Below are 93,880 nucleotides of genomic sequence, written 5' to 3'. Positions count from 1 at the left end.
CAGAGCACTGAGCCGGGCGTCGTCGTATCTAGGGGGGGTGGCGACGGGAAATCAACCTTGCGGGTAGTTCTCGGGGTTGCGCTGCTGCCCGCACCAGGCATCCGCCATCCTGGCCGCCAGGTCGCGCCGGGCCTTCCCGCCCGGCTCCCGCTCGGCCATGGCCGGGTCGGCCCGGCAGGCTGCCGCGTCGCCTTAGCCCCTAGCCGGTCAGCCGAGACACCCAGCGCTCGGTCGCGACATCGACAACGGCCTCCTCCGGCGCGACCGCCTCGCCGCCGAGACGTCGATAGAGTGAGCTGGCCAGGCGTTTGCCCAGCTCGACGCCTGGCTGGTCGAAGGGGTTGAGCCCCCACAGCAGGGACTGCACGAACACCTTGTGCTCGTAGAGCGCCAACAGGCTCCCCAGGGCCTCGGGCGTCAGCGATTCCATCACCAGCACGGAGTGCGGCTGATTGCCCCGATATCCCTGCGAGAGAAAGCCTTGCAAGGATGAGGGAATCGCCTCATCGCCGAGCGCCAGCAACTGCGACTGAGCCAGGCAGTTGGCCAGCGTCAGGCGCTGCTGATCCCGCAGGCATGCACCGAGGCGACCGCCCCGGGAGCCATGCCGATGGGCGACCGCCAACAGCTCGGCGCTGACGGTATGGCTGCCTTGATGCAACAGCTGGTAGAAGACGTGCTGGGCATTGGGGCCGACCTCGCCCCACAGGATGGGGCAGGTCGCGCTCTCCACCGGCAGTCCATCCCGAGTACAGCTCTTGCCGTTGGACTCCATTTCCAGCTGCTGCAGGTACGCCGGAAGCGAGGCCAGGCGACTGTCGTAGGGCAGGATGGCATGGCTGGGAATGCCCAGAAACTGGCTGTTCCAGGCACCGATCACGGCGCTCAGCACGGGCAGGTTGTCGCGGCTGGGTGCTTCCAGGAAGTGCCGATCCATGGCATGGGCCCCTTCCAGCAACCCTTCGAAGGCCGGCATACCGATCCGTACCGCCAGGCTCACCCCGATGGCGGACCACAGCGAAAACCGTCCGCCGACGCCTTCACTGAAGGTCAGCTGGTGCGCTTCGGGAATGCCGAACGCCGTCATGCGCTCGGGATAGGCGGAAACGCCGATCAGCTGATGGCGTCGAATCTCGGCCTCACCGGTCTCCAGCGAGGCTTCCAGCCAGGCCAGGGCCGTGTGCAGGTTGAAACTCGTATCCACGGTCGTGAAGGACTTGGAAGCCACGACCAGCAGCGTGGCCGCCGGGTCCAGGCGTTCCATCAGCGGCAGCAGCTGGCCCCCGTCCATGCTCGAGACGAAATGCACCTCGATGGCGCCAGCGTCCCCTTCTTCGGCCAGGGCTTCGCTGACCAGCCGTGGCCCGAGATCGGAACCGCCCACGCCGATATGCACCAGGTGACGGATCGGCCGGCCGGTCGCTCCCTGCCAGCGTCCGGCCCGGATGTGCTCCACGAGTGCCGACATCCGGCGGCGCTGCGCCTGCGCCTCGGCAACGGCCGCTTCACTGCCACTCGGCGGAGGGGACTCCCCCCGCCAGCGCGAGGCGGCATGCCAGGCAGGGCGGCCTTCGGACGGATTGACGATCTCCCCGGCAAACAGCGCCTTGCGCCAGCGATGGAGCTCCCGGCTCTCGGCCCAGTCGACCAGCAGCTGCAGTGCCTCCTGATCCAGGCGCTGCTTGCTGGCGTCCAGCGACAGCGGCCCCCACCGCCAACTCAAGGCCTCGGCCCGCGCCCGGCACAGCCGGGAGCCATCATGGAGCCACATGGCCAGCGGGGTCGTTTGCAACGCCTCGGCCTTGCCGGCCAAACGTTCATGCCATCCCTGTGATTCGCCGATGCGCTCGCGTGGCGACACAGTCTGTTCGTTCATGTCCATTCCCTTGATCACGAAGCTTCCAGATCGATTCGCTGAGCGGCTACGAGTCACCCTCATGGCCCTGTAACACCGCTCAGTCCGTCATTACCGCATCCACCTCGCCTCCCTGCGCGAGAGTTACTACCGTCCGCACGATGGAGGATGCCCCCTGACGGCGGAATCACACCGCCATCAAGGAGTCGCCACGGCCGACGGCGTAGTACAGCAGCCCGGCCTGCTTGACGGCGGCGGGCTCGTAGAGGTTGCGGCCGTCGATCACCACCGGCATGGCCAGCTGCTGCTTCAGCCAGGCGAAGTCGACGGTGCGGAACTCCTTCCATTCGGTGCAGATGACCAGCGCATCGGCGCCCTTCACCGACTGGATGCGGTCGGCCACCAGCACCAGGTCATCGCGTTCGCCATAGATCCGCCGGCACTCCTTCATGGCCTCGGGGTCGAAGGCCTGCACCTTGGCACCGGCCGCCCACAGCGCCTCCATCAGGGCGCGACTGGGGGCATCGCGCATGTCGTCGGTGTTGGGCTTGAAGGCCAGGCCCCACAGGGCGATGGTCTTGCCGTTCAGGTCGCCGTCGAAGGCCTGCTCAAGCTTGGCATAGAGGGTGCCCTTCTGACGGTTGTTGACCGTCTCCACCGCGGTGAGTAGCTCAGCAGGATAATCCACCTCGCCGGCGGTGCGCGCCAGCGCCTGGACGTCCTTGGGGAAACAGGAGCCACCATAGCCACAACCGGGATAGATGAAGTGGTAGCCGATGCGCGGGTCGCTGCCGATGCCACGACGCACCTGCTCCACGTCCGCGCCCAGGCGCTCCGCCAGGTTGGCGATCTCGTTCATGAAGCTGATCTTGGTGGCCAGCATGGCGTTGGCCGCGTACTTGGTCAGCTCGGCGGCGCGCACATCCATGAACATCAGCTTTTCATGGTTGCGGTTATAGGGGGCATAGCACTCGCGCATCAGTTCCTTGACGCGCTCGGCATCGGTGCCCACCACGATCCGCGAGCCCTTGGTGAAGTCCTCGATGGCCGCACCTTCCTTGAGGAATTCGGGGTTGGAGCACACATCGAACTCGAGCGACAGGCCGCGCTCCACCAGTGCCGCGGCCACCGTCTCGCGCACCCGGTCGGCGGTGCCCACCGGCACGGTGGACTTGTCGACGACCACCTTGTACTCGTCCATGTGCTCGCCGATGGTCCTGGCCACCGCCAGTACATACTGGAGATCGGCGCTGCCGTCCTCGTCCGGGGGCGTGCCAACGGCGATGAACTGCAGGCTACCGAAGGCCACCGCATGCTGGGCATCGGTGGTGAACTGCAGGCGCCCGCCCTCCACGTTATGGCGCACCATGGCATCCAGGCCGGGCTCGTAGATGGGGATCTCACCATCACGTAGCCGAGCGACCTTGTCGGCATCTACGTCCATGCACAGCACATCGTGGCCCACATCGGCCAGGCAGGTGCCCGTCACCAGGCCCACGTAGCCCGTACCGAAGATGGTGATCTTCATACCCCTACTCCTGCAGTCAGTTTACTGATCATCTTCATGGAGATCCCTCTCTTGCCGCTGGCCCGACGGTAATGCAACCGACGGGCCAGCGGATTGGATCTTTCACGTATTTCAACTGGCCGGCCGAGTAACGGCACTCTGCACCGGCCAGCAGCCGTGTTCACCTCCGCGAGGAAGCGATCAGGCGGTTGCCTCGGCAGGCTCGCTGAGATTCTCACCGTAGCCGGCCTCTCTGCCCAGCACCGCGTTGGCCTGCAGCCAGCCGGCGATCTGGCCGCAGTCGAAGGAGCGGCCGCGCATGCGGAAGGCATCCACGTCACCGGTCTCCTGGATCAACCGCTCGATGGCATCGGTGAGCTGGATCTCTCCCCCGGCCCCGGGCGGCAGATCCTCGAGCAGCGTCATCACCCGATACGGCAGGATATAGCGGCCGATCACCGACAGACGCGACGGTGCTTCCTCCGGGGCAGGTTTCTCCACCACCCCGGCCATCGTCATCGACGCGCCGGCTCCCGGCTCGTCGCCGCCACAGTCGACGATGCCATAGCTCTGCACCTCCGCCTGCGGCACCGCCTCGACCATGATCTGGGCCCGCAGGGTCTCCCGCCATTGCGTGGCCATGTCGCCCAGATCCACGGCCGACTCGCCGGGCTGAGGCTTGACCAGCACATCGGGCAGGATCACCCCGAACGGCTCGCCCTCCTCGATCAGGTGCGCCGCACAATGCACGGCATGGCCCAGGCCCAGCGCCTGGGGCTGGCGGATGGTGGTCAGCTTGAGCTCCGGCGGCGCAATGGCGCGCAGTTCGTCGAGCAACGCCTGCTTGCCCTTGGCCTCCAGGCTCGCCTCCAGTTCGAAGTGGGTATCGAAGTGATCCTCCACCGCCGACTTGCCGCTGCGGGTGACCAGGATCACCTCATTGAGGCCGGCGGCCAGCGCCTCCTCGACCACGTGCTGGATCAGCGGCCGGTCGACCACCGGCACCATCTCCTTGGGAATCGACTTGCTGATGGGCAACAGGCGAGTGCCGAAGCCAGCCACCGGGATCACGACCTTGCGTAAGGGATTCATGTAAAAAGACTCCAATCGGGTTCACATTCATCCCGGCCGCGCCAATGGCACGGCCGGGGGGATCGTATGAAGCAGGCGGTCCGGTGCTCCTAGTGGGCGGACAGCGCCGGGGCCTCACCCATCGCCTCGGTGAGGTTGGCGACGAAGCGCTCGCGGATCCGCGACATGGCCGACGCGTCCTTGCCCTCGAAGCGCAGCACCAGCACCGGCGAGGTATTGGAGGCGCGGCACAGGCCCCAGCCGTCGTCATAGTCGACGCGCACGCCATCCAGGGTGTTGAGCGTGCCGCCGCCGAAGTCGCCCTCGGTCAGGCGAGCGATGATCGCGAACTTGCTCTCGTCGGTGACCGAGACGTTCACCTCGGGGGTGCTGACGTCCTGGGGGTAGCGCTCGAAGAAGGCGTCGGCATCGAGGTCCTGGCTGGCCAGCACCTCGACCAGGCGTGCCGCGGCATAGAGGCCGTCATCGAAGCCGAGCCAGCGCTCGGTGAAGAAGATATGCCCGCTCATCTCGCCGGCCAGCAGCGCCCCGCTTTCCTTCATGCGCGCCTTGATCAGCGAGTGGCCGGTGCGGTACATCTCGGGCACGCCGCCGGCGCCCTCGATCACCTTGGCCAGGTTGCCGGTGCACTTGACGTCGAAGAGGATGCGCGCGCCCGGGTTGCGCGACAGCAGGTCCTCGGCGAAGGCCATCATCAGCCGGTCCGGATAGATCAGCGCGCCACTCGAGGTGATCACCCCCACCCGGTCGCCATCGCCATCGAAGGCCAGCCCCAGGTCGGCGCGGCCTTCCTTCACGCAACGGATCAGGTCCTCGAGGTTCTCGGGCTTGCCCGGGTCCGGATGGTGGTTGGGGAAGGTGCCGTCGATCTCGGTGTACAGCGAGGTCAGCTCGCAGCCCAACCGCTCGAACAGCTGCGGCGCGAGCTCGCCGGTCACGCCGTTGCCGCAGTCGATCGCCACCCGCAGCGGACGGGCCGGCTTGACGTCGTCGAGGATGCGCGAGAGGTAGGCCTCACGGACGTCGAGCTGGCGATAGCCGCCCGCGTCTTCGGCGGCAACGAAGTCGCTGTCCAGGATCCGCTGATAGAGCGCGGTGATCGCCTCGCCGGAGAGCGACTCCCCGGCCAGCACCGTCTTGAAGCCGTTGTAGTCGGCCGGATTGTGGCTGCCGGTGACCATCACGCCCGAATCGGTGCCTTCCAGCGTCTTGGCGGCGAAGTAGAGCGTGGGCGTGGGCACCATGCCGATGTCGATGACGTCGCGGCCCGCCGCGCGCAGGCCGCGCACCAGCGCCGCACACATTTCCTCGCCGGAGAGGCGCCCATCGCGGGCGACGATGACCGTCGCCTCGCCACGCGCCGCGGCCTCCGAGCCGATGGCGCGGCCGATCAGCTCCACCCACGCCGGGCGCAGCGTATCGCCGACGATGCCACGGATGTCATAGGCCCGAAAGATCGATGCCGGAATTGGTTCCATGTGTCCTTCCTCCATGATGGATGCTGCGAAAGCGGTTCGACTGGTATGAGTAGGCAGGGAAAACGGAGTGGCGTAAGGGGTGAGGAGAGTGGAGTCTGGAGTGGGGGGCCGGGCCCTCATCGGCAGGCGCTCACACCTTTAGGGGGATACGGGATCCCGTTTCGCAAATAGCTCTTCCCTCTTCCCTCTTCCCTCTTCCCTCTTCCCTCTTCCCTCTTCCCTCTTCCCTCTTCCCTCTTCCCTCTTCCCTCTTCCCTCTTCCCTCTTCCGCCTTCAACCTTCCCCATACCCCTGCGGGTTCTTCTGCTGCCAGCGCCAGGTATCGGCCATCATCTCGGCCAGGCCCTTCTCGGCACGCCAGCCCAGCTCCCGCTCGGCCTTGCCGGCATCGGCCCAGAACGCCGCCAGGTCGCCATCGCGGCGCGGCGCGAAGCGGTACGGCACCGGCTGGCCGGTCTCATGCTGGAACGACTCGACCATCTGTAGCACCGAGTACCCCTGGCCAGTGCCCAGGTTGTAGATATGCACCCCGGGGGTGGCGAGACTCGCCAGGGACTGGAGGTGCCCCACGGCCAGGTCCACCACGTGCAGGTAGTCGCGCACGCAGGTGCCGTCATCGGTGGGGTAATCGTTGCCGAAGATCGACAGCTCCGGGCGGCGCCCCACCGCCACCTGGGCGATGAACGGCATCAGGTTGTTGGGGATGCCCCGGGGATCCTCACCGATCAGCCCCGAGGGATGCGCCCCTATGGGATTGAAGTAGCGCAGCAGTGCCACCGACCAGCGCTCGTCCGCCTGGCACAGGTCCTCGAGCAGCTGCTCGACCATGGCCTTGGTGGTGCCATAGGGGTTGGAGGTGCGCCCGCGCGGCATGTCCTCGACGTAGGGCACAGGCGCATCCGGCCCATAGACGGTGGCCGAAGAGCTGAACACGAACTTGAACACCCCTGCCGCCGCCATGGCCTGGCACAACACCAGCGAGCCATGCACGTTGTTGTCGTAGTAGGCCAGCGGTTCGTGCACGCTCTGGCCCACCGCCTTGAGGCCGGCGAAGTGGATCACCGCCTCGATGGCATGATCGGCGAAGAGCCTATCCAGCAAGGCGCGATCCCGCACATCCCCCTCGACGAACTGTACCGACTTGCCGGTGATGGCCTCCACCCGCTGCAGCGCCTGCCTTGAGCCATTGCAGAGGTTGTCCAGCACCACCACCTGGTGCCCCGCCTCCAGCAGCTCGACCACGGCATGCGAGCCGATATAGCCCGCGCCACCGGTAACCAGAATCGACATATCCCTATTTTCCCTTGCGTATATGCGGTGAGCCCAGACAACAGCGCATGCGCCAAGGCTCATCCTTTATTAAATGAAGACTACAAAAGCCCCTCAAGGACCGTTCCGTCGGGCCAAACACTCTAGTGAAGGTACAGCAAATGCATTGCCACTTGGCTTCAGGAACCCAAATCATGGCGGCCAGAGGCGCCCGGTTCATCGGGCGATGAATGCCCCCAGGCGTCTGGCCGATGCCGCGGCCACTAGCCCTGCTAACGCCCCCGCCACATCGAGCCCCAGATCGCCCCAGCTCGGCTGCCGCCCCGGCACCCACACCTGGGCGAGTTCCGCCAGGCCGCCAATGGTTAGCACCACCATGAGCACCACCGCCAGTGGCCAGCACGGCCGGCACCAGCGCAGGCCGGCGGCCATCGCGCCACTGAGGAGGAAATGGGCCACCGGCGGTACGGCAAACGGCAGGTGCAGGCGCTGCTCGATGGCGGCCCGCAGCGCCCCGGGGATCAGGCCACCGGCGAGGAACGTCAGCAGCGCCAGGCCAAGCAACCACAATGGCCAGCGATTGGCGGGCGTGTCAGTAGGCATTCTTGTTGATGAAGCCCTTGAAGATCGTCAGGAAGATGATCTTGAAGTCCAGCATCACCGACCAGTGCTCGATGTACCAGAGATCACATTCGATCCGCTTCTCCAGGTCGGTATCACCTCGCCAGCCATTGATCTGCGCCCAACCGGTGATGCCGGCCTTCATCAGGTGCTTCTGCATGTAACCGGGAATCTCATGCTTGAAGTGATCGACAAACACCGTCCGCTCGGGGCGCGGCCCGACGATCGACATATCACCCAACAGCACGTTGATGAACTGGGGCAGTTCGTCGAGGCTGGTCTTGCGGATGAAGGCACCGAACTTGGTGGTGGTCTTCTTCTGCGAACCACCCCACTGAACACCGCTCTTTTCGGAGTCCACCGGCATGGAGCGGAACTTGAGCATATTGAACGGCTTGCCGTTCCAGCTCACTCGCTCCTGGCGATAGAACACGGGCCCCGGCGACGACAGCTTCACGCCGATCGCCAGTGCCAGCATGATCGGCGAGATCATCAGCAGGATGACCGAAGAAATGATTCTGTCCTCGACCGCCTTGAGCCACCGCGCCGAACCAGAGATCGGGGAACAGCTCATATTGAGCAGATACAGGCTGGCCACATTGCAGATATCATGATTGATCAACCGGAAATCACGCATATCGGGCATGAAGCGCACATTGGCCGCAGTCAGGCCGAGGTCGGCGATGATTTCCTTGACCTGGCTACCCCGGGAGATCGGCAAGCAGATCCATACCTCATCGGTATCAATATCATGTATTTGCCCTGCGGAATAAGCCTCCCACGTCAAATGCATGTCGGCCAGCTCGCTCATGGTATCCTGGCCAACGAGATAGATCTTGCCGATATCGAAGCCGGCGGTCGGTTCCTTATGCAGGTGCTCGGCCGCCGTGGCACAGGAGTGAGCATCCCCTACCAGCACCACCTGACGGCGATTGCGACCCTGCAGGCGAAAGCGGTTGATCACCGGATACGTCATGGCGCGAGCCGTCAATGAACCCATGAACGCCAATACAAACCAGGCAATCAGCCACACACGCGAGAAGTTATCTCCCAACCCACTGAGATAAAGCAGGCTGGTGCAGATCACACCGACAATGGCATATCCCATCATCAGCTTGAACAAAAGCGGACTCAGCAGGCGCCCACGCCAAGTGCGATAGATCCCCAGGTTGGGCAACACGGCGGCAACTAGCAGAGCCCCGACAATCATGCCCCAGAGATACTGTTCAGTGGGATGCAAATCTGAAAAATAGCCGAAATAGGCTGCATACCCAGCCAGCAGGGTCGATGAGATATCCGCCAGTCGAGAGGTGAAACTGATCAACCAGCGATGATGCGAAAGGCTGCGGGTTCTACCGCGAGTTACTGTCATTTCCATTGTCAGCACCTTTGCAACCTGAGTTGCAGCTTATTGTTAATGGTAGGCAGAAAATCTTGATTAGATATAGCCGTGCGTTACCAGGTAGTCGATGACGGCATTGGCCGCCTCCTCCGGCGTGATGCCGTTATTGATCACATGAATCTCGGGCTTCTCGGGTGATTCATAAGGAGAGTCGATTCCCGTGAAGTTTCGGATCTCGCCCTGACGCGCACGCTGGTACAGCCCCTTGGGATCGCGCTGCTCGCAAGTGGCCAGCGGTGAGTCGACAAATACCTCGATGAAATCGCCTTCCGTCATCAGTTCACGCACACTGCGACGCTCGGAGCGAAACGGCGAGATGAACGCCGACAGGGTGATGATGCCCGCATCCACAAACAGCCGAGACATCTCGCCGATGCGGCGGATATTCTCGACACGATCGGAGTCGGTAAAACCCAAGTCCCGATTCATGCCCTTGCGAACATTATCACCATCCAACAAATAGGTGCGCTTGCCCATTTCGTGGAGCTTCTCTTCCACCAACCCAGCAATCGTGGACTTACCCGAGCCGCTCAACCCGGTGAACCACAGCAGACAAGCCTTGTGACTATTCAGTACCTCACGACTTTCCCGGCATACCTTGTGGGCATGCCAGACGGTATTGGACGACATAATACGATCCCTCGTTAAAGCTTTAAGACAGAAGAAGGAAGAAGGAAGAAGGAAGATATAAGTCGAGACTTTGCTTTCAACCACTACCTTCATCAGCGATATCAAGCGCGCCCGTAGTTATCCTTGAGTCGCACGATATCATCCTCACCCAGATAAGAGCCGGATTGCACTTCGATCAGTTCCAGCGGTATTACGCCGGGGTTCTTAAGTGCATGGACCTGGCCGATGGGGATATAGGTAGACTCGTTCTCGCTCACCAGATAGGTCTTTTCACCGTTGGTCACCTCTGCCGTGCCGGAGACCACGATCCAGTGCTCTGCGCGGTGATGGTGCATCTGCACCGACAGCTTTGCGCCCGGCTTGACGGTGATCCGTTTGACCTGGTAGCGCTCACCATTGTCCACGGAGTCATAGATCCCCCAAGGGCGGTAGACCTCTCGATGATTCTCGAACTCGGAGCGCCGCTCGTCCTTCAGTCGCTGAACAACCTTCTTGACGTCTTGGGCCTTGTCCTTGTGTGCCACCAGCACGGCATCCTTGGTCTCCACAATCACCAGGTTCTCGATGCCCACCGTGGCCACTAAGCGGCTGTCCGCCCTTACCAGGGTATTGCGGGTATTCTCGTGCAGCACGTCGCCATGGCAGCTGTTGCCAGCATCGCACTTATCGCTGACGTCCCATAATGATGACCAGGAGCCGATATCGCTCCAGCGCGCATCCAGCGGCACCACCGCAGCCATTTCGGTCTTTTCCATCACCGCGTAGTCGACAGAGTCCTCTGGGCAGCGGGCAAAGGCCTCGGCATCGAGCCGCGTGAAGTCCAGATCATTAGCGGTGTCGGCCATGGCGGCACGGCAGGCCTCGAGCATCGCCGGCTGATGTTGCTCCAGCTCCTCAAGATAACGACTCGCCCGGAACAGGAACATGCCGCTGTTCCACAGGTACTCGCCACTCGCCAGGTAGGTGGCGGCGGTATCGGCATCCGGCTTCTCGACGAAGCGCTTGACCTTGAAACCCTGCCCCAGTTCCTGCCCCTGATGGATATAGCCATAGCCGGTCTCGGCATGCGACGGCACCACCCCGAAGGTCACTAGGTAGTCCTGTTCAGCGAGCGGAATGGCCTGCTCGATGCTGGCATGAAAGCGTTCGACATCCTGAATCAGGTGATCGGCAGCCAGCACCAACAGCAGGGGATCCTCGTCTTCCTGGGTGGCAGCGATCGCCGACAGGGCGATGGCCGGCGCGGTATTGCGCCCGACGGGTTCGAGCAGGATTCTCCAGCCCTCGGTGCCGATCCGGCGCAATTGCTCGGCAACCAGGAAGCGATGCTCCTCATTGCATATCACGATGGGCGCTTGTTTCTCCAGACCCTCAAGGCGAAAGAGCGTCTGCTGGAGCATTGTGTGATCGCCATAAAGCGGTAGAAACTGCTTAGGACGCAGTTTACGGGATAAAGGCCAAAGTCGTGAACCACTACCACCAGCAATTATTACAGGCAAGATCATTTTGCACTCCATCTAAGAAAATTAACACTAAGGTAAAAGAACCCCATAAGCTAACGAGTATGACCAAACTTAATCGAACTCACATTAAAAACAAAGAACTTATAGCCCCCATACACGAAACCAGCCGCATGACTTACATGAATAGCAATTACTGACATGCAGAACAAAACACTAAACCAGACCCCCTTTCGCTCCAACAAGCCAAACACAAAAACAGAAACAGAGTACATTAAAAAAACCAGCGCGAACACTGGCAAACTATACAACATCAAAGACAACAAAAAAGAAAAAAAGAAAAAAGGCATTAAAGAACGATAATTTGGAAAATGCCTATATTTCTTAATCACTTGCACCTTTGCTGCCGCATACTGAAATATTTTCTTTGCACCCTTCTTCAAACTTGGCCTTGTATAATACAATATTGGCTGGCCAGGAACTTGAACAACGCGGTAACCTGATTTTCTAATCCTAATGTTATGTTCATAATCCTGCCCCCTTATGAAATTTATATCAAACAGACCAACTTTTTCAAAGATATCACCGCGCCAGGCCCCAAAAAGCACTGTGTCTACATCGGTTATTACTTTTACTTCTTTAGATCGGTGAGAAACACCAACACCAATTTTGGACCCCATCGCAGCTTCAATTGCTTTCTGATGAGCATTGGCCATGTGAGTAATAGTTTTTACAGGCCTTCCCACATTACCAATATCAGGATTCTCTCTCAACACACTTATTAAAGATGGTATATAATCATTTGGGTAAATAGCATGTGCATCGCATCTAATAACGTAATTAGAAGAGATTGTTGATAGGGCCGCATTGAGGCCATAAACTTGGAAGCGCTCTGGGTTGTTTAACACCTTTATAAAAGGATGCTGAACGAGCAAATCCTCTATTGTACTGAGAGTCCCATCATCGCTCTCACCATCAATTATAATTATTTCAGTAGAATTAAAATCCCACTCGTTCCCAAGAATGCTTTCAAGACAATCCCTGAGAAACTCTCGTTCGTTATAAACCGGAATAAGAATGGAAAGCTCCAAAATCATCTCCTTTTGATAATACCACGATTATAAGTTGAGGAAGAAAAGAGAAGTGCTAATGAAACAAGAAAAGGGAAGTAAGCATAACCATCTGAGTTCAAACCTAGAAGAAGACTTACAACCACAAAGTCTTTTCCAAAGCCAGCTTTCATGAACCAAGCTTTAGACAAAATCCAAATGATCCCTACCAGACCAACAGCACCAAACTCACCAATTATTTTTAAATATATATTTTTCGTAGAAACACCACCTGACATAAAGTACTCATAGTCCATCGATATTGAAAAAAATGAAAAAACTTGTCGAAGCACCTCTCCATAAACGACTTCACTGCTTTCAATCCCAAACCCTAACCCCAAACTTTGGACGAACATAAAAAAACCCACCATTGGACTCACTACACGAATAAGCAATGATCTATCAGACGTCTGTGAGATATATTCTAATGGGGCTGCGGCCATACTATACAAATTAGACACTCTATTGCTTGCATAATCGCCAAGCAATCCAAGCCTGCTCACCAATAATGCTAAAACAAGAGCAGAAAAAACCATCAGCAGAATTGAGAGTGCGTTTCTCCTATACTTATAAAGAAAGAAAATAAATGCTAGTATCATCCCTAGCGATGAGCCGGTGAACAAAATAAAAACAACAAAGAGAGAATTTGAAAATACAATCAGAGCTTTGCTTTTAAATAGATAATATGATGCTGCCATCCAAATTATTATGTACTTAGCTGCCCATGAAGGCTCACCTGACACAAGTTGCATCCTGGTTAGGTAATCTCTATGACTGAACATAGCTTCTATCACTTCACCTAAGGAGGGGCTCACAATATACATGGCACCTATAGCTGTTGGGGCAAGGCTTCCAACCATAACATAACGTGGCAACTTGTAATTATAAAAGCACTCTACCCCAAACAACGCCGCCTCATTTTTAAAAAAATAAAAGAAAGCATAAACTGACAAAAAAGAAAGCAGGATAATAGCTAGGGTTGCAAAATCAAAGCCTACAGTTATTAATGATAAGACATAACCGTAAAGCAAAAACAAAAAATAGAAAATGAGATGCTTATCTACATAGCGCCTGACGAAGAATAAAACAGAAATTGATGCAGGTAATAACCATATCGGCCTATAGACACCAACATTGAAAAAAGGCAACGAATCAAATGGATACAAAAAAAAACAAAGAGCCAACAAAAACCTAGTCATCTATTCCAACCTAATCATAGTCAAACAATTCAAAATCTTCTTTGTATACATGCTCAATTATTCTCCTTGCATTATCCGTAACTGTTATGTCTCTCCTTCTGTCAGAAATATTGCTCTTTCCGACATTCAAATCAAAACCTATAACTCTTGAAAGACGAGCTATCTCAGCATCAAACTTTTCATACTTATAAACATCATCTACTAAAACATTACCATTGAGATCTGTTAAGAACTCAGATTGCTTTCGCAACACAACATCTTTATACCCCCTAGACTCATCTGCTATAAATTTTTCAACAAACTCTTCAAACGAAAGATTCTTTACGCTCTTATATTTATGCTGTTTATGTATTGAAACTTGACTAGTCCCCAATGTAGAAAGAAAATTATAACAAGAAACAGCTCTATCCACAGGATGCCTAACAAATGCAAATTTGTACTTGTTATCAAATCCTCTGTAGTGCTTTTTAATATCTAAAGCTTTAAAATGAGGTATCTTTTTTCCGTATAACGCAATACTGATAGAACTACCGGCTGCCTTTGGGACGTGGACAAAGAGATAATCTGATGATTGTAATCGGGGGTGGCCTGTGCCAAATTCAAATAACTTTTCTACTGGAAATACAATCCCGCTAGGAATTTCATTTCTCCAATACCTTATAGCGAGCCGCCTAATTTTATCAATCTGCATTTTAGTAAATATCCTTATAATGCTGATTTACAATATTATCCCACGTGAATGTATCCGCAAACTTTATCCCTTTTTCTGATATATTAAAATACTTATCATTTGGCATATCTAGAAAAAAGGATATTGACCTTGAAAAACTTTCCAAATCGTCCACTTCAGCCACTTCACAGAAGTCATATCCTTCAATGTATTCTTTTATCATGACCTTATCGGATACAACCACTGGAGTACCACAAGCAAGTGACTCTAAAACCACCAAACCAAATGATTCGTATGTAGATGGAACAACAAGTACATCCGCAGACCGAATATGCTGTTTCAGTTCTTGGAGGGGTAAATTCTTAAAATACTTATATGCTGAAACCTTTCTATCTTCCCTCACATCGGAAACGACCGTTACGCTAATCTTGCTTTTCTTGAAATAATTTTCTAACTCATTAATTGTTGAAAGTTTTTTATTGGGAGCATCTCTACCTATGAAAAGAACCCCTCTCCCAGATCGATTCTTTGCTTCTCTATGGCCATCAATCAAATGACCATTAGGTATCACCTTTGTTAAACATTTACGCACCCCATATGATTCAAGCATAATTCTTTCGTGATCTGTTAAACAAATTACTTTATCTGCTCTATTTAGTACTTTCACCGCTACGTGCTTGACAAACAACCCAAGGAGTTTTGGGTGTCGGTGAGTGGATAGTTCATGAGCATGTGGAGTATATAAAAGCTTAAAGTTACTCTTTCTTTTTGTCAGAAAAAGAAAGATTAAAACCGCGTATGTAAATGCGTTAGCAAATCCATGGGCGTGAACAGTGTCCACATCTCGCATTGTCTCTCTGAAGGATCTTTTCCAGAAATTGTATGGAAGATACTGTCCCATGAAATGCATGCTAGACACTTCCTTTGCCGTAATGCAATACGAGTTATTTAACCTTTTCCGTATTGCTTCTATGTGTTGTTGTATACCTCCCTTCTTATATGCAAAGCTAGTCTGGTACAAAAATGCGACTTTACTTTCTTCAGCGTTGCTCATGCTACACCTTGACTTAAAATTTAAAAGCAGTGAATCAATAACTATATTGAAACTCTTTTAAATCGCAGGAATACACATCGCTTACCACCTTTCTTGTTTCTTCGTTGTAATATTTTTTATAATCTCCACCCTTGTCATAAATCATCTTAAAGACAAGATGACGAACTCTTCCAATGCTTAGGGCTGGAACTTCGCCAGTCTCGTTTTTTTTCTTTATTGTACCCCCCTTCATTCCCAGCTTGCCCAAAAAGATGCTTTCAACTTTCTTCAACTCTTCCAACTTAAAAACATCATCCACGATTTTGTTTCCATCACTGTCAAAAATATACTTAACTTGCGGCTCTAAGTGCCGCCTTAAGTCTTTTCCGTTATCATAATTATCTCTTACTTTTAACATCTTTTTCTTCACAAATGTTTCAAAAGAACACAAATACGCGCGGTATCGATATTCTGACACTAACCGCGCATATGGATTCCTTACTACGGCAAACTTATATGCTCCTTTGAAATACTCCTCATCAACATATCCTTTTTCAAGGTATTCACTCGCGTATAGATGAGCGAGCCTAGGCGGCCCCATTGATGGGTTATCATTTTTTCTTAACAAAAACTTTTCTCTTGTGCTCCACTTTTCACCCAACTCTTGCAAAATTTCACTCTCGATTGCTTGTCCTGCATTTTTTGGGATATGAACAAAGATGCAATTTTTTTCTTTAATGATCACACACACCTCCGATAAGAAATTATTTCATCGACTTGATTAATTATCCCACCAGCGAGGAAAGTGCTTTTTAATTAGCTCCTGAAAATCATTCTCAAAAGCTGCCCAGTCAGTCTTCCCGGTTAGCTGCCCGCTTCCTTGGGCCACACCACGGATCATGCCAGCGCCCACGGTGACGTTGCTAAGTCGATCGATGACGATGAAGCTACCGGTGCCTGGACTGTGGCGGTAATCGTCCACCGGCACTTCGACAGTCAACTCCACCTGGCAACGACCAATGGCATTGAGTTCCAAGCGTTCAGCGTCCTTGTGCGCCAAGGTGTTCACGTCAACCTGATAGTCGATGGATAGGATCTGCCCAGAAAGATCCCGTGTGGCCAGCTTGAAGTCATAGAGACGACCTGGTTCCAGCGGAATTTCGTGCATCCACACGATATCGGCATTGAAGGCGTTTGAAAGCGGTACCTCGGCGTCTTCAGCGACAATCCAGTCACCTCGGGAGATATCGATCTCGTCCTCCAAGGTCACGGTGATCGCCTGGCCGGGATAGGCCACCTCCAGGTCGCCGTCGAAGGTGACGATGCGCGAGACATTGGAGACCTTGTTCGACGGCAGTGCCTTGACGGACTGGCCGGGTCGCAGGATTCCCGCCGCCAGCGTGCCGCAGTAGCCGCGGAAGTCGAGGTTGGGGCGGTTGACGTACTGGACTGGCAGGCGCAGGTCGGAGAGATTGCTGTCGTGAGCGATCTCGACGGTCTCCAGCAGCGAGAGAAGCGCCTCACCATGGAACCAGGACATCCTGGCGCTTTCGTTGACGACGTTATCGCCTTCCAGCGCCGATAGCGGAACGAAGCGGATATCCCGGGCCTTGAGGTTCTCGGCGAAGCTCTGGTACTCGGCAACGATTTCCTCGAAACGCGCCTGGCTGTAATCGACCAGATCCATCTTGTTAACAGCGATCACCAGGTGCTGGATGCCCAGCAGGTCGGCGATATAGCTATGCCGACGCGTCTGGGTCTGTACGCCATGGCGCGCGTCGATCAGGATCACCGCCAGGCTCGCCGTGGAAGCACCGGTAGCCATGTTGCGGGTGTACTGCTCGTGTCCGGGGGTATCGGCAATGATGAACTTGCGCTTATCGGTGGAGAAGAAGCGGTAAGCCACATCGATGGTGATGCCCTGCTCCCGCTCGGACTGCAGCCCATCGACCAGCAGCGCCAGGTCCACGGCGTCGCCGGTGGTGCCGCTGGTCTTCGAGGCCTGAGTGATGGCGGCCAGTTGATCCTCGTAGATCATCTTGGAGTCGTGCAGCAGACGGCCGATCAGGGTCGACTTGCCGTCGTCGACGCTGCCACAGGTGATGAAGCGGAGAAGGTCTTTCTGCTCGTGCTCTTTCAGATATGTTTCGATGTCTTCCGAGATCATCGCGGATGCATGTGACACAGTAATTTCTCCATCTTGGTGAAGAGCACGAGCGCTGCGAGCTCCGGGCCTCGGGCTACGAGCAGGCCGTGCTCTCTTCATGTTCACTGATTAGGTTCGAGGGTGATCTGTGAGAGTTTTGAGCAAGGAACCAAGCATACGAGACAAGGTCATCGCCTCCTGTCGCCAGCGCTGACCAACGGCTTCGGAAATATAACCAACTTCAATGCCGATCAGGGCCTGAGTTGCAAACTCACCGCACGACCCTTTGGCGATAGAGACGAACCTGAACTTTTCACGTTCGGTATAACGCTCGAAACCCTCGGCAAGGTTGCTGGGAATCGACAGAGCAGAACGAGTGATCTGGTCCTTGAAGCCGAAATCACGCAAGTTCTTCAACTCGCGATACACCTCGACACATAGGCACTTACTACGCTGCCAAACTTCCATTTGCTCATGCCGCATCACGCCTCTCCAGCTGGCTTCTCGCAGTCGTAGCCCGTAGCTTAGAAGTACCCTTCGCGCTTCTTCTTCTCCATGGAGCCGGCCTGGTCGTGGTCGATGGCGCGGCCGGAGCGTTCGCTGGTGCGGGTGAGCAGCATCTCCTGGATGATCTCGGGAAGGGTCGCGGCCTTGGATTCCACGGCGCCGGTCAGCGGGTAGCAGCCGAGTGTGCGGAAACGGACCCACTTCTCTTCGGGCTCCTCGCCCTCTTCGAGGGGCAGGCGCTCATCGTCGACCATGATCTGCATGCCGTCGCGCTCAACGACTGGGCGCGGTGCGGAGAAATACAGGGGCACGATGGGGATCGATTCGAGGTAGATGTACTGCCAGATATCCAACTCGGTCCAGTTGGAGAGCGGGAAGACACGGATCGACTCGCCCTTGTTGACCTTGGCGTTGTAGACACTCCAAAGCTCCGGTCGCTGATTCTTGGGGTCCCAGCGGTGGTGCTTGTCGCGGAACGAGTAGACGCGCTCCTTGGCCCGCGAGGCTTCCTCATCACGGCGCGCACCGCCGAAGGCGGCGTCGAAGCCGTACTTATCCAGCGCCTGCTTGAGCGCCGCGGTCTTCATGATATCGGTATACTTGGCGCTGCCATGGTCGAAGGGGTTGATGTTGGCCTCGCGCCCTTCCTCGTTGATGTGCTCGATGAGGTCCATCCCGGCTTCCGCGGCCATGCGGTCGCGAAACTCGATCATCTCGCGGAACTTCCAGGTGGTATTGACATGCATCAGCGGGAACGGCGGCGTACCCGGGTAGAAGGCCTTGCGCGCCAGATGCAGCATAACCGAGGAGTCCTTACCGATTGAGTACATCATCACCGGGTTGGAGAATTCAGCGGCCACCTCACGGATAATGTGGATCGACTCGGCTTCGAGTTGTTTTAGATGAGTTTGGCGTTCTGCAGATAATTCAGGCATAACAGTGACCTCAAAAAGTGGATGTATCGGCGATCAGAGAGAAGAAGGAAGACGCCGCTTCGCGGCTGAAGAGATAAGAAACACCTTCTCCTTCATACTTTTATTTTACTTCTTCAGACTCGCGTGAAGTGCCTCTTCCCAGCGGTCGTCACGCTGTCCGCAGACGATAAAGAAGGGGTTGAGCACGCTCTCCTGCTGATTGCAGCGCAGCGGCTCGAGTGTCTGGGCATTCAGCACTTCTCCGCCGGCGGCGATGACCACGGCCTGGGCGGCGGCAGTATCCCATTCGCTGGTGGGGGCCAGGCGCGGATAGAGGTCCGCCTCTCCCTCAGCGACCAGGCACAGCTTCAGCGAGCTGCCCATGGAAACGCGTTCATGCTGGGGCAGTTGTGCGCAGAAGGCCTCGAACGCCTCGGAGCCATGAGAGCGACTACCCACGACCTTCCAGGGCGCCTGTTCTGGATCAGGAAGATCACGCACCTGAATTGCCATGGACTGGTTGCCCTGCACCTTCCAGGCACCCGCGCCCACCTGGCCCCACCAGGTCACCCCGAGTGCCGGCGCATGCACGATGCCGAACACCGGGACGCCGTTTTCGATCAGGGCCACATTGAGGGTAAACTCGCCGTTCTTCTTGATGAACTCCTTGGTACCGTCCAACGGGTCGATCAGCCAGTAGCGCTGCCATTGTTGGCGCTTTTCGAAGGGTATATCGACCGACTCTTCGGAGAGGATCGGCACCTCGGGAGTCATCTCCTCTAGCAGGGCCACCAAGGCATTGTGAGATGCTATATCGGCCTCGGTCAGCGGGCTTTTGTCTTCCTTGGTCTCGATCTCGAAGTCTCGACGGTAAATCTCCAGCACCTTCCAGCCGGCGGCTTCCGCTCCGGCAAGCAGGGCCAGGCGTTGTTCATGATTAAGGCGTTGCATCACAGTGCCTCCTGGCGATCGTTTCGCATCCATTTGAGAATATTGGGAATGGGGAGCATCCAGATACCCAGTTTGCGCCACACGAAAACCAGCGCGGTGAGGTTCTGTAGCACCAAAACCAGCGCCAAAGCCACGGCGGCACCCAAGGCACCCAGCAAGGGAATCAGGATAAAGAACATGGAGAGGCCCAAGGCATTACAGATCAGGGCGATATTACGCATCAGCTTCTCATGCCCAGTCATATTGAGTAGGAAACCTACCGATCCTGTAGCTACGTTGACCAGCTGCGCCACGGCGATGATACGCAGCAGGTTGGCAGCCTCAGAGAACGCTGGACCAAACAGGCCTAGTACCCAGTGTGGCACCAGTAGGCAGACCAGCAGCAAAGGCAAGGATAGGGCCACCCCCAGTAGGGCCCCCTTGCGTGCCAAGGCATTCAAGCCGACAAGGTTACCCTGCCGATACAAGGTGGCGAATCGTGGGGGGAGTACAGCATTGATGACCAGCAAGATAAAGGTGATCAGGAACGCCGTGCGTTCGGCGGCACGGAAGAGCCCCAGTTCCGCGGTGCCAAGCAACCAGCCAGCAATCATGATAGCAAGTACTTGTTGCATGAATTGAGCTAGGCTCATCACAAAGAAGGCTCGAGAACTGGCGGCGAACTCATCGCGAGTAGCTGTGTTCTTTTCTGCTTGCAGCTCCTGCTTACCGAACCAGCGCCTTGACTGCCAGGCCCCCTGTCCCAGCACCAACCAAGCGGCAAGCGCCATGGCCCAGCCCGCATTGGCAATGCCTAGCAATGTTGACCTTTCCAGTACCCACACAAGCCCAGTGGCAATCAACATGATACTGCCGTTTTCTAGGAGACAGGCGGTGGCAGGCCTACGGATGCCCTTCATGAAACCGCCCAGGACAAAGGCTACGGTGAAGGCTGGTATGGCCAAGGTGATGCCGGGCATGACCTCCACGAGTCGCGGGGCATCGAACCATTGCGCCAGCTTGCCACTTAGCAGGTAGACGACGACCGCCGCTGCCACGCTCAATACCAACGACTTGTTGATGGCCCATCGCAGGTAGATCTTGATTGCGATAGATGTGTGGTTTTCCCCCACAAAGCGCATCAGAGAGTTGTTCATGCCGTAGCGGGCCAGGATACCAGCCCCTAGGTAGACGCTCTGAGCCAGGGCGAAGATACCGACGCCCGCCGGGCCATAGAGCTGGCCGAGCACCATCACCAGCAGAAGCCCCCCCAAGGCGGCGATGCCACGGGCGATAAAGGTGCGGGCCAGGGGGAGAATCAGGTCGCCCTTAAGGCGGTGGGTGAGCTTGGTTAGCATAGTTTGGTTGAGGGCATGGGGTTTTGGGTTTGGGGCATGGGGTTTTGGGTTCGGAGTATAGAGTTTGGGGTTTGGAGCCTTGGGTTCAAAACGCCCAGACCATGGGGATCAGGGCGACGGCGGTCACACCGACCAGCACGCTCAATGGGAAACCGATGCGCAGGTAGTCGCTGAACCGGTAGCCACCGGGCCCGTAAACCATCAGGTTGGTCTGGTAGCCTAGCGGGGTCATGAAACTGGCGGAGGCAGCGACCATGATGGCGATCGCAAAAGGCATCAGGTCGACACCCAGATGATCGGCAACGGCACCGGCAATGGGGAACATCAGCACGGCGGCGGCGTTATTGGTGATCAGTTCGGTGAACAACACCGTGAGGGCATAGACCAGGGCCAGTGCCAGCCAGGGAGCGGCCACACCGCCCACCAGCAGCGAGGCGATGGATCGGGCCGCGCCGGTCTCGGTCATGGCGGCCCCGAGGGCAAAGGAGGCGGCGATCACGATCAGCACCTGCAGGTTGACGTAGCGCCGAGCCTTGCTGGGTGTGATGCATTGGCTGGTGAGCATGCCACCCGCGGCGAGCATTGCCGCCTCCAGGATACTGAGCACACCGAAGGCACTCAGCGACACCATCAGCCCCAGGATGCCCAGCGCCAGCGGCGCCTTGCGATAATCCGGCGGCGTTGAATCATGCAGCGCGCTGACCAGCAGGAAGTCCTTGCGGTAGCGGTACTGTTCGACGAAATCCTGGGCCGTCTCCAGCAGCAGGGTATCGCCCACCTGCAGCTTGATGTCGCCGACCTTGCCGGGCAGGCGCCTGCCCTCACGGGAAATCGAGAGGATCACCGCCTGGAAGCGCGAACGAAAGCGCGACTCGCGAATCGTCTGGCCCAGGCCGGCGAAATCCGGGCCGATCACCGCCTCCACCAGGCAACGCCGGTGATGAGCCACATCCAGCTTGTGAACGTCGCCATTGGCGGGCTTGAGACCATGCACGCGGCGCAGCTCGCGGGCGCACTCGGGGGCACCGATGAACATCAGGATATCGCCAGCCTGCAGGTCGGTGTCCGGTGAGACCACGGTCAGCAGCCTGTCGCCACGCTGGATTTCGGCCAGGTAGCCATGTCGCAGGTGGCGCAGCCCGGCTTCCTGGATGCTCTTGCCCACCAGCGGACCAGCGGACTCGACCACCACCTCCACGCAGTACTCGCGGGCCTGGTCAAACTGCTCGATGACACTCTCCCGATCGGGAAGCAGCCGCCCGGCAAACAGCCACAGGAAGCTGCCGCCGATCAACAACAGCGGCACGCCCACCCAGGCCAGTTCGAACATGCCGAGGGAGATTCCGCGCTCGCTCTGCAGCAGACCATCCACCACCAGGTTGGTACTGGTGCCGATCAGCGTGCAGGTCCCGCCGAGAATGGCGGCATAGCTCAGGGGGAGTAGCAACTTGGAGGGAGGGAGCTTGAGCCGGTAGGCCCACTCCTGAACGGCGGGGATGAACATCGCCACCACGGTGGTGTTGTTCATGAAGGCGCTGAGGCCGCCGGCCGGCACCAGCATGCGCAGTTGGGCGCGTCGCAGCGTGGCCGGCTGACCGAGTAGCCGGTGGGCGATGAACTGGACGGCACCAGTCTCCTTGAGCCCGGCAGCGACCACATAGAGGGTGGCGATGGTCATCACCCCCGGGTTGGCGAAGCCCTGCAGGGCCTCGACGGGGGTCAGTACGCCAGTGATGGCAAGGGTTGCCAGGGCCGCCATGAGGATCACGTCGGGGGCGACGCGCGTCAGTACGAGCCCTGCGAGTACCGCCACGATGACGGCAATCGAGAGATAAGCGTCCCAATCCATGGGTTATCTATCCAAAAGATGATTGCGCGAAGAATGAGACATAAGCTCGCCACAGTCAGTCAGGCGCGACGCACAAAGTGCGCGACGCCACATAGTCGTCAGGGCTCTCCCGACGAACGCATTTCGGCTGGCGTGCCTTCGTCCCTGTCTCGCATCCACTCGCATTTATATGGTTTATGTCGCGAGCGTACTTTCTGTTCTATCTGTTCTTGCCAGAGCCACTGGGCACGCAATGTACCCAGTGGCGAACCAGCGAATTACTTGTAGGAGTAGCTGTAGTAGCCGTACCCGTAGCTGGTAGCGGCCTTGCGCTCCATGGCGTTGAGGATCGCGCCCTTGACCGTGACGCCGGCGCTTTCCAGCCGTTCCCTGGCGATGGTGAGCTCCTTGGCCGGATTGAGCTGGAAGCGCGCCACCATCAGGGTGGTCCCGCACTGCGCGCCGACGACGGCGGCGTCGGTCACGGCCAGCACCGGCGGCGTATCGATGATCACCAGGTCATACTTCTCCTCGGCCTCCTCGAGGAAGGCGGTGAAGCGATCGCCCATCAGCAATTCCGAGGGGTTGGGCGGCGCCGTGCCGCGAGCCAGGTAATCCAGGCCATCAATCGAGGTGGAGCGGATCTGCTCCTCCGGGGAGCTCTTGGCGGAGAGCAGGTCGGAGAGCCCGCCCTCGCTGGGATGGCCGAAGGCATGATGGATATGGCCCTTGCGCATGTCGGCGTCCACCACCAGCACGCGCTGCCCCGCCTGGGCGCACACGGCACCGAGATTGACCGCGATGAAGCTCTTGCCGATCCCCGGGCTGGGGCCGGTTATCATCAGGCGCTTGTTGCCCGCTTCCAGCATGGCGAAGTGAAGGCTGGTGCGCAGCCCGCGCAAGCTTTCCACGCTGGTATCGGCAGGCGAACGCTCAGCGAGCACTGCGGTGGCCACGGTACTACTGCGAGCCTCCTTGCGCCGCTTGATGCGCTTGACTAGCTTGCCCTGTTCCTCGGATAACGGCACGGTGGCATACACGGACAGGCCGGTTGCCTGGATCTGCTCCGGCGCCTCCACGCCACGATGGAAGGCGGCCCGCAGCAACACGCCACCCACGGCCAGCATGCCGCCCAGCAGGGTGGCCACCATCACGATCAGCGGCTTGTTGGGCTTCACCGGTTCCGGCAGGGTGGCCGCCTGGTCGAGGATGCGCACATTGCCCACCGTGCTCGCCTCGGCGATCTCCATCTCCTGCACCTTGTTGAGCAGCTGCACGTAGATCTCCTGGCTGACCTCCACGTCGCGCTGCAGGCGCAGGATCTCCTGCTGGGTCTCCGGGAGCCCGTCGATCTGCTCGTTGAGCTTGGCGCGCTCCCGCTCGAGCTGCTGCTTCTTGTCCAGCAGCGCCGCATAGGTCGGGTGGCCCGGGGTGAAGTTCCGCGAGATCTCGGCCTCGGTGAACTCCAGCTCATTGAGCTGGCTCTCGAGGCTGACCAGGCGCTCGAGGACCGCCTGGGTCTCGAGGGACAGGTCGACACTGTCCTGATCGGTACGGTAGGCGTTCAGGCTGTTCTCGGCGGCCCTCAGGTCGCCACGCACCTTCGGCACCTGTTCATCCAGGAACTCGAGGCTCTTGCGTGCCTCCTCGGACTGGCGCCGCACATTCTGCGAGACATAGATATCGGCCACGGTGTTGAGGGTCGTCTGCAAAACTTCGGGCTCGGGTCCCGTCATCGACCAGTTCAGGATCCCCGTCTCCGTTCCCTGCTCGTTGATCGCAAGCTGGCTACGAAGATCGAGAAAGGCGGTCATATGCTTGACATGGGTGATAGTGAAACGGGCACCGGGCGCTGCGGTCAGTTCGGTGACCCGCAGCGACACCTCGCCGTTCTCGAAACTCTCCAGTTGCCCGGCTTGCCCCTCGCCGAGGCTCTCGCCGTCAAAATAGAGGCGGTACCGATCGCCCTCCAGTACCTCGAGCTCCAGGGGCTTGCCGCGCCAGGCATCGGTCACCGGCATCTCGCTGACGGCGATTCGGTCGCCGGCCCAGGTGCTCGCCCACCCCTCGGCGAAACCCGGCCGCTCGATGCCTTGGCGAACCAGGAAATCGCCCACCAGCGGCAGCCGCTGCGGCTCAACCACGACATCCAGGTTAAGCAGGTTGACCGCGTCCCCCAGCACCATGCGCGAGCGGATGATCTCGATCTCGACCTGGGAGGGCGGCTCGCCGCCCAGCATGCTGGTCACGTCATCCAGCGGATTCATGCCGGGAGAATCCTCTTCCACCTGCACCAGGGCCTCGGCGCGATAGACCGGCGTGGCCAGCAGTGCATAGGTCACACCCACCAGGGTGAAGAGCAGCGTCGTGCCGATGATCCACCATTTGTGATCGAGAAGCAGGCCGAAGAGCCGACCGAGATCGATCTCGTCATCGGCAGGAGAAGGGCTACGGGATGCGTCAGACATGCGAATACCGGTTGAAGAGGAAAAAGGAGCAGGGTATCGGAAACCGATGCGGAGGGCTTCCGCGGGATCTTACAAGCAGGAACTTACAACTTGCTGGTCCAGGAGGAAGTGGCCTCATCCAGCAGTTGGTGCACATGCACGAAGACCTCGCGGCTCCTGCGGTAGGGATCCGGGATCTCGCGGCCCTGGCCGTCATCGAGCCAGCGCCCGAGCAGCATGGTCTTTCCCAGCACCGCCGGGGAGAGGTCGGCCACGGCGCGCCGCTGGCCTTCGGTCATCACCAGCACCAGGTCGGCCTCCTGCAACATGGCCGGTGTCAGCTGCCGCGCCTCGTGCTGGCTGACGTCCAGCCCATCCGCTTCGGCGAGTTCGCGAGCCGTGGGCGCTACGCCCTGGTCCACCAGGGCGCCGAGGCCGGCGGAGCTGATGTCTCGGTCCGGCAAGGCACGGCGCAACATGGCCGCCGCCACCGGGCTACGGCAGACATTGCCGACACACACGACCAGAATGCGCTGAAACATCAGATGTCATCCCGGAGATCGTTGGCATCCCTCGCGGCGCGAGTGACCTGGTAGATGGAGGTTACCGTGGGCAAGAGCTGGTTGATCACGCGGTTCCAGCGTCCCAGCGGCGTGGTGGTGACATAGACGACATCGGTGGGCTGGAGCTGGAACTCGGTGCCCAGCACCATCGCCGTGGCGTTGCGGGCATCCAGCTGGTAGACGGTGGCCAACTTGTCACTCTCCTGCGGCTTGCGCCGGATAACGAAGATGCCACTGGCATCCGCCTGGGCCTCATCGAAGCTGCCCGCCTGGGTCAGGGCGTCGGTGAGGCTCAGCCGTGAGCGTCCCATCGGCAGCGCCTGCGGCTCACCCACCTCCCCCATCACGAAGACCTTCTGATTGCCCAGGTCCGGCACATGCAGCACATCGCCATCCTCGAGCAGCAGATCCTGAGCCAACTGCCCGTCGTTGAGCATATTATACAGGGAAAGGGTGCGCGTCTCGCCATCCCGGGTCAGTTGCAGCCCGTGCCAGTTGGCCAGCTCGCGAGGGCCGCCCGCCTGGCTGATGGCATCCAGCACGGTCATCGGCACATTTGTGATCGGCAGCCGCCCGGGCGCCTGCACTTCACCCGTCACCAGCACCTTCTGCGAATTGAAGCTCACCACCTTGACTTCCACCTGGGGCTCGGGGATGACGGACCTCAGGCGGCGAGTCAGGATGTCACGCACCTCTGTCATGGTCATGCCGGCCACCTCGAGGCGCCCCACATAGGGATAGTAGATGCTGCCATCCTGGTGGACGGTATTGCCGGATTCCTCGGCGCTGCGCTCTCCCCCCGCGGGTATGGTCAGCTCAGGATGCTCATAGACGGTGATGCTCAGCACATCGCCCTTGCCGATGCGGTAGTCGTAACCCTCGAGCGCGGCACGCTGCTCGTCACCCATCTGACGCAGCTCCGTGGCCGTGGCGGTCGGCTGTTGGGCATTGATCAGCCCAAGCGTGATGGGCTCGACATCGACCAGGTCATCGATCGGGGCGCTCTCGCTCTGGTAATCCACATGGCTGCCGGGCGCGAAGGCGCAGCCGGACAGCCAGGCCGCAGAACACAGGACGAGCAAGAGGGTACGGGGCGTGGAATGACGCATAAGAAAATGCCTGTAGGGTGAAACGCCAGGACGTTCGGGCACGCTACCGCCCCGGGATCCCATGGCTTTCCCCGAGGCCCGTGTCGCTACATGACGACATGGCAGCGCGCAAGTGTTTGTATCGTATGGAAATGAATAGTTGTTGCCGTGCAGCAACAGTAGCGAGTCTACATGACAACCTTATGTCAGCTCTAGTACTGATAGCTTAGGAAATCGCCCCTGTACGAGATCGCTTACATCAGCGTAAGACAGCTGATATATTTCATGATGATTTCATGAAAAATCTGGTTCTCGGCAAGACATGGACGCGCTGACCGCCTACCATAGGAACCGTCGAGAGAATCAGGTTGGCTAGCAGCAACTCTGGCCGCAACACGCTACGCGACGGGAGAAATCAGGATGTTACGTAAAACAATTGCATTGATCGGTATCGTCGGAATGCTCGGCGCACCGCTGGCGAGCGCCCAGACGGAAGGCGCCGCTGGTTCAGGGACCACCACGACCACCACCACCAGTGGCGCAGCCGCCGGCGGCGCCGCGTCTGGCGGTGGGCTGGCCGGCATCGGCGCCGCGACCGGCCTCTCCACCGCCGCCCTGGCTGGCATCGCCGTGGCAGGGGCCGTCGCCATCGGTGTCGGCATCAATTCCCTGTCGTCGGAGAGCGACGACGGCGGCAGCGGCGGCACCTCCGGTACCACCGGCACCACGGGGACGACCGGCACCTTCTGACCATGCCCAATCGTCCACATGAAGGCAGATTTCAAGGCCGCCTGCGGGCGGTCTTGTCTTGTGCCCTACCGGCAGCGCTGCTCACGGGTTGCGCCAACGGCGGCACCACACCGCTTTCGGCGTCGCTGGCGGAACTCTTCCCCGACGACCAGGCCACCACACGCCAGGCAGCCGAGACCCCCTATGCCTCCCTGTCCGTCCAGCTGGGCGATGTCAGCGGCCTGATGGTCATGGGCAGCCAGACCGGCGAGATGAGCTACTGGCCCTCTCCCGAGGGGGTGGTGCTGGAGCTGAGGGACGGCGGGCTCTACGCCACCAGCGGGCTCGACGCCGACCTGCTCGGCACGCACTACGAAGGCCCGCCGCCCTGGCGACGCGAGGCGCCTGCACGCGTCGAACTGACGCGACACTGGCGAGACGCAGAAGGGCATATCGTCCAGGGCAGCGGGCAGGGGCAACTCAGCTGCGAGGCCGTAGAGATGCTGACCCTGCCCCTCGACGAGCGAGAGCTGGAACGCTGCTCCCTCCTGCTCGAGTGGAACGACGGCTCGGCGACGGCCTCGACCCTGTGGCGCGACCCGAGCTCCCATCGTCTATGGGCCGTCGATGAGACGCCGTGGCCCGGCGCGCCAACGATGCAGTGGCAGGTGGCCCGCCACTGGTGGTAATTCGCAAGGCATCCTTTTCATGCGCAACTTGATTCTCGCAGCATTTGGCTGGCTGGCGATGCTCGCCGGCCCGGCGCAGGCGCAGCCCGCCGCCTCCCCCACCCTTGTCGAGGCCTGGCTGGCCTGGCAGGAAGAGCGCCAGGCCAGCCAGGCCGCGCCTTTCGACTGGGCCTATAGTTTTGCCCTGAGGGAACGAGAAGCCCAGGGGCTAGAGCAACGGCGCAGCCGCCTGGTTGCCGAACTCGAGGTGCTCTCGAACACCCTGGCGCTGGCAGGGGATAGCGACAGGGCCGATGCGCTAACCGACTGGCAAGGGGCCCTGTCGTCCCTGCCGGTGCTCCCCGCCCGCTCCCCGGAGCGGCTGGGCCTGCCGCACCTGGCGAGTGACCTGCGGCGCAACCCGGCCATGGCGGACATCGCCTCGCTTGGCACCTGCGCTCCCCCCGCCTGGATAGAGACCTGGACGCTCGAGGGCGTCGACCGACTCGCCTGGACACCGGGCATGAGCGTGGACCAGGCGCTGGAGGGCCTGCCGGCAGGCGCTACCCAGGGCATCGATCGGGTCACGCTGATTCCGCCGCTGGGCAAGCCCCACGATATCGGCATCGCCGCCTGGAACCACGACACCGCCCCCCTCGCGCCCGGCTCACGGCTGATCGCGTTACTGCCCGAGAGCGGGCTGGGGGGCACGGTGGAGGGCGATATCGTCAATCGCGAACTGGCCGCCTGGCTCGCTACCCGCCTCCCCGGCGACGACTGCACCATCAGGGATGTGGAATGAAAGGACGGACTCTCCCCTGGGGCATGGCCCCAATGCTGCTATGGATGGCCTCCCCGACCTCGGCCAATAACCTGGGCAGCGGCCAGAGCGACTTCGGCGGCGTCGGCCTGATGCAGACGCCGACGGCGCGCATGGCCGAGTTCGGCCACTTTGCCGCCAGTTGGAACCGTACCGAACCCTATCGACGCTTCTCGATCTTCGCCCAGCCCACCGACTGGCTGGAGGTCGGGTTTCGATACGTCTCGGTGGAAAACCGGGATTATAATACGTTCACGCAAAACCGGAGTTATCTAGATAAAGGGATCGATGCCAAGTTTCGTCTCATGCAGGAGTCGCGTTACTGGCCAGAGCTGGCCCTTGGCTTCCGGGATGCCGGCGGCACAACGCTGTATGGCTCGGAATATCTGGTCGCCAGCAAGCGCTGGCACGACCTCGACTTCAGCCTGGGGATCGGCTGGGGCTATCTGGGCAACGCTGCCGATATCGACTCTCCCCTCGGCTGGGTGAATCAGCGCTTCGATAACCGCCCCGGCCAAGGAGAGGGCGTCGATACCGGCGAATTCGCCCTGAACCAGCTCTTCCGAGGCCCCGCCAGCCCGTTCGGTGGCATCGAGTATCAGACGCCCTGGGATCCGCTTGTTCTGCAACTCGAATACGAGGGCAACGACTATGCCAACGAGCCGCAGGATAACGACCAACCCCAAGACTCGCGTTTCAACCTGGGGGCACGATACCGCCTGACGGACAATTTCGAGCTGCATGCCGGCTGGCAGCGGGGCAATACCGCCATGGCCGGTCTCACCTTCTCCACCAATCTCGCCGGCCTGAGCCAGGTCAAGCGCGACCCGCCGCCTGCGCCCATCAACGCGCCACCGGAGAAGGACTGGCCGGCAGTCGCCGCCAAGCTGCAGGATAACGCCGGCATCCGCGTGGACGAGATTCGCCAGGATGGCGAGGAGCTGATCGTCACTGGCGAGCCCGTGACCTTTCGCAACCTGGCGAAGAGCGAAGGACGTGCCGGGCGCATCCTGCACGCCAACGCCGACGAGGCCGTGGATACCTTCCACTACCGCTGGCAGAATCGCGGACTGGGCCTGCGCGAGGATGTTCATGACCGCTCCACCCTCGTTACGGCCACCACCTCGCAGGATGCGGAAACCGCCCACCGCTACGGGATCTACTCACGAGCGCTCTTGGACGAGCCCTCCGGCGAGGTTCTCTATCACGATGACCCGCAACGGTTCTCCTGGAGCACGGGCCCTGCCATCGAGCAGAACTTCGGCGGCCCGGATGGTTACCTGTATCGCCTCTCCGCCTTCGCCTCGGCGGAATACACCACGGATTCCAATGGCTGGCTCTCTGGCAGCCTGACCGCCACCCTGGCCGACAACCTCGACAAGTATGAGTACATCGCGGATTCCGACCTGCCCCGTGTGCGCACCCATATCGGCGATTACCTGGCCGAGGCCGACGTCGGGATCAGCAACCTGCAGTACACTCGCACCGCCGAGCTTGGCGACGACCTGTATGCCATGGGTTATGGCGGGCTGCTCGAGACGATGTACGCCGGCGCGGGGGGCGAGCTGCTCTACCGCCCCTTCAACAGCGACCTGGCACTTGGGCTGGACATGAACTGGGTCCAGCAGCGTGAGTTCGATCAGCAGTTCGGGCTGCGCGACTACAACACCTGGACAGGCCACGCCACCGCCTACTGGGAAACCGGCTTCGAGGATATGCTCGCCCAACTCAGCGTGGGCCGCTACCTGGCCGGTGACTATGGCGCCACCCTGGATGTCTCACGCGAGTTCGACAACGGCGCTCGTATCGGGGCCTGGACGACGTTCACCGACGCCGGCGACGCCTACGGCGAAGGCAGCTTCGACAAGGCCTTCTATGTCTCCATTCCCCTGGATGCATTCTTCGTGCGCTCCAGCCGCAGTCGCTCCACCATCGCCTGGCAGCCCCTCACGCGCGACGGCGGCGCCCGCCTGCAGCGTCAATATCAGCTCTATGGCATTACCAACGATCGCAACCTGGGCCGCTATTGGGAGGACTACGAAGATAGCTGGGACTGATTGGTGAAATACACATCCCCCAAGCTGGAAAAGGATAGCGACTTTGGGATCATCCTTGAGCAGCGCAAGTAGCCGTTGCCCTCTCTACTATAGCGAGGACGAACCGGCCAAACATGCCGCGCTATTCGTGATCGACCCCGAACCGCTGCTGAAGCACTTTCAGGAGAAAGCTTGCCGCGAGTTGGACTAGTAATAGCAGGCCAACTAGGCGGCCAAGGCGATGAACCCCTTGCAGGACTGCTTCACCCGACCAGAACGGGATCAACGTCGGTGACCAAATACTCGGTCCCGCCGATCCCTACCCACTGCCGCCTATCTAACCCACATACAAGCTTGACACCGACGCTCTTTAGGGCGTCATCCTTACGAGCCCCGCTGCCACTCTGGTGAACGGCGACGGTGAGACCTCCTGCTGCACCGAAATCAGCACCACCCGGAGGGCACCGATATCTGAGCTACTGCCGCCCCACGCCTCGCTCCTCGAGTGGACCGTCGCCATGGCCACCGGCACGATGGATACCGTGCCGGTCAGGGTGCGCAACGCCCTCCGGGCACTGGGCATCGATGCCCAGTAGCGAGAGGGGTTCAACCAGCCCCCGCCAGCGCACCCTACACCTACAAGCTTTGGCTGCAGTCTCGCAAGTCCCCGGTCACCAGCAAGGGTATCGATCAGATGCTCCCCATGATTGAACCTATCGAGTCCTTGCGGTCCTATCTCTGCGAGATACGTGTGATTGCCAACAGTCTGGCCATTGTGGTCTGAGGATGCATCCATGGAATTGAAGACCTTCTTCGCCCAGAACGTCGACGGCAACGTCATCCCCGGGGCCTACGTCTATCTCTATTACCCCGGCACCACAGATCTTGCCACCGGCCTCGAGGATGAAGACGGCAACCCGCTGGACAACCCCTTCAACGCCGACAGCGACGGCCAGATCAAGGTCGCCGCCCCCAACGGCAAGTACGACATCCGCGTCTCAAGCTCGGGGCGAGATCATCGAATCGGTGTGCAGTTTTTTGATGCCAGCGAGGGTGGCACACTGCCTGTCGACTCGGCCACGGGCACTGAAGATCTCAAAGGGGCACTCAATCGGCGTGTCATCCATGTAACTGATATGACAAGTCTACAGAACCTGGAAATGTCTCAGTTAGAAGAAGGCCAGGCTTTCGAGATCATGAGGACTGGTCGAGCCGGGATGTTTGCCTGGGAAATCGGAAACCATCAAGCTCATATCACATCTGACCCCTCCAGCATTGAATGGATACCCCATACATCCGATCCAAACGGCACGACGGGCGTATTCAGACGGCGTTACCAGTTAAAAGACGGTATCTCTCCCAAGTGGGCCGGCGCATTGGGGGATGGGATTGCAGTCGACTATGATCCAATCAGGCGGACAATTTCTTTTGCAGCGAGCATAGGAGCTTACGTTCGTCCCGACAATGGGGACATTTACGACCTCGGTGGGAACACCGTAGATGAAGGCATGGATGTTCGCATCAAGTGTGATGGTGAATTCACCTTCAGGAACGGGGGTTGCATTTTCCGAAAAGGCTTCGGTGACATCGAACTGGATGGAGTATGCTTCGAGGATTGCAAAGCGAATATCGGGGGGTACCTCGGCACTCCAAGTGGTGATCCTGAAGATCCTCAGCTGGATTTCGCTAGCGTCAGAACCGGAAAGGTCCGCTCGAGGAACTCTACTATAACTTATCAATATATCAAGAATCCTGATATTGGGGTGACGAGTGTCCACTTCGATGCAGAAGTGGCGGGTAATCGAGGCGTTAACCTCTCCGCAATTTATGGTGGACGGCTTGGCCGGTTCGTCTTGTCCGGAAAGTTGTCGATGGGTCTAGAAACAATCGGCAACTCTAGCCAACCCATCTTCAACACCTATGTGTGTGAGTTTGGTCCAATTATTTCACACAAAGAGCCAGGCTACGCTGATGAACCAGGTAATCATGGAATTTACTTGCATGGAAACAAGAAAAGTGTCTTTTCATGGTTAGACAGCTCAGGGTGGATGGGCACCAATAACGCTGACTGCAAGTTTCGTGACAACCATGGGTGCACTATCAATAAGTTTACGCTTGGTCGGTTACGACTGACGTCCGATGCCAACACTGCCACCTTGACCTCTCAAGAGCACAATGAACTCAATAATATCCAGTGCAATGAAATCACAACCACCTATAATGGGAGCGGATCCCATCAAAACAACAAGATTCACAACATATCGGCAGCTTTCAACTTTGGTAATATCGATGACTATGTCGCATACATATTATCTGGCAGCATCGACATCTTAAACTTAGGCCCCATCGACATCAGGAATGCTGGACTGAGATTCAGAAGCGCAGAAATCACCAGCAACATGGCGTTTGATGGCAGTGGAGCAGCTATCCAAGGGTATGTCGATGCTCAAGGCAGCTGTATTGTCGGGGACATCTATTCTGTTGGTGGAAATTGGCTAATGACCAACACCGATGTTACGGGATCAGCTACGCACAACGCTCCCAATGGTACACATTATCTTCATTTAAATAACTTCACAGTCAATGGTGACTTGACAACCAATTCATACGATCAACGAAACATCGTGACCGACTGGAAGTTAGTGTCATCTGGGGGAGCTGAGCCAAGGACATCATATACGCCGTCCAGTAAAAAATACCGTTTCGTGTCTTATGGAGATGTAACATACATAGATGAAAACACCCGGTCCGCGGTCTAGCTAGGTATTGAGTCATGGCATTCAACACGATCCACGCCACTTACAGCCACCAGGCTCTCACCGGAACCTAAACCTCTAGCATGCCGGTCACGCCGTTTGAGGATCAGACCAACCTTGTCCGCGAGCGCTACCGCACAGCGGTCAACCGAGTGTTTCAGAGACTAATCGGATCAATCGGGGACGGGTACAGTTTTCCCACACAACAGCATTGCGCCTTTCCTGGCATTCAACCCCATCATCAACGCCTGACTCCGGGTACCGACTATGGCAGACTCGCAGTATGAACCAACACCGTGACAATCCAGCCCCAGCTCCGATCAACTCGGTACCCACCCTAAGCCGCCGCCGGTTTCTCAAGGGCACCGCGGGTGTTGCCGCGCTTTACCTCACCCCCATCGGCATCGATATCGTCGAGAAGCCGCGCAACTTGATTCGGCTGGCAAGCGATGGGAACATCATCGTGCTGACCGAAAATCGATCGTCATGAATAAGACTGACTAACCGGAGACGGGCACATATCTCTCACCTCCTGTAGGCGATCACCTACAGGAGGCTCCATGTTTGATGCATTAGCCGAGGGGATCGAGTGTCTTCGGAGATCATCCCCATGGCACGCCAGGCTCGCCTTCTGCTACCGAATACGCCACTGCACCTGATCCAGCGCGGCAACAATCGCAGCGTCTGCTTTGCCGAGGATGACGACTGCCGAAGCTACCTGGAACTGCTGTACGACATCAGCCGTGCCTGTGCGGTCGATGTGCACGCCTATGTGCTGATAACCAACCATGTGCACCTACTCGTTTCACCGCGAGGCGAGTCCTCGGCGATCAGTGCGATGATGAAGGGCCTGGGACAGCGCTATGCCCAGCGCTTCAATCGCCTCTATCATCGCACCGGCACCCTCTTCGAGGGGCGCTTTCGGTCCTGCCTGGTAGCAGAGCCCCCCTACCTGCTCGCCTGCCACGCCTATATCGAGTTGAACCCCGTCCGCGCCGGAATGGTCGCCCACCCCGGCGACTACTGCTGGTCCAGTTATCGCGCCAACTCCCAGGCAGAGGCCGATCGCTTGATCACGCCACATCCCACCATCGCGGCGCTCGGCCCAACCCTCGAGCAGCGCTGCGGCCAATACAGGGAGCTCTTCCGACACCAACTCGCCCCCAAGATGGTCGACCAGATCCGCCAGGCCAACCACAGTGGCCTGGTGCTGGGCAGCGAGCGTTTCCAGCAGCAGGCGGCAGAATTGCTCGGTCGTCGCACTACTCCCGGCAAGCCCGGGCGCAAACCCCGAGACCGTGAGGTCTAAAAATGATAGAAGAGGGGGGAAACTGGGGTCTAACGCCAGTTTCCCCTAACTAGGTCTCGATCACGACAATGCCGCCAGTTCACGACAGGTGCCAAGATGCCCGCTCCTTCGCCCCCCCCCTGAGAGACCTCGCCGCCCTGGCGGCCAAGGACAGAGAGGTCGCTGTGCTGTGGCTCTACGGCTCCCGCGCAAAGGGGACTGCCACGGCCGACAGCGACTATGACCTGGCCGTTGCCTTTGGCACATTCGAGTCGGATCCGCTGCAGCGACGTCTCCGCCCCGAGCTGCTGGCTCAGGATTGGCAGGATGCCCTGGGCATGCACGAAGACCAGTTATCTATCATCGATATCAACCTGGTGCCGCTCACCCTGGCCCACGCCGTCATCCGTACCGGTCGGGTGCTTCACGCCAACGATCGGCTGCGTCTCATTCGGGAAGAAAACCGGATCACGTCGATGTGGGAGATCGACCACTTGTATCATCAACGCCACCATGCCTGAAGCGACGGGCCGACCTCTTATGGAAATCGAATATATCGATGCGATGCGCGAGCATCTGGCCACCATCGCGGAAGAGCTGGATCTGCTGCATCAGGCTTCTACTGCGCCAGGCGGTCTCAATGCCTTGCTTTATCGAGCCGCCGAACGCAACTTGCAGCTCTTGACCGAGGCCTGCATCGGCATTGCCAAACAGCGGCTTAAATCCCTCGGCATGGTAGTGCCGAGCGATGCACGACAGGCATTCACTAAGCTCCAGAGCCTGGGCCATGACAGCAGCGGAACGCCATGGAACAAGGTCATCGGCCTGCGTAACGCCCTGGTGCATGACCACCTGAACCTGGATGCCGAAATCGTCAAGACGATTATTCGCCAACGCGATTACCGATCACTACTCGCGTTTGCCCATGAACAGCTCCAAGCCACACCTTGACACCCCATCAGAATTGGATAGGGCCGGGGTTGACCCCGGGGGGCCGGGTCTAATTGGGGTCTGTCCCCGATTATTTACGGGGGGCCGGGTCTAATTGGGGTCTGTCCCCGATTATTTATGTATTTATGCAAAGAAAACGGCCGGCAATTGCCGACCGTCTCCTTTAATTGGGGTCTGTCCCCGATTGGTTTTCCGATTAGCTCGATTAGCTCACTGATTATCCATCGGTAGGCGCAGTTCCGCCGCCTGTGCATGAATCTGGAAGAGCCACATTGCTTGCAGCCAAGGTAGCGCCACAAGTCCACCCGTTATTGGCATTTCTTGTGCGCCAAATTGCATCCGTACCAGCAAAAACAGAGTTATCAGCAGAAAATGTATAAATTATCGATGGAGTATTGGAAGCAGCTCCTACGACGGATACTGTTCCATATTCTTGTGCGGCTGCGACGCCAAGATTACCAGAACCATCGTTAGTTACGGTCAATGTTTGATCGCGTAGAACTAAATCTTCGGCTTGCGTTTCTACGCCCCGTATTGTCGCCAGAGCAGTTGATGCTTGAGATCTGGCAACGTAGTCCTGATACCTCGGAATCGCGATTGCAGCCAAGATCCCGATGATCGCCACCACGATCAGCAGTTCGATCAGGGTAAAGCCGCCCTGACCAGCCTTTACATAACGTTTCATGTTTTGCCTGTTCATCGTCTTTACCCCTGGCTCATCAACGTCTGGTCATAATGCTGCATCGCCGCTGTAGGCCCACCTACAGATTGCCATGCCTCGGATCCTGCAGTGGACCGCATCTCACCACCCGGATCAGCGGGAGCCTTGAAGGCCACCCTAGGGTTACACTAAATAACAAACCACAACCATGCAAGCACAAAGTACCACTTTTTGTCACTCCAGGCTGGCTTATCTCATACTAATGTATGTCCATCAGTAGGCCACAGGAGGGTTGAGGCCGCATAAGGCAAGGCTGGGCGGGGCCTAGCCTCACGGGCTAGAATCAAGGATGCTAGTTTTCAGCTCACGTGGCGAGACGATCAGACTACATGAATGACTACCGCCCTCCCGGCCCCGAGCAGGCCTACACACCCGAGCCCGCCAGCTCGCCCCTCTCCGGCGCCGCTAACCGCAGCGGGCTGCGCGGGCTCAGCCGGCGACTGATGCGTGATGGCTACCTGAGTGAGGCCGCCGCCGCCCGCGCCGAACAGGAGGCCCGGGAGGGCGAGCTCTCGCTGCTGGAGCATGTGATCCAGTCCGGCCTGGTGCCGGCCCGTCAGGCGACGCTGACGGCGGCATGGGAATATGGCCTGCCGATCATCGACCTGGATGCCATCCGGCTCGAGAGCCTGCCCCCCGCGGCGGACTACCCCGACAAGATCCTGCGTCGACTGGGGGTGCTGCCGCTCAATCGGCACGGACACCGCCTCACCGTGGCGGTGCCCTACCCCTCCACCCTGGCGCAGCTGGATGAGCTGCAGTTCGCCACCGGCCTCACGCCCGAGGGCGTGCTCGCCCCGGTGGATCAGCTCGGCCCGGTGCTGGAGAGCTATCTCGCCCGCAACGAGAGCAGCATGCTGGATGAGCTGGCCAACGTGGACGATGCCATCGGCGAGCTCAGCTTCGATGAGGGTGTCACCGATGTCAGCGACGAGCAGCAGGCCGTGGCCGCCGCCGGGGACGACGCGCCCATCGTCAAGTTCGTCAACAAGATCCTGCTGGATGCCATCCGCCGCGGGGCGTCGGACATCCACTTCGAGCCCTACGAGACGAGCTATCGGGTGCGCTTTCGCATCGACGGCATGCTGCACGATGTGGCCCACCCGCCCTTCGCCATGCGCACGCGCATCGCCGCCCGCCTCAAGGTGATGTCGCGCCTCGATATCTCGGAGCGCCGCCTGCCCCAGGACGGCGCCATCAAGCTGAAGATCTCCAGCACCCGTTCGATCGACTTTCGCGTCAACTCGCTGCCCACCGTCTATGGCGAGAAGATCGTGCTGCGGATCCTCGACCCGGCCTCGGCGCAGCTGGGCATCGAGCAACTGGGCTTCACCCCCGAACAGCGCGACATCTACGAACAGGCGCTGGACGATCCCCAGGGCATGATCCTGGTCACCGGCCCCACCGGCAGCGGCAAGAGCGTCACCCTCTATACGGGCATCAACATCCTCAACGAGGTGGAGCGCAATATCTGCACCGCCGAGGACCCGGTGGAGATCAAGGTCCCCGGCGTCAACCAGGTGAACGTGCTGCCCAAGATCGGCCTGGACTTCGCCAGCGCCCTGCGCGCCTTCCTGCGCCAGGACCCGGACGTGGTGATGGTCGGCGAGATCCGCGACCTGGAGACCGCCGAAATCGCCGTCAAGGCCGCCCAGACCGGCCACCTGGTGCTCTCCACCGTGCATACCAATTCCGCCGCCGAGACGTTGACCCGCCTGGCCAACATGGGCGTGGCGCCCTTCAATATCGCCAGCTCGGTGAGCCTGATCATCGCCCAGCGCCTGGCGCGGCGGCTATGCAAGCACTGCAAGCAGCCGGCCGACATTCCCCGGGAGGCGCTGCTCAACCAGGGCTTCACCGAGGCGGAAGTCGATCAGGCCACCATCTTCGAGCCGGTGGGCTGCAAGCACTGCACCCAGGGCTTCAAGGGGCGCGTGGGCATCTACGAGGTGGTGCCGATCACCAATGCCATGAGCCAGCTGATCATGAAACAGGGCAACTCGATGGACTTCGCCGTCCAGGCGCGCGAGGAAGGCCACCCCGACCTGCGCCGCAGCGGCCTGCTCAAGGTGATGCAGGGGCTGACCAGCCTGGCGGAGGTCAATCGGGTGACGAAGGACTGATCGGGGGTACAGGGTGAGGAGTTAGGGGTGCGGGGTGAGGAGAATGTGCACGCCTCCAGGAAAGGTGCCTCAAACCACACACCAACCCCCACACACCTCCACGCACCAAACTCCACACACCAAACAAAAAAACCATTAGAACAGCGCAGGGATCTAGATCATGGCCACAGCGACGCTACGCAAGTCCCACAAGATCAAGCTCTACCGCTGGCGATGGACCGGCAAGGGCCCTCACGGCAGGCGCGTGAGCGGCGAGACGATCGCCAGCAGGCGCGTCGAGGTCGAGCAGGAACTCGCCGGCCAGAACATCATGATCAAGAACATTCGCCGCAAGAGCGGGCTCGGCGGCGGCATGGGCAAGATCAAGCCTCGCGACATCATGCTGTTCGCCCGGCAGATGGCCACCATGATCCGCGCCGGCGTGCCGGTGCTGCAGGCCTTCCAGGTGGTCGCCGAGAGCCTGAAGAAGCCGGCCATGAGCGGTCTCGTCCAGGAGCTGATGAACGATGTGGCGGCCGGCGCCAGCTTCTCGGAGGCCCTGAGGCGGCATCCGGAGCACTTCGACCGCCTGTTCTCCAACCTGGTGGAGGCCGGCGAGCAGTCGGGCTCGCTGGATAGCATGCTCGAGCGCGTGGCCACCTACAAGGAGAAGACCGAGTCCCTCAAGGGGCGGATCAAGAAGGCGCTCTGGTACCCCGCCGCCGTCATCGTGGTCGCCATCGGTGTCACCGCCCTGCTGCTGATCAAGGTGGTGCCACAGTTCGAGAGCCTCTTCGCTGGCTTCGGCGCCGAACTGCCGGCCATGACCCGCCTGACCATCCAGCTCTCGGAATTCGCCCAGGCCTACTGGCTCTGGTCCCTGGGTTCCGTGGTGGTCTTCATCTACCTCTTGCGGGCCGGGATCAAGCGTTCGGAAGCCTTCGCCTATCGCATGCATGCCCTGTCGCTGCGCATCCCGGTGATCGGCAAGATCCTCGACAAGTCTTCCGTGGCGCGTTACGCCCGCACCCTGGCCACCACCTTCGGTGCCGGCGTGCCCCTGGTGGAGGCCCTGAACACCGCGGCGGGCGCCACCGGCAACAAGGTCTACGAGCGGGCCGTCGAACAGGTGCGCGAGGATGTTTCCACGGGCCAGCAGTTGCACTTCGCCATGCGCATGACCGAGCAGTTCCCGCCGCTGGCGGTACAGATGGTCGGCATCGGCGAGGAGGCGGGCTCGCTGGATGCCATGCTTAACCGGGTGGCGGACTACTACGAGGAGGAGGTCGACAACATGGTCGACACCCTCACCTCGCTGCTCGAGCCCTTCATCATCGTGGTGCTGGGGTTGCTGGTCGGCGGCCTGGTGGTTTCCATGTATCTGCCGATCTTCGAGCTGGGCAGCGTGGTTTGAAGGCTGGTAAGGAGTTTGGGGTAGAGAGGTTGGAGTTGGGGGTGTGGCGAGGACTTGGCCCCTACCCCGTTATTGCTCCTATCCTCCCCACGCTTCACCGCTCACTCCTCACTCTTCACCCCTTACTCCTCACTCTTCACCCCTTACTCCTCACCCTACACCCCATACTCCGCCGGCAACGGCCCCTGCCTGGCCCTTCAGCTCGCCTGACGGACCGCGGCCGGGGGTTCCGGCAGGGGGGCGTTCATGGCCGAGACCACCACCGGTCGCAGGCGACGCACCAGGTCGCGCACCGTGATGTGCTCGTCGTAGTCCTTCTCGGCGATATCGCGCAGCGCATCCAGGCCCGACAGGGTGAAGATCACCGTGCCCAGCATGAAGTGCAGCCGCCAGAAGCGCTCGGCATCCGGCAGGTCGGGGGTGGCCCGCCGTACCAGCTCGGTGAAGCGGGTGAAGACGCTGCCGTACTCGTCCTGGATGTAGCGGCGCAGGTGCCCCTGGGCCTGGCTGTAGGCCAGCCCCAGCAGGCGCATGAACACCTTCAGGCTGTTGCGCTCCGCCGGCACCTCCAGCACGGTGCGTGCCATGGTCTCCAGCAGCTCCTCCAGGGGGATCTCGTCGCCCTCCCCCGGGTGGCGCGCCTCGAGCTCGTCCAGGGCGGTATGGAAGCGCGCCGTGAAGGGGTCGAGGTAGCGGGCGAAGACCGCCTGGATCAGCGACTTCTTGGAGCCGAAGTGGTAGTTGACCGCCGCGAGGTTGACCTTGGCCTTGCTGGTGATGTTGCGCAGCGAGGTCTCGGCGAAGCCGCGCTCGGCGAACAGCACCTCGGCGGTATCGAGGATGCGGGTAACGGTATCGGGCTGAGCCATGGCGTGCGTCCGGGTTGGAAACATTTGTTTGAATATATGTCGAGTGTATGACACCCAAGGGCCTCGCCTCAATGCGCACAGGACCCTGCGTTTGAAACGGGAAAGCCTGGAGCTCGTTGCCCGCGTTGCCAGGCCGGGTGCGGGCGCGTCTGGGAGGGCACGGAAACGCTGATCCGGCCTTTTACTGGATGGATACCCATGCTGTATACTTGCCCAATAGACGAGCAGCATGGCTGCCACCCACCGCTCCCGCCCCGGAGGTCGCATGACTCGCCCCCTCACCCCGCGCCAGCAGAATGTCTACGACTTCATCGTCAAGACCATGAACGAACTGGGCTACCCCCCGACCCGGGCCGAGATCTCCCGCGCCCTGGGCTTCAAGTCGCCCAATGCCGCCGAGGAGCACCTGCGGGCCCTGGAGCGCAAGGGCGCCATCCGCATGATCCGCGGCACCTCCCGGGGCATTCGCCTGCCGGCCCAGGAGCCGGAGGCCGCGGCCCCCGATGCCCCCCAGGACGACGCCCCCCAGGGCCTGCCGATCATCGGTGAGGTGGCCGCCGGCAGCCCGATACTGGCCGCCGAGCATATCGACCGCTATTGCCCGCTGCCGCCGGAATACTTCACGCCCCGGGCCGATTACCTGCTGCGCGTTCGCGGGCTGTCCATGAAGGACGTGGGCATCCTGGAAGGCGACCTGCTCGCCGTGCATCGTACCGAGCGGGTCCGTGACGGCCAGATCGTGGTGGCCCGCCTGGAGGACGACGTGACCGTCAAGCGCTTCCATCGCAAGGGCCACACCGTGACCCTGGAGGCCGAGAATCCCGACTTCGCCCCCATCGAGGTGGACCTACGCCACCAGGCGCTGGAGATCGAGGGGATCGGGGTGGGCGTTATACGTGGCGGCAATGGCCAGGCCCTGGGCTAACCCCCTAACCCCTCCTGCTGGCCGGTGACACCCTCACCGGCCAATACTTCCGTCATGACCCAGCGACTCCGCAAGATCCTGCATGCCGACTGCGACTGCTTCTATGCGGCCGTGGAGATGCGCGATGACCCCAGCCTGCGGGAGATACCCATCGCCATCGGCCGCTCGCGCGAGCATCGCGGAGTCATCGCCACCTGCAACTACCCCGCCCGGTCCTATGGCATCCACTCCGCCATGCCCACCGCCCGGGCCCTGCGCCTCTGCCCGCAGCTGACCCTGCTGCCCGGCGACTTCGACAAGTACCGGGAGGTCTCCCGGCAGATCCAGGCCATCTTCCATGAGCTCACGCCCCTGGTGGAGCCCTTGTCGCTGGACGAGGCCTTCCTGGATGTCAGCGACGTGGAGGGCTTCCAGGGCAGCGCCACCTGGATGGCCCAGTGGTTGAAGCAACAGTGCCTGGCCCGCACCGGGATCACCGTCTCGGTGGGCGTGGCGCCCTCCAAGTTCCTGGCCAAGATCGCCAGCGACTGGGACAAGCCCGACGGCCTCACGGTGATTCCTCCCGAGCGGGTCGAGGGCTTCGTGGAGACCCTGCCGGTGAAGAAGCTGCATGGGGTGGGACCGGCCACCGGAGCCCGGCTGGAGGCACTCGACATCGCCACCTGTGCCGACCTGCGCCGGGTGCCGCTGGAGCGGCTGCTCGAGGAATTCGGCAAGTTCGGCCATCGCCTCTACGAGTTGGCCAGGGGCATCGACGAGCGGCCGGTCAGGGTGGAGCGCGAGCGCAAGTCGGTGAGCGTGGAGTCCACCTTCGACCGCGACCTGCCCGACCTGGAGAGCGCCCGGGCGGCCCTGGCGCCGCTGTGCGAGCGCCTGGCGGGTCGCCTGGCCCGCCACGGGCATCCGCCGCTGACCGGCATCTTCGTCAAGGTGCGCTTCGACGACTTCAGCCTGACGACGCTCGAGAGCCGCGGGCTTTCGACCGATCTGGCCAGCTACCAGAGCCTGCTGGAGCAGGCCTGGGCCCGCGCCCATCGCCCGGTGCGCCTGCTGGGCGTCGGGGTACGGCTACTGCCGGAAGATGCCCGGCAGCAGCTCAGCCTGCCGATCTGACGCCTCCGGATCATTCTCTCTCCCGGTCGATCACCCGGACCTCCTGCAAGGCGACCCCGTGGCGCAGGGCCTCGCGGACGATCTCGTCATGGCTCTGCTTCACCGCCAGCCGCCGGATGGCCAGGCGACGGCGAAGGAACAGCAGCTCGACCACTAGCCAGGCCACCAGGAAGCCGGGGACCACGAGCCACTGCCATGGCAGCGGACTGAACAGGCGCATGAGATACAGGCTGGCAGGGGTCAAGAGTACGGCGAACCAGATCTGGTGAAGACCGAAGAAGCGGTTATCTCGCAGCATCTGCTGGCGCAGCAGCCTCGGTGACCGGGCGACAGGGGTAGCTTTGACGTTCACGAAGCCTCTCGGGTCAGTAACGAAAAGGTCACACTATGCCATAACGCGCGACAATGCATGACCCGGCAAGCCCGCATAAGAACCGGCTAATCAATGCCCTGCGACATCCCGGCAGTGTTCCCGCTGTGCAAGAGCCGAGGGCCGAGGAAACCCCAGCTCACCCATTGGCAGCCCGAGGTCGGAGTTTTTCTTCACTCTTCACTCTTCACTCTTCACCCCTATTTGGTATCGATATAGCGGTGATCGTTGAAGGTGGCGACCCAGTCGGGGTGATAGACCAGCAGGATGCTCATCAGCATGCCGGTAATGAAGGCCTCCGAGGGCATCAGCAGGGGCAGGAAGCGGGCATACTCCAGCGCCTGGTGCATGGCGCCGGGATCGCTCGCGCCGAGGGCCATCAGCCCCACCGCGGCGCCGCCGGCCCCCAGCGTGGCCAGGGCGGAGCCGAAGAAACAGCCCACGAAGAGGAACACCATCAGGTGATCGGGCAGGTGCCGATCCACCAGCCGCCAGACCAGGCTGATGACCAGCGCCGGCACCACCCCGGTGACCAGCACGTTGACGCCCAGCAGCGGCCACTCGACCCGCCCCAGCAGCACCATGGCGAGGTTCACCGCGACGATGGAAAGCAGCGCCAGGGGCGCCTTGAAGATCAGCGTCAGCAGGGCGGTAAACATCAGGTGCAGGGTGAGCCAGTCGACCGCCTGGGCGCGCAGCTGCCACAGCAGCATGACCATCACCGTGGCCGCCAGCCAGCGGTGCTGCAGGGCATGGTCGTCGAGCAGCGCCTGCCAGGGGCGCCGGCTCAGCGCCAGCCCGACGAAGGCCAGCGAGACGGCGGCCCCCAGCCACAGCAGCCACGGTACGAGTACCAGCTCGGAAAACGACATCGCGCCTCCGGTTCAGGCGAAGACCACGGTCTTGTTGCCGTGCACCAGCACGCGATCCTCCAGGTGCCAGCGCAGGCCGCGGGCCAGCACGGCCTTCTCCACGTCGCGGCCGAACCTCACCAGGTCGTTGGGCGTATGACAGTGGCTGACCCGATGGATATCCTGCTCGATGATCGGCCCGGCATCGAGTTCCTCGGTCACGTAGTGACAGGTCGCGCCGATCAGTTTCACGCCCCGCTGGTGCGCCTGATGATAGGGCTTGGCACCGGCGAAGGACGGCAGGAAGCTGTGGTGGATATTGATCACCCGCCCGGCATAGCGCTCGCACAGGCTGGGCGGCAGGATCTGCATGTAGCGCGCCAGCACCACGCAATCGGCGCGCGCCTCGTCCACCAGTCGCTGCACCTCGGCGAAGGCCGGCGCCTTGTCGTCGGGACTCACCGGCACATGGTGATAGGCAATGCCGTGCCACTCGACCAGGGCGCGAAGGTCGTCATGGTTGGAGATCACCGCGGCGATGTCGCAATCGAGCTCGCCCGCGGTCCAGCGGTAGAGCAGGTCCACCAGGCAGTGGCTCTCCCGGGACACCATCAGCACCACCCGGCGCCGCTGGCTGGTGTCGTTGAGCGCCCAGTCCATGGCGAATTCGTCGGCGATCGGTGCGAAGGCATCGCGCAGCGCCTCATGGGACATGCCGATCGAATCGGCGAGGATCTCGTAGCGCATGAAGAAGCGTCCCGACTCGAGATCGGAATGCTGGCTGGCCTCGGTGATGGAGCCCCCATACCCGGAAATGAAGGTCGATACCCGGGAGACGATTCCCCGGCGATCGGGACAGGAAACCACCAGTCGATAGTAGTGTGACATCGGATGACCGTTGCGGTTGGGCGGACGAGGGAGTCCGCATTGTAGCGAAATCCGTCCGCCGGGTCAGACCCGCGGGCACCACTCGGCTACCCAGGCGGATAACGTGAGCCACTTGATAAGGGGTTCGTTGTGGGCGCGGGCGACGATCCCGTATAGTGAAGACACATTTCCCGGCCACCTGCCTCCTCGATGCCCCGACCCCGTGTCCAGATTCGTCCCCGCCGCCGCCCGCCGCTGCACTTCCTGCCGCTGGGCGGATGCGGCGAGATCGGCATGAACCTGAGCCTCTACGGCCACGAGGGCGACTGGATCGCGGTGGACTGCGGCATGATGATCCGCCAGGACCTGCCGGACAGCCCGCTGCAGGTGCCCGACCTCTCGACCCTGGCCACCATGGGCATCCGGCCCTCGGCGCTGATCATCACCCATGGCCACGAGGACCATATCGGCGCCGCCGCCTGGCTGTGGCCGAAGTGGGGCTGCCCGATCCATGCCACGCCCCTGGCGGCCGGCCTGCTGCGCGCCAAGTTCGCCGAGCGCGGCCTGCGCCAGGATGCCATCCGGGTCATCGAGCCCGGCGAAGCCCTGGAGACGGGCCCCTTCACCCTGCGCTACCTGCCGCTCACCCACTCCATTCCGGAGAGCTGCGCGCTGCTGCTCGCCGCCGGCGAGCACCGGGTGCTGCACACCGGCGACTGGAAGCTCGACCCCGAGCCGCTGATCGGCCCGGCCGTGGCCCCCGAGACCTATCGCGCCCTGGCCCCGGTCGACCTGGTGGTGGGCGATTCCACCAACGCCCTCCTCCCCGGGCACTCCCGCAGCGAGGGCGAGGTGTCACGGGCCCTGGAGACGGCCATCGGCACCTGCCGGGGCCGGGTGGTGGTCAGCTGCTTCGCCAGCAACCTGGCCCGGGTGCTGGCCATCGGCCGCGCCGCCGAGCGCTGCGGCCGCCGGGTGAGCCTGATGGGCCGCTCCATGGAACGCATGGTGGGCGTGGCCCGGGGGCTCGGCTTGCTGGAAGACTTCCCGCGGCTGGTGCCGGTCTGCGACCTCGGCTACCTGCCCCCGGAGGAGGTGCTGGTGATCGCCACCGGCAGCCAGGGCGAGCCCCGGGCGGCGCTGTCCCGGCTGGCCCGAGGCAACCATCGCCACTTCGAGCTGGAGAGCGGCGACAGCGTGATCTTCTCGTCCCGGACCATCCCCGGCAACGAGCGCCTGATCGCGCGCCTGAAGGACGCGCTGGGCCGCTTCGGCGTCACCCTGTTGGACGACACCAACCACCCGGAACTGCATGCCTCCGGGCACCCCGCCCAGGAGGAGCTGACCACCCTCTATGGCTGGGTACGCCCCCGACGCCTGCTGCCGGTGCATGGCGAGCCGCGCCATCAAGAGGCCCATCGGGCGCTCGCCCGGGAGCTGGGCATCGACGCGCCCCTCGCGCCCCAGAACGGCGACCTGATCCGCCTGGATGCCGAGGGCCTGCACCTCGAGGCGCGCCATCCCCAGTCGCCGCGCATGATTCGCCAGGACGAGGTGGCGCCCCTGCCGGGGCTCGGCGGTGAAGAACGCTCGCGCCATGGGCAGCTTCACCTGGCCTTGACGGTGGCCGCCACCGAGCATGGCTGGACGCGCCTCGGTCGCCTGCTGCTCGATACCAGCCAGTCGTCGCCCCTCGACGAGGACGCCTTCAGTGACTGGCTGGATGACTGCCTCGAGGAGATTCACGTCGATACCCTCGCCGACCTGCGCCTCGCCCTGCGCCCGAGGCTGCTGGCCTGGATGGGCGAGCACCTGCGACGGGTGCCGGAAATCCACCTGCAGATCCTCGCCGCCGAGGCGGAGCTCTCCTCGAGCCCGTCGGACTGACGACGGCTTCCGGCCAGTAAAAAGCTCCCGCCGTAGTGGCGGGAGCTTTTGTGATTGCTGCTTACTGCTTACTGGCTTCGCGACGTCGTCGCTCGGGCTCAGGCGTTGTCGGCCTTCTTCGGCGGACGGCCACGCTTGCGGCGAGGCTGTTCGGGCACCAGATCATCGACGGAGAGGCCCGCTTCATTGATCTGCTCACGGATCTCCGCCAGCTTGCGAGCCTTCAGCGCTTCATCTTCCTGGCGACGACGCTCTTCATCGTTTTTCTGCTCGATGACCTCACCGATGACCTCGGCGAGCTTGTGCAGTTGCTCCATGCTGAGCTGACGAGCCGCAGCACGCGCCACGTTCTTGTTGCGAGCGATGCGCTCCAGGGATTCGTTGGACATTGCCCCCTCCGTATCGGGAATTCTCAGGTTCGGTTGTGACTAACCGGGCCATATCGAAAGTATATTCGTCGATACCCATTTGGCAAGAATAGTCGAGGAAAATTCCCGACCATCGTGGATGGGAATCCTCGAGAAGAAAAATGAAGGGGGGAAAAAACCGGGAAGGAAACGAAGGGCAGCACAGCCATGACCCGCCGGAAAAGGCGCTGCCCTTCCCGACGGGTCGAGGGGAATCAGCCGCCGGTCATGTTCATGAAGCGCACCACCTGAACATCGCCGTCGGTGGTGAAATGGTGGCGCTCCGGCTTGAGCGGCATCGCCTCGACGATGGCCTCCTTGAGGGCATCGATATCGCCGGGGTGGCGACGCAGCACGGCGCGCAGGTCCACCGAGTGCTCGTTGCCGAGACACAGCAGCAGGCGCCCTTCCACCGTGACGCGGACCCGATTGCAGGTCGAGCAGAAGTTATGGCTATGGGGCGAGATGAAGCCCACCCGGGTCTCGCTGTCCGGCATGCGGAAATAGCGCGAGGGCCCGAGGGTCGACTCGGTGGTGGGAATCAGGCGGTGGCGACGCTCGATCAGCGCCTGCACCTCGTCGCTGGAACAGAAGGTCTCGGCCCGCGAGTGGTCCGAGACGTCGCCCAGCGGCATCTCCTCGATGAAGCTGATATCGATGCCTTCGCCACGGGCGAAGTCGACCAGGTCCACGACCTCGTCGTCGTTGCGGCCCTTGAGGATGACCGCATTGAGCTTGATACGCTCGAAGCCGGCCTCGCGGGCCGCGCGAATGCCATCGATGACCCTGGCCAGCTCACCGGTGCGGGTCAGCCGACGGAAGCGCTCGGCATCCAGCGAGTCGAGGCTGATGTTGAGCCGCTGGAGCCCCGCCTCGCGCAGCCGCGGGGCGAACTTGCGCAGGCTCGCCCCGTTGGTGGTCATGGCGAAGTCCTTGAGCCCCGGCAAGGCGCCGATGTCGTCCACCAGGCGGTCGATGTCGCGGCGGACCAGCGGCTCCCCGCCGGTCAGGCGGATCTTCTCCACGCCCATCTCGGTGAAGGCCCGGGCCACCAGCGACAGCTCCTCGAGGGTCAGCACCTGGGCCCGCGGCAGGAAGGTCATCTCCTCGCTCATGCAGTACACGCAGCGGAAGTCACAGCGGTCCGTGACCGAGATGCGCACGTAGCGCACTCGCCTGCCGAAGTCGTCGATGAGCTCGTCGTTCATTCTGAAGTCTCCCAGCGTCGGGCGTCTCGATGATCACCCTCGCGTTCGGCCACCCAGTAGGCACCGCTGGCCGTGTGTTCCTTTTTCCAGAAGGGCGCGCGGGTCTTGAGGAAATCCATGATGAAGTCACAGGCCTCGAAGGCCGCGCGCCGATGGGCACTGGCCACCACCACTAACACGATAGGATCCCCCGGGGCCAGGTGGCCGATGCGGTGGATCAGCCTCACGCCCTGGAGCGGCCAGCGCTGCTCGGCCTCGGCGACGATCTCGGCCAGGGCCGACTCGGTCATGCCGGGATAATGCTCCAGGGTCAGGGCCTGGACCTCGGGCCTCTCGTTGAAGTCGCGCACCAGCCCGGTGAAGCTGACCACCGCGCCGATATCGCTGCGCCCACGGGTCAGGGCCTGCTGTTCGAGGCCCGCATCGAAGCGCTCCTGCTGCACACGAATCATCCCGCTAACCCCCCGTCACCGGTGGAAAGAAGGCCACCTCGTCCTCGGCGGTCAGCGGGGTGGCGTTGCCCGCCATGACCTGATTGACCGCGCACAGCACCCGGCCCTCCTCGAGGCCGGCGAAGCGCGAATCCCTGGAGGTGAGCAGCGCCTTGAGGCCGGCCACGTCGGCGCTTTCCAACTCGTCGAAGGGCACCGAGACCTCGCCCACGCCGAGCCGCTCGCGAAGCTCGGCCAGGCACTTGACGCGGATGCAGGGCTCGCCCATGGCACAGCGCACGCCCAGCGATACCTCCCCGGTGGCGCCCTCGCCGGTGACGATCGGCGCCGGCTCCAGGGCGGCCGGGCCACGCTGATAGTCGCCGGACTTGCCGCCGGTCTTGGCCTCCAGGTGGATGCTGCCGATCTCCATGTCCTTGTCCACGGCCTTGCACATATCGTAGAGGGTCAGGCAGGCCACCGACACGGCGGTCAGCGCCTCCATCTCGACGCCCGTGCGGCCGGTCAGCCGGCAGGTGGCACTGACATGCACGCAGGAGGCGGCCTCGTCCAGGCGAAAGTCGACGCTCACCTTGGACAGCGCCAGGGCATGGCACAGCGGGATCAGCTCGTGGGTGCGCTTGGCGGCCTGGATGCCGGCGATGCGCGCCGTGGCCAGCACATCGCCCTTGGGCAGGTCGCCATCGGCCAGCAGGGCCAGGGTCGCGGGGCGCATCTGGATGATGCCGGAAGCCCGCGCCTCGCGGCGGCTCTCCGCCTTGTCGCCGACATCGACCATATGGGCTTCACCGCGGGGATTGAGATGGGTCAGGCTCATGGATTCAGCGCCTCAAGACAGTCGAAAAAGGGGTTGGATGGTCACCGCCTCGCCGGCCTCGACGCTGTCGCGCCGGGCGTCGAGTTCGATCAGGCAGTCGGCGGCCACCATCGAAGACAGGATGCCGGAGCCCTGGGCGCCGGTGTCGCGCACCCACAGCCGGCCGGCCTCGTCGCAGCGGGTGACCCCGCGCAGGAAGTCGGTGCGCCCGGTGCGGCTGCGCAGGGGCGTCTCGGCCAGCGCCGTCAGCCGTCGCGGGGCCACCTCCGCCCTGCCCTGCAGCCGGCCCAGCAGGGGCACCACGAACTGCAGGAAGGTGACCATGGTCGCCACCGGGTTGCCCGGCAGGCCGAGGAAGGGCACCGCCCGCGCGCCGAGCTGGCCGCAGGCCAGCGGCCGCCCCGGGCGGATGGCGATGCGCCAGAAGGCCAGGCGCCCCACTTCCTCCAGCGCCTGGCGGGTGAAGTCGGCCTGGCCCACCGAGACGCCGCCGCTGGTGATCACCAGGTCGGCCCGCTCGGCGGCATCGCGCAGCGCCGCGATCGTCGCGGCCCGATCGTCGGCGAGGATCCCCAGGTCGAGCAGCTCGGCGCCCTGCTCGCGCAGCAGGCCGGCGAGGCTGAAGCGATTGGCATCGAAGATCCCGGCCGGGGGCAGCGCCTCGCCCGGCGGCGTGACCTCGTCGCCGGTGGAGAACACCGCGACCCGGGGCCGACGATGCACCGCCGCCTCGGCCTGCCCCAGCGAGGCCAGCAGGCCGAGCTCGGCGGCGCCGATGCGGGTGCCGGCGGCCAGCGCCCGCTGGCCACGGGCGATGTCCTCGCCGGCCTGGCGCACGTGCTGGCCGCGCCTGACCCGTTCGGGATGCTCCACGCGCACGGCCTGCCCCGTCGTCTCGAGTTGCTCGCGCATGATCACGGTGTCGGCCCCGGCGGGCAGCGGCGCCCCGGTGGTGATGGCAACGCAGTCGCCGGGCGCGAGGGTCGCGCCATGGGAACGGCCGGCCAGCACCTCGCCGACCCGGCGCCAGCTCTCGGGCGGCGAGCCGGCGACGGGCCAGGCCAGGGCGATGCCGTCCATGGCGGCATTGGTGTTCTGGGGCACGTCGATGGGCGAGAACACGTCCTCGGCCAGCACCCGGCCGTAGAGGGCGTCCAGGCCGACCCGCTCCACCGCCAGCGGCGTCGGCACCAGCTCGGCCAGGGCGGCGTCGGCCTGCTCCGGCGTGAGCATGCGCTCGCCGAGATCGAAGCAGGAGAGCGTCATGCCGGGCGGCCCTCCCGGCGCGGGTGGCGCGCCTCGGGCCAGCGCGCGGGCCAGGCGGCGACCCAGTCGGCCAGCGCCTCGAGGTCGTTGAGCTCCAGCGCCTCGACGCCTTCGGGCAGGGGCACGACGACGTCGCTGGCCACCGCCTTGACCCAGGGATCCTCGGCCACGCGCAGCGGCTTGCCCACCGCGGGACGATGCAGCTCCAGCTTGGGCAGCGGCCAGGCCTTGAAGCCCTCCACCAGAATCAGGTCCGGGGCCTGGGGGCGGACCATCTCGACCAGCTCGGCGAGGTCCGCCTCGTCGCGCCCCGGGGTCTCCATCATCATCGCGATGCGCGCCCGGGAGGCCACCAGCATCGGCGCGGCGCCGGCCTGGCGCAGGCGATGGCTGTCCTTGCCCGGCTGGTCGACGTCGAAGCCGTGGTGGGCATGCTTGATCACCGCCACGCGTAGCCCTCGGCGCCGCAAGGCGGGCAGCAGGCGCTCCAGCAGGGTGGTCTTGCCGGTGCCGCTCCAGGCGGCGATGCCGAGCAGCGGCAGGTCGTCGCGCAGGGTCAGGGTGGCGGGTAGCGAATCGCTCATCGGCGCGCAGACTCCTTGCCGTGCAGGCGCTCCAGGCGCTGCTTCTCGTCGTGGGTGTTGAGGTTGGCGAAGGCGTCGGGACAGTCGGAGACATCGACGCGACACCAGGCATGCCGGTCATACCAGCGGTCGATCTTGCGCTCGCCCTGGGCCAGGGCCCGGGCCAGGTCGTCGACCAGCGAGCGGCGGATCAGCGCCACCACCGGATGCAACCGCTCGCCGTCATCGGCCACGGCGATATCCATCGCGCCGATGCCCCCCACCAGCCGCGCCACCAGGTCGTCGGGCAGTGCCGGGCTGTCGCACGGTACCACCACCACCCAGGGGGTCCGGGCGGCGTGGAGGCCGCTGTAGATGCCCATCAGCGGGCCCTGGTAGCCGGCCTCGGCGTCGCGGATCACCCGGTCGCCCTGCTCGGCATAGGCCTCGAGATGGCGATTGGCGTTGATCAGCACCTCGGATACCCGCCCGACCAGCGGCGCGCAGGCGTGGGCCACCAGCGGGCGGCCGGCGAACGGCTCGAGGCCCTTGTCGCGCCCGCCCATGCGGCGCCCCTGACCCCCGGCCAGCACCAGCCCGGTGAGGTCGTCTCGGTGGATCATCAATACTCCAGTGAATTGCTCAGGCATACGCTCATGATGCCTTAGCCACGCGATGGGTGCCATGGCCGCCGCGCACGCGCCATTCCCCGGCATGACGCCGATCAAGCCGCGGCTTATCGAGACCGCCGTGAAACGGTATCATCCGTCAACAATTTTCCACGACCACTCACTTCAGGCTCGCGGCCGATGCCGCCGACAGGAACGACGATGGATGAAGGATTCGACGTGGGCGCCCGCCTGCGCCAGCTGCGCCAGGAACGTGGCCTCTCGCAGCGGGAGCTGGCCAAGCGCGCCAAGGTGACCAACAGCAGCATCTCGCTGATCGAGCAGAACAGCGTGAGCCCCTCGGTGAGCTCGCTGAAGAAGATCCTCGATGCCCTGCCGGTGTCGATCACCGCCTTCTTCGCCGGCGACGAGCACAGCCAGCCGCGCCCCTTCTACAAGGCCTCGGAGCTCACCGAGATCGGCGATGGGGTGCTGTCATGGCGGTTGGTCGCCGCACGCCGGCCGGACCGGCGCATGTCGCTACTCCACGAGCGCTACCCGCCCGGGGCCGATACCGGCGACGAGATGCTCGAGCACGAGGGCGAGGAAGGCGGCGTGGTGGTCGAGGGCGAGATCGAGATCACCGTGAACGGCGAGGTCGCGATACTGGAAGCCGGCGACGCCTACTATTTCGACTCGCGCCTGCCCCACCGCTTTCGCAACGTCGGCGACCGCGAATGCGTGATCGTCAGCGCCAATACCCCGCCGTCGTTCTCGGATGGCGGGGAAGAGCTTCACCACGGCTAAGCCCCCTCGCCTGGGGGCCGGCGCGACAGCCAGCAACGGCACTGCTCCTATCATTCTGCAGGACGGTTTTTTCTTGACAATGGGATGGTGCCTCACCAACCCCGTCCCATGTCCTAGGACACGGGACGCGAGGTATTGATGAAAACGCTTCCCGATGACTGGCGGGACTGGGCCTTGGATGACGCCGATATCGACTTGCCCGGCAACGGCTTGCCTGGGCTCGAAGACGATCAGCTTGCCACCCGCTATAGCGTGAGAGCCTTGGCGGAGGAAACCGGGATCAGCAAGAGCCAGGCTAGTCTGTCCTTGCAGCGTTGTCTGGAAGTCGGTCTGATTCGCAAGGATCGCAGGACCGGCGCACCGCGCGCTAATGTCCGGGCCCTGTTCAACTTCATCATGCATGGGGTGCGCTATGTGTTTCCGGCCAAGCCCGGCGAAATCACCCGCGGCATTGCGACTACCTTCGCCGCGCCGGTACTGGAGGGCCGGCTGTACAGCTCGGGGGAACTGCTGATGGTGTGGCCGGATGCCCGGGGGAACAGCAAAGGCCAGGCCATCGAGCCGCTGTTCAAGAGTGCGCCCTATGCGGTGCGTCGAGATAGGGAGCTGTATGCCATGCTGGCCTTGGTCGATGCCATCCGGCTGGGCCATCCCCGCGAGAGCAAGCTCGCCGCCGAGAGGCTGGCGGAGTATCTGGGGTAACAAATGAGCCTTTTCGACGACCAGTGCGTCATGCTCCGCCAGGTAGCCGAGGCCCTCGGGGCCGAGCTTCGCGACCAGGTGGCCTTCATAGGGGGCTGTACGACCGGACTCCTGCTGACCGACCCTTTCACCCGCGAGCAGGTGCGCAGCACCGATGACGTGGACCTGATTATCGGTGTCATGACCTACGCCAGCCTATGACCTCTTTGGATATGCCGTGCAGATCCAGACCAGGGATCCGGATCGCGAAACGCTGCTTTTCGCGAGGCTGGAAGTCTTGGCCGGGGAGAAAGGCTGATGCAGGCCAGCTGGTTCAGCCGGCAAGGCGGCGAGCGAACCCGCAATAGCGATGCCGCAGCCGTGGGGCAACAAGGCCAGCATGTCTGGGCGGTCGGGTCCGGGCGCCTTGATCAGATCGATCGGATGTCAGACGCCGACAACCTTGGCCATTGCCAATACGCATGAACCTGTTCCGGTCAAGTCAGCGCGCCTGGCGATCAGCAGGAGGGCGAAAGATGCCTCGCTAACTCCTGTGACGGCGCCCCACCCGCATGGGCGGGGCGCCGTCACTCCTCCTCGGCCCTGGGCAGCACCCAGTTGAGCACGATGCCCACCAGGGCGGCGAGGCTCACGCCCTGCAGGGTGAACTGCCCGTTGCCGAACTGCATGCCGCCGATGCCGAACACCAGGATCAGCGATACCACCACCAGGTTGCGCGGCGAGGTCAACGGCTTGCCGGCGCGCACCAGGGTGTTCATGCCGACCACCGCGATGGAGCCGAACAGCAGCGTCATGATGCCGCCCATCACCGGGCCGGGAATGGTCTGCAGCACCGCGCCGAGCTTGCCGAGGAAGGACAGCAGGATGGCGATGCAGGCGGTGATCACCATGATCCAGGGATTGAAGGCCCGGGTCAGGGTCACCGCCCCGGTCACCTCGGAGTAGGTGGTATTGGGCGGCCCGCCGAACAGCGCCGCGGCACTGGTGGCCAGGCCGTCGCCCAGCAGGGTGCGATGCAGGCCGGGCTTCTCGAGGTAGTTGTGGCGGGTTACCGAGCCGATGGCCACCATGTCGCCGATATGCTCCACCGCCGGGGCGATGGCCACGGGCAGCATGAACAGCACCGCGGCCCAGTGGAAGCTCGGCGCGACGAACTCGGGCAGCGCCAGCCAGGCCGCCTCGCGCACGGGCGTGAAGTCGACCACCCCCATCAGCACCGAGAGGCCGTAGCCGACGGCGATGCCGCCCATGATCGGCACCAGCCGGATCAGCCCGCGGCTGAACACCGCCAGCACCAGGGTCACCAGCAGGCTCGTCATCGACAGGAAGATCGCCGGGCCGTAGCCGATGGCCTCGCTGGTCTCGCCGGTGGCCATGTCCACCGCCACCGGTGCCAGCGCCAGGCCGATGACCATGATCACCGGCCCCACCACCACCGGCGGCAGCAGGCGATGCAGCCAGGCGGTGCCCTTGAGGCGCACCAGCTGCGAGATCACCACGTAGACCAGGCCCGCCGCCAGCAGGCCGCCGAGGGTGGCGGGGATGCCGAAGTTGGCCACCGAGCCCTGGATCGGCGCGATGAAGGCGAAGGACGAGGCCAGGAAGACCGGCACGCTCACCCGGGTCACGCCATGGAAGACCAGGGTACCGAGGCCGGCGGTGAACAGTGCCACGTTGGGGTCGAGGCCGGTGAGCAGCGGCACCAGCACCAGGGCGCCGAAGGCCACGAACAGCATCTGGGCACCGACCAGCAGGGTGCGAATCGGGGTATCGACCGGCAGGGGGGCGGCCGCCGAGGTATCGGACATGGATGGGGCTCCTGGGCATCGGGCAGTGGCGTCGCGCGGCATTCTAGCAGCCTCTCCGCGGTTTGGGGCCTCCCTGGCGCGGGGAGAGCCTGAAAGCCCGTTCTCCTGACACCCCCACGACTAGACGCCTTAGACGGGCTTTCCAGTTTCGCAGCAGAATAGGCGCCGGGGACAAGGCGGAGCGAGGGTCCTTTGCCATGGATGGCAAAGGTAGCGCCCAAGGAGGGGTTCACAGCGCCCTCGCTAAGGCTTGTCGCCGGACAAGCCCACCTCCAGCGATTGCGGTTTGAAAGGACCTCTTAAGTCCCCTCCCCCAGGCGCTCGTCGTGAGTCTCCGGCGCGTCGGCGAAGTACTCGGCCATGCGCGCCTCGGCCTGGTCGCCGAAGAGGATGTCGCAGGCCTCGCGCAGCCCCGGCGAGGTACGGATGGTCGCCTGTGGCACCACCTGGGAGATCTTCGAGCGACGCCGCAGGAAGTCCTCGAGCCGGGTGACCATCTCGCGACGCCGGGTCAGTTTGAGCTCGCCACGCAGGTACTCGGTCCCCGCGATCAGCACCTCGCCCTGCCGCGGGTCCTGGCGGATGTCCTCGAGTACCTCCAGGGCCTGGGCGCCATAGCGACGCCAGAGTCGCAGGCTCAGCGGCTCGGAGGCATGCGCGGCGGTCATGGCGTCCAGCGCCATCAGGCGCGCCTGGTGCATGAAGGTCTCGCGCAGCGAAACAGCGGGCTCGCCGTACCAGCGATAGCGCGGATGGGGCAGCGTCACGCCGAGCCGCCCCACCTCCTCGACCACTTCCTCGCCGACGTTGAGGCAGTCCGTCAGCTTGCCGCCGAAGATGCTCAGGTGGCGGGCCTCGCGGTCGATGTCGATGGCATGCTTGCGCGACAGGTTGAGGAAGTCCCGCTCGCCCCCGTTGCTGGGCCTCACCGCCAGCGGCCGAACGCCACAGCGGGTGGCGATGATATCGGCCGGACTCAGGGGCGTCTCGAGCGCCAGGCGCTTGTTGATGTTGTCGAGCACGAACTGGATGTCGTCGTCCGTCACCTCGACCTCGGGCGAGTCGACCCGGGTATCGGTGGTGCCGATGCAGGTGCGCGCGCCCATCGGGATGACGAAGAACAGCCGCCCGTCGTCGGCGAAGAACGCCAGCACGCGACGGTGCTCGGTGAGGCGCGGCACGATCAGGTGGATGCCCTTGGAGAAGACATGCCGGTGCTCGGTCTGCTGGCCCGAGAGGGCGTTGTGTTGGTCCACCCAGGGGCCGGCGGCATTGATCAGCACCTTCGAGCGGATCTCGAAGGTATCGCCGTCGATGACGTCGCGACCCCGGGTCACCCAGAGCTCCCCTTCCCGACGTGACCCCAGGGACTCGACGTAGTTGGCGGCCACGGCACCGAAGTCCAGGGCCCCGCGCACGAAGTTGAAGACGAAGCGGGCATCGTTGTCGTGCAGGTAGGCGTCGGAATACTCGAAGCCGCCCAGGGCATCGTCGGTGTCGATGATCGGCTCCCGGGCCTTGATGTCGGCGGCCCGGAGGAAATGCGGCCGGCGGGTGAAGCCGCTGCCCATCAGCCAGTAGAGCCAGGTGCCGGCCCAGGGGTACAGGGGATGATGGCGAAAGCCCTTGTTGATGGTGGTCAGGAAGCGGATCTCCTGCACCGTGGAGGGATAGCTCTTGATCAGGTGGTTGCGGCTCTTGCAGAGCTTGCGCACCAGCGCGAAGTCGCCACTCTCCATGTACTTGATGCCGCCCCACACCAGGTTGGACGACTGCATGCTGGTGCTGCCGGCGAAGTCACCGCGATCGATCAGCGCGACCCGCGCGCCCTTGCCGCTGAGTGCGGCGGCGGCGGACGCGCCGTTGATACCGGCACCGATGACCAGCACGTCGAACACCGACTCGGGCAGCTTGCGTAGATTGGTCTGTCGTAGTTGCATGTCTGGCCCTTATCTGGAAGCAAAGAGGCCCCGCTCGGCCTGCGCCGAGCGGGGCCCTGGGTCCCGTTCAGGCAACCGTTCACACTGCTGTCGTGTCCTGTCGCTTGCCGACAGGCCGAGGCAGGTCCGTTGACCTGCCCAGCGTGATCAACGTGTGCCGGCGGCCATCCACTCCTCCATCATCTCGTCGTAGGGCACGGTGGTTCCCTGCGGCATCTCGTTGTCCAGCTCGGCCTTGGGCGAGCCGTCCTGGGAGAGCCAGTGCTCGGGGTCGCTTTCCTCGTTGAGGTTGGGGGCATAGGTCTCGAAGACCTTGGCCCGCGCCAGGCGCGCCATGATGCTGTCCAGGTCCCCGGCCAGGTTGTCGAGGGCTTCCTTGGGCGAGATGTCCCCGCTGACGGCGGGCGACAGGTTCTGCCACCACAGCGGCGCCATGCGCGGATAGTCCGGCACGTTGGTGGAGGACGGCGTCCAGTTGGACTCGTTGGGGCTGCGGTAGAACTCCACCAGGCCGCCGAGCTTGGGCGCCATCTCGGTCATCTGCTCGGAGAAGATGTCGGAGCGGCGGATCGGCGTGAGGCCGGCCATCAGCTTCTCCAGCGAGACGGTCTTGGCGACCGTGAACTGGGCGAACAGCCAGGCGGCGGTGCGGCGGTCCTCGGGGGTGGAGTCGAAGAAGGTCCAGGAGCCCACGTCCTGGTAGCCGACCTTCATGCCCTCCTCCCAGTACGGACCGGTCGGCGACGGCGCCATGCGCCACTTGGGCGTGCCGTCGTCCTCGGTGACCGGCAGGCCCGGGTCGGTCATGTCGGCGGTGAAGGCGGTGTACCAGAACATCTGCTGGGCGACGTTGCCCTGGGCCGGCACCGGCCCCGCCTCGCCGAAGGTCATGCCGCTGGCCTCGGGGGGCGCGTACTGCTCCAGCCAGTCGACCATCTTGGTGACGGCGAACACCGAGGCCGGCGAGTTGGTGGCCCCGCCGCGGCTGACGCTGGCCCCCACCGGCTGGCTCTGCTCGTTGACGCGGATGCCCCAGTCGTCGACCGGGTTGCCGAAGGGCACCCCGGGGCTGCCCATGCCGGCCATCGACAGCCAGGAGTCGTGGAAGCGCCAGCCCAGCGACGGGTCGCGGCGCCCGTAGTCCATGTGGCCGTAGACCTTGGTGCCATCGATCTCGCCGACATGCTCGGTGAAGAACTCGGCGATGTCCTGGTAGGCGGTCCAGTTGGTGGGCACGCCGAGGTCGTAGCCGTAGAGCTCGCGGAACTGGTCCTGCAGGTCCTCGCGCTGGAACCAGTCGTAGCGGAACCAGTAGAGGTTGGCGAACTGCTGGTCGGGCAGCTGGTAGAGGCTGCCGTCCGGGCCGGTGCCGTACTGCAGGCCGATGAAGTCCTGGAGGTCCAGGGTCGGCAGGGTGTAGTCCGCCCACTCGTTGTCCATGGCATCGGAGAGGTTGACGGTGGTGCCATAGCGGATGTGGGTGCCGATGGCATCGGAATCGTTGACGTAGGCGTCGTAGATGTTGCGACCGGACTGCATCTGGGTCTGCATGTTGTTCACCACATCACCCTCGCCGATGATGTTGTGGGTGACGTCGATGCCGGTCAGCTCGCCGAAGGCCTCGGCCAGCACGTCGCGCTCGTAGATGTGGGTCGTCAGGCCCTCCGCCACGGTCTTGATCTCCATGCCGCGGAAGGGCTCGGCCGCCTTGGCGAACCACATCAGCTCCTCGATCTGCTGCTCGCGGGAGAGCGTCGACTCCTGGAAGTGCTCATCGACCAGCCGCTCGGCGATGGCGCGGGCGTCGTGACTGTCGGCGTGCAGGGCGCCGCTGGCCAGCATGACACCGGCCGCCAGCAGAGAGCGTCGCATTGTTGTCGCTTGCATATTGACCTCTTCGTTTGTTGTCGTTCGTCCATGAAGCCTGTGTTCCATGGCGGGAGCCCATGGCCTTGCAGTCAGTCAGCCCCAGCGCATCAGGATCAGTAGCCAGAGAAACGATGTGCCCAGGGCCAGCCAGATGCTGAGCGGGGTAAAGCCCACGACCAGCAGATGGATGTAGGCGGCGGAAAGCAAGCCGATGAACAGCCGGTCTCCCCGCGTGGTCGCGATCGGCAGGAAGCCCTTGCGCTCGATCGAGGGTGAGGCGACTTCCCAGGCGGTCATCCCGGCCAGCATGGCCGCGATGGTCGAGAAGAAGATCGTGGTCGGCGTGGTCCAGACCATCCATTCCATGTCGTGCCCTCCTCAGGTCCGGCCCAGGGCGAAGCCCTTGGCGATGTGGTTGCGAACGAAGTAGACGACGACGATGCCCGGCAGGATGGTCAGGGTGCCGGCGGCGGCCAGTGTCCCCCAGTCGATCCCCGAGGCGCCCTTGGTCTGGGTCATGACCGAGGCGATGGGCTGGGCATTGGTGGCGGTCAGGGTGCTGGCCAGCAGCAGCTCGACCCAGGAGAACATGAACAGGAAGAACAGCGTGACGCCGATCCCCGAGCTGATCATGGGAATGAAGATCCTGACGAAGAACTTCGGGAAGCTGTAGCCGTCGATGAAGGCGGTCTCGTCGATCTCCTTGGGTACGCCGCTCATGAAGCCCTCGAGGATCCATACCGCCAGGGGGATGTTGAACAGGCAGTGGGCCAGGGCCACGGCGATATGGGTATCGAAGAGCCCGACCGTGTAGTAGAGCTGGAAGTACGGCAGCAGGAACACCGCCGGCGGTGCCATCAGGTTGGTCAGCAGCCAGAAGAACAGGTGCTTGTCGCCGATGAACTGGTAGCGGCTGAAGGCATAGGCCGCCGGCAGGGCCACCGCGATGCTGATCGCCATGTTCATCACCACGTAGGTGATGGAATTGACGTAGCCCATGTACCAGCTGGAGTCGGTGAAGATCCTGGCGTAGTGCTCGAGGGTGAAGTCCTCGGGCCACAGGGTCAGCCCACCGAGGATCTCGGTGTTGGACTGGAAGGACATGTTGAGCAGCCAGTAGATCGGCAGCAGCACGAAGACGATATAGGCCGCCATCAGGCCACGCTTGCGCCACTGGCGACTCACCGGGCGTGCCTGGCGACGGCGCCTTGCATCGGCGGCCGCCGCCTGCTTGCGCACGGCCTCGGGGGTGGTGGGCATCGAATCGGTCATGTCAGGCCTCCCCATCCTGCTTGTCCTTCTGCATGTTCATGATCGCGGTGTAGAACACCCAGCTGACGAGCAGGATGATCAGGAAGTAGATCAGCGAGAACGCCGCCGAGGGCCCGAGATCCTGCTGGCCGATGGCCATGGTGGTCAGCGACTGGCTGAGGAAGGTGGTCGAGCTGCCGGGCCCCCCGCCGGTGAGCACGAAGGGCTCGGCGTAGATCATGAAGGAGTGCATGAAGCGCAGCAGTACGCCGATCACCAGCACGTTGGTCAGCTTGGGCAGCTGGATGTAGCGGAACACCGCCCACGTCGAGGCCCGGTCGATCCGCGCGGCCTGGTAGTAGGCATCGGGGATGGAGCGCAGGCCGCTGTAGCAGAGCAACGCGATCAGCGGCGTCCAGTGCCAGATGTCCATCAGGATGATGGTCGCCCAGGCATCCACCGGGCTTGCCGTGATGCTGTAGCCGTAGCCCAGCTCGCGCAGGCTCCAGCCCATCAGGCCGATATCGCCGCGGGTGAATATCTGCCAGATGCTGCCCACCACGTTCCAGGGGATCAGCAACGGCATGGTCACCAGGATCAGCACCGCCGAGGCCTGCCAGCCCTTCCTGGGCATGATCAGGGCGATGCCGATCCCCAGCGGCACCTCGATGGCCAGCACCGTCAGCGAGAAGGCGAACTGGCGCAGCACCGCCGCCTGCAGGGCCGGGTCGTTGAGCATCTCCCTGAACCACTCGGTGCCCGTGAAGAAGCGGGTGTTGGCGTCGAAGACGTCCTGGACCGAGTAGTTGACCACGGTCATCAGCGGGATGATGGCCGAGAAGGCCACCAGCAGCAGCATGGGCAGGATCAACCACCATGCGCGGTTGTTGCGAACTTTATTCATGGCCGATCTCCACGCGGTATTCGTCGACGTACAGGCCGAGGCGATCGTCGGGGAAACGCAGATAGGCCCGCCCGGTCGGGGTCGGCTGGTCCTCCTCGATGCGCGCCTTGAGGGCGGTATCGCCGAGCTTGAGGTAGACGATGGAGTAGGTGCCGAGGTCCTGGGCATGCTCGACCTCGGCCTCCATGCCGCCCTCCACCGGGGACTGGTGGACCTCGATGAACTCGGGCCGGATGCCCAGCTTGACGTTTCTCGAGCGGGCGCCATCGATGGCCCGACGCACCCCCTGCCCCACCGCCAATGCCGTGTCGCCGGCCATCACCCGGCCGTCGCGCAGCGCGACATCGAGGAAGTTCATGCCGGGGCTGCCGATGAAGTAGCCCACGAAGGTGTGGTTGGGGGTCTCGAACAGCTCGCGCGGGGTGCCGAACTGCACCACCTGCCCCTCGTACATCACGGCGATCTTGTCGGCGAAGGTGGAGGCCTCGAGCTGGTCATGGGTGACGTAGACCATGGTGATCTCGAAGCGCTGGTGGATCTCCTTGAGCTTGCGGCGCAGCTTCCACTTGAGCTGGGGGTCGATCACGGTGAGCGGTTCGTCGAAGAGGATCGCCGAGACATCGTCACGCACCAGCCCGCGGCCCATGGAGACCTTCTGCTTCTCGTCGGCGGTGAGGTTCTTGGCCTTGCGCTTGAGCTGCGCCGTCAGCTCCAGCACGTCGGCGACCTCCATCACCCGCTCATGGACCCGGGCCTCGGGGGTCTTCACGTTGCGCAGCGGGAAGGCCAGGTTGTCGTAGACCGTCATGGTGTCGTAGATGACGGGAAACTGGAAAACCTGGGCGATGTTGCGCGCCTCCGGCGGCAACGCATTGACCCGCTCGCCGTCGAACAGCACGTCACCGCTGGACGGCTCCAGCAGGCCGGAGATGATATTGAGCAGGGTCGACTTGCCGCAGCCGGAGGGCCCGAGCAGCGCATAGGCCCCGCCCTGGTGCCAGACGTGATTCAACTCGCGGATGGCATAGTCATTGGGCGACCGGGGATCGGCAAGATAGCTATGGGCGAGGGATTTCAGGGTGATCTCGGCCATCTCACAGGCCTCCCAGGTGGGACGGGATATGCACCACGGCGCCCTGCCGGTCGAAGGCATAGACCTTGCGGGCCGGGAAGTAGAGCGTGACCGGCGCGTCGACCGAAAACGCGTGCACGCCGTCGAGATGCGCCGTCATGTGGAAGCGCTCGTTATGCACGTGCAGGAAGGTCTCGGAGCCGCTGATCTCGGCCAGGTCGACGATCATCTGCACCTCGATGTCATCCTCGGCCCGGGGCGTCAGCGAGATGTGCGAGGCCCGCACGCCGAAGCGGTATTCCCCGGGAGGCAGCGAGCGCAGGTCATCGTTGATGGGGAAATGCAGCCGGCTGTCGAAGGTGACCTGCGTAGCGGAGACGGTGCCGTCGACGATGTTGATCGGCGGTTCGGAGAACATCTCGGCGGTGAGGATATCCCGGGGGCGGTGGTAGACGTCCTCGGTGCGGCCGTACTGCAGCAGTCGCCCCTGGTGGAGCACCGCGGTGTTGCCGCCCAGGGCCAGGGCCTCGGCGGGCTCGGTGGTGGCGTAGACGGCGATGCAGTTGCGCTCGCTGAACACCGCGCGCAGCTCCTCGCGGAATTCCTCGCGCAGCTTGTAGTCGAGGTTCACCAGCGGCTCGTCGAAGAGCACGATATCGGCGTCCTTGACCAGCGCGCGACCCATGGCGGTGCGCTGCTGCTGGCCACCGGAGAGTTCCAGGGGCAGGCGATCGAGGAAGGCCTCGATATGCAGCATCTCGGCGATCTCGCGGACCCGCCGGTCGATCTCGCGCTTCTCGACCCTGGCCAGCTTGAGCGGCGAGGCGATGTTGTCGTAGACGCTGAGGCTCGGGTAGTTGATGAACTGCTGGTAGACCATCGAGACATTGCGCTTGCGCACCGAGCGGCCGGTGACATCCTCGCCGTCCATCAGCACCCGGCCGCGGGTCGGGGTATCGAGACCGGCCATGAGGCGCATCAGCGTGGTCTTCCCGGACAGGGTGCGGCCCAGCAGCACGTTGAAGGAGCCGGGCTCGAGCTCGAGGCTCACCCCCTCGATGTGCGTCTCACCGCCGACCACACGATCGATGTGTTCAAGGATCAGGGACATACAGTTCTCGGCTTTCGTTGTTGTTGACGGTATTCGGGAACGGCTGAGGGAACCCTAGCCGAGATTCGGATACCACCACAAATGTAAATATCCGAAAACCAGGCCAGGACCCCGAGGAATACCGGCCACCCGATCCCAACTTGATGTTTTTAAAGAGCCAGATATCGGTATTGAACTTTTGTCCAAGGCCGACTCCCCCAGCCATGGCAACACGTGACCGAGCGATCAATGTTCGCTACTGAACGAATCCGAACATCAGGAATAAGTAATACCAAGGGTAGGCCAACACCGAGGGAAGTCACACCGGACGCTACCGGGCGTTGCAGTGCCGCCACCTCATCGGACGATGCGGTGCAAGGCGGTTGAGGTGGCACGCTGTGAGGACGACGATCTCGCCAGCCGGCTGCCCCGGCGCTGGCAGGACACCCGACCGACCCGAGCCGGTTCGAGACGCATGGGGGTCATCGAGCGCCTACAGCAGCTGTGGACCCGAGCCCCGTTCCGACAATTCGTCCCAGGGGTTGCGCAACGGGCAATCCTCCATGGACAGGCACCCGCAGCCGATGCAACCGCCGAGCCGATCCCTGAGCTCGGTGAGCCGGGTAATCCGCGCGTCGAGTTCTTCCTTCCATTGGGTCGAGAGTCGTTGCCAGTCCCCGGCGGTAGGGGTCCGCTGGTCCGGTAGCTGCGCCAGCGCCTCACGGATGGTGCCCAGGGGGATGCCGGCTCGCTGAGCGACCTTGATGACCGCGACCCGACGCAGCACATCCCGGCAGTAACGCCGGTGATTGGCCGGGTTGCGCCAGCTGTGAATGAGGCCCTTGGCCTCGTAGAAGTGGAGGGTGGAGACGGCGACCCCGCTTCGGCTGGCCACCTCCCCCACGCCGAGCTCGCGTGGGATGCTGTGCTTGCCCTGAGCCATGCCGGTACCTCGCCTCGAGCGGATGATGCGAAGAACCTAGCATTCGGCCCTTGACCTCAACAATACTTGAGGTCTTAAAACGTCTCCTGCGTACCCGCACAACAGGAGTTGAATGCCATGCAGGAGAAGATCAGAGTCGCCATCATCTACGGCAGCGTGCGTGACGGCCGGATGGCCGATACGGTGGTGAGCTGGGTCAAGCGCCAGCTGAACGAGTGGCCGGCCTTCGCCGTCGACGTCATCGACCCCGCAGGGCGCGACGCCGAGGATGAGGGCGCCCATGATCACAAGCTGGGCGCCGCCGACGGCTTCATCGTGGTCACCCCCGAGTACAACCATTCCTTCCCCGGTGCCCTGAAGAGCCTGATCGACAGCCACTTCTGGGAATGGCAGGCGAAGCCGGTGGCCTTCGTCTCCTACGGGGCCGCCTCCGGCGGCATTCGCGCCGTGGAGCAGCTGCGTGGGGTATTCGCGGAGTTGCACGCGGTGGGGCTTCGCGACGCGGTGATCCTGCCCCAGGTATGGAACCAGTTCGATGAGGACGGCGCCCTGGTCGAACCGGAACGTCCGTCCCGCGCCATGCAGACGCTCCTTGCTCGCCTGCAATGGTGGGCGAGCGCCCTGGCGCATGCCCGTCAGGCCAATGCCTATCAGGAGGCGGTGACATGAGGGATTTCACGATCACGCGGAAGGGTGGTGTCCGGGTACTGGTCCTCGGGCGCGTCCGGGAGGTGATGGAGACGGTGTGCAACGAACTCGCCGACGCCGGGCTCCAGGTCACCGGGACGGTGGAACCGGAGGAGGCCGCAGCGCGCTATCATGCCGGCGAGTTCGCCCTGATCGCCTTCGGAAAGGGCATACCGGCGCCGCTCAGGGACCGCTTGAAACGGAGCTTCTCGGCGCAGCATCCAAACGTGCGCCTGCTCGACACCTTCGCGCCGCGCGCCGCCTGGCAGATCCTCTCCGCCCTGGAGGACGGCCCTGCCGCGCCGCCGGTGGACCTGGCGGCGTATTGCCGGCGCATCGGCTACCGGGGGCCGCGCACGCCGACGCTGGAAACCTTGCGCGCGCTGGTGGAACGACACACGGCCGCCATCGTGTTCGAGGCCCTGGACGTGTTGCTCGGGCACGGTGTCGACCTTGATCCGAGCATGGTCGACCGGAAGCTGATCACCTCCGGGCGAGGCGGCTACTGCTATGAGCAGAACGGCCTGATGAAACGCGTGCTGATGGCGATGGGCTTCGAGGTCGATGGCCTCCTCGCCCGTGTCCGCTGGGGGCAAGCGCCCGGTGCGGCCCCGATGCCGAGATCCCACATGGCCTTGAGAGTGACGATCGACGCCGTGCCCTGGCTGGTCGACGTGGGATTCGGCGGGTGGGGGCCGTCGGCACCATTGCGCATGGACACCGCGGCCCCCCAGGCCACCCGGCACGAAGCGTTTCGGATCTTCCCCTTCGGGGACAGTCTGCTGGTCCAGTCTCGGCCCGATGAGCGATGGTGGCCGCTGTACGAGCTCTCCACCGAGCCGCAACTGGACGCCGACTTCGAACCGTTCAACTGGTATACGTCCACCCATCCAGGGTCGCCGTTCAAGCGCTCGCTGATGGTGGCCAGGACGACCTCGGAGGGGCGATTCACCTTGCTCAACGCCCGTTTGACCATTCGCCGACCGGACGGGGACGTCGACCGGCGGAGGCTCGACGTTGACGGTGTCGAGGCGGCGCTGCGGGAGACCTTCTGCCTGCCCGTCCAGCCGGCGTGGCGGGCGGCGATTCAGCCAGCCGTGGTGAGCGACACGGAACCCGCCGAGGAAGCTTGACCCGCCACGGCGCCTGGGAAGCCCATGCCCGCGTTACCAGGGCGGTCAACAGGAGTCGGCGATGAGGGCTGAATCCTGGTTGAAATCATGTACCGGCAGCCATGCCAGGTCGATATCCACCGACCGCCTGGGCAGGTCGTGCTCGAACAGGTTGTGGGCAGGATGTCGACCAGGAGTCGCACACGGTCGGCATAGCGCCTATCCCAAGTGCTCATCCAGGTCTCCTGGTAGCGTGATCAGATAAGTGGGATGCAGCCGCCCTCCAGGCACCAGCGATCGCTTGCCGCGGCCTAGATCCACATCGTCCATCGGGATCCGGGGCAGCCAGGCATGGCCATGCCTTTCCGCCAGCGCAAGAAACAAGCGCTTGGCCTTGATGCTGGTGCAGTGACACAGCAACATGCCGATCCGGCGCGGCCTCAGGGTCGTCATGCCCTGCATCAGCGCATCGGCTTCATAGATCAAGGCGGCGTCCGGCGGGTCGTTGCATAGCTCCAGCATGGCCCGCTCTGGAGTGGAGCAGACGATGGGCCCCTCAGCGGAGCCGGCCTCCCGCCTGACGAAGCCTCGATCAGCGAGCTGACGGTCCGGCACCTCGGTGGTGAGACGCAGCGCGGGGAGGTCGAAGGGGCCTTTTCCGCAAGCTTCGAATCGTTCGGACAGCGGGAGCTTGGTGGTCCATCCCGGGAGCCGGTCAGGGCCATACAGTGTCACGACGTCTCCTTCGCCCAGGCGCAGATAATGCTCATACCCCTGCCAGGCGAGTGCGAAGCGTCCGCCCACATGAAGCGACAGCTCTTCCCGGAGCTGCAGAGTGCGGACCACGCCCTCCCATAGCAGCCGCCCACCCTTCCTCATGTACACGCCGCGCGCCGGCGACTCCAGCCAGCCGCTGGCCACATAACGACTGACGAGGCTGCTGGAGTAACCATGGGTCCTCAGCCAGCGGCTGGAAGCCAGGCTGGTGTCGTCCAGGTTGGCCATCAGGCGGTTTATTCGCCTTGTATATTGCTCACTCATAGTTGGCAAAATACGTTAATCATAAACCTCAGGCAAAACCTGAGGTTTTCGAAAACGCATGAATACTCACCTTTAGTGCCTTGGTAAGCAATCCGGCAAACCGTGTTGCCAGTGGTGGAAGAGAGAGCATCGGTCAAGAAGCGGCCAGCCGGCGCGAAACCGACTGGCCGGGCAGGCAACAGGCCTCAGCGGGTGCCGAAGATCTTGTCGCCCGCATCGCCGAGACCCGGCACGATATAGCCGTTCTCGTCGAGGTGATCGTCCACGGCGGCGGTGTAGATCTCGATATCCGGGTAGGCGTCCTGCACGCGCTGGATGCCTTCCGGGGCGGCCACCAGCACGATCACCTTCATGTGCTTGCAGCCCCGGTCGCGGAGCATGTCGAGGGTCGCCACCATGGTGCCGCCGGTGGCCAGCATCGGGTCGATGACGATGGCCATGCGCTCGTCCAGGTCGCCCGCGAACTTGGAGAAATACGGCACCGGCTCGAGGGTCGCCTCGTCGCGATACAGGCCGACCACGCTGATCCGCGCGCTGGGAATCAGGTCGTTCACGCCCTCGAGCATGCCGAGGCCGGCGCGCAGGATCGGCACGATGGTGACCTTCTTGCCCTTGAGCTGCTGGACCGGGATCGGCTCGCCGCTCCAGCCGGCAATCTCCCGGGTCTCCAGCTCGAGGTCCTGGGTCGCCTCGTAGGTGAGCAGCTTGGCCAACTCTCCGGCCAGTTCACGGAAACTCTTGGTGCTGATGCCGGCTTCGCGCATCAGCCCCAGCTTGTGCTGGACCAGGGGGTGATGGATGGCATGAACGCTCATGGCGGACCTCGTCGGCGGGGGTTGGGTCGATCCTTCGTCACATGCCGGGCATGTGCCAATTGGACAATATTCTAACCGCATCCCGCCGCGAGGTTAAGCGGACCGAGACCCGTCGCTCACGGCCGGTCCGCTAACGGGGCCTCGGGCAGCTGCCAGTCGATCGGCGTGCGGCCATGCTCGGCCAGGAAGGCGTTGGCCCGGGAGAAGTGGTGGTTGCCGAAGAAGCCACGATGCGCGGAGAGCGGCGAGGGATGCGGCGACTCCAGCACCAGGTGCCGGCGAGTGTCCACCAGGGCCTTCTTCTGGCGGGCATGGCTGCCCCAGAGCAGGAACACCGAGGGGCCGGCGTGCTCGTTGACCGCGGCAATCGCGCGGTCGGTGAAGGTCTCCCAGCCCTTGCCCCGGTGGGAGCCGGCATTGCCCTGCTCCACCGTCAGCGAGGTGTTGAGCAACAGCACGCCCTGGCGGGCCCAGCTCTCCAGGTAGCCGTGATTCACCGGGCAAAAGCCCACGTCCGCGGCCAGCTCCTTGTAGATGTTGACCAGCGAGGGCGGGATACGCACTTCGGGGCGCACCGAGAAGCACAGGCCATGGGCCTGGTTCGGGCCGTGATAGGGGTCCTGGCCGAGGATCACCACCCTGACCCGGTCCAGCGGCGTCAGCTCGAAGGCGCGGAACCAGTTCGAGGAATGCGGATAGATGACCTTGCGGGCGGCCTTCTCGGCGGCCAGGAAGTCGCGCAGTGAGCGCATGTAGGGCGCCTCGAACTCGTCACCCAGCCACTGCTGCCAGCTGTCGGGAAGCGGACAACTCATGGCTCAGCGCTTGACCTGGTCGGCCAGGGGCTCGACATAGGCCACGCCCATGTCCCAGGGGAACTGGATCCAGCAGTCCTGGGCCACCTCGGTGAGGTACTGGTCGACCAGCGGCCGGCCCTCCGGCTTGGCATAGACGGTCACGAAATGCGCCTTGGGCAGCAGCTCGCGCACCTTGCGGGCGGTCTTGCCGGTGTCGACCAGGTCGTCGACCAGCAGCCAGCCGTCGCCGTCATGATCGACGCCCTTCATGACCTCGAGACCGCCCTGCTCCATGCCCTCGTAGCTCTTGATGCAGACGGTGTCGATCAGCCGCACGTTGAGCTCGCGGGCGATCAGCGCCGCGGGGATCAGCCCGCCCCGGGTGATGGCGACGATGCCCTTGAAGTCGCGCTCGACCAGGCGATGGCAGAGCTCGCGCACGTCCCGGTGCAGCTGGTCCCAGGACACGGTGAAATGCTGGTGGTAGCGATGGGTGCTCATCGGGTGTCACTCGTCCTCGGTGAAGGAGCAAACGGAGAAGACACTGTAGCCGGCCTCGCGGATCTTCTCGGCGCCACCGAGATCCGGCAGGTCGACGATGGCCGCGGTCTCCACCACCTGGCCGCCGGTGCGGGTGATCAGCTTGGCCGCGGCCAGCATGGTCCCGCCGGTGGCGATCAGGTCATCGACCACCAGGATACGGTCGCCCGCGCGGAAGGCGTCGGAATGCAGCTCCACCTCGGCCTCGCCGTATTCCAGGGTATAGGTCTCGCTGATGGTCTTGAACGGCAGCTTGCCCTTCTTGCGCACCGGCACGAAGCTGCAGCCCAGCTCGTAGGCCAGCGGCGCGCCGACGATGAAGCCCCGGGCATCGATGGCGGCGACGGCGTCGATGTCCATCTCCTGGTAGCGGTGCACGAAGCTGTCGATCAGCTTGCGAAAGGCGGCGCTGTTCTGCAGCAGCGGCGTGATATCGCGGAAGTTGACCCCCGACTGCGGCCAGTCGGGGACGGTGCGGATCACGGACTTGATGTAGTCACCGTAGATGCTCATCGGGATTCTCGGTTGGTCAGTGTCAGTCGAGGAACAGGAACTTGCCGGCGAAGATCAGCGCCAGCACCACCACGGCCGGGTTCAGGTCGCCAAAGCGCCCGGACAGGGCCTTGATGGCCGCGTAGCTGATGAAGCCCAGCGCGATGCCCTCGGCGATGGAAAAGGTCAGCGGCATGGCCAGCGCGGAGATCAATACGGGGGCGGCTTCGGTGGCGTCGTCCCAGTCGGCATGGGTCAGGCTGCCGGCCATCAGTACCGCCACGTACAGCAGGGCACCGGCCGTGGCATAGGCGGGGATGGAGCCGGCCAGCGGCGAGAAGAACAGGCTGATCAAAAACAGCACGGCCACCACCACGGCGGTCAAGCCGGTACGCCCGCCGGAGACGATGCCGGCGGTGGATTCGATGTAGCTGGTCGTGGTGGAGGTGCCTAGCGCCGCCCCCGCCATGGAGGCGCCACTGTCGGCCATCATGGCCCGGCCGAGGCGCGGCAGCTTGCCCTGTTCGTCGAGCAGGCCGCCGCGATGGGCGACGCCGATCAGGGTCCCGGAGGTGTCGAACAGGTCGACGAACAGGAAGGCGAAGACCACGCTGAACATGGCGATGTCGAAGGCACCGGCCAGATCCAGCTGCATGAGGGTCGGCGCGATCGACGGCGGCATCGACATCACCCCGGCGAACTCGTTGTGCCCCAGCAGCATGGCGAGGATGGTGATGCCGAGGATACCGATCATCACCGCGCCGGTGATGCGCAGGTAGGCCAGGGCCGTGATCACGAAGAAGCCGAGCAGCGCATAGAGGGCCGAGGGCTCGGAGAGGTCCCCGAGCGCCACGTAGGTGGCCGGATTGGCCACCACGATGCCGGCATTCTTCAGCGCGATCATCGCCAGGAACAGGCCGATGCCGGCGGCGATGCCCATGCGCAGCGACATGGGGATCGAGTTGATGATCCACTCGCGGATGCGGAAGACGCTGAGCAGGAAGAAGCTGAAGCCGGAGAGGAAGACCGCGCCGAGCGCCGCCTCCCAGCTGTAGCCCATGCCGAGCACCACGCCGTAGGTGAAGAAGGCGTTGAGACCCATGCCCGGCGCCAGGGCGATGGGATAGTTGGCCCACAGCCCCATGATCAGACAGCCGATGGCCGACGCCACGCAGGTGGCCACGAAGACCGCGCCATAGTCCATCCCCGACTCCGAGAGGATGCTCGGGTTGACGAAGATGATGTAGGCCATGGTCAGGAAGGTGGTGATCCCGGCGATGACCTCGGTCTTGATGTCGGTGCCGTGCTCGGTGAGCGCGAAGTGTCGATCGATCAGGCGTTTCAGCATGGGGGGTCGTCCTGCGGGGGGGACGTCGCGTCCGGGTGCGAGAAAAGCCGCACATGGTAGCGGATGGCGACTCCTGTGGCGAGACGCCAGCGGCCAGTCAACGGTGCGGCGAGACACCCTGATATATAAGTGACTTCTTGGGACGATGCCAGCCGCGCCGCCAACGCAGACTGAACGCCTCAGTGACCGCGGCTCACCAGTACGCGCTCCACGGTCTCGACGATGGCCTGGGTCTGGGGGTCGATCTCGACATTGACGTGATCGCCCGGTACCCGATCGACGATCACGGTCCGCGCCAGGGTCTCGGGAATCAGGTCGACGCAGAAGCGCGGGCCCTGTCCGGCCGTCGCCTGGCGCACCTCGCCGATGGTCAGGCTGGCCCCGTCCACCCCGATGTAGCCCTTGTCGAACAGGAAGCGCCCCAGGGCGTGGGGCAGCTCGAACCACAGCCGCCGATTGTTGGGCGCCTCATCGATTTCCACCAGTTCGGCCATGGCCATGACATGCCCGGACATGGCGTGGCCGCCGATCTCGTCGCCGAAGCGGGCGGCGCGCTCGAGGTTGACCCGGTCGCCCACCGTCAGCTCGCCCAGGTTGGTCACCCTCAGCGTCTCGCGCATCAGATCGAAGCTCACGCGCTCGCCGTCGATGGCGGTGACGGTCAGGCAGACCCCGTTATGGGCCACCGAGGCGCCGATCTCGAGGCCCTCGCGCAGCGCCGGGGGCAAGGCCAGCACATGGGTGCGGAACGCCTCCGCTTCCTGGATGGCCACCACTTCAGCGGTGCCCTGCACGATGCCTGTGAACATGCCTTCTCCTCTCGTCGCGTGGCCGCCGGGGGCGGCCGGGAAAGCCGATAGTGTAGGGAAGCCCTGGCCGCCGCGTCCATGCCGGCGCGTGCCGCCCCACGCGGCCCGGCCGGGCGGAACGTCTCGGCCGCCGATAGTGATGGCAATGCGGGCCCCCTGAGCAGCGATTCTTGCTACTGACAGGAAATTTTCAGTGAAATTTGCCAGCTGATTGCCTATAGAGGCTCAACATGACCCAAGACGTTTGACATACGCTTGTTCGAGACCTAGGATTGTCGACTACATTTTGAAGGCGCCGATTTGTACCCGGATTGCGGGCGCCGACGTCGCGAGGCCTCGTGTCTCGTGGCGGGAAGTGCAGCTAAAAGGGTGTGTCCAGCGTTGATGGCCACCCGTCAGGGTGGCCTTTTTTTTGCCCTCTCGCTGCTCGCCCGCGCCGGCCCCGGCGCCACCTCGGTGGCCCAGATGATTCGACTGCAAAACGTTTCCAAGACCTATTTCAGCAAGGGCAAGGGCGCCGGCGCCAGGGGTATCGAGGCGCTGAAGGCGGTCGACCTGCATGTGCCCAAGGGCCAGATCCATGGCGTGATCGGCCTGTCCGGGGCCGGCAAGTCGACGCTGATCCGCTGCGTCAACCTGCTCGAGCGCCCCACCACCGGCAGCGTGACGGTGGATGGCCAGGAACTCACCGGCCTCACCGGCGACGCCCTCAACCAGGCGCGCCATCGCATCGGCATGATCTTCCAGCACTTCAACCTGCTGACCTCGCGCAGCGTCTTCGCCAACGTCGCCCTGCCCCTGGAGCTGATGGGCATGAAGAAGGCCGAGATCGCCGAGCGCGTCACCCCGCTGCTGGAACTGGTCGGGCTGGCCTACAAGGCGCGCCAGTACCCGGCCCAGCTGTCCGGTGGCCAGAAGCAGCGGGTGGCCATCGCCCGGGCGTTGGCCAGCCGGCCGCGGGTGCTGCTGTGCGACGAGGCCACCTCGGCGCTGGACCCGCACACCACCGGCTCGATCCTGGAGCTGCTGCGCGACATCAACCAGCAGCTCGGCCTGACGATCCTGCTGATCACCCACGAGATGGAGGTGGTCAAGTCGATCTGCCATCGGGTCAGCCTGATCTCCGGCGGCGAGCTGGTCGAGGCGGCCGAGGTCGGCGACTTCTTCACCGCCCCGCGCACCCAGCTGGGTCGCGACTTCCTCAATGACTTCCTCGAGCTCGAGCCGCCCCGGGCGCTGATCGAGCGCCTGGAGGCCGAGCCCGGTCCGCACAGCCACCCGGTGGTGCGCCTGGCCTTCTCCGGCGATGCCGTCTCCACGCCGCTGATCTCGCGGCTGGCCCGCCAGTGCGGCGTCGACGTCAGCATTCTCCAGGCCAAGGTGGAGTCCATCCAGGACCGCACCCTGGGGCTGATGATCGCCGAACTGATCGGCGACGCGGCGGATACCCGCCGCGCCCTGAGCTATCTGGAATCCCACGACCTGCAGGTGGAGGTGCTCGGCCATGTCCAGCGCGATGATTGAACTGATCCTCGAGGCCACCCTCGACACCCTCTACATGGTGGCCGTGTCGGGGCTGATCGCCGCCCTGCTGGGCATCCCGCTGGGCGTGATGCTCTACGTCACCCGCCCCCGGCAGATCCTCGCCCAGCCGGCGCTGAATGGGGCGCTCGGCGTGATCACCAACATCGGTCGCTCGGTGCCCTTCATCATCCTGATGGTGGCGATCATCCCCTTCACCCGGGCGCTGGTCGGCTCCTCCATCGGCACCAATGCCGCCGTGGTGCCGCTGACCATCGCCGCGATCCCGTTCATCGCCCGGCTGGTCGAGGGCGCCCTCAACGAGATCCCGCCGGGCCTAGTCGAAGCGGCACAGTCGATGGGCGCCACGCCCTGGCAGATCATCGCCAAGGTGCTGCTGCCCGAGGCCCGGGGCGGCATCTTCACCGCCCTGACGGTGACCATCGTCACGCTGGTCAGCTACTCGGCCATGGCCGGCGCGGTGGGCGGCGGCGGCCTCGGCGACCTGGGCATCCGCTATGGCTACAACCGCTTCAACCCCACCATCATGCTGATCACCGTGGTGATCCTGGTGGTGCTGGTGCAGGGCTTCCAGAGCCTGGGGGATTACCTGGTGCGCAAGAGCGATCACAAGTGAATCGCCGCCTTTGATAACGATAAAGCATTACACATCGACTGCTTATTTCATTAATATCGCGCCCCACTCAACACGACAGCCTCGCTAGGGAGACAGTGACATGCGCAACACCCTTATCGGCACCCTCGCCGCCTCGGCCCTGACGCTGGCCATCGGCCAGGCCAACGCCGATGAGCACAGCATCAAGGTGGGCACCGTGGCCGGCCCCGAGACCGACGTCATGCAGGTCGCGGTCGACATCGCCGAGCGGGAGCATGGCCTGGAGATCGAACTCGTCGAGTTCACCGACTACGTGACGCCCAACGCCGCCCTCGCCGATGGCAGCCTGGACGCCAACGCCTACCAGCACGAGCCCTACATGCAGTCCATGGTCGAGGACCGCGGCTACGACTTCGCCATCGCCGGTCGCACCTTCGTCTATCCGATCGGCGCCTATTCCGAGAAGTACGACAGCCTCGAGGCACTGCCGGACGGGGCCACCATCGCCCTGCCCAACGACCCGACCAACGAGGGCCGTTCGCTGATCCTGCTGCACAACAAGGGCCTGATCACGCTCAACAATCCGAGCAACCTGGAAGCCACCCCGCTGGACATCGTCGAGAATCCGCACAACTTCGACTTCCGCGAGATCGAGGCCGCCCAGCTGCCCCGCGTGCTGCCCGACGTGGACATGGCGTTCATCAACAACACCTTCGCCCAGCCGGCCGGCCTGAGCCTGGACGACGCCCTGGTCAGCGAGGGGCCGGAATCGCCCTACGTCAACATCATCGCGGTGCGCGCGGGCGACGAGGATCGCGAGGCCATCCAGCAGCTGGTCGACGCCTACCAGAGCGACGAGGTCGCCGCCAAGGCCGAGGAGCTGTTCAAGGGCGCAGCGGTCCCCGGCTGGGAGTGAGGGCAAACGGATATGCTATTGCGCTCGATACCCTGGCCGCCGGCGGTGCCGGTGCGCCGGCCCGGTCGTTTCCTCATGTAGCAGGCTACACTCCGGAAGCTGCGCTCCGGCGGAGACCAGCCTATCTTCGCTCATAACGCATATCCGCATACCCACTGTATCAAGGATTCCGGGGCCGGCCGCTGTGCCGGCCCCTTGCGTTAGAGGAAACGCCATGACCGACTACGCCCTGCTCGCCCGCCAGCTGGACGCCCTGCTCGACGATCGGGACTGGCTGACCAACAGCGCCCAGACCTGCGCCTTCCTGATGCAGGAACTGCCGGCGCTCAACTGGGTCGGCTTCTATCTGCACCGCGAGCCCGAGACACTGGGCCTCGGCCCCTTCCAGGGCAAGCCGGCCTGCCACCCCATCCCGTTCAGCAAGGGCGTCTGCGGCGCCGCGGCGCGCACTCGCGAGACCCAGCGCATCGATGACGTCCATGCCATCGCCGACCATATCGCCTGCGACAGCGCGTCCAATGCCGAGCTGGTGGTGCCGATCGTGGTCGACGACCGGCTGTGGGGCGTGCTGGATCTCGACAGCCCGACGCCGGGCCGCTTCGGCGAGGCCGACCAGCACGGGATCGAGCGGCTGGTAAGGGTCTTTATCGCCAGCACCGACCTACGCTTTGTCTGAAAACTGCCTGCGCTCGCCCAGCCGGCGTTAAAAATCGGCTCGTGCGCGAGCCCGGTCAAAGGACTCATTTACACCTCGTAAACTCGCACGCGAGCCCGGTCCGTCTTTTGACTCGCGACCTCCATGTCGCTCGCTCTGCGAGCAGCGAAGCTGCCCAAATCGGCAGTCCCTGCCGATTTGTCGCCGATTTTTGCCTTGTGACCCACATGGATGTGGGAAATGCGTTGGCCCGCCGGGAGCGGGCCTAGCCCTGGCCATCGCTCGACGAGTTTTCAGGCTAAAGCTTAACCTGACAATCTTTCCAGCAAAGAGGATCAGAGGAACCTGAGCAGCCAGCGGGCGGCGTGCGCCTGCACCGCCTCCAGGGTGCCCGGCTCCTCGAAGAGGTGGGTCGCCCCAGGCACCACCACCAGCTCACAGCGCCCCGGGATCCGCTGGCGCGCCTGCTCGTTGAGCCGCAACACCGTCGGGTCGTTTGCGCCGACCAGCAGCAGCGTCGGCGCCCGCACCGCCGCCAGCTGGTCGCCGGCCAGATCCGCCCGCCCGCCGCGGGAGACCACCGCCCGCACTTGCTCCGGCCTCGCCGCGGCGGCGATCAGCGCCGCCGCCGCCCCCGTGCTGGCGCCGAACAGCCCGATCCGCAGGCCCCGGGTCTCGCTCGCCTGCCCCACCCAGTCCACGGCGCCGATCAATCGGCTCGAGATCAGATCGATGTCGAAACGCAACGCCCGGGTGCGCTCGTCGATCACGTTCTCCTCGACGGTCAGCAGGTCGAAGAGCAGGGTCGCCAGGCCCTGATCGGCCAGATAGCGCGCCACCTGCTGGTTGCGGGGACTGAGCCGGCTGCTGCCGCTGCCGTGGGCGAAGACCACGAGGCCCATCGGCCGCTCCGGCACCAGCAGGTCGCCCTCCAGCGCGGCATCGTCCAGCGCCAGCTCCAAGAGGCGATGGGAGACCACCATGCTGCACCTCCTGCAATCGCGGAAACGCCAAGGCCGGTAAAAGCCCGTCGGCGAGGCATCGCGGTACGCCCGCGTCTTCTTCAAATCTAGCCCTGGGCGGGCGGGAGCTTCAAACGTCGTGACGGCATCGCTCCGCCACACGACCGTGGGCCGACATCAGGCAGGCACCCCGCGGCTACCGGTGGGCTCGCGCCCTGACGGCGGGCGAGCGACCACAACGCAAGACGCCCCCAGGGCGCTAGGCCATGGGGGCGTCTCGGGATCTGGTAGGACCAAGCGGATTTGAACCGCTGACCTCCACGATGTCAACGTGGCGCTCTAACCAACTGAGCTATGGTCCTGCAAAGTGGGTTGTCCCCGGAAAGTGCTGGTAGGACCAGGCGGATTTGAACCGCCGACCTCCACGATGTCAACGTGGCGCTCTAACCAACTGAGCTATGGTCCTACGTTCCCGGCGGCATTCGCCGTGACAACGGTTGCGTATTCTACTGGGCCGAGCGGGAAATGCAACCCCTTTTTTCCCCGCCACGAGGCGGGCAAGTCGCGCCGGATCAGCAACTTGGGGGCCCTGCTGTGGTGTGCAGCGGACCCGCACCAGCGCCTCGAGCCAGCCGGAATATGAAGAGCCGCTCGCGCTCGGCCGCGTCCATGGTCGGGGGCTGCGTTCTCAGTGGCTGTGGACGTCGCGAGCGAAGAGGCTCGCCCGGGCGCGGGTCGCTCCCGGATCGTTGGCATGCAGGCAAGCGACCAGGCGAGGCATCCTGGTGTCGCTGAGCCGGGAGGACTGGCGTTTTCCACACGACAATGTTCGCTTATGATCAAAAGACTGCGCTCGTGGCCGATGGCGCTCACTTGCCACCCTCGTCATCGGCCTACGACTTTCGCCGCATGAGGAACGGCAGAACCGCCCCTGCAGCGGCCCACGGGATGGCGTAGAATCCTGGCGATCAAGGAGTCAGCATGAACCCACAGCAGCGCCAAGACAGCATCGTCGACCTGGTCCGTCGCCAGGGCTACGCCAGCATCGAACAGCTCACCGAACATTTCGCGGTCACCCCCCAGACGATCCGCCGCGACCTCAATCGGCTGTCCAGCGAGGGACAGCTGCGGCGCGTCCATGGCGGGGCCGGCCTCGAGTCGAGCACGGTCAACACCGCCTACTCGATGCGCAAGACCCTCAACCTGGAGGCCAAGCAGCGCATCGCGGCGCTGCTCGCCCGCCATATCCCGGACCACGCCTCGCTGTTCATCAACATCGGCACCAGCAACGAGGTGGTCGCCGAGGCGCTGCTGGACCACCACGGGCTCGAGGTCATCACCAACAACCTCAACGTGGCCGCCATCCTGCAGCGCAAGGAAGACTTCAACGTGATCATCGCCGGCGGCCAGGTCCGCTCCCGCGACGGCGGCATCATCGGCGAGGCGACCATCGACTTCATCAGCCAGTTCAAGGTCGACTTCGGCATCATCGGCATCAGCGGCATCGATGAGGACGGCTCGCTGCTGGAGTTCGACTATCAGGAAGTGCGGGTCGCCCAGGCCATCATCGAGAACTCCCGGCAGGTCTACCTCGCCGCCGATCACTCCAAGTTCCAGCGCAACCCCGTGGTGCGTCAGGGCAACCTCTCCCAGCTCGACGCCCTGTTCACCGACCGCAAGCCCTCCGAGCGAATCCTGCAGTTGCTGCAGGCTCACGACGTCACCCTGCACCTCGCCTGATCGCCGGCCGCCCTGCCGGCGCCGAGCCCGCCTCCTGGCCGCATCTCTCGAGGTTCGAATTCGATTACCCTGTTTTCTTTTTCAACTATTCCGTGTTCACTCCCAGCCCGCTGGATCTCGCTACCCGTGGTCCCCCTGCTGTCGGTGTTCGGCGGCAAGTTCACCACCTATCGCCAGCCCGCCGTGACAGCCATGACCGCCCTGCCGGATGGAGACATCGGTGACCAGACGCGCTTCGGCGGGCGCCAGACCGGCCACGGCGCCGGGGAATCCCTGGGCGAGCATCTGGCACGCCACATGGCCCGCCGACACGGCGTCCTCGCGGCCTGAGGCCTGTCCCGTTACCCTCGGAGAACGGGCACGACGAGAGCGCGTGCCAGGCTCACCTCGAGGGCTGCAAATGTTCGGATGGTTGCTCGGCGGGCTCGCCGCCGTCCTGCTGCTCGCCAGCCTGATTGCCCGGGTCCCCGGGCACTGGTGGTGGCTGCGGGCCTGCGAGTTCCCGCGCCTGCAGATCGGCCTGGGCGGTGCCGGCTGCGCCCTCGCCTCCCCGCTGGCCGGCCCGGCCGCGACGCCCTGGATCGCCGCGGCGGGAGTCGCCGTGCTCGCCTTGCAGCTGCGCCATGTGCTGCCCTGGACGCCGCTGTGGCCCGTCCAGGTCAAGAGCGCGCGGGACGATCGCCCCGATCGCTGCCTGACCCTGCTGGTGGCCAACGTGCTGACCCCCAATCGCGACAGCGACGCCCTGCTGGCGATCATCCACGACCGGAATCCGGACCTGATCCTGACCCTGGAGTCCGATGCCTGGTGGGAACAGCGCCTCGACGAGGGGCTCGACGGCGGTTGGCCCTATGCCGTGCGCATCCCCCTGGACAACCTCTATGGCATGCACCTGTATTCGCGCCGGCCGCTCGTCGACCCCAGTGTCGAGTGGCTGATCCAGGACGATATCCCCTCCATCCACGGCGGCGTCGAACTCGAGAGCGGCGACCGGATCCGCTTTCATGCCCTGCATCCCCGCCCACCGGCCCCCGGCGAGAGCGAGGAGTCGCTGTGGCGTGACGGCGAGCTGATGCTGGTGGCCAAGCAGATCCACCAGGCCCCCGAACCCACCGTGGTGGCGGGGGATCTCAATGACGTGGCCTGGTCACGCAGCACCCGGCTGTTCTGCCGGGTCAGCGGCATGCTCGACCCGCGCCGGGGGCGCGGCATGTTCAGCACCTTCCATGCGCATTACCCGCTGATGCGCTGGCCCCTCGACCACGTCTTCGTCAGCGAGCACTTCACGCTGAGGAGGATGGAGCGCCTGCCGGACTTCGGCTCGGATCACTTCCCGATCCTGGCCACCCTCTGCTATCGCCCCTCACGGGCCGACGAGCACGACAACCCGACGGCCACCGCGGAGGAACACCGCGACGCCGAGGACACCGTGGAGGAGGCCAGGGAGCGGGACCAGGACAGCTGAGCGGCGCCCCGTCGACGCAGGCGGCGAGGTCGCTCGCCGCCTGCCCGGCTATGTCGCCGGCTACTCGGGGATCCCGCCCCGGGTCAGTGCCGCCGGGTCGAGGAGCCTCTCGAGTTCCTCCCGGGCGAGATCGGTCTGCTCCTCGGCCACCTCGATGATCGGCCGCCCCGCCTGGTAGGCCTGCTTGGCGATGGCCGCGGCGGCATCGTAGCCGATCACCGAATTCAAGGCGGTGACCAGGATCGGGTTGCGTGACAGGGGCCCGCTCAGCTGGTCCTCGCGGACCTTGAAGGTGGCGATGGCGCGGTCGGCCAGCAGCCAGGCCGTGTTGCGCATCAGGGTGATCGAGGTCAACAGGTTGCTGGCCACCAGCGGCAGCATGACATTGAGCTGGAAGTTGCCGCTCTGGCCGGCCACCGTGACCGCGGTATCGAGTCCGATCACCTGGGCCGCGGCCTGGGCCGCCGACTCGGGGATCACCGGGTTGACCTTGCCCGGCATGATGGAGCTGCCGGGCTGGAGGGCCTCGAGCTCGATCTCGCCGAGGCCCGCCAGCGGGCCGGAGTTCATCCAGCGCAGGTCGTTGGCAATCTTCATGACCACGCAGGCGAAACCGCGCAGCTGCCCGGAGAGTTCCACGGCGGCATCCTGGGCCCCCAGGCTGGCGAAGAAGCTGTCGTTGGGCGACAGCGCCAGGCCGGTCTGCTCGCTGAGGTCGCGTGCCATGCGCCCGGCGAACTCGGGATGGGCATTGATGCCGGTGCCGACCGCCGTGCCGCCCTGGGCCAGCCGGCAGAGGCGCAGCATGGCGCTGTCGAAACGTTCGATGGCCTGGCCCACCTGGCTGGACCAGCCACCGAGCTCCTGGCTCATGCGCAGCGGCATGGCATCCATCAGGTGGGTACGGCCGGTCTTGACCACGCCATCGAGACACGCCGCCCGCACCTCGATCGTCTCGTGCAGGTGTACCAGCGCCGGTCGCAGCTCCCGGGTCACCTCCAGGGCGGCGGACAGGTGGAGGGCGGTGGGCACCACGTCATTGCTGGATTGCCCCATGTTGACGTGGTCGTTGGGGCCCACCTTGAGATCGTCACCACTGGCCAGGTTGGCGATGACCTCATTGACGTTCATGTTGCTCGAGGTGCCCGAGCCGGTCTGGAAGACATCCACCGGGAACTGGTCGTCGTGGTCACCGGCGATCACCGCCTCGGCGGCCGTCACGATGGCCGCCGCCCGCTCGGCATCGAGCAGCCCCAGGTCACGGTTGACCCGTGCGGCGGCGAGCTTGATGCGGGCGATGGCATGGATGAAGGCGGTGGGCATGGCCTGGCCGGACACCGGGAAGTTGTTCACCGCCCGCTGGGTCTGGGCGCCGTAGAGGGCATGTGCCGGCACCTCCAGCTCGCCCATGCTGTCGCGTTCGATACGCTGCTGGCTCATGATCGGCTCCTCGTGGATGGCTGCCCTGTCACCATGGTGTCCGCCGGGGCAGCTTGCAAGGCGTCGCGGCGGGCCGAGAGAATTTGATTTGCCGATGTTGCACTGCACAAATCGCTTTGCTATTGTGCACTGCAACAGACGCGGGAAGGCATCGGCGGACCGCCCAGGCCTTCACCAAGCCAACCCCCCGAGGAGGGTCAGACGATGCAAAACTTCGACACCAAGCAGTTCACCCAGCAGTTCGAATCCATGTTCTTCGGCCCGGCTCGCGCCTACGCGACCCTGTCCGTCGACTTCGCCGAGAAGCTGGCCAACGCCCAGCTGGAAGCCGGCAAGGCCTACTCCGACACCGGCCTGGCCCAGATCCGTGCCCTGCTCGACGTCAAGGACGCCGAAGGCCTGCGCAGCTACATGGAAGGCCAGCAGAAGGTCGCCAAGGACCTGACCGAGCGCCTGAAGGGCGACGCCGAGAAGGTCGTGTCCCTGCAGCAGGACTTCGTCCAGCAGAGCCAGAAGCTGACCGAAGACAGCGTCAAGCAGGCCACCGAGACCGCCACCAAGGCCTCTCAGTACGCCTGACGTCGCCATCGGCGACCGATGAAGAGGGCCACCGCTACCGCGGTGGCCCTCTTTTTGGTTACTCTCTCCCCCGCAACGGGCCAACCCCACCGGGAGAGTGCAATGAGATACCCCATCCTGATCGCCCTGCTGGGCCTGATCCTGACCGGCTGCCAGATGCTGCCCCCCGCCGGCCTGCCCCAGCGCGACGAGCCCGCGGAAGTGATCGACATCGGCGAACCGCAGGGCCAGACCCGCGGACGGTCGCGTGGGCGCGTCCCCCGCCAGGTGGCCTTCCCCGCCGAGGAATATGCCGCCCTGGAGAAGACCGGCAGCGCCGCCGTGAGTGGCCGCCTGACCCTGGACACCGCCTCGGGCAAGGTGGTGGGCGCCGGCGAGACGATCTCGGTGGCCCCGATCACCACCTACTCCGCCGAGGCCGCCGAGCAGGCCCTGGCCGGCCGCGCCGTCGAGCCCGCCGATCCTCGGGCACGAGCCTATACCCATACCACGCGCACCGATGCCAACGGCCACTTCCTGCTGCGCGGCCTGCCCGCCGGGGAGTTCTACGTCTCGGGCAGCCTGGTGGACCCCGCCAGCGGCAAGCGGCGCGTGGTGATCCACCAGGTCTCGCTGGCCCCCGGCCAGCACCGCCAGCTCCAGCTCAGCCGCTGACCGCACCCCGTGGCGGCCTTATCCCCCGCCATCTACCCTGAAGGCTGATACAGACATCTCTTAACCGAGGTGCCGGCTTGGACGGGAGATTCGACATGGACCGCAGCACCGACCGCCCCTTTTGCGCACACGGGACCCGCTGGGCGATTGCCCTGAGCCTGGCCCTTGCCCCTCCTCTCGCCATGGCGGCGACCCTGGAGGAACTCCAGGAAGCGGGCAGCATCCGCGTCGCCGTGGCCAACGAGGTGCCCTACGGCTATCTGGACGACGACGGCGAGGGACGCGGCGCCGGCCCCGAGGTGGCACGACACATCCTGGGGGAGCTGGGGATCGACCAGATCGAGTGGGTAGTCACGGCCTTCGGCGAGCTGATCCCGGGACTCGAGGAGGGCCGCTTCGACATGGCCGCCGCCGAGATGGCCATTCGCCCGGCCCGCTGCCAGCGGGTGCTGTTCTCGGCGCCCAACACCTCCTACGGCGAGGGCCTGCTGGTGCGCGCCGCGAATCCGCTGGAGATCAACGGCTACGCCGACTTCGCCGAGCGCGACGACATCCGCGTCGCCGTCCTCGAGGGCGCCAGCCAGATCGACATCATGGCAGCGCTGGGCGTCCCGGATGCCAGGATCGTCCGGATCGCCGAGAACGAGGCCGCCATCGATACCCTGCTGGAGGGGGACGCGGAGGCCTATGCCGGCACCGGCCTGACGGTGAGCCAGCTGGACGCCAGCAACCCGGAGGTCGAGGTGGTGCAGAACTTCGAGGATCCGAAGGTCGACGGACAGCTGGTGCGCAGCTGGGGCGCCTTCACCTTTCCCCTGGAGGCCCAGGAACTGCGGGACGCCTTCACCGAGGAACTGCTGGACTACCGCAATACCCAGGCCTGGCAGGACACCCTGGAGACGCACGGCTTCACCCAGGACGACATCCTCAACGCCTTTCGCTTTGACACCGAGTGGCTGTGCGGCGAACAGGAGCGATGAGCCCTGCCCCCATCCGGGCAACATGGCCCTCGTCGTCGAGGCCCAGGCGTACCTTCGCACCATGCCCCGACGGCCACGACTCCTGCCATGCATGCGGTCTTCCCGCCTGAGATCCCTGGGTATCGGGCCCTACCTCCGCCCCGATGAGTCGCGAGCCAAGCATCGAGATCCTGATCCCTGTGGTGTCCGGTCGACAGCGGCCGGCACAAGGCGATGGTCCAGTCGTGTGATGCCACTAAAGACGTAGGTTTTACGCTCCGAGGTATAGTAAAAAAATCGCTATTCGCCCAGCCGAGGGAGCGAGGCGATCAGTACACGTTATTTCTAGGCTATGGGTGTGCCGATGCGTCGGCCAGACCAGAACGCACTACCTGAAGACACCGATCCACATAACAACGCAGCATCCCGCCGCCGCCGGGCGCGCGCAACATGAGACCGACAGCCAACCCATGTGACGCCACACGTTAGCGACGTGATGCCATGCGGGGAGCTTCACCCATGGCAACACTGATTCCAATTTCCTCAGCCTTCTTGCCCGGCCGACTCGGCGGCCTTCTGCTGTCCTTTATCCTGCTCCTGGTCCCCCTCCAGCTCAATGCCGACAGCCTCGAAGAGGTGCGAGAGCGCGGCTCCATTCGCATCGCCATCGCCGACGAGCGTCCCTACGGCTACCAGGGACAGGACGGCCGCATCCTGGGTGCCGGCCCGGAGATCATTGGTCACGTTCTCGAGCAGCTGGACATCGGCGAGATAGACTGGGTGGTGACGGAGTTCTCGAATCTGATGCCCGGACTCGAGGCCGGGCGTTTCGACATGGCGGCCGCCGAGATGGCCATCCTGCCGGAGCGGTGCGGCCGGGTGCTGTTCTCGGAACCCAATACTTCCTACGGTGAAGGCCTCCTGGTGCTCGCCTCGAATCCCAATCGCATCCTTGGCTACGAGGACTTCGCCGACCGGCCTGACCGCCTTCGGGTCGCCGTTCAGGCGGGCACCGTCCAGGAGGAGATACTCGCGCTGCTAGGCGTGCCCGAGCAGCGTATCGTGACCGTTCAGAGCCCCGATGAGGCCGTCGATGCCATCATCCGGGGCCGCGCCGACGCTTTCGCCGCCACCGGCATGACCGTCGCTTCCCTGGAAACCCGATATCCCGAGGTTGAGGTGGAGTTCAACTTCCGTGACCCGATCGTGGATGGCGAGGAGGTGCGTTACTGGGGAGGCTTTGCCTTCCCCAAAGGCGCCGATACGCTGCGTGATGCCGTCAACGAGGCGCTGGACGAGATCAAGAAGAACGGCGACTGGGAACAGACCCTCAGCCGGTACGGCTTCCTGAAGAAGGACATCCTCTACTCCTACCGATTCGACACCCGCACCCTCTGCCAGGCAGGCAGGTGAGGCCTACCAGCCCAGCGCCTGCTTGACGAAGGGAATGGTCAGCTTGCGCTGGGCCGACAGCGAGGCCCGATCGAGGGTCTCCAGCGCCGCGAACAACGCCTCCAGCTTCCGGGGCCCGCGGTGCAGGATATAGCGCGCCACCTCGTCGGGAAGCTGCATGCCACGCACCCGGGCGCGCAGTTGCAGGGCCTCCAGCCGGGCGTCGTCATCGAGACCCTGGACATGGAAGGTCATCCCCCAGGTCAGTCGCGAGGCCAGGTCCGGCAAGGCCACGCCCAGTTGCCGCGGCGGCGCGGCGGCGGCGATCACCAGCCGCTTGCCCGCGTCACGCAGGCGGTTGAAGGCATGGAACAGGGCCTCCTCCCAGCGCCTGCGGCCGACCACCCGGTCGAGGTCGTCGATGGCCACCAGGTCCAGGCGCTCGACCTCCTCGAGCATCAGCGGCGGAAAGTGGCCCAGCTCCTCCAGCGGCAGGTAGAGCGCCCGGCGGTCGCGGTCGGAGGCCGCATGGCAGGCCGCCTGGAGCAGGTGGCTGCGCCCCACGCCGTCGCCCCCCCAGAGATACAGGAAGGGCTCCCCCGCGTCGTCCAGCTGGTGCTTGAGGCGGTCGACCAGGGTGGCACTGGGCCCGGGGTGAAAGTTGGCGAAGGTGGCATCGTCGCGCAGCCCCACGCCCAGCGGCAGCTGTGCGGGTGCACGGCTCATGGCGACTCCTCGTCCTGGGGCCGGTGGCCCGCGTCATAAAGTGTGCTGTTTTTATAATGCTCGTGGAGATAACGCAACACCACCATCACCACGGCGGCCACCGGCAGCGCCAGCAGCACGCCGGTGAAGCCGAACAGCTGGCCACCGGCCAGCACGGCGAAGATCACCGCCACCGGGTGCAGCCCGATCTTGTCGCCCAGCAGCTTGGGTTGCAGCAGGGTACTCTCGACGAGCTGACCGAAGCCGAAGACCCCCGCCACCGCGAGCAGCATCAGCAGATCACCGAACTGGAAGAACGTCACCAGGCCGGCCACCGAGATGCCCACGATCACCCCCAGGTAGGGGACGATGCTGGCCAGACCGGAGAGCAGGCCGATCAGCAGGCCGAACTTCACCCCCAGCAGCGTCAGGCCGATGGCATAGATCACGCCCAGGCACAGCATCACGATCAGCTGGCCACGCAGGAAGGCCGACAGCACCTCGTCGCACTCGCTGGCCAGGCGCACCGCGGCGGGCTCCCAGCTGCGCGGCAGGGAGCCGCGCAGCTTGGCCACCAGGTCATCCCAGTCGAGCAGCAGGTAGAAGGTCACCACCGGGATCAGCGCCAGGTTGCCGACCCAGGCGGCCAGTGCCAGGCCCGACTTGGATACCTGGGCCAGCAGGGTGGCGGCGACGGTGCCGGTCTCCCGCCAGTTCGCCAGCAGGGCCTGACGCATCTGGTCGAAGTCGGTGGACAGGTCGATGCCGGTCAGCGACTGCAGCCTGGGCAGCACGCTGCCCTGCATCCAGTTCAGGGCCACCGGCATCAGCTCGACCAGCTGGCCGATCTGGCGGCCCAGCAGCGGGATCACCAGCAGCAGGGTCAGCACGATGGCCAGCGTCAGCAGCAGGAAGACCACCGACACCGAGAGCCGGCGTGACAGCCCGTGCGCCTCCAGCCGGTCGGCCAGCGGGTCGCCCAGATAGGCCAGCACCATGCTGACGAAGAACGGCATCAGCACCGGCTCGATGCTGATGAAGAACCACACTCCCAGGGCCGCGAGCGCGGCCACTATCCACCCCTGTCTGCGCATCGCGCTCTCCCTGTGTGATGCCTGGCACGGCGGTGCGAGCCGTGCGCCGTGATGCTACAATTCCTGCCCACGCTTGCCCACCGTGGCGCCCCTGAACGCGGCCCGCCACGGCGTCGGGACGACTCTTCGACAGCAATGTTCACACAGGACAGGTCATGACCGATTCCACCAACCGCCCGAGCGGGGCTTCCCTCAGCTACAAGGATGCCGGCGTCGACATCGATGCCGGCAACGCCCTGGTCGATCGCATCAAGGGCGTCGCCCGCCGCACCACCCGCCCCGAGGTGATGGGCGGCCTGGGCGGGTTCGGCGCCCTGTGCCAGCTGCCCAGTGGCTATCGCGAGCCGGTGCTGGTGACCGGCACCGACGGCGTGGGCACCAAGCTGCGCCTGGCGATGGATCTCGGCCGTCACGACACCATCGGCATCGACCTGGTGGCCATGTGCGTCAACGACCTGGTGGTCGCCGGCGCCGAGCCGCTGCTGTTCCTCGACTACTATGCCACGGGCAAGCTGGATGTGGACATCGCCGCCGACGTGGTGACCGGCATCGGCGAGGGCTGCGAACAGGCCGGCTGCGCCCTGGTGGGCGGCGAGACCGCCGAGATGCCCGGCATGTACGACGGCAGCGACTACGACCTGGCCGGCTTCTGCGTCGGTGTCGTCGAGAAGGACGAGATCCTCGACGGCCAGCGGGTCGCCGAGGGCGACGTGCTGCTGGGCATGGCCTCCTCCGGCCCCCACTCCAACGGCTACTCGCTGATCCGCAAGATCCTCGAGGTCTCGGGCGCCTCCCTCGACACCGCCATCGACGGCCAACCCCTCGGCGAGGCGCTGCTGGCTCCGACCCGCATCTACGTCAAGCCACTGCTGTCGCTGCTCAAGGAGACCGACGTGCCGGTGCATGCGCTCTCGCACATCACCGGCGGCGGGCTGCTCGAGAACCTGCCGCGCGTGCTCCCCGAGGGGGCAGCCGCGCGCATCGACGTGGCCAGCTGGACCCGCCCGGCCGTCTTCGACTGGCTGCAGGAGCAGGGCAACGTCGACGAGCACGAGATGCACCGGGTGCTCAACTGCGGCATCGGCATGGTGCTGGTGGTGCCGGCGGAGAAGGCCGACCAGGCCCGCGCTCACCTGCAGGGCCTCGGCGAGACGGTGCATCGCATCGGCGAGATCGTCGCCCGCGGCGAGGGCGAGGACGCGGTCCGTCTGGAGAACCTCAAGGCATGAGCGAGTCCGGCTACCAGAGCGACACCCTGCAGGACTTCACCCCCGAACCCGCCGAGGCCCGGCGGGTGGTGGTGCTGATCTCGGGCAGCGGCAGCAACCTGCAGGCGCTGATCGACGCCCAGCAACACGACGAGCTCGGCGGCGAGATCGTCGCCGTAATCTCCAACCAGCCCGACGCCTATGGCCTCAGGCGGGCCCGGGACGCCGGCATCGATGCGGTCGCCCTGCCCCACCGGGAGTACGAGAGCCGCGAGGCCTTCGATGGCGCCCTGATCAAGGTCATCGAGCGCCACGAGCCCGACCTGGTGGTGCTGGCCGGCTTCATGCGCATCCTCACGCCGCGCTTCGTGCAGCGCTTCCTGGGGCGCATGCTCAATATCCACCCTTCCCTGCTGCCGGCCTACCAGGGGCTGCATACCCACGCCCGGGCCCTGGCCGATGGCGTGGCCAGCCACGGCTGCAGCGTGCACTTCGTCACCGAGGAGCTCGACGGCGGCCCGGTGGCGCTGCAGGCCGAGGTGGCGATCGCCCCGGACGATACCGAGGACAGCCTCAAGGCCAAGGTGCAGGCCCGGGAACACCTGATCTTCCCGATCGCGGTCCGCTGGTTCCTCGAGGGTCGCCTGAAGCTGGCCGGCGACGCCGCCACCATGGACGGCACTCCCCTGCCGCCCTCCGGCATGCGCCTCTCCCACGCCGATGCGGCCGAGGAACTGGACGAGGACGCCGAGGAGTAATTCAGCCTTCGCCTCGGCCAGCTACAAGACAGCCCCGCCTGATGCCGGCGGGGCTGTCTTTTTATTACGCTGATAGACCACGTATACAACAAGAAAGCCGGCGATTTGCGTCGCGAGCGACGCCAGGCTGGTCGCCGCCGGAGCGCAGGAACCGGAGTGTAGCCTGCTACATGAGGATTCCGAGCACCGCCGTCGGCCAGGATGGCAAGCGCAGCAGCGAATCGACGCTTTCTCAGGTCCGCGGGAGAGTCACGCCCCTCTGCCCCATATACTTGCCGCCACGGTCCTTGTAGGAGGTGGCGCAGACCTCGTCGGACTCGAGGAACAGCATCTGGGCCACGCCCTCGTTGGCGTAGATCTTGGCCGGCAGGTTGGTGGTGTTGGAGAACTCCAGGGTCACGTGCCCTTCCCACTCCGGCTCCAGGGGCGTGACGTTGACGATGATCCCGCAACGGGCATAGGTGGACTTGCCGAGGCAGATCGTCAGCACGCTGCGCGGGATGCGAAAATACTCCACGGTGCGCGCCAGGGCGAAGGAGTTGGGCGGGATCACGCAGACATCGCCCTTGATATCGACGAAGCTCTTGTCGTCGAAGGCCTTGGGGTCGACCACCGCCGAGTGGATGTTGGTGAAGACCTTGAACTCGTCGGAGCAGCGCACATCGTAGCCGTAGCTGGACGTCCCGTAGGAGATCACCCGCCGGTCGTTCACATAGCGCACCTGGTCGGCCTCGAAGGGCTCGATCATGCCTTCCCGCGCGGCCATGCGGCGGATCCAGTGGTCGGATTTGATGCTCATGGGGTCGTCCTGATGGGTGTGATCGAAAGAATCGGGGCCGCCATGATAGCGGCCCCGGGGTCGGGCGTCATTTCTCGTCGCCTCGGTAAAGGTAACGCAGCTTGCCGTGTCGCGCGGCTGATCTGGTGACAGGTCTGCGAGGAGGCGCTGTGAACCCTTCCCTGGGCGCTACCGACGCCATCCTTGGCGTAGGACCTCCTCTTCGACCTGCCCCCAGCGCCTACTTGTCATATCCAACTTAGATTGATCTGGCCTCAGTCGCTGAAGGAGATCTCCGGTCCCTCGTCAGCCGCGCCCTTGAGCTGGTCGGCCACCTGGCGGGCCATGTCACGGAAGGTGGCGGTCACCTCCCCCTCCGGCTCGGCCACCACGGTGGGGCATCCCCCGTCGGCCTGCTCGCGGACCGACAGCGCCAGTGGCAGGCGCCCCAGTACCCGGGTGTCGTATTCGCCGGCGATGCGCTCGCCGCCGCCCTCGCCGAAGATCGGCTCGCTGTGGCCACAGTGGGAGCAAGTGTGCAGGCTCATGTTCTCCACCACGCCGAGCACCGGCACGTTGACCTTGCGGAACATCTCGATGCCCTTGCGGGCATCCAGCAGGGCGATGTCCTGTGGCGTGGTGACGATCACGGCGCCATCGACCGGTACCTTCTGGGCCAGGGTCAGCTGGATGTCCCCGGTGCCCGGCGGCATGTCGATGAACAGCACGTCCAGGTCGTCCCAGACGGTCTGGGTCAGCAGCTGCTGGAAGGCACCGGCCACCATCGGGCCACGCCATACCATGGGCTCGCGGATATCGACCATGAAGGCCATGGACATGGCCTGGATGCCATGAGCCTGAAGCGGCTTCATGCGATTCTCGCCGGCGGCCTCGGGACGCACGCCCTCGCCGACGCCGAGCATCTGGGCCTGGCTGGGCCCGTAGATATCGGCATCGAGAACCCCCACGCGATAGCCCTCGGCGGCCATGGCCAGCGCCAGATTGGCGGTGACGGTGGACTTGCCCACCCCGCCCTTGCCGGACGCCACGGCGACGATGTGCTTGACCCCTTCGATCACGACTCGCTCCTTGTGCAGTTGGCGGTGCCGCCCAGGCGGCAACTGGCGCCAGTATACCCGTCACGGCGCGCCCCGATGCAATGCCGGCACCTGCCTGAAAGCGACAGGGGGCACGCCGCGGCGCGCCCCCTGGGCCCGACAGCTAGCGGATGGATTACGACTCCGAGGACTCCATGGACGCTGCCTCGGCGTCATCCGTCGACGGCTCCCCGCCACTGACGTCCTGATCGCCCTCGTCGGGCGTGGAACCCTGTGACGATGGCTCCGCAGCGCTGGCGTCCTGCGACTCGCCGGAAGCGGAGGCCTGGCCGCTGTCGCCCGCCCCGGAGCCGCCGGCCGAGGTGGCCTCCGACTCGCCGGAAGTGGAAGCCTGGCCGCTGTCGCCCGCCCCGGAACCGCCGGCCGAGGTGGCCTCCGACTCGCCGGAAGTGGAAGCCTGGCCGCTGTCGGTGGAGCCAGCATCGGTCTCGGCGGCGCTCTCGGCGACCTGGGTGTCGAGTTCGTCCAGCTGCTCGCGCCAGGCGTCCAGCTGCGTGTTCAGCTGCTCGAGCTGGCGGCGCCGCGCCTCGACCTGGGAGTCGATCCCGGCGAGTTCCTCACGGCCGTCCTGGATCGCCACCTTGAGGTCCTCGAACTGCGAGCGCGTCTCGTCACGCTGGGCCTGCAGGGTCTGCTGCTCCTGGTTGAGTGCCTCCAGGGAGCCCTCTAGCTCGCCGATCTGCTCCTCCAGGGCGGTGATCTCCTGGGTCATCGCCTCGCGCTGGTCGGCGGCCTGCTGCCGGGCCTGCTCGGCCTGCTCGCGGGCGGCCTCGGCCTCGTCGCGAGCCGCCTGGGCGTCGTCGCGGCTCCGCTCGGCGTCCTTGGCCTGCTGCTGGACATCGGTCAGGGCGGCCTCGGCCTCGGCCAGCCGCCCCTCGGCGCTCTCGGCCTCGGTCTGCATGGTCTCGACGCGGGCGCGCACCTCCTCGAGCTGGTTCTGGGCGCTGCTCAGCTCGGCCGTCTTGGTCTCGAGCTCGGCCTCGGCATCCTGACGGCGGGTCTCCAGCTCCTCGATCGTCGCCTGGAGGCTCTCGACGTCGGTCTCGGCCTCGTTCAGCTGGGCAAGGCGCCCGGACAGCGACTCGTTTTCCGCCAACGCCGACTCCAGTCGCGCCTGCAGCGACTTGCGCGCCTCGTTGCTGGAACTCACGCTGGACTGGGCCACCAGGGCCCAGACGATGGCAACCACCGCCACGGCCGCCAGGCCTCTGACACGATTGTCCTTGAATAGCTGTCCCATCGAGCTATCGGCCATCGGGCATTCTCCGTTGATCATTGGCTGGGGCCAGCGACACCCTGGGCAGGCGCACCGGCGACCCTGTCAGCATACACCGCGAAGCGCCGACGGGTCTCGGCGATTGCCCCGTCCGGCACCACCCTAGGCGGTACCGAAAGAGCGCCCTATCCGGCAGGCTCCGCCGAACGGCCCGTGCTGACCGCGCCCATCCGGCCGGGAGACGACCGGGTGGGACGCAGGGTCAGGATTGACGCCAACGGCGGCCCTCGGCGTATCATGCCGAAAGCCCCCCGACCGGATTGCCCATGACTGCAGCGCCGGACCGCCTCCCCGACCGCCACCGCGTGCTCACCCTTCTGTCACGGGTGGGCCATTTCGCCTGGCGGGTCCTGGGAGCCTTCCTGCGCAACCGGGGGATCCTGCTGGCCGGCGGTGTCGGCTACAACATCCTGCTCTCCATCGTCCCGCTGTTCGCGCTGCTGGTGGTGCTGCTTGCCCAGGTGGTGGACGAGCAGCACCTGCTGGGCGTGCTGGCCATCCAGGCCCGGCACCTCGCGCCGGCCCACGCCGAGGTGCTGCTGGACGCCGTGCGCACCCTGCTCGACTCCCGGGATGCCATCGGCATCCTCGGCATTCCGGTGCTGCTGGTGTTCAGCTCCTTTGCCTTTCGCATGCTCGAGGATGCCCTGGCGATCATCTTCCACGCCCCGGATACCCACACCGGTCGCTCGATCTGGGTCTCGGTATTGATGCCCTATGCCTTCATGGTGGTGCTGGGCGCCGGCCTGCTGGGCCTGACCCTGCTGGTGAGCCTGGCCAACGCGGTCAATGCGCTGTGGATGGCGGTGCTGGGTCGCGAACTGCCCCTGGCGGGGCTCTCCGGCACCGCCCTCAACCTGACCAGCTTCGCCGGTGTCTTCCTGCTCTTCAGCGCGATCTACAAGGTCCTTCCAGTGGTGCGCATCGCCGTACACCGCGCCGTCGTCGGCGGCTTCGTCGCCGCCCTGCTGTGGGAGGGCGTCCGGCTGCTGCTGGTGTTCTACTTCGAGAACCTGTCCTTCGTGAATGCCGTCTACGGCTCGCTGGCGACCCTGATCGTGGTGTTGCTGTCCCTCGAGGTTGGCGCCGTCATCCTCTTGCTCGGCGCCCAGGTCATCGCCGAACTCGAGCGCAATGCACGACTCGGCATACCCTGGCATCTCGACTCCCGGCATCAGGCCGTCACTCACGTGGATTGACGGCTGGCTCGGCGAGATTGCATT

The 93,880-nt window shown here is 63.7% G+C and carries 92 protein-coding genes and 2 tRNA genes; 34 read left to right on the top strand and 60 right to left on the bottom strand.

Annotated elements, in window-relative coordinates; translation table 11 throughout:
• Positions 1-199 precede the first annotated feature (199 nt).
• The 23 genes from pgi to QWY76_RS02915 all read right to left on the bottom strand — a co-directional run bounded on the left by pgi (position 200) and on the right by QWY76_RS02915 (position 27,127).
• On the bottom strand, positions 200-1,876 hold the full coding sequence (gene pgi / locus QWY76_RS03025; protein WP_290309631.1) for a glucose-6-phosphate isomerase: 1,677 nt from the start codon (positions 1,874-1,876) through the stop codon (positions 200-202).
• A gap of 166 nt (positions 1,877-2,042) precedes the next feature.
• On the bottom strand, positions 2,043-3,383 hold the full coding sequence (locus QWY76_RS03020; RefSeq protein ID WP_290309630.1) for a UDP-glucose dehydrogenase family protein: 1,341 nt from the start codon (positions 3,381-3,383) through the stop codon (positions 2,043-2,045).
• Positions 3,384-3,563: 180 nt separating this feature from the next.
• Positions 3,564-4,454, bottom strand: a complete 891-nt coding sequence (locus QWY76_RS03015) for a UTP--glucose-1-phosphate uridylyltransferase (protein ID WP_290309629.1) — start codon at positions 4,452-4,454, stop codon at positions 3,564-3,566.
• 89 nt (positions 4,455-4,543) lie between these two features.
• Entirely contained in the window at positions 4,544-5,932 is a 1,389-nt protein-coding gene (locus QWY76_RS03010) for a phosphomannomutase/phosphoglucomutase (protein ID WP_290309628.1), read from the bottom strand.
• A gap of 273 nt (positions 5,933-6,205) precedes the next feature.
• Positions 6,206-7,222: a UDP-glucose 4-epimerase GalE gene (gene galE, locus QWY76_RS03005; protein ID WP_290309627.1), complete on the bottom strand. Its 1,017-nt coding sequence runs from the start codon at positions 7,220-7,222 to the stop codon at positions 6,206-6,208.
• A 195-nt stretch (positions 7,223-7,417) separates the two neighbouring features.
• Entirely contained in the window at positions 7,418-7,804 is a 387-nt protein-coding gene (locus QWY76_RS03000; protein ID WP_290309626.1) for a VanZ family protein, read from the bottom strand.
• Positions 7,794-9,200 (bottom strand): undecaprenyl-phosphate glucose phosphotransferase, encoded by a 1,407-nt coding sequence (locus tag QWY76_RS02995; RefSeq protein WP_290309625.1) that lies wholly within the window; start codon positions 9,198-9,200, stop codon positions 7,794-7,796. Before QWY76_RS02995 ends, QWY76_RS03000 begins: the two co-directional genes overlap by 11 nt.
• Positions 9,201-9,260: 60 nt before the next feature.
• Positions 9,261-9,947, bottom strand: a complete 687-nt coding sequence (cysC, locus tag QWY76_RS02990; RefSeq protein WP_290309624.1) for an adenylyl-sulfate kinase — start codon at positions 9,945-9,947, stop codon at positions 9,261-9,263.
• An 8-nt stretch (positions 9,948-9,955) separates the two neighbouring features.
• Positions 9,956-11,359: a mannose-1-phosphate guanylyltransferase/mannose-6-phosphate isomerase gene (locus tag QWY76_RS02985; protein ID WP_290309623.1), complete on the bottom strand. Its 1,404-nt coding sequence runs from the start codon at positions 11,357-11,359 to the stop codon at positions 9,956-9,958.
• 50 nt (positions 11,360-11,409) lie between these two features.
• Positions 11,410-12,405 (bottom strand): glycosyltransferase, encoded by a 996-nt coding sequence (locus tag QWY76_RS02980; RefSeq protein ID WP_290309622.1) that lies wholly within the window; start codon positions 12,403-12,405, stop codon positions 11,410-11,412.
• A gap of 2 nt (positions 12,406-12,407) precedes the next feature.
• On the bottom strand, positions 12,408-13,622 hold the full coding sequence (locus QWY76_RS02975) for a hypothetical protein (protein WP_290309621.1): 1,215 nt from the start codon (positions 13,620-13,622) through the stop codon (positions 12,408-12,410).
• A gap of 10 nt (positions 13,623-13,632) precedes the next feature.
• On the bottom strand, positions 13,633-14,313 hold the full coding sequence (locus tag QWY76_RS02970) for a sulfotransferase family 2 domain-containing protein (protein WP_290309620.1): 681 nt from the start codon (positions 14,311-14,313) through the stop codon (positions 13,633-13,635).
• 1 nt (position 14,314) lies between these two features.
• Entirely contained in the window at positions 14,315-15,346 is a 1,032-nt protein-coding gene (locus QWY76_RS02965; protein WP_290309619.1) for a glycosyltransferase family 4 protein, read from the bottom strand.
• A gap of 34 nt (positions 15,347-15,380) precedes the next feature.
• A complete protein-coding gene (locus QWY76_RS02960) occupies positions 15,381-16,070 on the bottom strand; it encodes a sulfotransferase family 2 domain-containing protein (RefSeq protein WP_290309618.1) in 690 nt (229 codons plus the stop codon).
• A gap of 36 nt (positions 16,071-16,106) precedes the next feature.
• Positions 16,107-17,510: a sulfate adenylyltransferase subunit CysN gene (gene cysN, locus QWY76_RS02955; protein ID WP_290309617.1), complete on the bottom strand. Its 1,404-nt coding sequence runs from the start codon at positions 17,508-17,510 to the stop codon at positions 16,107-16,109.
• Between the two features lie 90 nt (positions 17,511-17,600).
• On the bottom strand, positions 17,601-17,954 hold the full coding sequence (locus tag QWY76_RS02950; protein ID WP_290309616.1) for a four helix bundle protein: 354 nt from the start codon (positions 17,952-17,954) through the stop codon (positions 17,601-17,603).
• A 41-nt stretch (positions 17,955-17,995) separates the two neighbouring features.
• Positions 17,996-18,913, bottom strand: coding sequence for a sulfate adenylyltransferase subunit CysD (cysD, locus tag QWY76_RS02945; protein ID WP_290309615.1), 918 nt, complete (start codon positions 18,911-18,913; stop codon positions 17,996-17,998).
• Positions 18,914-19,018: 105 nt separating this feature from the next.
• Positions 19,019-19,843, bottom strand: coding sequence for a 3'(2'),5'-bisphosphate nucleotidase CysQ (gene cysQ / locus QWY76_RS02940; RefSeq protein ID WP_290309614.1), 825 nt, complete (start codon positions 19,841-19,843; stop codon positions 19,019-19,021).
• Positions 19,843-21,180 (bottom strand): lipopolysaccharide biosynthesis protein, encoded by a 1,338-nt coding sequence (locus QWY76_RS02935; protein ID WP_290309613.1) that lies wholly within the window; start codon positions 21,178-21,180, stop codon positions 19,843-19,845. Before QWY76_RS02935 ends, cysQ begins: the two co-directional genes overlap by 1 nt.
• 85 nt (positions 21,181-21,265) lie before the next feature.
• Positions 21,266-23,029, bottom strand: a complete 1,764-nt coding sequence (locus tag QWY76_RS02930) for an SLC13 family permease (RefSeq protein ID WP_290309612.1) — start codon at positions 23,027-23,029, stop codon at positions 21,266-21,268.
• Between the two features lie 257 nt (positions 23,030-23,286).
• Entirely contained in the window at positions 23,287-25,476 is a 2,190-nt protein-coding gene (locus QWY76_RS02925) for a polysaccharide biosynthesis tyrosine autokinase (RefSeq protein ID WP_290309611.1), read from the bottom strand.
• A gap of 83 nt (positions 25,477-25,559) precedes the next feature.
• Positions 25,560-25,997, bottom strand: a complete 438-nt coding sequence (locus QWY76_RS02920) for a low molecular weight protein-tyrosine-phosphatase (RefSeq protein WP_290309610.1) — start codon at positions 25,995-25,997, stop codon at positions 25,560-25,562.
• Positions 25,997-27,127, bottom strand: a complete 1,131-nt coding sequence (locus QWY76_RS02915) for a polysaccharide export protein (protein ID WP_290309609.1) — start codon at positions 27,125-27,127, stop codon at positions 25,997-25,999. The genes QWY76_RS02920 and QWY76_RS02915 overlap by 1 nt, the downstream gene beginning before the upstream one ends.
• Positions 27,128-27,526: 399 nt before the next feature.
• Here QWY76_RS02915 and QWY76_RS02910 point away from each other — a divergent pair, with 399 nt between their 5' ends.
• The 9 genes from QWY76_RS02910 (at position 27,527) to hepT (ending at position 36,354) form a co-directional block, all read left to right on the top strand.
• A complete protein-coding gene (locus QWY76_RS02910; protein ID WP_290309608.1) occupies positions 27,527-27,856 on the top strand; it encodes a hypothetical protein in 330 nt (109 codons plus the stop codon).
• 53 nt (positions 27,857-27,909) lie between these two features.
• Positions 27,910-28,524 (top strand): YjbF family lipoprotein, encoded by a 615-nt coding sequence (locus QWY76_RS02905; RefSeq protein WP_290309607.1) that lies wholly within the window; start codon positions 27,910-27,912, stop codon positions 28,522-28,524.
• A gap of 19 nt (positions 28,525-28,543) precedes the next feature.
• A complete protein-coding gene (locus QWY76_RS02900) occupies positions 28,544-29,305 on the top strand; it encodes a capsule biosynthesis GfcC family protein (protein ID WP_290309606.1) in 762 nt (253 codons plus the stop codon).
• A gap of 32 nt (positions 29,306-29,337) precedes the next feature.
• Positions 29,338-31,380: a YjbH domain-containing protein gene (locus tag QWY76_RS02895; RefSeq protein WP_290309605.1), complete on the top strand. Its 2,043-nt coding sequence runs from the start codon at positions 29,338-29,340 to the stop codon at positions 31,378-31,380.
• A 773-nt stretch (positions 31,381-32,153) separates the two neighbouring features.
• Complete coding sequence (locus QWY76_RS02890; RefSeq protein ID WP_290309604.1) at positions 32,154-34,118, top strand: hypothetical protein; 1,965 nt, start codon at positions 32,154-32,156, stop codon at positions 34,116-34,118.
• Between the two features lie 280 nt (positions 34,119-34,398).
• The gene (locus QWY76_RS02885) at positions 34,399-34,605 is read left to right on the top strand and encodes a twin-arginine translocation signal domain-containing protein (protein WP_290309603.1); all 207 of its coding nucleotides are present in this window, start codon (positions 34,399-34,401) and stop codon (positions 34,603-34,605) included.
• Positions 34,606-34,725: 120 nt separating this feature from the next.
• Entirely contained in the window at positions 34,726-35,424 is a 699-nt protein-coding gene (locus tag QWY76_RS02880) for a transposase (RefSeq protein ID WP_290309602.1), read from the top strand.
• Positions 35,425-35,492: 68 nt separating this feature from the next.
• Positions 35,493-35,924: a type VII toxin-antitoxin system MntA family adenylyltransferase antitoxin gene (gene mntA, locus QWY76_RS02875; protein WP_290309601.1), complete on the top strand. Its 432-nt coding sequence runs from the start codon at positions 35,493-35,495 to the stop codon at positions 35,922-35,924.
• 19 nt (positions 35,925-35,943) lie between these two features.
• Positions 35,944-36,354, top strand: coding sequence for a type VII toxin-antitoxin system HepT family RNase toxin (gene hepT / locus QWY76_RS02870; RefSeq protein ID WP_290309600.1), 411 nt, complete (start codon positions 35,944-35,946; stop codon positions 36,352-36,354).
• 217 nt (positions 36,355-36,571) lie between these two features.
• Here the strand turns inward: hepT and QWY76_RS02865 are convergent, their stop codons facing one another.
• Positions 36,572-37,054, bottom strand: a complete 483-nt coding sequence (locus QWY76_RS02865; protein WP_290309599.1) for a pilin — start codon at positions 37,052-37,054, stop codon at positions 36,572-36,574.
• 350 nt (positions 37,055-37,404) lie between these two features.
• Here QWY76_RS02865 and pilB point away from each other — a divergent pair, with 350 nt between their 5' ends.
• On the top strand, positions 37,405-39,198 hold the full coding sequence (pilB, locus tag QWY76_RS02860; protein ID WP_290309598.1) for a type IV-A pilus assembly ATPase PilB: 1,794 nt from the start codon (positions 37,405-37,407) through the stop codon (positions 39,196-39,198).
• A 160-nt stretch (positions 39,199-39,358) separates the two neighbouring features.
• Positions 39,359-40,591, top strand: a complete 1,233-nt coding sequence (locus tag QWY76_RS02855; protein WP_290309597.1) for a type II secretion system F family protein — start codon at positions 39,359-39,361, stop codon at positions 40,589-40,591.
• 197 nt (positions 40,592-40,788) lie between these two features.
• On the opposite strand, the gene QWY76_RS02850 is transcribed toward QWY76_RS02855, so the two are convergent.
• Entirely contained in the window at positions 40,789-41,460 is a 672-nt protein-coding gene (locus QWY76_RS02850) for a TetR/AcrR family transcriptional regulator (RefSeq protein ID WP_290309596.1), read from the bottom strand.
• Between the two features lie 265 nt (positions 41,461-41,725).
• Here QWY76_RS02850 and lexA point away from each other — a divergent pair, with 265 nt between their 5' ends.
• Together lexA and dinB are read left to right on the top strand one after the other, a co-directional pair.
• Positions 41,726-42,385 carry a transcriptional repressor LexA gene (lexA, locus tag QWY76_RS02845; RefSeq protein WP_290309595.1) on the top strand — a complete coding sequence of 220 codons (660 nt, stop codon included), beginning with the start codon at positions 41,726-41,728 and terminating at the stop codon, positions 42,383-42,385.
• A gap of 54 nt (positions 42,386-42,439) precedes the next feature.
• Positions 42,440-43,498 (top strand): DNA polymerase IV, encoded by a 1,059-nt coding sequence (gene dinB / locus QWY76_RS02840; protein WP_290309594.1) that lies wholly within the window; start codon positions 42,440-42,442, stop codon positions 43,496-43,498.
• A gap of 10 nt (positions 43,499-43,508) precedes the next feature.
• On the opposite strand, the gene QWY76_RS02835 is transcribed toward dinB, so the two are convergent.
• The 3 genes from QWY76_RS02835 to purU all read right to left on the bottom strand — a co-directional run bounded on the left by QWY76_RS02835 (position 43,509) and on the right by purU (position 45,607).
• On the bottom strand, positions 43,509-43,850 hold the full coding sequence (locus QWY76_RS02835) for a hypothetical protein (protein ID WP_290309593.1): 342 nt from the start codon (positions 43,848-43,850) through the stop codon (positions 43,509-43,511).
• Positions 43,851-44,068: 218 nt separating this feature from the next.
• Positions 44,069-44,740, bottom strand: coding sequence for an energy-coupling factor ABC transporter permease (locus QWY76_RS02830; protein WP_290309592.1), 672 nt, complete (start codon positions 44,738-44,740; stop codon positions 44,069-44,071).
• A gap of 12 nt (positions 44,741-44,752) precedes the next feature.
• Positions 44,753-45,607, bottom strand: coding sequence for a formyltetrahydrofolate deformylase (gene purU / locus QWY76_RS02825; protein WP_290309591.1), 855 nt, complete (start codon positions 45,605-45,607; stop codon positions 44,753-44,755).
• 273 nt (positions 45,608-45,880) lie between these two features.
• Here purU and QWY76_RS02820 point away from each other — a divergent pair, with 273 nt between their 5' ends.
• Positions 45,881-47,473 (top strand): ribonuclease J, encoded by a 1,593-nt coding sequence (locus tag QWY76_RS02820; RefSeq protein ID WP_290309896.1) that lies wholly within the window; start codon positions 45,881-45,883, stop codon positions 47,471-47,473.
• A 98-nt stretch (positions 47,474-47,571) separates the two neighbouring features.
• On the opposite strand, the gene QWY76_RS02815 is transcribed toward QWY76_RS02820, so the two are convergent.
• The 7 genes from QWY76_RS02815 to mobA form a co-directional block, all read right to left on the bottom strand.
• Positions 47,572-47,862, bottom strand: coding sequence for an H-NS family histone-like protein (locus QWY76_RS02815; RefSeq protein ID WP_290309590.1), 291 nt, complete (start codon positions 47,860-47,862; stop codon positions 47,572-47,574).
• Positions 47,863-48,095: 233 nt separating this feature from the next.
• Complete coding sequence (gene moaA, locus QWY76_RS02810) at positions 48,096-49,088, bottom strand: GTP 3',8-cyclase MoaA (protein WP_290309589.1); 993 nt, start codon at positions 49,086-49,088, stop codon at positions 48,096-48,098.
• On the bottom strand, positions 49,085-49,540 hold the full coding sequence (gene moaE / locus QWY76_RS02805) for a molybdopterin synthase catalytic subunit MoaE (RefSeq protein WP_290309588.1): 456 nt from the start codon (positions 49,538-49,540) through the stop codon (positions 49,085-49,087). Before moaE ends, moaA begins: the two co-directional genes overlap by 4 nt.
• A 4-nt stretch (positions 49,541-49,544) precedes the next feature.
• Positions 49,545-50,357 carry a cyclic pyranopterin monophosphate synthase MoaC gene (gene moaC / locus QWY76_RS02800; protein ID WP_290309587.1) on the bottom strand — a complete coding sequence of 271 codons (813 nt, stop codon included), beginning with the start codon at positions 50,355-50,357 and terminating at the stop codon, positions 49,545-49,547.
• A 12-nt stretch (positions 50,358-50,369) separates the two neighbouring features.
• Complete coding sequence (gene moeA, locus QWY76_RS02795; protein WP_290309586.1) at positions 50,370-51,623, bottom strand: molybdopterin molybdotransferase MoeA; 1,254 nt, start codon at positions 51,621-51,623, stop codon at positions 50,370-50,372.
• Positions 51,620-52,207 (bottom strand): molybdopterin-guanine dinucleotide biosynthesis protein B, encoded by a 588-nt coding sequence (gene mobB, locus QWY76_RS02790; RefSeq protein WP_290309585.1) that lies wholly within the window; start codon positions 52,205-52,207, stop codon positions 51,620-51,622. Before mobB ends, moeA begins: the two co-directional genes overlap by 4 nt.
• The gene (gene mobA, locus QWY76_RS02785) at positions 52,204-52,809 is read right to left on the bottom strand and encodes a molybdenum cofactor guanylyltransferase MobA (RefSeq protein WP_290309584.1); all 606 of its coding nucleotides are present in this window, start codon (positions 52,807-52,809) and stop codon (positions 52,204-52,206) included. Before mobA ends, mobB begins: the two co-directional genes overlap by 4 nt.
• Before the next feature lie 207 nt (positions 52,810-53,016).
• Here mobA and QWY76_RS02780 point away from each other — a divergent pair, with 207 nt between their 5' ends.
• The 4 genes from QWY76_RS02780 to QWY76_RS02765 all read left to right on the top strand — a co-directional run bounded on the left by QWY76_RS02780 (position 53,017) and on the right by QWY76_RS02765 (position 54,768).
• Entirely contained in the window at positions 53,017-53,601 is a 585-nt protein-coding gene (locus tag QWY76_RS02780; protein ID WP_290309583.1) for a cupin domain-containing protein, read from the top strand.
• 138 nt (positions 53,602-53,739) lie between these two features.
• Entirely contained in the window at positions 53,740-54,303 is a 564-nt protein-coding gene (locus QWY76_RS02775) for a hypothetical protein (protein ID WP_290309582.1), read from the top strand.
• A gap of 3 nt (positions 54,304-54,306) precedes the next feature.
• On the top strand, positions 54,307-54,504 hold the full coding sequence (locus QWY76_RS02770) for a hypothetical protein (protein ID WP_290309581.1): 198 nt from the start codon (positions 54,307-54,309) through the stop codon (positions 54,502-54,504).
• A 96-nt stretch (positions 54,505-54,600) separates the two neighbouring features.
• A complete protein-coding gene (locus tag QWY76_RS02765) occupies positions 54,601-54,768 on the top strand; it encodes a hypothetical protein (protein ID WP_290309580.1) in 168 nt (55 codons plus the stop codon).
• Positions 54,769-54,869: 101 nt separating this feature from the next.
• Here QWY76_RS02765 and QWY76_RS02760 read toward each other — a convergent pair whose 3' ends face one another.
• The 9 genes from QWY76_RS02760 to soxR form a co-directional block, all read right to left on the bottom strand.
• Positions 54,870-56,111, bottom strand: a complete 1,242-nt coding sequence (locus QWY76_RS02760) for a uracil-xanthine permease family protein (RefSeq protein ID WP_290309579.1) — start codon at positions 56,109-56,111, stop codon at positions 54,870-54,872.
• Positions 56,112-56,410: 299 nt separating this feature from the next.
• Positions 56,411-58,051: a glycerol-3-phosphate dehydrogenase/oxidase gene (locus tag QWY76_RS02755; RefSeq protein ID WP_290309578.1), complete on the bottom strand. Its 1,641-nt coding sequence runs from the start codon at positions 58,049-58,051 to the stop codon at positions 56,411-56,413.
• A gap of 147 nt (positions 58,052-58,198) precedes the next feature.
• Positions 58,199-59,938, bottom strand: a complete 1,740-nt coding sequence (locus tag QWY76_RS02750) for an ABC transporter substrate-binding protein (RefSeq protein ID WP_290309577.1) — start codon at positions 59,936-59,938, stop codon at positions 58,199-58,201.
• 75 nt (positions 59,939-60,013) lie between these two features.
• The gene (locus tag QWY76_RS02745) at positions 60,014-60,286 is read right to left on the bottom strand and encodes a DUF2160 domain-containing protein (protein WP_290309576.1); all 273 of its coding nucleotides are present in this window, start codon (positions 60,284-60,286) and stop codon (positions 60,014-60,016) included.
• A gap of 12 nt (positions 60,287-60,298) precedes the next feature.
• Complete coding sequence (locus QWY76_RS02740; RefSeq protein WP_435388936.1) at positions 60,299-61,192, bottom strand: carbohydrate ABC transporter permease; 894 nt, start codon at positions 61,190-61,192, stop codon at positions 60,299-60,301.
• A gap of 1 nt (position 61,193) precedes the next feature.
• A complete protein-coding gene (locus tag QWY76_RS02735; protein ID WP_290309575.1) occupies positions 61,194-62,075 on the bottom strand; it encodes a carbohydrate ABC transporter permease in 882 nt (293 codons plus the stop codon).
• The gene (locus QWY76_RS02730) at positions 62,068-63,168 is read right to left on the bottom strand and encodes an ABC transporter ATP-binding protein (protein ID WP_290309574.1); all 1,101 of its coding nucleotides are present in this window, start codon (positions 63,166-63,168) and stop codon (positions 62,068-62,070) included. The genes QWY76_RS02735 and QWY76_RS02730 overlap by 8 nt, the downstream gene beginning before the upstream one ends.
• Before the next feature lies 1 nt (position 63,169).
• Complete coding sequence (locus QWY76_RS02725) at positions 63,170-64,258, bottom strand: ABC transporter ATP-binding protein (protein ID WP_290309573.1); 1,089 nt, start codon at positions 64,256-64,258, stop codon at positions 63,170-63,172.
• A 472-nt stretch (positions 64,259-64,730) separates the two neighbouring features.
• The gene (soxR, locus tag QWY76_RS02720; protein ID WP_290309572.1) at positions 64,731-65,180 is read right to left on the bottom strand and encodes a redox-sensitive transcriptional activator SoxR; all 450 of its coding nucleotides are present in this window, start codon (positions 65,178-65,180) and stop codon (positions 64,731-64,733) included.
• 117 nt (positions 65,181-65,297) lie between these two features.
• Here soxR and QWY76_RS02715 point away from each other — a divergent pair, with 117 nt between their 5' ends.
• Together QWY76_RS02715 and QWY76_RS02710 are read left to right on the top strand one after the other, a co-directional pair.
• Positions 65,298-65,849, top strand: a complete 552-nt coding sequence (locus tag QWY76_RS02715) for an NADPH-dependent FMN reductase (protein ID WP_290309571.1) — start codon at positions 65,298-65,300, stop codon at positions 65,847-65,849.
• Positions 65,846-67,000, top strand: a complete 1,155-nt coding sequence (locus QWY76_RS02710; protein ID WP_290309570.1) for an arylamine N-acetyltransferase family protein — start codon at positions 65,846-65,848, stop codon at positions 66,998-67,000. The genes QWY76_RS02715 and QWY76_RS02710 overlap by 4 nt, the downstream gene beginning before the upstream one ends.
• 198 nt (positions 67,001-67,198) lie before the next feature.
• On the opposite strand, the gene QWY76_RS02705 is transcribed toward QWY76_RS02710, so the two are convergent.
• From QWY76_RS02705 to QWY76_RS02675, 7 genes are all read right to left on the bottom strand, one after another.
• The gene (locus QWY76_RS02705; RefSeq protein ID WP_290309569.1) at positions 67,199-68,020 is read right to left on the bottom strand and encodes a type IV toxin-antitoxin system AbiEi family antitoxin domain-containing protein; all 822 of its coding nucleotides are present in this window, start codon (positions 68,018-68,020) and stop codon (positions 67,199-67,201) included.
• A gap of 185 nt (positions 68,021-68,205) precedes the next feature.
• The gene (gene upp / locus QWY76_RS02700; RefSeq protein ID WP_290309568.1) at positions 68,206-68,835 is read right to left on the bottom strand and encodes a uracil phosphoribosyltransferase; all 630 of its coding nucleotides are present in this window, start codon (positions 68,833-68,835) and stop codon (positions 68,206-68,208) included.
• Between the two features lie 116 nt (positions 68,836-68,951).
• Entirely contained in the window at positions 68,952-69,650 is a 699-nt protein-coding gene (gene ung / locus QWY76_RS02695) for a uracil-DNA glycosylase (RefSeq protein WP_290309567.1), read from the bottom strand.
• A gap of 3 nt (positions 69,651-69,653) precedes the next feature.
• A complete protein-coding gene (gpt, locus tag QWY76_RS02690; protein ID WP_290309566.1) occupies positions 69,654-70,133 on the bottom strand; it encodes a xanthine phosphoribosyltransferase in 480 nt (159 codons plus the stop codon).
• A 6-nt stretch (positions 70,134-70,139) separates the two neighbouring features.
• A complete protein-coding gene (locus QWY76_RS02685; protein WP_290309565.1) occupies positions 70,140-70,685 on the bottom strand; it encodes an adenine phosphoribosyltransferase in 546 nt (181 codons plus the stop codon).
• A 22-nt stretch (positions 70,686-70,707) separates the two neighbouring features.
• Complete coding sequence (locus tag QWY76_RS02680) at positions 70,708-72,012, bottom strand: NCS2 family permease (RefSeq protein WP_290309564.1); 1,305 nt, start codon at positions 72,010-72,012, stop codon at positions 70,708-70,710.
• Between the two features lie 179 nt (positions 72,013-72,191).
• Positions 72,192-72,821: a riboflavin synthase subunit alpha gene (locus QWY76_RS02675; protein ID WP_290309563.1), complete on the bottom strand. Its 630-nt coding sequence runs from the start codon at positions 72,819-72,821 to the stop codon at positions 72,192-72,194.
• Between the two features lie 465 nt (positions 72,822-73,286).
• Between QWY76_RS02675 and QWY76_RS02670 the strand changes: the two genes are divergently transcribed.
• From QWY76_RS02670 to QWY76_RS02655, 4 genes are all read left to right on the top strand, one after another.
• Positions 73,287-74,345, top strand: a complete 1,059-nt coding sequence (locus tag QWY76_RS02670) for a methionine ABC transporter ATP-binding protein (RefSeq protein WP_290309562.1) — start codon at positions 73,287-73,289, stop codon at positions 74,343-74,345.
• Entirely contained in the window at positions 74,326-74,979 is a 654-nt protein-coding gene (locus QWY76_RS02665) for a methionine ABC transporter permease (protein ID WP_290309561.1), read from the top strand. Before QWY76_RS02670 ends, QWY76_RS02665 begins: the two co-directional genes overlap by 20 nt.
• A 100-nt stretch (positions 74,980-75,079) precedes the next feature.
• Positions 75,080-75,874, top strand: coding sequence for a MetQ/NlpA family ABC transporter substrate-binding protein (locus QWY76_RS02660; RefSeq protein ID WP_290309560.1), 795 nt, complete (start codon positions 75,080-75,082; stop codon positions 75,872-75,874).
• 214 nt (positions 75,875-76,088) lie between these two features.
• Positions 76,089-76,550, top strand: a complete 462-nt coding sequence (locus QWY76_RS02655; RefSeq protein ID WP_290309559.1) for a GAF domain-containing protein — start codon at positions 76,089-76,091, stop codon at positions 76,548-76,550.
• A 314-nt stretch (positions 76,551-76,864) separates the two neighbouring features.
• Here QWY76_RS02655 and QWY76_RS02650 read toward each other — a convergent pair whose 3' ends face one another.
• The 3 genes from QWY76_RS02650 to QWY76_RS02640 all read right to left on the bottom strand — a co-directional run bounded on the left by QWY76_RS02650 (position 76,865) and on the right by QWY76_RS02640 (position 77,957).
• On the bottom strand, positions 76,865-77,512 hold the full coding sequence (locus QWY76_RS02650) for a dienelactone hydrolase family protein (RefSeq protein ID WP_290309558.1): 648 nt from the start codon (positions 77,510-77,512) through the stop codon (positions 76,865-76,867).
• A 264-nt stretch (positions 77,513-77,776) separates the two neighbouring features.
• Positions 77,777-77,853: transfer RNA gene (locus QWY76_RS02645), tRNA-Val, on the bottom strand.
• A gap of 27 nt (positions 77,854-77,880) precedes the next feature.
• Positions 77,881-77,957: transfer RNA gene (locus tag QWY76_RS02640), tRNA-Val, on the bottom strand.
• A gap of 515 nt (positions 77,958-78,472) precedes the next feature.
• Between QWY76_RS02640 and QWY76_RS02635 the strand changes: the two genes are divergently transcribed.
• From QWY76_RS02635 to QWY76_RS02625, 3 genes are all read left to right on the top strand, one after another.
• Positions 78,473-79,231: a DeoR/GlpR family transcriptional regulator gene (locus tag QWY76_RS02635; protein WP_290309557.1), complete on the top strand. Its 759-nt coding sequence runs from the start codon at positions 78,473-78,475 to the stop codon at positions 79,229-79,231.
• A 126-nt stretch (positions 79,232-79,357) separates the two neighbouring features.
• Entirely contained in the window at positions 79,358-79,561 is a 204-nt protein-coding gene (locus QWY76_RS02630) for a hypothetical protein (protein WP_290309556.1), read from the top strand.
• A gap of 70 nt (positions 79,562-79,631) precedes the next feature.
• Positions 79,632-80,696: an endonuclease/exonuclease/phosphatase family protein gene (locus QWY76_RS02625; RefSeq protein ID WP_290309555.1), complete on the top strand. Its 1,065-nt coding sequence runs from the start codon at positions 79,632-79,634 to the stop codon at positions 80,694-80,696.
• Positions 80,697-80,756: 60 nt separating this feature from the next.
• On the opposite strand, the gene QWY76_RS02620 is transcribed toward QWY76_RS02625, so the two are convergent.
• Positions 80,757-82,136: a class II fumarate hydratase gene (locus QWY76_RS02620; protein WP_290309554.1), complete on the bottom strand. Its 1,380-nt coding sequence runs from the start codon at positions 82,134-82,136 to the stop codon at positions 80,757-80,759.
• A gap of 204 nt (positions 82,137-82,340) precedes the next feature.
• Here QWY76_RS02620 and QWY76_RS02615 point away from each other — a divergent pair, with 204 nt between their 5' ends.
• The 4 genes from QWY76_RS02615 to ehuB (QWY76_RS02600) all read left to right on the top strand — a co-directional run bounded on the left by QWY76_RS02615 (position 82,341) and on the right by ehuB (QWY76_RS02600) (position 85,741).
• On the top strand, positions 82,341-82,715 hold the full coding sequence (locus QWY76_RS02615; RefSeq protein ID WP_290309553.1) for a phasin family protein: 375 nt from the start codon (positions 82,341-82,343) through the stop codon (positions 82,713-82,715).
• Positions 82,716-82,817: 102 nt separating this feature from the next.
• Positions 82,818-83,369 (top strand): carboxypeptidase-like regulatory domain-containing protein, encoded by a 552-nt coding sequence (locus tag QWY76_RS02610; RefSeq protein ID WP_290309552.1) that lies wholly within the window; start codon positions 82,818-82,820, stop codon positions 83,367-83,369.
• A gap of 95 nt (positions 83,370-83,464) precedes the next feature.
• Positions 83,465-84,349, top strand: a complete 885-nt coding sequence (ehuB, locus tag QWY76_RS02605; RefSeq protein ID WP_290309551.1) for an ectoine/hydroxyectoine ABC transporter substrate-binding protein EhuB — start codon at positions 83,465-83,467, stop codon at positions 84,347-84,349.
• Positions 84,350-84,847: 498 nt separating this feature from the next.
• Positions 84,848-85,741, top strand: a complete 894-nt coding sequence (gene ehuB / locus QWY76_RS02600; RefSeq protein WP_290309550.1) for an ectoine/hydroxyectoine ABC transporter substrate-binding protein EhuB — start codon at positions 84,848-84,850, stop codon at positions 85,739-85,741.
• 3 nt (positions 85,742-85,744) lie between these two features.
• On the opposite strand, the gene hda is transcribed toward ehuB (QWY76_RS02600), so the two are convergent.
• On the bottom strand, positions 85,745-86,446 hold the full coding sequence (hda, locus tag QWY76_RS02595; protein ID WP_290309549.1) for a DnaA regulatory inactivator Hda: 702 nt from the start codon (positions 86,444-86,446) through the stop codon (positions 85,745-85,747).
• Positions 86,443-87,519: an AI-2E family transporter gene (locus tag QWY76_RS02590; protein ID WP_290309548.1), complete on the bottom strand. Its 1,077-nt coding sequence runs from the start codon at positions 87,517-87,519 to the stop codon at positions 86,443-86,445. The genes hda and QWY76_RS02590 overlap by 4 nt, the downstream gene beginning before the upstream one ends.
• Positions 87,520-87,674: 155 nt before the next feature.
• Here QWY76_RS02590 and purM point away from each other — a divergent pair, with 155 nt between their 5' ends.
• Positions 87,675-88,748 (top strand): phosphoribosylformylglycinamidine cyclo-ligase, encoded by a 1,074-nt coding sequence (gene purM, locus QWY76_RS02585; RefSeq protein ID WP_290309547.1) that lies wholly within the window; start codon positions 87,675-87,677, stop codon positions 88,746-88,748.
• Positions 88,745-89,485 (top strand): phosphoribosylglycinamide formyltransferase, encoded by a 741-nt coding sequence (gene purN / locus QWY76_RS02580; protein WP_290309546.1) that lies wholly within the window; start codon positions 88,745-88,747, stop codon positions 89,483-89,485. Before purM ends, purN begins: the two co-directional genes overlap by 4 nt.
• A 232-nt stretch (positions 89,486-89,717) precedes the next feature.
• Here the strand turns inward: purN and dcd are convergent, their stop codons facing one another.
• The 3 genes from dcd to QWY76_RS02565 all read right to left on the bottom strand — a co-directional run bounded on the left by dcd (position 89,718) and on the right by QWY76_RS02565 (position 92,636).
• Entirely contained in the window at positions 89,718-90,284 is a 567-nt protein-coding gene (dcd, locus tag QWY76_RS02575; RefSeq protein ID WP_290309545.1) for a dCTP deaminase, read from the bottom strand.
• A gap of 254 nt (positions 90,285-90,538) precedes the next feature.
• Positions 90,539-91,339: an iron-sulfur cluster carrier protein ApbC gene (gene apbC / locus QWY76_RS02570; RefSeq protein WP_435388947.1), complete on the bottom strand. Its 801-nt coding sequence runs from the start codon at positions 91,337-91,339 to the stop codon at positions 90,539-90,541.
• Between the two features lie 157 nt (positions 91,340-91,496).
• On the bottom strand, positions 91,497-92,636 hold the full coding sequence (locus QWY76_RS02565; RefSeq protein WP_290309543.1) for a hypothetical protein: 1,140 nt from the start codon (positions 92,634-92,636) through the stop codon (positions 91,497-91,499).
• A 287-nt stretch (positions 92,637-92,923) separates the two neighbouring features.
• Between QWY76_RS02565 and QWY76_RS02560 the strand changes: the two genes are divergently transcribed.
• Entirely contained in the window at positions 92,924-93,856 is a 933-nt protein-coding gene (locus QWY76_RS02560; RefSeq protein ID WP_290309542.1) for a YihY/virulence factor BrkB family protein, read from the top strand.
• The last annotated feature ends 24 nt before the right edge of the window (positions 93,857-93,880 follow it).

It is taken from the genome of Halomonas maura, from assembly GCF_030409305.1.
Lineage (GTDB): Bacteria > Pseudomonadota > Gammaproteobacteria > Pseudomonadales > Halomonadaceae > Halomonas > Halomonas maura.
The sequence above is the reverse complement of the archived record's forward strand: the minus strand, read 5'-3'. Positions and strand labels throughout refer to the sequence as shown.

Coding starts and splice junctions, on each gene's coding strand:
- QWY76_RS02565 (WP_290309543.1), bottom strand. CDS start 92,636: ATGGCCGATAGCTCGATGGGACAGCTATTCAAGGACAATCGTGTCAGA.
- upp (WP_290309568.1), bottom strand. CDS start 68,835: ATGAGCGTTCATGCCATCCATCACCCCCTGGTCCAGCACAAGCTGGGG.
- QWY76_RS02930 (WP_290309612.1), bottom strand. CDS start 23,029: ATGGATTGGGACGCTTATCTCTCGATTGCCGTCATCGTGGCGGTACTC.
- ehuB (WP_290309551.1), top strand. CDS start 83,465: ATGGACCGCAGCACCGACCGCCCCTTTTGCGCACACGGGACCCGCTGG.
- QWY76_RS02745 (WP_290309576.1), bottom strand. CDS start 60,286: ATGGAATGGATGGTCTGGACCACGCCGACCACGATCTTCTTCTCGACC.
- cysD (WP_290309615.1), bottom strand. CDS start 18,913: ATGCCTGAATTATCTGCAGAACGCCAAACTCATCTAAAACAACTCGAA.
- QWY76_RS02715 (WP_290309571.1), top strand. CDS start 65,298: ATGCAGGAGAAGATCAGAGTCGCCATCATCTACGGCAGCGTGCGTGAC.
- ehuB (WP_290309550.1), top strand. CDS start 84,848: ATGGCAACACTGATTCCAATTTCCTCAGCCTTCTTGCCCGGCCGACTC.
- QWY76_RS02900 (WP_290309606.1), top strand. CDS start 28,544: ATGCGCAACTTGATTCTCGCAGCATTTGGCTGGCTGGCGATGCTCGCC.
- QWY76_RS02665 (WP_290309561.1), top strand. CDS start 74,326: ATGTCCAGCGCGATGATTGAACTGATCCTCGAGGCCACCCTCGACACC.
- QWY76_RS02770 (WP_290309581.1), top strand. CDS start 54,307: ATGAGCCTTTTCGACGACCAGTGCGTCATGCTCCGCCAGGTAGCCGAG.
- mntA (WP_290309601.1), top strand. CDS start 35,493: ATGCCGCCAGTTCACGACAGGTGCCAAGATGCCCGCTCCTTCGCCCCC.
- QWY76_RS02655 (WP_290309559.1), top strand. CDS start 76,089: ATGACCGACTACGCCCTGCTCGCCCGCCAGCTGGACGCCCTGCTCGAC.
- QWY76_RS02775 (WP_290309582.1), top strand. CDS start 53,740: ATGAAAACGCTTCCCGATGACTGGCGGGACTGGGCCTTGGATGACGCC.
- QWY76_RS02685 (WP_290309565.1), bottom strand. CDS start 70,685: ATGAGCATCTACGGTGACTACATCAAGTCCGTGATCCGCACCGTCCCC.
- QWY76_RS02850 (WP_290309596.1), bottom strand. CDS start 41,460: ATGGCTCAGCCCGATACCGTTACCCGCATCCTCGATACCGCCGAGGTG.
- QWY76_RS02680 (WP_290309564.1), bottom strand. CDS start 72,012: ATGCTGAAACGCCTGATCGATCGACACTTCGCGCTCACCGAGCACGGC.
- QWY76_RS02725 (WP_290309573.1), bottom strand. CDS start 64,258: ATGTCCCTGATCCTTGAACACATCGATCGTGTGGTCGGCGGTGAGACG.
- QWY76_RS03010 (WP_290309628.1), bottom strand. CDS start 5,932: ATGGAACCAATTCCGGCATCGATCTTTCGGGCCTATGACATCCGTGGC.
- mobB (WP_290309585.1), bottom strand. CDS start 52,207: ATGAGCGATTCGCTACCCGCCACCCTGACCCTGCGCGACGACCTGCCG.
- QWY76_RS02985 (WP_290309623.1), bottom strand. CDS start 11,359: ATGATCTTGCCTGTAATAATTGCTGGTGGTAGTGGTTCACGACTTTGG.
- hepT (WP_290309600.1), top strand. CDS start 35,944: ATGGAAATCGAATATATCGATGCGATGCGCGAGCATCTGGCCACCATC.
- QWY76_RS02890 (WP_290309604.1), top strand. CDS start 32,154: ATGGAATTGAAGACCTTCTTCGCCCAGAACGTCGACGGCAACGTCATC.
- QWY76_RS02780 (WP_290309583.1), top strand. CDS start 53,017: ATGGATGAAGGATTCGACGTGGGCGCCCGCCTGCGCCAGCTGCGCCAG.
- ung (WP_290309567.1), bottom strand. CDS start 69,650: ATGAGTTGTCCGCTTCCCGACAGCTGGCAGCAGTGGCTGGGTGACGAG.
- QWY76_RS02895 (WP_290309605.1), top strand. CDS start 29,338: ATGCTGCTATGGATGGCCTCCCCGACCTCGGCCAATAACCTGGGCAGC.
- QWY76_RS02735 (WP_290309575.1), bottom strand. CDS start 62,075: ATGAATAAAGTTCGCAACAACCGCGCATGGTGGTTGATCCTGCCCATG.
- QWY76_RS02730 (WP_290309574.1), bottom strand. CDS start 63,168: ATGGCCGAGATCACCCTGAAATCCCTCGCCCATAGCTATCTTGCCGAT.
- QWY76_RS02590 (WP_290309548.1), bottom strand. CDS start 87,519: ATGCGCAGACAGGGGTGGATAGTGGCCGCGCTCGCGGCCCTGGGAGTG.
- pgi (WP_290309631.1), bottom strand. CDS start 1,876: ATGAACGAACAGACTGTGTCGCCACGCGAGCGCATCGGCGAATCACAG.
- QWY76_RS02755 (WP_290309578.1), bottom strand. CDS start 58,051: ATGCAACTACGACAGACCAATCTACGCAAGCTGCCCGAGTCGGTGTTC.
- QWY76_RS02675 (WP_290309563.1), bottom strand. CDS start 72,821: ATGTTCACAGGCATCGTGCAGGGCACCGCTGAAGTGGTGGCCATCCAG.
- QWY76_RS03000 (WP_290309626.1), bottom strand. CDS start 7,804: ATGCCTACTGACACGCCCGCCAATCGCTGGCCATTGTGGTTGCTTGGC.
- dcd (WP_290309545.1), bottom strand. CDS start 90,284: ATGAGCATCAAATCCGACCACTGGATCCGCCGCATGGCCGCGCGGGAA.
- mobA (WP_290309584.1), bottom strand. CDS start 52,809: ATGATCCACCGAGACGACCTCACCGGGCTGGTGCTGGCCGGGGGTCAG.
- gpt (WP_290309566.1), bottom strand. CDS start 70,133: ATGAGCACCCATCGCTACCACCAGCATTTCACCGTGTCCTGGGACCAG.
- cysC (WP_290309624.1), bottom strand. CDS start 9,947: ATGAAGGTAGTGGTTGAAAGCAAAGTCTCGACTTATATCTTCCTTCTT.
- QWY76_RS02760 (WP_290309579.1), bottom strand. CDS start 56,111: ATGTCCGATACCTCGGCGGCCGCCCCCCTGCCGGTCGATACCCCGATT.
- QWY76_RS02815 (WP_290309590.1), bottom strand. CDS start 47,862: ATGTCCAACGAATCCCTGGAGCGCATCGCTCGCAACAAGAACGTGGCG.
- QWY76_RS02855 (WP_290309597.1), top strand. CDS start 39,359: ATGGCCACAGCGACGCTACGCAAGTCCCACAAGATCAAGCTCTACCGC.
- QWY76_RS02885 (WP_290309603.1), top strand. CDS start 34,399: ATGAACCAACACCGTGACAATCCAGCCCCAGCTCCGATCAACTCGGTA.
- QWY76_RS02975 (WP_290309621.1), bottom strand. CDS start 13,622: ATGACTAGGTTTTTGTTGGCTCTTTGTTTTTTTTTGTATCCATTTGAT.
- QWY76_RS02670 (WP_290309562.1), top strand. CDS start 73,287: ATGATTCGACTGCAAAACGTTTCCAAGACCTATTTCAGCAAGGGCAAG.
- soxR (WP_290309572.1), bottom strand. CDS start 65,180: ATGGCTCAGGGCAAGCACAGCATCCCACGCGAGCTCGGCGTGGGGGAG.
- purM (WP_290309547.1), top strand. CDS start 87,675: ATGACCGATTCCACCAACCGCCCGAGCGGGGCTTCCCTCAGCTACAAG.
- QWY76_RS02910 (WP_290309608.1), top strand. CDS start 27,527: ATGTTACGTAAAACAATTGCATTGATCGGTATCGTCGGAATGCTCGGC.
- QWY76_RS02705 (WP_290309569.1), bottom strand. CDS start 68,020: ATGAGTGAGCAATATACAAGGCGAATAAACCGCCTGATGGCCAACCTG.
- QWY76_RS02880 (WP_290309602.1), top strand. CDS start 34,726: ATGGCACGCCAGGCTCGCCTTCTGCTACCGAATACGCCACTGCACCTG.
- QWY76_RS02740 (WP_435388936.1), bottom strand. CDS start 61,192: ATGACCGATTCGATGCCCACCACCCCCGAGGCCGTGCGCAAGCAGGCG.
- QWY76_RS02615 (WP_290309553.1), top strand. CDS start 82,341: ATGCAAAACTTCGACACCAAGCAGTTCACCCAGCAGTTCGAATCCATG.
- moaA (WP_290309589.1), bottom strand. CDS start 49,088: ATGAACGACGAGCTCATCGACGACTTCGGCAGGCGAGTGCGCTACGTG.
- galE (WP_290309627.1), bottom strand. CDS start 7,222: ATGTCGATTCTGGTTACCGGTGGCGCGGGCTATATCGGCTCGCATGCC.
- QWY76_RS02950 (WP_290309616.1), bottom strand. CDS start 17,954: ATGCGGCATGAGCAAATGGAAGTTTGGCAGCGTAGTAAGTGCCTATGT.
- QWY76_RS02995 (WP_290309625.1), bottom strand. CDS start 9,200: ATGGAAATGACAGTAACTCGCGGTAGAACCCGCAGCCTTTCGCATCAT.
- pilB (WP_290309598.1), top strand. CDS start 37,405: ATGAATGACTACCGCCCTCCCGGCCCCGAGCAGGCCTACACACCCGAG.
- QWY76_RS02750 (WP_290309577.1), bottom strand. CDS start 59,938: ATGCAAGCGACAACAATGCGACGCTCTCTGCTGGCGGCCGGTGTCATG.
- QWY76_RS02865 (WP_290309599.1), bottom strand. CDS start 37,054: ATGAACAGGCAAAACATGAAACGTTATGTAAAGGCTGGTCAGGGCGGC.
- QWY76_RS02660 (WP_290309560.1), top strand. CDS start 75,080: ATGCGCAACACCCTTATCGGCACCCTCGCCGCCTCGGCCCTGACGCTG.
- hda (WP_290309549.1), bottom strand. CDS start 86,446: ATGAGCCGTGCACCCGCACAGCTGCCGCTGGGCGTGGGGCTGCGCGAC.
- QWY76_RS02625 (WP_290309555.1), top strand. CDS start 79,632: ATGTTCGGATGGTTGCTCGGCGGGCTCGCCGCCGTCCTGCTGCTCGCC.
- QWY76_RS02560 (WP_290309542.1), top strand. CDS start 92,924: ATGACTGCAGCGCCGGACCGCCTCCCCGACCGCCACCGCGTGCTCACC.
- moaE (WP_290309588.1), bottom strand. CDS start 49,540: ATGATTCGTGTGCAGCAGGAGCGCTTCGATGCGGGCCTCGAACAGCAG.
- QWY76_RS03015 (WP_290309629.1), bottom strand. CDS start 4,454: ATGAATCCCTTACGCAAGGTCGTGATCCCGGTGGCTGGCTTCGGCACT.
- cysQ (WP_290309614.1), bottom strand. CDS start 19,843: ATGCAACGCCTTAATCATGAACAACGCCTGGCCCTGCTTGCCGGAGCG.
- QWY76_RS02710 (WP_290309570.1), top strand. CDS start 65,846: ATGAGGGATTTCACGATCACGCGGAAGGGTGGTGTCCGGGTACTGGTC.
- QWY76_RS02830 (WP_290309592.1), bottom strand. CDS start 44,740: ATGTCGTTTTCCGAGCTGGTACTCGTACCGTGGCTGCTGTGGCTGGGG.
- dinB (WP_290309594.1), top strand. CDS start 42,440: ATGACCCAGCGACTCCGCAAGATCCTGCATGCCGACTGCGACTGCTTC.
- QWY76_RS02935 (WP_290309613.1), bottom strand. CDS start 21,180: ATGCTAACCAAGCTCACCCACCGCCTTAAGGGCGACCTGATTCTCCCC.
- QWY76_RS02915 (WP_290309609.1), bottom strand. CDS start 27,127: ATGCGTCATTCCACGCCCCGTACCCTCTTGCTCGTCCTGTGTTCTGCG.
- QWY76_RS02765 (WP_290309580.1), top strand. CDS start 54,601: ATGCAGGCCAGCTGGTTCAGCCGGCAAGGCGGCGAGCGAACCCGCAAT.
- QWY76_RS03020 (WP_290309630.1), bottom strand. CDS start 3,383: ATGAAGATCACCATCTTCGGTACGGGCTACGTGGGCCTGGTGACGGGC.
- QWY76_RS02650 (WP_290309558.1), bottom strand. CDS start 77,512: ATGGTGGTCTCCCATCGCCTCTTGGAGCTGGCGCTGGACGATGCCGCG.
- moeA (WP_290309586.1), bottom strand. CDS start 51,623: ATGACGCTCTCCTGCTTCGATCTCGGCGAGCGCATGCTCACGCCGGAG.
- QWY76_RS02620 (WP_290309554.1), bottom strand. CDS start 82,136: ATGAGCCAGCAGCGTATCGAACGCGACAGCATGGGCGAGCTGGAGGTG.
- purN (WP_290309546.1), top strand. CDS start 88,745: ATGAGCGAGTCCGGCTACCAGAGCGACACCCTGCAGGACTTCACCCCC.
- QWY76_RS02635 (WP_290309557.1), top strand. CDS start 78,473: ATGAACCCACAGCAGCGCCAAGACAGCATCGTCGACCTGGTCCGTCGC.
- QWY76_RS02820 (WP_290309896.1), top strand. CDS start 45,881: ATGAACCTGAGCCTCTACGGCCACGAGGGCGACTGGATCGCGGTGGAC.
- QWY76_RS02925 (WP_290309611.1), bottom strand. CDS start 25,476: ATGTCTGACGCATCCCGTAGCCCTTCTCCTGCCGATGACGAGATCGAT.
- purU (WP_290309591.1), bottom strand. CDS start 45,607: ATGTCACACTACTATCGACTGGTGGTTTCCTGTCCCGATCGCCGGGGA.
- QWY76_RS02920 (WP_290309610.1), bottom strand. CDS start 25,997: ATGTTTCAGCGCATTCTGGTCGTGTGTGTCGGCAATGTCTGCCGTAGC.
- moaC (WP_290309587.1), bottom strand. CDS start 50,357: ATGAGCCTGACCCATCTCAATCCCCGCGGTGAAGCCCATATGGTCGAT.
- QWY76_RS02970 (WP_290309620.1), bottom strand. CDS start 14,313: ATGCAGATTGATAAAATTAGGCGGCTCGCTATAAGGTATTGGAGAAAT.
- QWY76_RS02965 (WP_290309619.1), bottom strand. CDS start 15,346: ATGAGCAACGCTGAAGAAAGTAAAGTCGCATTTTTGTACCAGACTAGC.
- lexA (WP_290309595.1), top strand. CDS start 41,726: ATGACTCGCCCCCTCACCCCGCGCCAGCAGAATGTCTACGACTTCATC.
- QWY76_RS02610 (WP_290309552.1), top strand. CDS start 82,818: ATGAGATACCCCATCCTGATCGCCCTGCTGGGCCTGATCCTGACCGGC.